The following is a 114,372-nucleotide window of genomic DNA, read 5'->3' on the forward strand; positions in this document are numbered from 1 at the left end:
TCACCTCGCGTCCGCCGCAATCTGGCTTATTGATGATACGCCTAGCCCGGTGCCAGCTACTACCGGGGTTAGCTGAAGGTGAGCATTCGATGGCCGGCCAGCGCCAACCAGATCACTCATGAACCCTGCCACGGTGTCACGGTCAGGCCGACTTCGGCACGCGTCCCTTTATCGCGTTGGCACGCGCCTGGTACGTGACACGTCCCGCGGCGTCCTCCGACAGGCGTGCTCGCACCCGCGCCTTGAGTTGTTCCACGTCGCCAGCCGCCATCGTGGCCAGCGTTGGTCGCATACTCCCCATAGCCGTGCTCGCGCTCCAGAAGTCCTCGAAATCCGGAAAACTCCGTCGCGCCGTGACTTCGCGTGTCTCGACATCCTCCAGGCCCGCGCCTGTCCACAGGTCCCGCAGAGCCGCCGTGCGTGACGCTTCGGGACTTGGAGGGAGCGGCGGGGTGAAACCCAAAGCGCGCAGTTCAACCTGGATCGGATCAAACGGGAAGCCCCCGCCCAACATGTCCCAGGCGTATGCCGATACCACACCACCGGGACAAACCACCCGTGCCATCTCGGCGACGCCTTTAGCTGGATCGGGAACAAAAAAGATCACCAATGCCATGACGGCAGCATCAAACCGGCCGCCGTCGAACGGCAATGCCATGGCGTCGCCCTGGAGAAATGTCACGCCGTGCGTCGCCGGCCGCGTGTGCGCGAATGCAAGTTGTGCGTCCGACGGATCGATTCCCTGTGTTTCGGCGGGTGCGCATCGCCGGACAAGCAACTCGGTAAACGCGCCACTGCCGCAGCCGACGTCGATCCACCGCAGGCCCAAAGGCGGTGCCAGCCAATCAAGAAAAACCTGGCCCGCGAGATGGCTCCAGATGCCCATTCCGCGCTCGTAAGCCTTGCCATCATCAAAACGAATGGGCTGTTGGACCATTGGCGTCGTGCTCCATTTTCCGCGCGTGGCGGCCGGCACTATACGGACGCTCGTGCGCGCGTGGCGAACCATAATGTCCCGACAGCAGGCGATCCCTCAGTACATATGCTGGCCGCCGTTGATCGACAACGTTGAACCGGTCACGTAGTCGGCGTCGTCAGCGGTCAGGAACGCTACGCCACGCGCGATGTCCTCGGCGTGTCCCAGACGTCCGACCGGGATCTTCGCGACGATCTTGCGCAGCACCTCACCCGGCACCGCCCGGACCATCTCGGTATCCACATAACCGGGTGCAATGGCATTGACAGTGATGCCATAGCGCGCACCTTCCTGCGCGAGTGCCTTGGTGAAGCCGTGAATGCCGGACTTGGCGGCGGCGTAGTTCACCTGACCATATTGTCCCGCCTGGCCGTTCACGCTGCCGACATTGACCACACGACCAAATTTCCGCTCCCGCATGCCCTCGAACGTCAGCTTGCACAGGTTGTAGCAGGCGCCGAGGTTGGTATCGAGCACCGCGTCCCACATGTCGCGCCGCATGCGCAGCAGAGTGCCATCGCGGGTAATGCCGGCGTTGTTCACCAGGATTTCGATTGGGCCATATTCAGTGGTGGTCTTGGCAATTCCCGCCTCACACTCATCGAACTTGCTGACGTCGAACTTGATGACCGGAATGCCGGTTTCGGCGTTAAATGCCTCCGCCGCCGTATCATTCCCAGCATAGTTCGCCACCACTGCTCGGCCTTGCGCCTTCAGCGCGAGACTGATCGCCGATCCGATTCCGCGAGTGCCACCCGTGACCAATGCGACGCGTGCCATTGCTGCCTCCCGTTTGTTATGACGTATTCAAGGCACTCTTTACCATCTCTATCGACCATGCAAAGCCCAGCCAGGTTTCATCCGTTGACGCGGCGGATGATGTCGGCCCAATGGTCCAGGATTGGCAGAATGACATCCTCCTTGGCGGGATCCAGGCTGGTGGAGACGGTATCCACGTTCAGCGTCCGGTAGCTCTCGATCAGCGCGCGGTCAGGCGGCTGAGCGCCGATTGCGATCCGTAGCGAAGCCGGGTCGCGTCCCGCCTCAGCCGCCATCTGGCGGAAGCGCGGGATCACCTCCGTCAACGGCGTTTTGCTGGAAGCCGTGGTCTGTGGCATCCAGCCATCGCCATAACGGACGGCACGCCGAGCGCTGTAGGGGAAGGCGCCACCGATGAGGATGGGAGGATGGGGTGTCTGCACCGGCTTAGGCCAAGTCATCATCGGGCCGAAGTCAACAAATTCGCCGTGGTATTCAGCCTTCGCCTTGGTCCAGATCGCCTTCATCGCCTCGATCCGCTCCCGCGCCAGCTTGTGCCGTGTTTCGAACACCGCGCCGTGGTTTTCCATCTCGTCCTGGTTCCAGCCGTTGCCGACGCCGAAGACGAAACGGCCGCCAGAGACCTGGTCGATCGAGGCGACCAGCTTCGCGGTCTGGATCGGATCACGTTGGGTAATCAGGCAGACGCCGGTGCCAATCTTCAGGGTTTGGGTCGCCGCCGCGGCAGCGGTCAGCGTGACGAACGGGTCCATGACGTCGTAGTAACGTTTTGGCAGTTCAGGCCCCAGCGGGAACGGCGTCTTGCGGCTGAGCGGGATGTGCGAATGCTCCGGTGCCCAAACGATGTCGAAGCCGCGCGCCTCCAGCGCCTGGGCCAGGACGGCCGGGGTTATCGAGTAGTCGGTGAAGAACATCGAGGCGCCGAACTTCATGTCTTGCTACTCCGGCGGTGACCGCTTTTGGGCCAATGGCTGCGATAAATGTGGCACAGCGGTCACCCGCTGTGATGGCGGAGGTAGGCACGTCGTTCGCGCTTGCCGAGACCATAAAATTCGAGTACGGAGAAGTCGCGCAGTGCCCCCGTCTCACACCACCAGGCGTGTCGTCACGTATCACGACGGTTTCCGACACGGTTCAACGCGGCATGATGACCTGCCATCTGGACCAGCCCGAGATTGTCGAACCAGTCGTTGGGCACCGCCCTCTCTCGGTTTAGGTTCTCAGCACTGCTCACCGCTTCCATCAGGTTTTGCGTCAAGGCTCGGTCCTGGTTCCATGCCGTGGACGCTTGTGGCACTGCGGGCGCCGCGGGTCGGTTCCGCCCGCCCCGCTGACGCCGTGGCGCAGCGCCGCCTCGAGGGCCGCGCCGAGGAAGTCCCCTTGGCCCACGCCGCCTTGCTGCCACTTTACCATCGAATGGCCCAAGCTGCTCCCCCGCCTTTGCAGGGGCATGCCTTGGTTGTCAAATTCAGCCCTTCGCCTGATGGTCTGGGCTACCGTGGCCTCGGCTGACTTCTCCCCGCGTGTCAGGCACCGTTGCCGAACTTCTGCTCCGGTCGGAGAGGCAGAGACATCTCCCGGAGTTAAGACACCGCTCCTTTCCGTAAGCGCTTTCGGATTTACCTGATGCGGTGTCCGTATGATTATCGGGCTTTCCAATTTGTCGCCGGGTCACCCCGCCACACCGGCCTGCTATCTGGTTTCTGTTCGTCAGCGCCGCGGTTTGCCGCCGGCTTCCTTTCCACTCCACCTTATGGTGACGCAATTACCTTTTGGCTAACGGTTCCGGTCATCCGCCCCATACAGGACTTGCACCTTCAAGATCAGTGCCATGCCTGGCACACGGCGTGGATGGCGGCCTTCGCCATGACGGGAAGCGGCGGTCCATTTGCGCGTGCCGTGGCGGGAGAGGTGACCGTGTCGGAGCAATCACCCAATAGTTCCCTGCGGCGCGGCTTAGTTAGTCCCCCTCGTGCGACACCCGGACCAGCAGCTTGCCAAAGTTGCGGCCGCCGAGGATGCCGGCCAGGGCGTCAGGGGCGTTTTCCAGTCCGTCGATGACATCCTCGCGGTAGACGAGGCTACCGTCAGCCACCAGCGGTTCCGCCATTGCCCGCCACTCGGTCAGCCGGGCGGGCCGGTCGGAGACGATGAAGCCCTGGATCAGCACCCGCTTGCCGACGACGAAGCCCAGGTTCGGGCCGGGCGGCATGACCGTTTGGTTGTACTGGGACACCATCCCGCACATCGCCACCCTGGCAAACGGGTTGAGCTGGTCGAATACTGCCGTCTGCACGGCGCCGCCGACGTTCTCGAAATAGCCATCGATCCCGTTTGGGCATGCTGCCAGCAGTTCGCGGCGCAGGTCCATTGAGCGGTGATCGACGCAATCGTCGAACCCCAGGCTGTCCTGCACCCACAGGCATTTCTCCGACCCGCCGGCGATGCCGATCACCCTGGCCCCTGCCCGCTTGGCAACCTGGCCGGCGACCGAACCGACCGCGCCCGATGCGGCGGAGACGACAAAGGTCTCCCCGGCCTTCGGCTTGCAAATTTCCGTGACACCGGCGTAGGCGGTCGCGCCCGGCATTCCCAGCACGCCGAGATAGGCCGACAGCGGCGCCGCACCCTTGCTGATCCTGGTCAGCCGGTCTCCTGGTGTCACCGAATGGGTCTGCCAGCCGCGTGAGCCGACGACGATATCGCCGGCGCTGAACGCAGGGTCAGCGGATGCGATGACCTCGCCGACGGTTTCGCCCGTCATCACTTCGCCGATCTGGATCGCCACGGCGTAAGTCTGCTCCTCCCGCAGGCGACCACGCATGTAGGGGTCGATCGACAGCCAGATGGTGCGGGTGACCACCTCACCCGCCGCGGGTGCGGGAATCGGATCTTCCCGGACCTCGAAATCATCAGCGTTGGGCTCGCCCTTTGGGCGGCGCTTCAGGACGATGGAGCGGCGTAGTCCAGAGGGGCTGCTGGCGGCGGCCATCACGCTGCCTCGGCTTTCAGCACCAGCCGTCCGGTTACCTGACCATCGCGCAGCCGCATCAGCGCTTCATGGGCCTGGCTCTGCGGAACGCTGGCAACCGGCAAGGCCTGAAGGTCGCCGTCCTGCGCCAGCTTGACAAGTTCGCGCAATTCCTTGGGATTGCCGACATAGCTGCCCTGGATGGTCAGCGCGCGGATCGCCATGATCGGCAGCGGCAGCATCAGCTCGCCGCCGAACAAGCCGACCTGGATCAGCTTGCCGCCCTTGGCCAGCGCGCCAAAGGCGAAGCGTGCGGTGGCGGTGCCGTTCACCAGATCGATCACCGCCAGGACCGGCCCCCCGGCGGCCTGGACAATGCGCTTCGTCACCGCAGGACCATCGCCGCTGCCGTCCACCACCTTGTGCGCACCGGCCTTCAGCGCCGCATCACGTTTCTCGACGCTGACATCGACGGAGATGATGTTCTCGTGCTTCATAGCCTTCAGCACGGCGATGGCATTCAGGCCCAGCCCGCCAGCGCCCACCAGCACGATCGGCTGGGTTGGTGCCAGCGGCATCGCCTTCTTGATGGCGGAAAAGACAGTAACGCCGGAGCACGCATAGGTCGCGGCCACCGCCGGATCGAGACCGTTGAGGTCGATCAGATGCCGCGGGTGGGGTGCCAGCACATGGGTGCCATAGCCGCCGTTCTGGTAGACACCCAGGCTGCGGTTCGCCACCGCGCACATGTTGTCTTCCTCGGCCAAGCACTTCTCGCACTGGCCGCAGCCGAGCCATGGGTAGACGATGCGCCGATCGCCGACCTTCACCCCGGTGGCGTCCGGCCCCAGCTTCACCACAAGGCCAATGATCTCGTGCCCCATGGCCAGCGGCAGGACCACGCCACGATCGACTAGCGACATCTTCTGCCCGCCGCCGACGTCGTAATAGCCCTCCCAGATATGCAGGTCGGAATGGCAGACGCCGCAATGGGTTACCTCCAGCAGGACCTCGGTGCCCTGCGGCTCCGGCGTCGGCAGCTCGATTTCCTTCAGGGGCTGTCCGTTTTCAACCACGGCCCAGGCGCGCATTGTTTCCTCCATCGTTCGTGGAATGGATAGCGGTTGAGGTGAATTAAGCAAGGCCAGAGGCTCTGCCCCTGAACCCCGTCAAGGGCGGATGACCTTGAAACCCACTTATGGTGGGATTGGGGGAGAGGGGGCAACCAAGGCGTTGATAACCCTGAGTTGCCCTCTCTCCCCCAATCCCACTACTAAATGGTTCTAAGGGGCGTCGCCCCATAAGCGCTAGGATAAGGCATTTTTAGCGTCTTTGTCTTGGCAGCGGCGCTTTCTGGGCGGCTCGGCCAGCCGCCTGCGTGCCGTTCTGCGGGTCGCCAGGCTGCGGCGTCTTCGGGGTTGTGCGAACAGAGCCACTTGCAGACGGCGGTGGTTGGATTGCCAAACCCGCCAAAGGCTGGCGTGACGGGTTGCACGGCCAGATGTTGGCTCAGGGGGGAAAGCCGAGATCCTCGCCCAGCGAAGTCTCGATCAGCACGGCGGCGATGAGATGAGCGAGCAGCCAACTGCGCGCGAGCTTGGGATCGCTTGCTTGCAACGCCGCAAAGCCGCCCAGGCTTTTCAGTCGTTTGAACGCGAGTTCCACCTGCCAGCGCATGCGGTAGAGCCGCACGACCTCCGCCGCTGTCGCCTGTTCTGGCGACAGCGAGGTCAGCAGCATCATGTATCCAGCCGCCCTCAGGGTGCGCGGATCGGTCTTGTGGCCCTTGCGACTGGCCTTGCGGTGCAGCCTCTTGTGCTGGCGCTCGGTCGCCTCGGGCGGCTTGCGCGCGATGATCAGGCGCGCGCGCACCGGGGCGCGGCCGGCGCCGATTGACACGGCGTGTTCCACCACCGACGGGCCGTTGTCGGACAGCGCCGCGACCAGATCAAAGGCCTGCCGCGACGCATCGAACACGTTCACCGAGCGCCAGCCGATCCGGGTGATGAAGTCCGCCTGGTTGGCGTGGGCATGGGCAAAGTTGCGCACCCGCGCATAGCCACGATCCTGCACCAGAACATCACCGGGCCGCACCGCCACGCAACTGAGCGCTTCGGCCGTGGCGGCCTTGGTCATCGCAAGATCGGTAAAACAGCCGCGCGCCGGTTCATAGCGCGCGTGAAGCCGCCAGTCACTGCCTTTACTGCCCGGGATCGAGACCGTGGAGCCATCCACCAGGTTGAGTTGCAGGCGCCCCTCCATTGGCGTGTCGCCGCGACGATCCGCCAGCAGCCGGTCCAGCACATCAGCCAGGAAATCACCCGAATTGCGCAATCGATCCAGCAGCGAGACGTCACAGAGATCGGCAATCCCGGCTTCGGTGGCATGGCTGGCGACCGCACGCAGCGATAGCCTGCCGGGGCCGTAGAGGAGAGCCAGATGCAGCAGGTCGGCCGCGCTGCGCACGCCACGTTTGCGCACCAGGGCTTTGTGCGTCCGGGCGCTGACCTCCAGATCAATCAGCGAAGAGACGTGGCCGACGACGCTTGGCCAATGATCCAGATGAAACAATGCGGTTTGCATCTGCCCCGGAATCACGCCAAAACGTGCCGTGTCAATCCTATCCTAGCGCTTATGGGGCGTCGCCCCTTACCGGGGTCGAGGGGCGGAGCCCCATAAGCGCTAGGATAAGGCATTTTTAGCGTCTTTGTCTTGGCAGCGGCGCTTTCTGGGCGGCTCGGCCAGCCGCCTGCGTGCCGTTCTGCGGGTCGCCAGGCTGCGGCGTCTTCGGGGTTGTGCGAACAGAGCCACTTGCAGACGGCGGTGGTTGGATTGCCAAACCCGCCAAAGGCTGGCGTGACGGGTTGCACGGCCAGATGTTGGCTCAGGGGGGAAAGCCGAGATCCTCGCCCAGCGAAGTCTCGATCAGCACGGCGGCGATGAGATGAGCGAGCAGCCAACTGCGCGCGAGCTTGGGATCGCTTGCTTGCAACGCCGCAAAGCCGCCCAGGCTTTTCAGTCGTTTGAACGCGAGTTCCACCTGCCAGCGCATGCGGTAGAGCCGCACGACCTCCGCCGCTGTCGCCTGTTCTGGCGACAGCGAGGTCAGCAGCATCATGTATCCAGCCGCCCTCAGGGTGCGCGGATCGGTCTTGTGGCCCTTGCGACTGGCCTTGCGGTGCAGCCTCTTGTGCTGGCGCTCGGTCGCCTCGGGCGGCTTGCGCGCGATGATCAGGCGCGCGCGCACCGGGGCGCGGCCGGCGCCGATTGACACGGCGTGTTCCACCACCGACGGGCCGTTGTCGGACAGCGCCGCGACCAGATCAAAGGCCTGCCGCGACGCATCGAACACGTTCACCGAGCGCCAGCCGATCCGGGTGATGAAGTCCGCCTGGTTGGCGTGGGCATGGGCAAAGTTGCGCACCCGCGCATAGCCACGATCCTGCACCAGAACATCACCGGGCCGCACCGCCACGCAACTGAGCGCTTCGGCCGTGGCGGCCTTGGTCATCGCAAGATCGGTAAAACAGCCGCGCGCCGGTTCATAGCGCGCGTGAAGCCGCCAGTCACTGCCTTTACTGCCCGGGATCGAGACCGTGGAGCCATCCACCAGGTTGAGTTGCAGGCGCCCCTCCATTGGCGTGTCGCCGCGACGATCCGCCAGCAGCCGGTCCAGCACATCAGCCAGGAAATCACCCGAATTGCGCAATCGATCCAGCAGCGAGACGTCACAGAGATCGGCAATCCCGGCTTCGGTGGCATGGCTGGCGACCGCACGCAGCGATAGCCTGCCGGGGCCGTAGAGGAGAGCCAGATGCAGCAGGTCGGCCGCGCTGCGCACGCCACGTTTGCGCACCAGGGCTTTGTGCGTCCGGGCGCTGACCTCCAGATCAATCAGCGAAGAGACGTGGCCGACGACGCTTGGCCAATGATCCAGATGAAACAATGCGGTTTGCATCTGCCCCGGAATCACGCCAAAACGTGCCGTGTCAATCCTATCCTAGCGCTTATGGGGCTCCGCCCCCGCCTTCCCTAAAGCAACTCCGCCACACCCATCGCGCGGCCGAAGCGGCGGGACGGCTCCGCCGGGTCGCCGTACTTCCGGTGCATCGCGGTATGGTAGGCCGCGGCCAGCAGCAGCCTGTCGCGATCCGGCTGTCGATTGGTGCCAAAGTCCATCAGCATGCACTGGGCGATTTCCTGATTGTGCGGATCGTTGCCCAGCTTGCAGGCGGCCAGCGCGATGCGCTGCACCAGCGGCGAGCGGTCGGTGACGTTGTCGCAATAGGCCTGCGTCCAGCCCAGCGCTTCCGGCCCGTTCAGCGCACAGATCGCGCTCTCCACGCGATCGAGAAGCTGCGACGCACTCAACCCGCCGGCTCCCGCGGGAACCTGCAGCGGCACCGGATGCACCTCTCCGATGCCTTGCTGGTGGTGCGACACGCGGTTGGCGAACATCGCCGCGATATACAGCAGCCGCAGGCGGCGCGGATGATCGAATGTGTCGTAGAACCAGGCCAGGGTGTTCTGATACTCGTAGCAATGGTGCGGCATGTTGAATGCCATCGCATCCTGCGTTTCAAGGACAATCTGCGTCACCGTCACCTGGATCACGTCCAGCAGACGGCGCGGGTCCTTGCCGCTCTTCAGCAGCTTGGTCAAGGCTTCCAGGGTCTCGATTTCACCCTGGCGCAGGATGGCGCGACCAAGGTCCGCGGCTTCCTGCTGGTCGACCGGCTCGCGGTTGCGCAGCACCGCAAGTTCGGCCTCGCTGACGCCGCCATAAGGCACCGCGCGCAGCGTCTCGCCTTCGATCATCATCTTAATGTAGTTGCAGGCGACTTCGTAGGTCGAGTACCAACGCGGCCCGACCGCGATATCCAGCGCCCCGGCATAGATCACGTCGTGCGCGTTGTCCCAGCCCAGCGCATTGCCCAGCTCGACGGTGGAGCGGGCGCGGTACGCCTTGTGGCCGGTGGTGAAGGAGCGATTGTGCAACAGCCGGTCCTGCACGTCGGCCAGGCCGGCGAAGCACATCTCCGCCAGCACCTCCTTGCGTTCCGCCTGGTTCTCCATCAGCCCGAGAAAAATCCGGTAGGCGTCGATGACCTGGCCGCGGTGCACCAGCGTCATCCAGGTGTTCAGCCGTTCGTTCAACGGCCCGTCCTGCCGCACCGGCGCCTGGTCCGGCCAGTATACCTCGGGTGCCGGCGGCGCTTCGACATGGCCCATGTTGCCGCGCTGGCGGGAGTAGTGTCCAGGCGCCTTGTTGATTTTCTGGTTCCAGATATCCAGCCCGGTCGGGATGTACCAGATGGTCTGCGCCATCGGCAGCATGGCCATATGCGGCGGCAACATGCGGTTCAGGTTAAGCGTGGCGCGCGCACTGAGCAGGCAATGGTCGTTGTTGACGAAGTTCGGGTAGCCGTCGTCCATCCGCTCGTGATACGGCACGTGCGTGTAGGGCGCATGGATGCGGACGCCCGCGGCGATGATTTCCGTCAGTGGTCGGCCGGCACGGACCAGGTCGTAGTACACATCGCTGGCACCCTGCTGGTCGCGCATCAGGCAGCGGTCCTCCAGCTTGTCGTAAAGCGCCCGAGCGCTGCTGCTGTCCAGGCTGGAGTCCATGGCGATATTCGTATCCATTTGGTTCCCTAATTGGCTGACGTCCTTATTAAACAACTCTACGCTTGACATGCCGTCTTCGACAACCATGGTGGGCATGAAAACGGGGAAAGCCACATGAGCAACGCTGTCTGGAGGTCTACTGTCGTCGCCGGGACAGGGCAACCGGGCTACACCGGTGATGGATCGCCAGCGTTGAATGCCTGCCTTAACAACCCCTTCGATCTGGCGTTCCTGCCTGATGACAGCCTGGTGTTTTCCGATACGTTCAATCACTGCATCCGCCGGATTGACAGCCGAACGGGCGTGATCACCACGATTGCCGGCAGCGGCGAGAAAGGTTTCGGCGGCGACGGCGGACCTGCGACGCAGGCGCGGCTGAGCGAGCCTTACGGCCTCGCCACTGACCACACCGGGCAGGTCTTCGTGGCCGACCGCCTGAACGGCCGGGTTCGGGTTATCGATGCCGGTGGGATCATTACCACCCTGGCTGGCGATGGGTCCGGCCAGTACAGCGGCGACGGCGGCCCTGCTGCTCAGGCCGGCCTGCTGGAGCCCAACGGTCTGGCCCTGGACGCGGATCAGACGCGGCTGTTCATCGCCGACGTCGCCGGCCACCGGGTGCGCGTGGTGGACCTTGTCAGCGGTACCATCGAGACCTTCGCCGGCACCGGGGAGGCGAGACACGACGGCGACGGCGGGCCTGCATCACAAGCGGCGGTATTTGGCGCGCGCGCCGTGGCCTTCGCCCCCAATGGCGCACTGTATTTGATGGAGCGGCAGGGAAGCTGCATCCGCTGCATCCGTGACGGCATCATCCAAACCGTGGCGGGCACCGGCGCGCGCGGCTACGCCGGCGATGGCGGCGACGCCCGCGACGCCGTGTTCGCCGCACCCAAGGAAATGGCGGTCGATACGGACGGCAATATCCTTGTCGTCGATACAGAAAACCAGGCGATCCGGCTGATTGACGCACGGACATGGATCGTGACGACCATTGCCTCCGACCTCGCCCGTCCGCATGGCGCGGTGGTCGCGTCCGATGGCGCCATAATGGTCGGCGACAGCGAGCACCATCAGATCCGGCGGCTGGTGAGAGCCTGAAACTTTCGCTAGACCGCCTTCGGGCTGACTGTGCAGCCTGAAGGCGGTCTAGCTCTTTGTTTGATCGCATGATTCACGTGCTTTGAACGCTCCGCTCAGCACGAATAAGAGCCAGCAACAACATTGATCGATAGATATAATTACGAAACATTTTACTTGTGCTGTCCGCGTGCAATGGTGCTCCGCCAGGCGCACGGATGGCCAACCTGTGTCGGCCATGACATGAAATCCAATGTTGTTGCGTACACGGCAGACCGCTTTGAGAGTTCTAACCAAAGATAGCCAAGAACGTCTTGGCATAAGTGGCATAGTTTTCCGGATCTTGCAGGTGGTGGAGCAGGCGCAGTGACAGATCGACCATGGTGGGACACTTGGACACGACCTTGGTCTTGCGTCGAAAGCGAGCGAGATAATGCCTGACGTTGCTGTTGTCCTGCTCAATGGGGAAGGTCAAGTCCTTGCCGGTGAACAGTTGATCCTCCGGGATCAGCCGGTGGTAACCCTCCCAATCATCGGTGACGAAGGTCTTGCCGCTCAGGCCGACCTTGTCGAGCAGGCGGCGGCAGGTTGCATCATCACGCCCACCCAGAACCCAGGCCACAACGCGGCGTGTATCAACGTCATAGGCGCGCCAGACCCACAGCTTGGCAGACTTTTTTTGATGAAGTGCCACATCTCGTCCGCCTCGACCGTGATCACCTGCGCCGCTACCTCAGGCTCCGGCAAGGCGGAGGCTTCGGCTCGCACCCACTTCAGCACCGCCACGTCGCTGACACCCAGCAGGCGTCCGATCATGCTAAAGCTCATGTTGCCCATGCCATACAGCAGCATAGCCAGCGCCTTCATCGCAGGCGGCTTGCCCCGCAACGGGGTATCGGTGAAGTTGCAGCCACAGCGATGACACCGGTAGCGCTGGTGGCCGCGCACCGTGCCGCTCTTGATGTAGTCCAATCCTCCGCACTGCTTGCAGTTCAAACCATCCGCAGACATTACAGCCTCCAGCCCAAAAACCGTCAGTCTAGCAAAGCTGGCAGATATCTCAAGTTAGAACTCTCACCGCTTTTAGGCTTTGAAGCCAGCCTGAAAGCGGATTAGTATTATTGCAAACAGTCTTCGCGGTTATCTTGGCAGTCCAAGCGAGGACTCACATTGGCTGCACTGTTGGTGCAACGGTCACGCTTTTCAGGTCGATCGGTCCGGCCACGCTGCCAAAGCCGATCATCGTTCCACCGTCCCGATCCGGGGCGGTTGTCATCGATCCCCGCAGCGCCGGATCGATCGAGATCGTGTCGCCCTTCGCCACATCGAAATCGGTCACGGTCAACGCACCGCCGCCAATGCCTGTCAGATACGCGTCGGCGCCGGTTCCGCCGGTGACGGTCATGGCGCCTGATCCGACGTTGAAGGTGTTCGCGCCACCATCCGCCGAAACCGTCGAAGCGGCCGATCCACCGACGATCGTTACGCTTTCCGTGCCGATGAACTGCAGGACGTCCGAGGTCGATCCCAGGGTCACGTAGGCTACCCCAGGCCCGGTGACCGACACCGTGGCGCCAGGGAATACGTGCGTGGCGGGCTGCAGTGCGTTGATCGAGGTGGCGCCCGATCCGGCGGCGACATCGATTGTGGGCAGTGGACTGGTGGATGTGCCATTGGCGGGTCCCCAGGGATCGGTCGGGGCTGTCTTGTCCCACCACAAATTGGCGCTGTCCTCCTGCCAGATGGTTCCGTTGATATTGGCCAGCTTGATGACGTTCGCGGTCGAGGTATCGGCGACGCCGTTGAACGTGATTTGGCCTGAACCGTCGATCGCCCACTGGTTGCCAGCGGCATCCGTGATGGTCTGGCCTGCCCCGTTGATAACGCTGTCGTTCGAGTTTGGGGTGGTGGCAGCCGGCGGCACCGGACTATTCGACGGCCCCGCCGACGGATCCCAGGCGGCGGAAGGCTGGCTTTTCGACCACCACAGGTGAGCGGTATTCTGTTGCCAGATCAGGCCGTTCGCGTAGGCGAGTTCCGTCACGTTCGCCGTGGTCGGATCGGCCGCGCCGTTCAAAGCCACTTGCCCGCTGCTGGTGATGGTCCAGGCGTTGCCCTGTGCGTCAACCACCGAGCCGGAGGATCCCGCCATCAGCGTCGTGTCGTTTGGCGAGGCGGTCAACCCAGGGTTCTGGGCAGTGGCCGGGGCGGCGGTCGCGGCGGGCATATTTGTCGTGTTGTTGTAGGTCAGCAACTGGCCGACGACGGCCTGCTGTCCTGGCTGAACCGTGCCATTGACGCCTGAGTTGTATTCGTCGGGAGCGCCGCCGGACGTTGTTCCATTGGCCCACCAGTCAAACCCGGTCTTCACGCTCGGCCCGCCTGCCGCGGCATCCTGGCCGTTCAGATAAGAGACAATGGTCGCCGCCCACGCCTGCTCGTCTGCCAGCTTCGCCCCGGTTGAACTGTCGGTGCCGGTGTTATCCAGCGACGCCCCTATCTCGCCGATCCAAACCGGAGCGGTGTTACTAGCTTCCAAGTAACCCCAGGCCGCGTTCATCTGTGCGATATACGAAGCCCCGGAATCGGTCGGCTCGCCGCCGATCGTCGAGGGATATTCGTGTACCGAATACAGCACCTTGTTGGCCACCGTGTCGCCGTTGGCGGTCAGCGTGACCGGCATGGCGGCGGCCTGTGACAGGTCGCCCTCCGGCGCCAGGCCGCTGGAGCCGTTAAACAGCGTGCCGCCCCAATTCTGTGGTCCCTCGGCGACGATCAGCGCGCCCGGATCGGCGGCTTCGACGGCGGAGCCGACCGTGTTGTACATGGCCAAAATGTCGTTCGGACCGCCACCACCCCAGTTGACCGCCTGGGAAACACCTGTCCCGCCGATAAAGGGCTCATTGTCCAGATCGAAACCGACGACCGTGGAATTGCCGGCAAAGGCGTTGGCGAGCGTGACACTGTCGGCCTGGAACTGCGCGGCCGTGATGGTTCCGGTGTCGCCATTGCCGTCGGTTCCGCCGGAGGCGCCGCCGCTGTCATACCACAGGCCGTTGCCTTGCTGGCTGTAGTGGCCGTCGTCGTCGTGATGATCGAAGATGATCTTCAGGCCAAGCTGTCCGGCGTCGGCGACAACGGCTTGCAGCATCGGGAGTGAAGTCGTGAGGTTTACATCCGACCAGGGAATGCGAAGCGTGTTGAAGCCTTCGTTGACAATATTTGCCAGAGATGCGGTTATTTCGGATGCGGTGGAGGCATCATTGGGATTGTTGCTCGATAAGCCGGTAAGAGTGCTGCCGGAAGGTCCCTCCGTACCGAACCAGGCGATGGATTCCAGGCTGACCGGATCGCCGTTCGCATCGACAACCTGGGCGCCACGGGTTGAAAGATAGCCAGGTGATAGCAGGCTATTGGCGGTCATCGCACGCACCCCGCATCCATGAACGACGCCACAGATCCCGCTAAATGGCTTGCCGCGCCGTCGGCGGCATAGGCTCTGCTCACCGCTACGACGGTCCTGGTGTCGGGATTAACAGTGGTCTCATAATATATTGTCGATCCTGACATCGGACCTCCATGAAAGTAACGTTGGAATAGGAAAGCTCGTTGTCGAACAATTTTGACGTAACGGTCAGACTTAAAGTTCACAACAATTTGGTCGGTTTCATAGGTGAAACATATCAGTTTCTCATAATCATATTGTGGATGACCCGAGAAAAAAGGAAAATGAGCTTATTTGATTATGTTCTACGCGGCGATATTCTTAGATGTGCATTGGCTAATTGGCTACTCAGTCTGGCCTACAGAAAGCGCGGCCAGGCCATCTAAACCAGCTCATTTTGATTATTATTTCGACATATCCTGTGAAGTAGAGCTGAATTAATCTGTCAAATCAGGCCGCGGCAGAACGGCATGGTGCCAGGTGATGGCATGGGCCACGCATTTGGCCAGCGCCAGGGCCGCGCGTCTTGAGGCGATCGTCCGTCACGCCATCCGGCTTCGTCCCCATGTTCAGCCTGAGCCTGCGATCTGACGGCCGAGCGGGTGTGGCGACCTAGGAGTGTCTTTAGCTGTTGTCGGAGAGGGCTTGCTTGCGAGGATGGATGGGACGGTCACTGACCGGGAGTAGCGATGGTTTGCATATTTGCAAGGATGCGTCGGATAATCCAGAGGTCTTTCGACCAGTTAATCCGCGTTCAGGACGCCGCGCCGTGCCGGACGAGGACAGGAGGAGCCATGATGCCGGATCTCGCACCCTTCCGCCCGCCTTCCCCTGGCAGCCAGCCGCGCAACGACACGCCGTCGTACGGCAGGACCCATCTGCGCCACCCGGTGCGCCCGACCCTGCGCATTCCGCACTCGGTGACGGAGACGACCGGCCCGCGGTTCGACGCCGCCCGCTTCGGGTGCCTGTCCGACCTGTCGACGCTGGATGGCAGGCCGGCGATCGGTGAGCGCATCATCGTGCGCGGCAAGGTCGTGGACGAAGACGACCGCCCGGTGCCGCACACCATGATCGAGATCTGGCAGGCGAACGCCGCCGGCCGCTACGCCCTTCCGGGGGACCAGCACGATGCGCCGCTGGACCCAAATTTCCATGGCGGCGGCCGGGTCTTTACCGACGCGGACGGGTGGTATCAGTTCACCTCCATCAAGCCGGGCGCCTATCCATGGCGGAACCATGACAACGCCTGGCGGCCGAACCATATCCATTATTCCTTGTTCGGCACCGGATTCGGCACGCGCATCATCACGCAGATGTATTTCCCTGGCGATCCGCTGCTGCCGCTCGACCCGATCTATATGGCAACGCCGGAACCGGCTGCCCGCGAACACCTGGTGGCGAAGTTCGACATCCACATCACCGCGCCCGGATGGGCGCTGGGATACCGGTTCGATTTCGTCCTGCGCGGCCGCGACGCCACGCCACGGGAGTTGACGTAAATGCCTGTTGCCACCGCCAGTCAGACGATCGGCCCGTTCTGGCACCTGATCGAGGACCCGGACTGGGCGGATCTGTTGCGCTTTGGCGCGGGCGGGGACACGCTAGAGGATACAATCGTGCTGACCGGCGTCGTCACCGACGGAGCTGGTCAACCGGTCACCGATGCGGCAATCGAGATCTGGCAGACCAGTCCAGCAACGACAGATATATTTCCCGGCTACGGGCGGTCCAGCACTGACGCGACTGGCCGCTTCCACTTCAGGACGTTGATGCCCGGTCCCGTCGCCAGCCTGGGCAATGCGCAGCAGGCGCCGCATGTAGCGATCGCGATCTTCGCGCGCGGGCTGCTCACCGGCCTTACGACGCGGCTGTATTTCGAGGGTGAACCGCTGAACGAGACGGACCCGGTGCTGTCGCTGATCGAGGACCCGGCGCGCCGTCGCACCCTGATTGCGCATGCGGCCTCACCTCGTGTCTGGACGCTGGACATCCGGCTGCAAGGCGATAACGAGACGGTGTTCATGGAACTATGAATACTCCGGTGGTATCGCCGCCAAGGGAGAAATGGCCGGATCCACTCGAAGCCTGAATGCCTGTGCAATACCAACTGCGCACAACCTCGACACGTAAGTTTTCCAGACTATGTGAAAGACAGTTCGCTGTCGCTATGTCGAGGCACAGCACGAGGGGCATCCGATAAGCCAAGCGATGGCATTGCCAGCCAGGCGCTAAACGGTAACTACCGGCAAGAGGATACCTTGACCCAGGCGCTTGACCTGTACGATGTCTATCAGACGAAGGTAACCCCCTGTGACCAGCAGGTTGAGGCAATCTTGCAGCGGCTCAAGAAGAGCGCGGTACTACCGGCGAACAAGCTTGCTCCCGCCCGACAAAGTACCCGCCAGCCGGAATGCTCTGGCGTTCAATGCCCGCGAAGCCCCGCAGGTGATCCTTGGCGGCGACCTGACTCAGATTGATGGTGTAGGACCTTACTTGGCGCTCAAGCTGGTCGGAAAGTGTGGCACCAGCCCTGGCAGCTTGGCCGAGCGCCAAATATTTCACGTCCTGGTTGGGGCTCGTATCGCATAATAAGATCTCGAGGAAAGGTGCTGTCGTCGAAAACGCGGCGCACCAGCAATCGGGCTGCGTCGTTGTTGCGGCTCGCCGCCAGCACGGTAGGTCGAACCGACACCGCGTTGGGCGCATTCTATCGCCGGTTATGGGCGCGGGTGGGGAAGGCGAACGCCGCGCGGCTAGGGCAACAGCAGTGGTTCGAAACTGCCCTCCCGGTCGCGCGGGGTTTCGATCCGCAGGGTGGCATCCCCGATCAGCACCGTCTTGCTGGTGCCCCCGTTGCGATGGTTGGTGGTCTGCTCAGGCTTGTGTGCGCCGAGCATGTTGCCAAGATGATGGCTCAGTTCCGCATTCAGCGACGCCTCGATCAACGCCGTCTTGAACGCAATACCCGCCGCGTTGATCGTTCGCCCGTCATTAGACCCGTCAAGAACAAGTCCACCAATTCCTTCAGGATCGATGGCAGCTTTGCTACGTCACGGTCTACTTTCTTAGCTTTGCTCGGCGTAATATGCTCATTGTCGTTGGTTATGCTTCGCACACAGAATTACGGGCAGACTCAGCGGACAGTCCTTTGCCCGCGCAAATCCTCCTGCGCCTCTATGCAAGGCAACAGATGATAGAGTGTGACTGTTTAGCTTTAATGAAATTTAGTTTCACTGAAGCACACCAATCATATTTCAATTGAATGACAGTTTTTATCGTCTCTTAACCTTCATAGCGCTGTCGTTTACTTTCCCAACTGTTTAGTGCGAGATGCCGCGGCGCTTCTTCCGGATGCAATCTCCAGGTCGAGGCTGCAAAGGCAAAGGATCATGCAAATGGCAATTGTTGACAAAAGCGCGGTGTTCGCCACCGGTGCGAACGGTGCGACGCAACCCGATTCGATCACGATTGGAAGCGACGCCCTATGGGCCGAATATGGTAACGGCGCCGACTCGACCGGCGCCGGCGGTTCCAGCACAATCGTCCATTACAGCCTGAGCGGCCAGGTAGAGAACAGTTACACGATCGCCGGTTCGGCGGATGGTCTGAAGATCGACCCTAACACCGGAACCCTGTTTGCCCTGCAGAACCAGGATGGCAACTCCAGCCTAAGCCTAATTGATCCGAACACCGGCACGATCAGCGGCCCGCTGTCATATGGCGTGACCAGCGCAACCCGAGGCTACGACGACGTCGCCTTCCTGAATGGCAGCGTTTATCTCAGTTACACCAATCCGACGGGCAGCGGCGACGCGGTCGTGCAGAAGCTTGTCAACGACGATCAGCCGCTCGGCACGCTGATCACCAGCAACATCCTGTCGGACGGCGCCACCGGCACCAACATCACGACCGGTCAGACGGACCAACCGATTCCGCTGAGTGATCCCGACTCGCTGAAATCGACCCCGAACGGCGGTCTGGTTCTGACCAGCGGCTCAGACAACGCATTCACACTGATCAGCGATCCCGGCACGGCGGCGCAGTCCGAGCGTTTCGTGCAATTGAAGAATTTGCCTGTTGGTTCCTCGCTTGACGACGTGATAATACCTGCTTCCAGCACCGGAACGTTCTACGTATCCAACGCCGGCACCAACCAGATTCAGGCTTATACCGTGTCGGGCCTCAACACGAGCGACGCCTATGCGTCCGTCGGCACCGAGATCGTGCAGGTGGATCTGCAGACTGGCGCGCAGACCACGCTGATCACCGGGCTTTCCGGTTCGCATGGCCTGGGCTTCGTGCCAAGCGCGAACGACGATCCGACGGTGCAAAGCACCAGCATCTTCGCGCTTGGCGCGGATGTCGGCAATGCCACTCAGCCGGATTCCGTCACCATGGGGGATGATTCCATCTGGATCGAATACGGCAATGGCGCGGACAGCACCGGCAAGCTGCCGAATGGCGGCAGCAGCACGATCGTTCGTTACGACATGAGCGGCAACGTGCAGGCCACACTATCGCTGCCGGGAAGCATTGACGGCCTGAAGTTCGACCCGGTCAGCGCCATGGTCTTCGCGCTGAAGAACCAGGACGCCAACTCCAACCTCTATCTGATCAATCCCGCCGACAACAGCGTTAGCGGGCCGCTATCATACGATTCGGGATATGTGTATGGCGCGAACTCCTCGACCGGCTATGACGATGTTGCGTTTGACGGCGGCAAGGTTTTCGTCAGCCATACCAATCCGGTCAACTTGGGTGACTCGGTTGTTCAGATGCTGGACAATGGCAACGATCCCTCCGGCACGTTGACCACGACCTCGATCCTGCGTCTTGGCGACACGGGCACCAACCTGACCACCGGGCAGACCAATCAGCCGCTTCCCGTGGCCGATCCGGACTCGCTGAAAACGCTGCCGAACGGCTCGCTGATCCTGACCAGTGATCATGATGCATCGCTGACCGTGATCGCTCACCCAGGTACGGCGCAGCAGACTGCCAGCTTCGTCACGCTACCAGCCGGCAGCTCCGGTCTGGATGATGCCATCGTTCCGACGACGACGTCGGGCACGTTCGTGATTTCAAACGCTGGCGCCAACGACGTGCTGAAGGTCGACGTGACCGAACTGCACACCAACGACATCTACGTCTCGGTCGGTAGCGATAATGCGATCGATCAACTCGACCCGACGACGGGCACTCTGACCCCGGTTATCACCGGGCTAAACTCACCGCACGGGATGATGTTCATCCCGTCGGGCAGCCCGGCCCCAACTGTCGCATCCACCAGTGCGGTCGCGCAGGGTGGCGGCGCGGCAGGGTCTGGCATGAGCGTTGCCGATTTTCCGGTGCCGGCTCCGGCATCTGGAACGTCCACGTCGGGCACTGGATCGGCGTGGGATCAGACCGCCACCGTGCCAATGATGACATCCGCCATGGCCAACACGTTGCACGCCGCGGCGATGCCGGTTCTATCGCAGGTCTAAAAAACCGTGCCGCGCCGACCATATCGTCGGCGCGGACCTTCTTCACGATTGTATCGTCGCCAAAGGACCCGCTGATCAAACAGCGCAGTGCTTGCAGCAGGATGCCATACCTTCGACGTCATGGCCGCCCTTCGCCGGCCGGCCCGGCGCGCCTACCTCAGCAACGACCGGCGAGCTGAAAGGAATTCCTCCACTGCCGCCACCAGCCTATTGCATTCGGCATCACCAATCGGCAGCGAAACGGTCATCATGCCGCGTCGCGCCAGCCAGATGCCGTGCGCCAGCATGTCGAAGAAGAATAGTTCCTTTAGTTTTGGATCGGATTTCGCCGCGTCCTCGGGACACGTCACTGGTCCGCGCATCGTGTGGACCGCCAGCATTGAGCCGATGCCGGTGAATTGCAGCGGCGCGTCGGCAGCCTGGCAAACCGCGTTCAGCCGTTCCCGCAGCCGGTCACCCCTGGTGTTCAGAGCGAGGGCGGCCTGTGGCGTGTAGACCTCGGACAGTCCCGCCAGACCGGCCGACATGGTCAGCACGTTGTTGTTGAAGGTGCCGGCATGCGGCAACGCATCGGGCCGCCTGGGGTCGAACAGGTCCATGATCTCGCCGCGTCCGCCGAAGGCGCCGAAGGACATGCCGCCGCCAATGTACTTGCCGAACGTAGTCAGGTCCGGCTTCACCCCCACCACCGATTGCAAGCCGCCGGGTGCGAGCCGCGACGTCATTACCTCGTCGAAGATTAGCAGCGCGCCGACGCGCGTCGTCTCGGCCCGCAGCATCGTCAGGAATGGCCCTGAGGCCGCGATGCAACCGCCGCTGCCGATCATTGGCTCGAGGATCACCAATGCGAGGTCGGTGGCGTGTGCCGCGATCAGCGCCTGGGTGCCGGCGAGGTCGTTATACGGCGCCACCACGTAGTCGAACGGCACGTTGATCGGCGAGCCGCCGCCGGCGAAGCCAAACACCGCGCCATGATAGCCGCCGTTGAACACCAGCACGGTCTTGCGCCGCGTAAAGATGCAGGCGAGCGACATCGCCAGCAGGTTCGCTTCGGTGCCGGAGTTGGTAAAGCGCACCCGGTCCAACCCGAAGCGCTTGCAGACGGCGCGGGCGAAGCGCGCCTCGGTCATGTTGGAGGCGCCGAAGCTGATGCCGTCGTCCAGCGCGCAGTCCACCGCGGCTCGGATCACCGGATGTGAATGCCCATATAGGCCAGCAGTGTATTCGCCGAGGAAGTCAATGTACTCGACCCCATCGGCGTCCCACAGCCGGCAGCCCTCACCACGCGCCATCGCCAGCGGGAACGGCGCGTAGTGCAGCACCGTGCGGGTGTTTCCGCCTGGCATGACGGCGGTCGCCTCAACATAGCGCGCAAGGCTGCGCGGCTTGCGGGTGACGTAGTCTTCCCTGGCGTCGTTCAGCGCTGCCTCGATGTCGGCGTTGCGCAAGGCGGTTTGGGTCATTCTTGTCCCCGCAATCGGCTAACAGCCGCAGTCTGCGGATTTTATCGCGCCACGCAACAGCGGTTGCCGCGCCGCGAGCGCCGCCCTACCTTGGCGCCCGACATCAGCAAGGGCGCCGACATGGACCTGAAAGACCACATCCGCGGCATCCCGGATTTCCCCAAGCCGGGGATCCTCTTCTACGACATCTCTACCCTGCTGCGGGAGGCTGATGCCTGGCAGGTCGCAATGGGAAGGATGGCGCGCGCGGTGCGGGCCTACATGCCGGATCTGGTCGCCGGCGTCGAAAGCCGCGGCTTCCTGATCGCCGCGCCGCTGGCGCTGAAACTAGGGTGTGGCTTCATCATGATCCGAAAACGCGGGAAGCTGCCCGGCGCGACCGTCGGGCTGAACTATGCGCTGGAATATGGCGAGGACCGGGTGGAGATCCAAGCCGATGCGGTGCAGCCGGGTCAGCGTGTGGTGGTGGTGGACGATCTGCTCGCCACCGGCGGCACCATGGCAGCCGGAATTGCCCTGCTGCGTCAGGTCGGTGCCGTGGTCCCCGCCGCGGCGGCGCTGATCGAGCTAAGTTTCCTGAACGGCCGAGCGCGCCTCGACGTGCCGTGCGAGGCGCTGGTGTCGTATGACGCGTAGTCCCGACCTGACGGACCGGTCGCCGCACGGATAGGAGGCGGCAAGGGATCGGGGGCGCAGACGAGGGCCTGGGGCTCGGCTTTGTGGCACGTGCCTTGCTCCTTGTTCAGACCAAAGGTTCGGTAACGCCCTTCTCGCCCGTAATGCCCTGCTCGGAGGCCCGGTCAATGATCAGAGCGCCAATCGAATATCCTCATGACTGATCCGGCCGCCAAACGGTGGGTTTGGCCGGATCGCCAGATGGCGGTAGGTCGGAGGCAGCTTCCGTGCCGCCGGCTGTTCAGCGACCAGCAATGGCCGCTGCCAGAGCGTCCTGTCCAGTTGGCTTCAGCCGACCTCGCGCCGAACCCGATCAAGCAGGCCGGGAAGTGCCGTCAGACCAGTTTCGCCGCGATGAAATGGGTCATGGCCGGATGAAAGCCTCATGCGGCGTTGGTTCGGCGATTGTCTGAAGCGCGGCATGAGCGGCGATAGCGGCGCGCTTGGCCGGCAGTTCCGGGGCGATATCCAGGCGCCAGCCATACGTCCGCCGGCTCAGACAGGTCAGACCCCACAGCAGGCCCACGCCGCTGCGAACGGCGACCGCGGCAGCGATCCGGTGAGCCGCGATCGCTTCGGCCGGCGCGCTGTCCGGGCCAGGCGCGCAGATCACGTTGCAGTCGCGCGCCCACATGATCAGCGTCAGGCCGCGCACCACGGCGTCGAACGGCGGACCCTCGGCGGGAAGCGTGCCGTCGAGCAGCCCGGCCATCAGCAGGCGGTTGACGGGCAGACCGAGATGGCGTGCGGCTGCCCGGGTTTCCCGCTCGTGCAGGTTGGCCAGTTGATCCGGATTCAAGGCGTTGGAGCCTGGATTGGTGGCGCTGCCGTCGGTCAGTACCACGACGAACGGCGGCCGGCCGCGGCGACAGCTTCGCGCGATCAGGCCGCCGAAGATCAGGCTTTCGTCGCCGGGACCAGGCGCCAGGATCAGCAGGTTCTCGCTGCCGGTGAGCGTCTCCCACGTGGCGGTTTGCATGCGGCTGGCTCTCAAGGTCAGGGTTTGCATCATCCAGGGGTTTGTGGACAAGTATTGGCCGCGCGTGAGGCATGGTCGCTCGAATCCGTCGTCGCCCAATCCCATCATGGCGAGCGGCGGCCTGTCAGAATGTTAGGAGCGTGTCGCACCTGGATAAACGACGCGTTTATTGCCACATCGTGTATCAGGGTTCAGCGCCGCCGACCGTATCGGGAAGATGTCTGGACCGGACGGTTTAAAACCAGGGCGTCAGAAAGGAGCAGATGATGGATCAGCAGCCGGCAACTCATGGGCTGGCCGTGTTTCCCAACGCGGATGGCTCCCGTGTTCCCTACAAGGTCTATAGTTCCGACGCGATCTATGCCCTTGAGCAGGAGCGGATCTATCGCGGACCGACCTGGAGTTTCCTTGGCCTGGAAGCCGAGATCCCGAAGCCGGGCGACTTTAAGAGCAGCTTTGTTGGCGACACGCCGGTGGTGATGACGCGCACCGAGGACGGTAAATTGGCGGCCTGGGTCAATCGCTGCGCGCATCGCGGCGCCGAGGTCTGCCGTCTGCCGCGCGGCAACGCGCTGTCGCACACCTGCGTCTACCACCAATGGAACTACGGCACGAAGGGCAACCTGCAGGGCGTGCCGTTCCGGCGCGGCCAGGCGAACGCCACCGGCATGCCGAAGGATTTCGACCCGAACCAGCACAATCTGCGCCAGCTTCGGGTGGAGAGCTGCCGCGGGCTGGTGTTCGCCACGTTCAGCGACACCGTGGCGGACCTGGCCAGCTATATTGGCCCACAGATGCGGCCCTTTGTCGATCGCATCTTCTGCAAGCCGGTGGTCTACCTCGGCTGCACGCGGCAGTTCTCCGACAGCAACTGGAAGCTGTACCTGGAGAACGTGAAGGACCCGTACCACGCGAGCCTGCTGCACCTGTTCCACACCACGTTCAACATCTTCCGTGTCGGCATGCGGGCCAAGTGCGTGCCGGACGCGGCGCACGGGCTGCACAGCATCATCTACGTCTCGAAGAACCAGGACCAGGACAGTTCGGCCGACTACAAGGCGCAGCAGATCCGGTCGTATGACGAGGGCTTCAAGCTGGAGGACGACTCGATCCTGGCGATGCACCAGGAATACGAGGAACTGACCACCAACCATATCCAGCCAATTTTTCCGCAACTGGTCATCCAGCAGATCCACAACACGCTGGTGGCGCGCCAGTTGCTGCCGAAGGGACCGGACCATTTCGAACTGGTCTTTCACTTTTTCGGCTATGAGGACGACACGCCAGAGCTACGGAAACTGCGGATCAAGCAGGCCAACCTGGTGGGGCCCGCCGGCTATATCTCGATGGAAGATACCGAGGCGACCGAACTGGTGCAGCGCGGCACCGTCCGCGACGGCGAGGCGAATTCGGTGATCGACATGTCGCGCGCCGCGCCGGATGAGCAGGCGACCTTGATCACCGAGAGTCTGATCCGGCGTTTCTGGATCGGCTACCAGGCGCTGATGGGCTTCCAGACGTCTGCCCTGGCGGAGGCGTAGCATCGGTGGAAGACCTGCTGATACGCCTGGAGCTGTCCGCCTTGCAGGACCGCTACGTGGCGGCGCTGGACAATGACCGGATCGAGGAATGGCCGGCCATGTTCACCGAGGATTGTCTGTACGAGATCGTTTCCAAGGAGAACGAGGACCAGGGCCTGCCAGCGCCGGTGATCCATTGCGACAATGCCCGCATGTTACGCGACCGGGTGCTGGCGCTGCGCAACGCCAACATCTATGAAAAGCCGCAATATCGTCATTGTCTTTCCGGCATGGAATGGACGCAACAGGCGGCGGGAAGCTTTTCGATGCGGACCAGTTACGTGGTCGTAAACACGTCGCGGGACGGGACCTCCAGCATCTACCAGGCTGGCTGCTACCTCGATCACGTGGTGCGGACGCCGCCGGGACTGCGCTTCCGGTCCAAACGCTGTATCTATGACACCTTGCGGGTGCAGACCGTGCTGGCGTTTCCAATTTAGGCGACGGGTCCGTAATGGTGTTGCCGGTGGTAACGGGTGTGCCGGCGGTCCTGTTGTGTCGGCTGATCCAGACCGGCGCCGGCGGTGAACCTGCGTCGACAACCTGCGTTGGTGAGACATACCGGCCTGTTTAGGGAAGAAGCATATGGCAGCGGAAACCGGGATCACCCGTTACGGCGAAAGCCTGGACGATATCGTCTGGGACATCCTTGGACAGACCTACAAGCCAGTGCAGTTGTCCGAGGCATCCTTCGCCTTTGATACGCTGTTCCCGCCGGGTACATTTGTGCCGCCGCACATGCATCCCGATCAGGACGAGTTCGTCCGTGTGCTGGAAGGCGATTTCGACCTATGGCTGGACGGCGCGGATCTGAAGGCCACCGCGGGTGACCTGATCCGGCTGCCGACGGGGTCCAGGCACGGCATCTTCAACCACAGCAGCGCCAACACCCGGGCGCTGTTCTGGGTGGCGCCGTCGCGGACGCTATACGACCTGTTCGTCCGGCTTGACGGACTGGGCGATCCGGCCGAGGTGGTCCGCATCGCGTCGGAGCACAACATCCATTTCCTGCCGCCGCCAGGGTAAATGAAGATGCCGCGCCAGCGGCTGGCGGTGCGGCCCAGCTAGTAGGCGAGCGGATAAGCCAGCAGCACGACCAGCGCACCGGTGAGGGCACTGATCCAGAAGCTGCGCAGGATGGCATGCAGATACAGCGGCCGGGTGAGCAGATAGATAAAATTCTCCAGGGTGAACTGGTCGGTCAGCACCTGGTCCTCGGATCTGAGAAAGCTTGTCGTCAGCAGGAAGCCATTCGGGACGACGAAGAACACCAGCAGGAAGGCGGCTGGAACCGCGACCAGAAGCCGCGGCCCGGCGACGTCCTGACCGGATGACGGCCGGCCGCGGTTTGTTGCGGTCCGTGCCACTGCATCCGCCGGCGGCTGGTTTTCCTGCTGCATGTGCGAACACTGTAACCGCCAGTCGGAGAAATGCCATGGCCTTGATGCGCCGCTCGGTTTTTGGGACGCATCGGCGAACCATGGCGGTTCCAGGCTGACGCAGCAACGCCCTCTGCGTCAGGCCATCGAGTCCATGATGAGAAATTATTATGTTAACATCACAGTTATGTTTTCCGATTGATGTAAAGCCGACGTGATTTCTCGTCTGAATAATCATTTGGCATTATCAACGTCAAGGAAGCGGTGGTGCACTGGCTCGCACGGCTTCTTGGATACTTAACAGGAGTTCGAACAGCGGCTTCGTACGACTGGAATGACTGGCACGATCGCGCCGGTAATTTGGCTCTGCTTTGCCGATACGCGGCTGTACTCGAACAGACAACATAGCAGGTTTCAAATGGCGACATATAGTTGGACCACCGGCACGGGTGGTGACTGGAATACGGCGGCGAACTGGACTCCGGGCACGGGAGCTCCGAGCCTTATTCCAAGCGATCCCGCGGCCGATGTGACAATCGACGCCGCGCCGACCAATGGCGCGTATACGGTAACGATCGCCACGGGCGAGTCGGAGACCGTCAACTCATTGATCATGAACGGGGTCACCAACCTCGCCGGGACCAATATTCCTGTTTATGACGCCGCGCTGCTGGAGATCGACGGCACCCTGGCCTTCACCAACACGTCAGGCGGCACCGACTCGTCAGCCGGACGCCTGAGCGGTTCGCTGCAGACCACGATCGTGATGAACAACGGCACCATCGTCAACCCCGGCACGGTTGATGCCTTCATTCAGGCGGAGGGCAACGACCTCATTACCGGCACCAACGGTCTCTATGTCACGGACTGGTTGCAGGCACTCGGCACCGTCACCGTCGATACGAAATCGATTGCCGAAATGAGCGGCACCCTGCTGTTCGACGGAATTTTCGAGGCGAAGGGTCCCGGCGCCACCATCAACCTGGGCGGCACGCTGCAGAACCTGATCGTCAACATTGCGACGATGGAGGGACCGCCGCTGATCCCGGACGGCTGGACAGAACTGTTCCTTAATGCGCCGACCTCCGAGATCAACGAGTGGAACGGGACCAAATATGTTGGTATCGAATCGACGTTGATGGAAATCGGCAGCCGCGGCACGCTTGATGTGCTGGGCGGCCGCGATTACACGACCACCAATACACTGAGCATCGATGCTGGCGCCATGCTCAACCTGGTGGCCGGAACCGTCACCACGGGCGGTCTCGACATCAACCGCGGCATCGTCCAGGGCAGCGCCACGATTGCCGGCGGTGTGGTCAACGACGGCACCCTGGAAGCGGTCGGCGGAGCCCTGCAGGTCCTCGGCGGCCTGACCGGCACGGGCACGGTCGGGTTTGATGTCGACGGGAAGACCGGCACGCTTGACAGCGCCGGGGCGACGCTGGAATTGGACGGCGTGTCGGCCGGCCAAACGATTGTGATGAACGGCGACGATACGCTGCGGCTGGACACGCCCGCGGCCTTTGCCGGCAGCATCTCCGCCAAGCTCGGCGATACCATCGTGCTGCAAGGCATCAGCGCCACCAGTGCGGTGCTGCAGGGTGGCACACTGGTTCTCAGCGACGGCACCCAGACCGTCGGCTCCATCGCGCTGTCCGGCAGCTATGCCGGCGTAGGCTTCGGCACGACGCTTGCTGGCGGCAACACCACCGTGATCGTGACCACGCAGACCGCCCCGACCATCAACGGATTGGCGGCCGGCGAGACTGGCATCGATACGGTCTCCCAGACCCCGTTCGCCGCGGTCGCGGTCAGCGATCCCGACGTGGGTGCCGCAACCAGTGCCAGCATCAGGCTGACCAGCGGCGGTGTCGCCACCGACGCCGATGGCCTGTTGTCCGGCGCCGGCCTGCGCAAGACCGGCATTGGCACATACAGCCTCGCCACCACCAGCCCAGCCACCCTGAGTGCCGAACTGCAGGCGCTGATGTTCACGCCCACCGCCCGTCAGGTGGCTCCCGGCAGCACTGTCGCCACCAGCTTCGGCCTGACCATCGCCGAAGGCAGCGCCACCACCAGCGCCAGCACAACGCTGACCGTGACCGCGCAGACGGCCGCGCCCACCATCACCGGCCTGCCGGCCCGTGAGGCAGGCACCGATACCGCCGCCCTGGCTCCGTTCGCCGCGATTGCGATCGGTGACCCTGATCTGGGTGCCGCAACCAGTGCCAGCATCACGCTGACCAGCAGCGGTGTCGCCACAGACGCTGATGGGCTGTTGTCCGGCGCTGGCCTGAGCAAGACTGGCAATGGCACATACAGCCTCGCCGCCACCAGCCCAGCCAGCCTCAGCACCGAGTTGCAGGGTCTGGTGTTCGCGCCCACGGCTCATCAGGTCGCGCCTGGCAGCAGTGCCGCCACCAGCTTCGGGCTGACTGTCGCCGAAGGCAGTGCCACCACCACCGCTAGCACCACGCTGACGATAACCGCCGCCGCACCGCCACCGCCACCGCCATCGGCCAATTTCATGGTGGCTGATACCACGACGCATAACAGCACGAGCGCGGCCGGAGATACCTATACCGGGCCAGTTGCCGGCCTGCAGCACCAGTACATCAACATCACGACGGACAGTCTCAATATCACCGCGACGGTTGCGAATTCGTTCATCCATACCGGCTCCGGCACTGATGCGATCGATGTCAGCAAGGTGGGTGGCACCAACGTCCTGGATGGCTCGACCGGGTCCAACTTCCTTGTCGGCGGCAGTGGCAATGACACGTTCTTTGTCGATGACCGTATTGCCACCGCCGACATCTGGAGCACGATCGCCAACTTCCATGTGGGCGACGCTACCACGGTCTACGGCGTGACAGCCGCAGACTTCAACCTCGACTGGGAAGACAATCAAGGTGCTGCTGGATACACCGGTCTGACCTTGCACGCGACCGCCGCGAACAAGCCGATCGCCTCGATGACGCTGGTGGGATACACAAAGGCGGATCTGACCGACGGACGCCTGACCGTGTCATTCGGCAACGATCCGGCGAGTCACAGTAACTACATGTATGTGCATGGGAATTGAATGAAGCAGAAGCAGATCGAACGGCGCCGTTAACCAAGGCACTTCCGGCATCCCGCGTCCGCCGGATGGTTCCGAGGCAGAAACAGCTCCAGATGCTGGCCTGACAATACCAGTCGTCCAGCCACGAACGAGAGGGTGGGAAATTTTGGCAAAAAGTTTAACCTGATCTCGAGGCTATCCAACGCGGCACCTTTGCTAGGTAAGGTGTCGCGTTGGACGTTTTAGGGAAGATCATCGTGCTTGGCTCCCCGATTTCCAATCCCGCCAGGCGCCCGGTGATCGCTGTTCATCTCGTCGCCTTTCCTGACTAGGAATAATCCGGAATCCAATCAAGTATATCAACATCAAGACCACGCAGGCGCGGAGCGATTAGCCAGTATGGAAATGCGCGATCATAGCGAGGCAGCCAATGATTAGGAAATACTGCCATGTCGAACCAGATCCGTAAGGTTGCCATCGTGACAGGCGCGGCTCGTGGCATCGGCAAGGCCATTGCCCAGGCGCTCGCTCGCCACGACCACGACCACGCCATCATCAATCTGCGGGAGGAACAACTTGCCGAGACGGTGAAGGTGATCGAAGCGCTGGGCGTGCGGGCGCTGCCGGTTCCTGTCGATATCTTGGACTACCAGGCCGTGTGAATCCAGGTCGCGCTAATCGCGCAACGTCTGGGCCAGGTCGATGTGCTGGTGGACAACGCCGCGATAGTGCAGCCGCAGCGGGTGCTGGAGATCACAGAAGCGGAATGGGACCAAGGCAGGGCGGTGAACTTCAAGGGCGTCTTTAACTGGAATGAGGCGGTGGCACCGAGGATACTGGAAAGCGGCGGTGGCCGGATCATCAACATTGCCTCCGTCGCGGCGACCACCGGTGGCAGTGCACAGGCAGCCAGCCGCTTCGCCTACAGCGCGACCAAGGCCGCTGTACTCGGCCTGACCCGCGGCCGGGCGCGCGATCTGGCGCCCCTGATCCTGGTCAATGCCGTCTGCCCAGGCTCGATTTTTGACTGACCGCACGCGGAATGCGTTCGACAGCCATATGAATTAGCTCGGCGCGGCAACGCCGATGGGCCGCGTCGGCACGCTAGAGGACATCGCCGTGGTGGTTGCCTTCCTCGCAACCGCCGAACTGCTGTTCATGGCTGGCGAGGTAATCGACGCCGATGACGGTACCAACATCAACTGAGGGTTTACAAGCGCGTAACCGCTGCGATCAGGATATGGTCGGTCCCATAGAGACGGGCGCAGGCCGAGGATTCACCGCTTTGCCGTAAGCGTCGCGTTCGGCCCACCTGGCGCTGACGGCTGAAAATGTGATGGGTTTGTCTCATGGAGACGAACGCGAACCCAGCCGCGATGCCTGCGGCGCCAAAGAGCGCTCATACGAGCAGTCATAAGAGCGCTCGCACGCCGCCGGTCGAGTTGATTACCCGCGGTGAGCGGCGCCGACGCTGGACGGTTGAGCAGAAGCAGACGATCGCGGCGCAGAGCCTGGCGCCTGGTGCGTCACCGACCGAGGTGGCGCGTCAGCACGGCATCGGCACCGGTCAACTTTATAGCTGGCGACAGGCCTTGCTGGCGGCGCAGCCGAGTGTCGCGGCGCCGATGCTTGGACGCTTTGCCCGGGTTGAAGTGGCGGCTGGCAGGACAATGCCGCACGTCGAAGGCAGCATGATCCCGGCGCCGACGCCACCCCCTACATCGGCCCAACCGGCCGGTCTGATCGAGATCGTTCTGCCGAACGGCACGACGTTGCGTGTGGACGCGCAAGTCGATCCCCGTGCCTTGCGACGCGTGCTGTCGGCGCTGCGCGGATGATCAGCTTGCCATTGGGTGCGCGGGTGTGGCTGGCCTGCGGGCACACCGATATGCGCAAAGGGATGGATGGCTTGGCGATGCTGGCCCAGCAGGTGCTGGCGGAGGACCCGTTCAGCGGCGCCTTGTTCGCCTTCCGCGGCAAGCGCGGTAGTCTGGTCAAGCTGCTTTGGTATGATGGTCAGGGCCTGTGCCTGTTCAGCAAACGGCTGGAGAAGGGCCACTTCGTGTGGCCGGTGACGACCACTGGGCGGGTGTCGCTGACGGCTGCACAGGTGTCGATGCTGCTGGAAGGGATTGACTGGCGGATGCCGCAGCGGGTGCGCCGCCCGGAACTGGCAGGCTGAGCGCGGCGGCTCACGCAGGATTCATTGGCGCCGCTTTGCGCCGATACTCCAGCCTCCGAGCGTGTTCACCGCTCCCACCGCTCTACCCGGCGATCCGGCGACGTTGCAGCTGATCCTGCGCGCCGCGCTGGCCGAGATCGAGCGGCTGCAACTGCTAATCGCCGGCCTGCAACGCAATCGGTTTGGCCGCCGGTCCGAGCAGTTGGACGACGAGACATTGCAGCATGGACTGGAAGACCTGGAGCAATCCCTGGCCGAGCAGGCAGCCGGGTTGGAAGCGGCGATACCGCCGCCAGCGGTGGCGGCGTCGGATGCCGAACCAGTGGCGCGTCCGATAAAGCCGCCGCAGCGCAACCGCGGCGCGTTGCCGGCACATCTGCCGCGGGTTGAGGTCGTTATCGATGTCGAAGACAAGGCGTGTCCCTGCTGCGGCGGCACGCTGCATCCGATCGGTGAGGATCGGGCGGAGATGCTGGATTACGTTCCTGCCCAATTGCGGGTGCGGGTGATCCGCCGTCCGCGCTATGGCTGCCGGGCCTGCGAGCAAGCCGTCGTGCAGGCGCCCGCCCCGGAGCGGCCGATCGATGGTGGCATGGCCACCGAGGCGCTGCTGGCGCATGTGCTGGTCAACAAATATGCCGATCATCTGCCGCTGTATCGCCAGTCGCAGATCTTCGCCCGTCAGGGTGTGACGCTGGATCGTTCGACGTTATGCAACTGGGTGGGCCGGGCCTGCTGGTGGCTGGCCCCGCTGCACGAACTGATGCTGAGCACGGTACTGTCGTCGCCCAAAGTGTTTGCCGATGATACCACTTTGCCGGTGCTCGACCCCGGCCGGGGACGCACCAAGACCGGACGGTTATGGTGCTATGCCGTCGACAATCGCTCCTGGCAGGGGCCGGGCCATTCCGCCGCGGCTTACGTCTACAGCGAAGACCGCAAGGCGGATCATCCGGCGGTGCATCTAAAGGGATTCCGCGGTCTGCTCCAGGTCGATGGCTATGCCGGGTTCGGCCGTCTAGTCGCCGCGACCGCGGACGGCGCAACCCAACTGGCTTTCTGTTGGGCTCATACACGCCGAAAGTTTTACGACATCCATATCGCTACCAAATCACCGCTCGCCGAAGAGGCACTGCGGCAGATTGCGGCTCTTTATGCGATCGAGGCCAACATTCGCGGCCAGTCCGCCGACGAACGCCGCCAGGCACGGCAACAGCACAGCCGCCCGCTTGTTGCGGCCATGTACATCTGGCTGAACGAGCAACTTGGCCGCATATCGGGTCGCTCCGCCCTGGCACAGGCGATCCGTTATGCGCTCAACCATTGGGGCGGGTTAATTCTGTTCCTCGACGACGGCCGCATCGAGTTGGATACCAACACGGTCGAGCGCGCCATGCGTCCGGTTGCCCTCGGACGCAAGAATGCGTTGTTCGCCGGAGCCGATAGCGGTGGGCGGCATTGGGCCATCGTCGCCACGTTGATCCAGACGGCGAAGCTGAATGACGTCGATCCCATGGCGTGGTTGACCGATGTGCTCGAACGCATCGTGTCAGGCCGCACCAAGCAGAACCAACTACGCAGCCTGCTGCCGTGGATTTGGAAGAATCCTGATCCAGTTGGTGTCAACACGGGATAGCATCAAAACACCAGTGGAGTTGGCACGACGCTTACGCTTTGCCGAGGCCGGCACCGCACAAGGGTGCGGCCCTTCCCTATTCTACCCTTATATCTGGATGCTGGCTCCCTAGCGTGCTGCAAGGGAACCCGGTACGCGGCGACAGTCGCCCGTCCTCCCTCAGGCCGCCATCAGACACGACTCCTGGGACCTGTCGCCGCCGCGTCGCGCACAACCAGACAGTCGCTCGATGGCCCGTCGCATGAACAAGGCTAATTTACCGTGACAGAGATCATTTGTGGCGTCGACGTCGGCGCCAAAACCCTTGACGCATGCATCAGTCGTGATGGCGCCTGCCAACAATTCACCAACACTGCCAAAGGCAACAAAGAAAGCCCCGCTAACCTGTTAAGGTAGCGGGGCAAGTATACAGGGAGGCTTCACGTCTGGGAGACGCAGGGATCGGAGACCCCTTTCCAGCGACTAGCGCTGGAACTCTGGCAGCGGTGCCGCCGTAACTAGAAAGCAACTTTATACCGCAGATGCGAAGGGAACATCCGCCAAAACCCGGCGGCGGCCATGCTCCTGATGCATAACAAAATTTGATCATCTGCAATTACAGTAGGGCTCCGCCGAACTTGGAAGGTGGCATTGGCGGTTGGAGTGACAAGACGACTATCGGAAATGCCGGATGCCTATTCCGAGAGGACGTGGCGACCGAGCGGTGTCACGCTGATTTGCCCGATATCACGCCTTTCCCGGACAACTAGGGCGTGTCGTCAATTGAGCCAGATTGCGGTGGAAGCCAGGTAAACGCCAGCAAGGAAGTTGCGAGCGGTCTTGTCATAGCGCGTGGCAATGGCGCGGAACTGCTTGAGCTTGGTGAAGAAGTTCTCGATCAGGTGGCGCGCCTTGTAGAGATCGCGGTCATAGTCCCGCGCGACGCGGCGGTTGGCTTTGGGCGGGATCGCCACCGTCTTGCCGGCTTCGGCCAGCGGCTCAATCACCCGCTCGTTGGCATCGAACGCGTTGTCGGCGATCAGCATGTCAGCCGCTATGTCGGGCAGCAGGTGGTCGGCGCCGACCAGATCGTGGGCCTGTCCGCCGGTCAGGCAGAACGCAACAGGGTTGCCCAGCGCATCGACCAGGGCGTGGATCTTGGTGCTCAACCCGCCGCGTGAGCGGCCGATGGCCTGCTCTTCGCCGGCTTTTTTGGGCGCCGGCGCTGTGCTGATGGGTGCGCACGATGGTGCTGTCGATCATCGCATACTCATTATCCGCGTCTGCCGCCAAGTGGCTAAAACAGTCTCTCCCACACGCCCGCTTTCGCCCATCGGCTAAAGCGGCGGTGGACCTTCACGCCATCGCCGAACCGCTCGGGCAGCTCACGCTAGGGAACGCCGGCGTGAAAGCGGAACAGCACCGCCTCGACGAACAAGCGGTTGTTCGCCGCGGTGACCCCAACCGAGCCCTCGCGGCCTGGCAAAAGGTCACAGATACGCTCCCATTAATCGTCTCGAAGGACGTAGCGTCGCATTGGTCAGCTCCCGTAAGGCTGACCCGCTTTGAACCAGAGTTTCCACCGCGTTGGAACCCCTCAATTGACGACACGCCCTAAACCAGGTTTTCGACGATCCAGTGCGCCATGACCGTTACCCCATCCAGAAAGTCGTCGATCGTCATGGCCTCGTGTGGGTTGTGGCTGCCGTTTTCATTGCGTACAAAAATCATGCCGATTGGCACACCGGCGGCGGCGAAGGCGGCACCGTCATGCGACGCCGGGCTGCCGATTTGCAGCACCGGAATTTCCTGAGCCTTCGCCGCGCTTGCCAATCCTGTCCTAATTGCCGGATCGACAGGTCCGACGGCGGCCTGCGCCTTGGATCCGAGATGGAAGCGCACACCGCGGCGCTGCTCGATCCCATCGATGATGCGGTCGACCTCGCGGTCCAGTTCGCCCAGAACGGCTGCGTCATATGCGCGGACATCTAGGCTGAAGTGGAACCGTCCCGGCACGATAGTCAGCCCATGCGCGGCCATGTCCGTATGGAAGCGGCCCAGCGTGCAGGCCATTGGGATGCCTCGGCTCTCATGGTCTTCCCACAGTGCATCGAGCGCCATGGCGAATTCCGCGCCAGCGGTCGCGGCGTCTCGGCGGAAGCGCCGCGGCAGTCCGACATGGTCGTGGCGTCCTTCGATCCAGGCATCAGGATAACGGAAATTGCCCGGAATACCGGTGCAGATCGCAACGGATCGATCGGCCTCCACTAAGCCGGGCGCCTGCTCGATGTGCAGTTCCAGATAAGCGTGTATGCTTCCCGACGCGAAGTGGCGGCGGCCGGCGAGCAAGGCGGCTGGGTTGCCGCCGCAATCGGCGATATGATCGGCCAGGGTGCGGCCGGTGTCGATGCGCCGCACATCCAGCGCACCATCAGGCAAGGTTCCCAGGCTGCCGCGGCTGCCGATGTAGGAGACCTGGAACCAGACGCTTTCCTCGGCACGAATGCCCATCACGGTGATGTCGCGGTCCGGCGTCAGGCCCAAGGTCCGCAATGCCGAGACGGCGGCAAGGCCGGCCAGCACCCCGGCGGCACCATCGAAGTTGCCGCCATGCGGCACGGAATCCAGATGCGAGCCGATGACCATGGCCGGCGCGGTCCGGTCATGCCCTGGCAGGGTCATGTAGAGATTGGCGACAGCGTCGTGCCCGATTTGCAGGCCGAGCGCTTTCGCCGCCCTGGTCACGGTGGCATGCGCTCGCTGCTCACCGGCGCCATAGGGATCGCGCGACACGCCTGGTTCGTCCAACCCGTCCAGGTGAAGCTGGTCGAACAGCGCCTGCATTGGCTGCCGCTGCGCCTCGATTGCCGCTTTTATGGCGTCGGCACTTGACGTGGCTGATTCAGTCATCCCAAGATAATACAGCATCGGCCGGGGCGAAAGCAAAGCGCCCCCGGCTCGGATGCCACAGGCGTCCATTAAAGGCCTGTATTGGGGCCAGCTATGCGGCAGGATTTTTCGGCTGCGCCATGTTGCGGTGCATCTCGGCCAGAACGCCAGAGGGTGTGACGCTGGCGATCGCCGTCTGAAGCTTGTTGTGCCAGCCGGCCACGACGTCGCCCTCGCCGTTCATCATCGCCTTGAAGCCGACCTGCGCCACCATGGCCGGGTCGTCCTTCTTCGCCTGGCCGACCTTGGTGTCCATCATGTCCGCTGTCTCGAAGAAATCAGTCTCCGTCGCGCCGGGCATCAGGCAAGTTACACTGACACCCTTGCCCCAGAGTTCATGACGCAGCGCAAATGAAAAACTGTCGAGGAACGCCTTGGTGCCGTTGTAGACCGCCTGATACGTGCCGGGCAGGAATCCCGCGATGGAGCCGGTGATCAGGATCCGGCCAGCGCCGGCCGCCCGCATGTCGCGGCCGACTTTCTGCAGCAGTAGCAGGGTGCCGGTGATGTTGGTGTCGACGACAGCGCGCCAGGCGGCCGGGTCCTGATCCAGAAACCCATGTCCAAGCCCACGCCCCGCATTGGCCAGCAAGGCATCCACCTTCCGGGCCCCGATTGCGTGGTAAAGCTTGTCTACACCTTCAGGTCCGGAGAGGTCGGCCTGCACCGCCTCGACCTTGGCACCCAATTTCCGGAAGGCAGCGGCGGCCTGTTCAATTTCCGCATTATCGGCGGCAACCAGCAGGTCAAAGCCATTTTGGGCACACTGCTTGGCCAACTCGTAACCAATACCGGCCGATGCGCCGGTGACGATCGCGAATTGACGAATGGTGTCGGCCATCGGGCTAATCTCCTGTTTCCTAAAGACCCGGTTTGATCACGACCTTGATGCAACCGTCCTGCTTGTCACGGAATGTTTTGTACATCTCCGGACCGGCTTCTAGGCTCACCTTGTGGGTGATGACGAAGGACGGGTCGATCTCGCCCTTCTCGATGCGCTGCATCAGCTTGGGCAGGTAGTGCTGCACTGGCGTCTGCGCCATCTTGAAGGTCAGCCCGCGGTTGATCGCGCTGCCCATCGGCACCTTGTCGACGAAGCCGCCATAGACACCGATAATCGAAACAATGCCGAAATTCCGGGTGTTGTTGATCGCCTGGCGCAGCACATGCGGCCGGTCGGTGCCGGCGAACGCGGCGACCTTTGCCCGGTCAAGCATTGAATCGAATGAGGCCGAGGTATGCGGCTCTGTGCCAACGGCATCGATACAGGCATCCGCGCCGCGGCCATGCGTCAGTTCCTGGATGCGGTCGTAGACATCCTCTTTCATAAAGTCGATGGTAATCGCGCCAGCGGCTTCGGCCATTTTCAATCGCTCTGGCACCGTATCAACAGCGATGACCCGTTCGGCACCCAGCAGGAAGGCACCGCGGATGGAGAATTGCGCAACCGGGCCGCAGCCGAACACCACGATCGTTTCGCCACCCTTGATATCGCAGAACTCGGCGCCCATGTAGCCGGTCGGAAAAATGTCAGACAGAAACAGCACCTGTTCGTCTGTCAGCCCTTCCGGCACTTTGATCGGCCCAACGTCGGCGAACGGCACGCGCAGATACTCGGCCTGGCCGCCAGGGAACCCGCCCAGCAGATGCGAATAGCCGAACAGTCCGGCCGGCGAGTGGCCCCAAAGCTCCGCGGCCATCTTGGCATTTGGATTAGACCGCTCGCAGCCGGAGAAATACCCGCGCTTGCAGAAGAAGCACTCGCCGCAGGAAATCGTGAACGGCACCACGACGCGGTCGCCCTTCTTCAGCTTGGTGTTCTCGCTGCCGATCTCCATGACCTCGCCCATCGTTTCGTGGCCGAGCACGTCGCCGCGATGCATGGTGGGGATGACGCCGTCGTAGAGGTGGAGATCGGATCCGCAGATGGCGCAGGCAGTCACCTTGATGATGGCGTCGCGTGGATGCTCGATCCGCGGATCAGGCACGCTCTCGCACCTGATGTCGCCTTTGCCGTGCCATGTCAGCGCCTTCATCGTGGTGTCTCTCTTTTTGACCAGGATTGCGGCGGCAACGGACCGGGTCGTGCCGCCGTTCCCATGCCCCGTGTACACATCCTGCGTATCAGCGGGCGCGCAGTCGAAGAAGTTCCTCGCTCAACACCACGGCGAAACCAGTCCATAGAACCAGCGGCGCCATCGCGGCGGAGGCCGGCTTGTCTACGCGTTCCGCGGCGGCCGTGGTGGCCGCCGTGGCAGCGAACATGGCGGTGGCGACGACCGCGCTTTCGCCCAGCCGTTTGCGGCCAAAGAAAACCGCTGGATAGCCTGCCAGACCCACCAGTGTGGCCGCCCATGACGCCAGCGCGACGCCACGCGCTGAACTTGGCGGGCTGCCAAGCAGCCTTGTGCCAGCCACGCAGAGCAGCGTTTCAAGAAAACCCCAGGTGATCCCGATGACTGACCCCGGTGGTGTGAAGGGCGGCTTGCGCAGCGACGCATACCAAACCCCGGCGCTCGGCTCTTGCGGGCCAAAGCTGCCGCCGACGAGCGCGGCCGCCGCCACGGATCCGATACTGACAAGTGCCGCGGTACGCGTTTGCATGACTTGAGAACTCCAAAAAGCAGAGCGCGGGAGTAACGCGGGTGACGCCGCGCGGTTCACGTACGGACCGGTGGCGGCAATCACGAAAAGGCAGGGGGCGAAACCGCCGGCGCGGATCAGGATTAGGACGATTGCCGCGGGTGCGGCATGAAAGGTGCTTTATGAAGTCGACATCCGCGCATGGCCCCAATCCGGAGAAGGCGACGTTCCGCGTTGAGGAAACGCCGGCGGTGCCGTGGCTGGGCCTGTTCTTCGGCGCCATCGCCATGGTGCCGTTCGTCCTCGGCGCGGCCGGCATCTGGATCTTGAACGATGGCGCCAGCGCCTGGGCGGCCAGGCTGACGGTTATCTGGGGTGGCGCGATCCTGTCCTTCCTGGCAGGCGTCCGGCGTGGCCTGAGCTTCCGCACGCCGGGCGGCGAGGATGTGGCGCAGATGACAACCATGCTATGGCTTTTCCTGCTGGCGCTGGCGTCGCTGGTCCTGCCTTGGCTGCTGGCATCTCTCGGCCTGTTGATCGTTGGCTATGCCAGCATTGGGGTGCTCGATCCCGTGGCGGCCAGCTATCGCGAGGCGCCGTTGTTCTTCAAGCGATTGCGTCCGGTGCAGATGTTGGTGCCGGTGGCAAGCCTCGCCGTCATCGTCGTGCACATCGTGGCCAGGGGGTGATTGGCCACAGGTGATTTGCCAGGGGGTAATCCCGCTGATGGTGTTCATGATAAGCTGCATGGCTTTGGGAAAGGCCACGCCATGAACAGCCATGATGACGCCATTAGCGAGATGCTGCGGGAAACCGCCGGCCGCGTGTTCCAGGACCGCTGCGACACCACGACGCAACGGGCGGCGGACCAGGGTGCCTGGTCAGCCGATCTATGGGCCGCGATCGAGGCGGCGGGGCTGCATTGGGCGCTGGTGCCGGAACGGGCGGGGGGATTTGGCGTGCCGGTCACCGCTGCGCTGTCGCTGCTGCGAACCGCCGGCGAACATGCAATACCGCTGCCGCTGGCCGAAACCATGCTGGCAAGCTGGCTGCTGGCGAAGGCGAACCTGGCGATCCCGGAAGGGCCGCTGACCCTTGGTCCGGTGCGCGACAACGAGGGCATCCGCCTGACGTCCAAGGACAATGGCTGGCACCTATCCGGCACGCTTACCCGAATTCCCTGGGCACGCAATGCCACGGCAATGGCAGTGCTGGTGCAGCACGCCGGGCAACCCTGGATCGCACTGGCCAACAATGACGTCTGGTCTCTCGAGCGGGGAGAGAATGTGGCGCACGAGCCGCGCGATACCGTCTGGCTGGAGGGTATGGCACTGGCGGCCGCGCCCGCCGATGTGGACGTGCCACACCTGCGCGCGGTGGGCGCGGCAATGCGAACCCAGCAGATCGCCGGCGCACTGACGCGGCTGACCGCGATGACGACGGACTACGCGCGGAACCGCGTGCAGTTTGGCCGGCCGATCGGCAAGTTCCAGGCGGTGCAGCAGAACCTGGCGATCCTAGCCGGCCAGACGGCCGCCGCCGTCGCCGCGGCCGATCTGGCGGCGGAGGCGATGGACGGCGGCGTGAACGTGCTGCCGATCGCCGCCGGCAAGGCGCGCGCCGGAGAGGCCGCCGGCATCGGTGCATCCATCGCGCATCAGATACACGGTGCGATCGGCTTTACCTTTGAGCACAATCTGCATTTCCTGACCCGCCGGCTATGGTCCTGGCGTGATGAATTCGGCAAGGACATCGAGTGGAGCAGGCTGCTTGGCCGCTATATGGCTCAGGCTGGTGCCGACCGGCTCTGGCCGGAAATCACCGCCGCCTGAGTAGATGATTGCGTCGTTTGCTTAATGGAATGATACGCCATCAACTCACACCTAGTCCGCATCGATTGGATCATCCGGCAATGCGTAGTCCCGCAGGCTGGCAATATCGTGCAGGATGACCCGCGCGCCATGCGTCTCGACCCCGAGGCCACGCAACGTGGCGAAGGCGCGCGACAGATTTTCCTGCCGGCAGCCCAGGCGCGCGGCGAGCAGCCGCTTGTCGAACGGCAGGCGCAGCGCGACGACGTTGCCGCTTGGTTCAGTGCAGAGCGACAGCAGGTAGCAACCCAGCCGCTGCGCCGTGGTGCGCAGTTTCAGATCGCAGACCTGGCGTACCAGGGCGTGAAAATCCTGCGCCTCGGCCCGCAACAGGGCGGTGACGAGCGATGTCTCCTGCTCCACCAGCGACAGCAGGCCGGCGGCTTCGATCGACAGCAGCCGGCAATGGCCAATGGCGCGGGCATTGAGCAATCGGGGCAAACGGGCAAGCAGGGTGGCCAGGCCGATCATGGCGCCGGGACGAATGACCTCCACCACCGCGGCACTGCCGTTGGCGGCGGTGCTGGAGGCCGCCAGTTGTCCATCCAGCACGATGTAGAGGACGTCCGGGGCCTCAGCCTGTCGGCATACCTCGGTGCCCGCCGGGGCCGAGATAATCTTGCTGATGCGGGCCAGCCGGTCCATCAAGCTTTCATCAAGATCACGCAGCAGCGGGATCGCGCGCAGCGCCTGGGTAACAAGGCGCCCATCGGCGGGATTGGGGGCAAGTGTGAGAGTTGCATGGGACATGTCCGACGTTTGGTCCTTGCGCCTTGTTTGATATGTCATCCGCATGATCTACCGGATGAATTTGACCAGGATCAAGCAAGAAATTCAAAATGCGGCGAGTATGTATCATTTGATACAATTCTTTGTGTGGCAGGCAGGGGGGCATTATCATGAAAGCAATGCTGTGCGAGCGGTTCGGCGGACCCGAGGTGCTGGCCTTGCGGAATGTCGCCGATCCGCCGCCGCCGGAAGCGCGCGAAATTCAGGTGCGCATCGCCGCGCGGGGCGTTCAATATGTCGATGTCTTGATGCTGGTGGGCAAGTATCAGTTCCGGCCGGACCCGCCGTTCATTCCAGGCGGCGAGGCAGCGGGTCATGTCGTTGCGATTGGCACTGATGTAACGGATTTCGCGCCTGGCGACGTGGTCATGAGCCGTCACACGCTTGGTGCCTGCGCCGAGCTAGGCAATGCGACAGCGGCACTGTGCGACAAGGTTCCGGCGGGCATGAGCCTGGCCCAGGCAGGTGTCTTTCGTGGCGCCTATACGACGGCCTATCATGCGCTGCTGCAGCGTGGGCGGATGCGGGACGGCGAGTGGGTGCTGGTGCACGGCGCGGCCGGCGGCATCGGCATCGCCGCGATCCAGGTCGCGAAGGCGTTCGGCGTCAGAGTGATCGCCACCGCCGGATCGGCGGCCAAACGTGCCGCCTGCCTGGAGGAAGGCGCGGATCATGCCATCGACTACCGTTCCGGCTTCGTCGATCAGGTGAAAGCGCTGACCGACGGACGCGGCGTCGATATCGTCTATGACCCGATCGGCGACAAGGTGGCGGAGGAGTCGCTGCGTTGCCTGGCCTGGGGGGGCCGGCTGCTGATCCTGGGTTTCCTGGGCGGCGGTCCAACGAATATCCGCAGCAATTACCTGCTGATCAAGGGCATCGACGCGATCGGCGTGCGGATTGGCGGCTTGAACGAGAACGAGCCCGCCCTGGCGGCCACCAACATGAAGGCGTTGGTGACACTGGCCAAACAAGGCAAGCTACGGCCGCGGATTTCCCACACCTTCCGATTGGATCAGGCGGCCGAGGCGTTGCAGGTGGTGATCGATCGCGCGGTCATCGGCAAGGCCGTGCTGCTGAGCTAGTACCTTTGCACAGAGGTTTTGACCGGTTGAGCGTGTCCTGGAAGTAGTTCAGGCAAAGCGGAACGCTCAAGCAGGACGACGATGCTCCGTGCGAAGCCTGGTTTGCGTGAGATCAGCCCGGCCTGCTCGAGGGTGAGCACCATCTGATGGACGCTTGGAGGCGTGAGGCGGAAGAACCGCATCATGTCCGCCTCCGCCGGCGGGCGCCCGTTCACCAGAGTATAAGCGTCGATATACGCCAAAAACTGGCCCTGTCTGGGGGTAAATTGCGGTCGCAGCGCATCGACAGCTCGACTCATCGTTGTCCTTGAAGGGAAAGGAACGGCGATGACCATACGGTATCGGGTCGATCTGAGCGAGGCGGAGCGCGCACACCTCACGACGCTGCTGAACGGCGGCAAACACGCAGCACGCAAGATCAAGCGGGCTCAGATCCTGCTGGCCGCCGATGCTGGTGTCAGCGACGACGTGATCGCCAACAGCGTCTCGGTTGGCACCTCGACGGTCTACCGCACCAAGCGACGCTTCGTCGAGGGCAACCTGGATCTGGCGCTCAGCGAGGAGGTCCGCCCAGGGACTTCGCGCAAGCTGTCCGGCAAGGAGACCGCGCTGCTGGTGGCAACGGCCTGCACCACCCCGCCGGTGGGGCGCAAGCGCTGGACGCTCGATCTGTTGGCCGGCGAGATGGTGAGGCTGACCGAGCATGAGGATCTGTCGCGCGAGACCGTGCGCCGGCGCCTTGCAGAAGACGATCTAAAGCCGTGGCGGCGGGAGATGTGGTGCATTCCACAAATTGATGGCGCCTATGTCGCGCGGATGGAGGATGTGCTCGATCTCTACGCCGAGACGGCTGATGCGAAGCGCCCGGTGGTGTGCTTTGACGAAAGTCCGACCCAGTTGATCGGCGAGGTACGTGAGCCGATCCCGGCCGAACCGGGTCAGCCGGAGCGCTATGATTGCGAATACCGCCGTAACGGCACCGCCAATCTGTTCGTGTTTCTCGACGCACACAGACCCTGGCGTCATGTAAAGGTGACAGACCAGCGAACCGCGCAGGATTTCGCCGTCTGCATGCGTGATCTGGCCAATACCCACTATCCAGATGCCGACCAGATCCGGGTTGTGCTGGACAATCTTTCAACCCACACCGCCGGGGCGCTATATGAGACCTTCCCGGCACCCGAAGCGCACCGTATTCTTCAGCGCCTGGAATTTCATTACACACCCAAACATGCCAGTTGGCTGAACATGGTGGAGATTGAGATCGGCGTGCTGCGCGGCCAGTGCCTGGATCGCCGGATCGGTGAGCGCGACGTTCTCAACACCGAAATCAAAGCATGGCAAAGCCAACGCAACGCGTCAGGCGCACGGATCCAATGGAAGTTCACGACGCAGAAGGCGAGAGACAAGCTGGCTCGCGCCTATCCCGACACCACTTAACCGTTCAAAATCACTGTGCAGAGTTACTAGTGGTCCGATGCCAACGGGCACTTCGGCCTGTTGGCTGAATCGGCTTACACAAGCAATCTAGTGCGCTGACACATTCGGACGTTGCAGCATGGCTCAGAGCACCAGAATGACTGAATGATTGAACCTAGGACGAAACAATCTATGACAGACGGAACCGAACCAGTTCCGCTTCCGCCGCCGCTGGTCGTCGGCGAGCGCACGGGACTGGAGCCATCGAACCCGCTGCTTACCGCCTCTGCTGAAACCCGCCGGGAGCATGACCTGCTTGGTGAGGCGGATGTGCCGGCTTCCGCCTACTGGGGCATCCACAGCCAGCGCGCGGTGGCGAACTTCCCGATCACCGGCGTGCCGGTCGGCCATTTCCCAAATCTCGTCCGCGCCTTGGCGCTGGTCAAGCTGGCGGCGGCGCGGGCAAACCGGCGCCTGGGGCACCTGGCGCCCGACAAGGCCGCCGCCATTGAGCGGGCGTGCCTGCTGATCGCCGAACAGGGCCGCTTCCACGATCAATTCGTCGTCGATGCGATCCAGGGGGGTGCCGGGACCTCGACCAACATGAACGCCAACGAGGTGATCGCCAATGTCGCGCTGGAGGTAATGGGCCACCCGCGCGGGCATTACGCCGCGCTGCATCCCAACGACGACGTCAACATGGCGCAGTCCACCAACGACGTCTATCCGACCGCCATGCGCCTGGCGGTGATCTTCGCCACCATGCCGCTGGTGACCGCGCTGGACGATCTGGCGTTCGCCTTCAAGACCAAGTCGGTGGAATTCGCCGACGTGCTGAAGATGGGCCGCACGCAGCTACAGGATGCCGTGCCGATGACGGTGGGGCAGGAATTTGATGCGTTCCACGCCACCTTAAAGGAAGATGTCGCCCGCCTGGCTGAGATCGGCGGCCTGTTTCGCGAAGTCAGCCTAGGCGCCACCGCGATCGGCACCGGCATCAATGCCGATCCGCGCTACGCCACCCTGGCGGTGGAGGAACTGGCGCGGGCATCCCATCAGCCGCTGGTGCCGGCGGTCAACCTGATCGAGGCGACATCGGACATGGGGGCGTTCGTGCTGTTTTCCGGCCTGCTGAAGCGGGTGGCAGTGAAACTCTCCAAATTGTGCAACGACCTGCGTCTGCTCTCCAGCGGGCCGCGCACCGGCATCGGCGAAATCCGGCTGCCGGCGGTGCAGGCCGGCTCCTCCATCATGCCTGGAAAGGTCAACCCGGTGATCGCGGAGGTGGTCAATCAGGTCGCCTTCCTGGTGATCGGCCACGACCTGACGGTGACGATGTGCGCGGAAGGCGGCCAGCTTCAGTTGAACGCGTTCGAGCCGACGATCGGCTACTGCGTGCTGAACGCGCTGCGGATGCTGACCGCGGCAGTCGAGACGTTGCGCACCCGTTGCATCGAGGGCATCGAGGTGGACCGGGAGCGCTGCGAAAGCCTGGTCCGCGGCAGCATCGGCCTAGTCACCGCCCTGGTTCCGGCGCTGGGCTACGAGGCGTCTTCCCGGGTCGCTCGTCGTGCCCTGGCGGAGCGGCGGTCGGTGGCGGAGGTCGTGCTGGATGAGGGGCTGCTGACCCCGGTGCAGCTCGACGAGTTGCTGCAGTTGGAGGCGATGACGCGGCCGTCGCGGGCGAAGGTGGTTGTGGCGCGTGCGTAGGTTGCTGCGTGGGCCGGGGTGGCTTAAGGAAGGCGAGGGCTCTGCCCCTCGACCCCGCTAAGGGCTGACGCCCTTAGAACCCATCAAGGGGAATGGGGGGAGAGGGGGCGACACAGGTGTTGCAGCCGTCTCGGTCGCCCCCCCTCCCCCATTCCCCTTATTAGCGGGATTAAAGGGGGCTAGCCCCCTTTGCGGGTCCAGGGCAGAGCCCTGGCCTTATCTGGAGTAACCACGGACAGGAGTACAACGAACCATGGCCACACCCGGACGCGCCTTGCCGCAGGCGACGCCAGAGACGCAGCATTTCTGGGACGGCACCAAGGCGAACGAGCTGCTGTTGCAGATCTGTGACGATTGCAACAAGATCTACTTTCCGCCGCGGCCATTCTGCCCGGTATGTGCCTCGCGCAGTATCTCCGTCACCAAGGCCAGCGGCCGCGCCAAGCTGTACAGCTACGTCATCCACCATCGGCCCGTCACAGGCTTCACGCCGCCCTACGCCATTGCCGTGGTGGAACTGGACGAGGGCCCGCGCATGATGACCAACATCGTGGACTGTCCGCAGACGCCGGAGGCGCTGGTGCTGGACATGCCGCTGCAGGTGGTGTTCGAGCCGCAGACCGACACGATCACGCTCCCCTTCTTCCGTCCGGTGAAAGGCTGATCCGATGCCGCATAACACAGTCGCCGTCGTCGGCGCCGCCGAAACCAGCAAGCTGGGCGTTATCCCCGACCTGTCGCAGCTCGGCCTGCACGCCGATGCCGCGATCAACGCCATGGCCGACTGCGGCCTGAAGCCGAAGGACATCGACGGCATCGCCACCGCAGGCGAGACACCGGTGCAGCTCGCGCATTACCTGGGCATCACGCCGACCTGGGTGGACGGCACATCGGTCGGTGGTTGCAGCTTCATGATCCATGTCCGTCACGCCGCGGCGGCGATCGAGTCGGGGCTGGCGAAGACCATCCTGGTGACCCATGGCGAAAGCGGCAAGTCCCGCATCGGCAACCCGCCGCGCTCGGTTCACCCGCAGTCGCTGAACGGTCAGTTCGAGCAGCCCTTTGGTCCGATGGGTCCGCCGAGCATGTTTACGATTCCGGTGTTGCGATATATGAAGACGTATGGCGTGACGGCGGAGCAGATCGCGCAGGTTGCTGTCGTGCAGCGCGAATGGGCGTCGAAGAACCCGCGCGCGACGTTTCGCAATCTGATCACCACGGACGACGTGCTGGGCAGCCGGATGATCGCCTATCCGTTCCGGCTGCTGATGTGCTGCCTGGTCACCGACGGCGGTGGCGCGCTGATCCTGACCTCGGCCGACCGCGCCAGGGATTTCCCCACCAAGCCGGTCTATATCCTGGGCACCGGCGAAAGCGCGGAAACCCCAATGGTCAGCCAGATGGAAGATTTCACTTCGTCCCGCGCGTTCCGTGTTGCCGGTCCGACGGCGTTCAAGGAGGCGGGGATTGCGCACAAGGACGTCGATCACCTGATGATCTACGATGCTTTCGCGCATCTGCCAATCTATGGGCTGGAGGATCTGGGCTTCCTGCCGAAGGGCGAGGCCGGCGGCTTCATCGCCGGCCGCAACACGGCACCGGGTGGATCATTGCCGCTGAATACCAATGGCGGCGGGCTGTCCTACATGCACTCCGGCATGTACGGCATGTACGCGTTGCAGGAGAGCGTACGCCAGATGCGCGGAACGGCGGCGGCACAGATCGACGAGGCGAGGATTTCCGTCTGTCACGGCGTCGGCGGAATGTTCGCGGCATCCGGCACGATCATCTTCAGCAACCAGGCGCCGTAGCGGACGAAGGGAGTTCGGTCATGACCGAAAGCCTGTTCTCGGGCCTGAAAGTCATCGATTGCGCGAGCTGGATCGCCGGACCGGCGGCGGCGACGATGTTGTCGGATTTCGGCGCCGACGTGATCAAGATCGAGCCCCCTGGCGCCGGCGATCCCTGGCGCGCCTCGCAGCCGATCCAGGGCAAGACGGTCGACTACTACTGGCAATTGACGTCACGCAATAAACGCAGCCTGGCGCTGGACCTGAAGCACGTCGAGGGCCAGGCGGTGCTGCACCGGCTGGCCGCCTCGGCTGATGTTTTTATTACCAACTTTCCGCTGCCGGTGCGCGACCGGCTGCGGATGGCGCCGGCGGACCTGCTGCCGCTTAATCCGCGACTGATCTATGGCTCCTTTACGGCCTACGGCGAAGCCGGCGAGGAAGCTGCCAAGACCGGGTTCGATTCGACCGCCTACTGGGCGCGTACCGGCCTGATGGACATAATGCGAGCGGATGCCGAGACGGTGCCGGTGCGCTCGATGCCCGGTATGGGGGACCATCCCAGCGCCACCGGGCTGTATGCCGCGATCGTCACGGCGCTGTACCGGCGGGAGAAGACCGGAGCGGGTGGTGTCGTGCGGTCATCCCTGTTGCAGAACGGCCTGTGGGCGAATGGCTGTGCGGTGCAGACCCGTCTGTTCGGTGAGGATGTGCCGCTGCGTCCCCGGCGTGACGATCCGCCGAACGCGCTGGCGAACCACTACCGCTCCCGCGACGGGCGCTGGTTCATCATGGCGCTGTTCAACGAGCAGCGGCAGTTGCGCTCGTTCCTGTCCGCCATCGGACGCGCCGAACTGACCGATGATCCACGCTTCGCCACGCCGGCCGCGCGCAAGCAGCACGCCCGCGAGCTGGTGCTGATCCTGGATGCGGTGTTCGCCACGCGCGATCTGGCCGACTGGCGCACCACGCTGGATGCGGTCGGCGTCACCTTCGGCATCGTCGCCACGGTGAACGAGGCGCTGGACGATCCGCAGATGCGCCACGCCGGCGCGCTGGTGCCGTTCGGCGACGGGCAGACCCTGACGGTGATGACACCATTTCACATCGATGGCGTCGAGAAGGTGCCAGCCCAGCGTGCGCCCGCGGTCGGGCAGCATGACGAGCCAGTGCTGCGGGAAGCCGGCTACTCGGCTGACGACATAGAACGCCTGCGCGAGCTGGGCGTCGTGGCGTAGGCCGCCTTGCTGACCCTCGCGGTTTATCTGCTGTCTATCGCGGCTGTTGCCGGCCTGATCCTGGTGCTTTGGCATTTGCGCGCGACCGAGACCGCGTCCCGGCCGCCGCTGATTGTCGGCATTGCACATGGCATCGTCGGCGCAGCCGGACTGGCGGCCCTGCTGCTGGCGCTGCGAGGGCCACCGCGCGACGTTGCCATGGGTGCCGGATCGTTCGGCACCACAGCGGCCTGGCTGCTCGCCGCGGCCGTCGCCACGGGCGTTGCGCTGCTGGTGCTGCGCCGGAAGGGGCCGGCGGTGATGATGACGATCCATGCCGGGGTCGCCTTCACCGGCTACGTGCTGTTCCTGGCATGGAGCGCCCTGGGGTGACGCTCCCTGGGACGAGGCGCCCACGCCTTTGTCCGTCATGGTATGCGAAGGCACACCATGACGTTCCGGGGCCTCTGTAGTGGCTTAGGCCGTTATGCCGGCTCAGACACGCCGATCCGTTCGCCATGGATACAGCCGTAGCCGCCGCGAGAATGACTACCCCACCGCCACCGAATAGATGTCCTTCACGCCGGACGGCAGCGGCAAGGCCTGCCATGTCGCCCCACCATCCTCGGTGCCGTGGATCTCCCCATCGTACCGGGCGCCGATGTACACCTGGTCCGGGTCCGTCTGATGCAGCGCCACCGACATGATGGTGCCGTGCACCTGCACCTTGTCGAAACGTTTCCATGTCCTCCCCTTGTCGGTGCTGCGGTAGACCCCGCCGTCCTTGCTGGCGGCCGCGACGCTCAGCGCCGTATACAGCGTGTTGCCATCCGCCGGAGACACCTTGATGTCCCGGCCGTAGGTGGTGGGAGAGAACCGCCCGACCTCCATGTCCTGCCAGGTGCCACCCTGGTCGGCAGTCTGGAACAGCCCCATCCGCACCGCGACGATGACCTTGTCCGGATCACTCGGGTTGATGGCGATGGCGTGGCCGTCCAGCATGCCCTCGTTGAAGGTGTCGCTGACGATCTTGCTTTTTAGATGCGGCAACTGCGCCAGCCGGATCAGGTCAGCGCTGCAATCGCGCCAGCTTTCGCCGCCATCGGTCGAGCGCATCACCCCGTTCACTTCCAGCGCGGCGTAAATCGTCGCCGGCTGCGACGGCTGCTGCGCCAGCCGCATCACCCGGCAGGCGAACGGCATCACTGCCCGGTCCGGCATCCCAGGGTCAGGCAGCGCCCGCCAAGTTTCCCCCATATCATCACTACGATACATCGAGATCGGCGAGCCGCCGGCATAGATCAGCCTGGGATTTCCGGCATCCACCAGAAACGACCAGATCTGCATGCCCTTGTCTGGAAAGTCGGTGCGCTGGAACGTCTTGCCGCGGTCGGTGCTGCGGTAGACGCCATCGGCGGTGCCGGCGAACACCACGTTCGCATTGGTCGGATGCACGTTCACCGTGTAGGCCTCGTGCTCCGCCAGCACATGCTCCCACTGCCTGGTCTCCGCCGGCCGTCGGAACACCCCCACTTTTCCCGTCTGATCCGCTCGGCCGGCATAACCCGCGACGCCGGCATAGACGTTGGACTTGCTTGCCATCATCCCACTCCCATTGATACGTCTTCGTTAAACACGCTACGCCTGTTTTGGCGTTCTGGCCAACCCGCCGGGCCTGGGTTAGCGTGAAGCGCACAGCAATTGGGGAGAGCATGCATGCCCAACGTGTCAGCGGAACGACTGACCGACATCGCCGAGGCGCTGCTGATCGCTGCCGGCGCGTCGGAGCAGGAGGCGAGCGTAATTGCCCGCTACAACATCGGCGCCAATCTGGTCGGGCATGACAGCCACGGCATCATTCTGATCCCGACCTATATTGACCGGGTCAAGGCCGGCCACATCGTGCCGCAGGCGCCCTGGGTCATCACCCAGGAAACCGCGACCACCACGGTGATCGACGGCAACTGGGGTTTTGGCTACGCCGTCACCGACCGGGCGATGCGCTACACCATCGACAAGGCGAAGACCCAGAACGTCGCCGCCGCCACGGTATTCCGCCAGAGCCACATCGGCCGCCTCGCCAGTTATCCCTTGATCGCCGCCGGCGAAGGGATGATCGCGATGATCACCGCCGACTCCGGGCGTGGCCCCAAGCACGTCGCGCCCTACGGCGGCGCCAAGGCGCGCCTGGGCACCAATCCGCTGTGTTTCGCCATCCCGTCCAACCTGGAAGGACCGCTGGTGTTCGATATGGCGACCTCCGCCGCCGCCGCCGGCAAGATCAACGTCGCCACCGCCCGCGGCGATCAGGTGCCGGCCGGCTGGCTGATCGATGCCGAGGGCAGGCCTTCCACCGATCCGCGCGTGTTGCGGTCCGGCGGTGCCCTGCTGCCGGTGGGCGGCACCGAGGGCTACAAGGGCACCGGCCTAGCCGCGATCGTCGAGATCCTGTCCGGGCTGCTGACCGGCCTGGGTTTCGGTGTCGAACCGACCGGTCGGCACAACGACGGCTGCTTCATCGCAGTGTTCAACGTCGCCGCCTTCCGCGCCCTGGACACCTTCAGGCGGGAGGTGACCGAGTTCGCCGAGTACCTGAAGGCGACACCCCCGGCGCAAGGCTTCACCGAGGTCTTCTACCCTGGCGAAATCGAGTTCCGCAAGGAACAGGACCGCCGCAAGAACGGCGTGCCGATCGAGGACTCCACCTGGGAAAAACTGCGGGATCTGGCGCAGGGCTACGGCCTTTCCGAGAAACTAGGCTTCTGAATGGCGCCCTTCATCGGGCAGTCAACCCGGCGTCTTGAAGACCATCGATTTCTCACCGGGCGCGGCCTGTTTGTCGATGATGTCAACGATTCCGGCCAGGTCTGGGCGCATGTCGTGCGGTCGCCGCACGCCCACGCGCTGATCGACCGGATCGATACGGCATCGGCGCGCGTGGCGCCCAGCGTGCTGGGTATCTACACGCATGATGACATCGCTGATCTCGGTCATCTGCCCTGTGCGACCCAGGTGGCGACTGTCGCGCCGATGATCGTGCCGCCGCGGCCGGCTTTGGCGAATCGCCGCACGCGCCACGTCGGCGATCCGGTCGCCTTTGTCGTGGCCGAAACGAAACTCGCGGCCCGCGACGCGGCGGAGCAGGTGGTGGTGGACTACACGCCGTTGCCCTGCATCGTGGACGCGTCCGCGGCACTTCAACCCGACGCGCCGCCGTTATGGGACACCGGCAACCTGTCATTCCAGTTCCAGCGCGGCGATCAGGCGGCGGTGCAAGCGGCCTTCGCCGGCGCCGCCCATGTGGCCGAGATTACGGTCGTCAACAACCGCCTGGTGATCGCGCCGATGGAGACCAGGGGAGCGATCGGGCGCTGGGCAGACGGCTGCTACGACCTGTTCGTCTCCGCCGCCAGCGTCAACGCGATCCGCGACCAGTTGGCTGACGCGGTCTTTCGCTGCCCACGTGACCAGATTCGTGTCTCCGCGCCGGATGTCGGCGGTGGGTTCGGCATCAAGAACTGCCTGTATCCCGAATGGGTGCTGCTGCTGTGGTCCGCCCGCCACCTGGGGCGCCCGGTGAAATGGATCGAGGATCGCGGCGAGGATTTCCTCACCGCCGCGCAGGGCCGCGACAACGTCTCATGCGTGCGTCTGGCGCTGGATGCCGACGGCACCTTCCTGGCGCTGGATGTCAGCACCATCGCCGGCCTGGGTGCCTACATGTCGGGCGGCGGTCCGGGCAGTTCGACCAACGCGCCGGCGGCGGCGATGGGCGGCGGCTACGTGATCCCGGCGATCTTCATGGATGTCCACGCCGCTTTCACCAACACGGCGCCAATCGATGCCTATCGTGGCGCCGGCAAGCCGGAGGCGAACTATCTCATTGAACGCCTGATCGATCACGCTGCCCGCCAATGCGGTTTCGATCCGATCACCTTGCGCCGCCGCAACCTGATCGCGTCGTTTCCCTACCGGAAGGCACTCGGTACCCTGGTCGACTGCGGCCGTTTCGCTGGCAACATCGATGACGTGGTGGCACTGGCCGACCATGCCGGTTTCCCGGCCCGCCGGGCGGCCAGTGAACGCCAGGGCCGGCTGCGCGGCCTCGGCGTCGCCTGCTTCCTGGAAACCGCGCGCGGTGCGCCGAACGAAGGCGCCGAGATCCGCTTCCTTGACAACGATAAGATGGCCCTGCTGATCGGCACCCAGAGCAACGGCCAAGGCCACGAGACAGCCTATCCGCAGATCGCCGCCGACCTGTTCGGGCTACCGCTGGAGACGTTTCATTACATTCAAGCGGACACAACGGAAATTCCGGAAGGCAACGGACATGGCGGTGCCCGCTCCATGCACATGGGTGGCGCGGCGCTGTTCACCGCCGCGCGGCAGGTAATCGAGAAAGGCAAGGTCGTCGCCGCTAGGCTGTTGCAGGCCGCACCGGATCAGGTGACCTTCGCCGATGGCGCTTTCACCGCCGGCACCCGCTCAGTCGATTTGCTGACCGTCGCGCGCGATACGTCGCTCGACACCTACGTCTGGAACCTGCTCGACATCATCACCATCCCCAACGGCTGCCATGTCGCGGAAGTCGAGATTGATCCGGAAACGGGATCTCTGACCCTGGACCGCTACACGGCGGTGGATGATTACGGCAACCTGATCAACCCGCTGCTGACGGTGGGCCAGGTGCAGGGTGGTCTTGCCCAGGGCATCGGTCAGGCGCTGCACGAACGCACGGTCTACGATCCAGACTCCGGCCAGATGCTCAGCGGTTCGTTCATGGACTACCAGATTCCCCGCGCCATCGACCTGCCGGACCTGGACGTCACCCTGACCGGCGTGCCGACGGCGGCGAACCCGTTGGGGGTGAAGGGCGCCGGCCAGGCGGGAGCGATCGCCGCGCCGCAGACCATTATCAGCGCTGTGCTCGATGCCCTGGCACCACTTGCCGTCAGCCATATCGACATGCCCGCCACGCCGGAGCGCATCTGGCGGGCGATCCAATCCGCGGGAAAACCATGACCCAACCACCACGCATTGCCGCCGAGGCCTATCTGGAAGCGCTCGCCGCGCACGGGATCGCTCACCTGTTCGTCAATCCCGGCACCGATTTCCCGCCGATCGTGGAAGCCTTCGCCCGCGCCGCCGGCACCAACCGGCCGGTGCCCCGACCAATGGTCGTGCCGCACGAAAACGCCGCCGTCGCCATGGCGCATGGCTACACCCTGGTCACCGGTCAGCCACAGGCGGTGATGCTGCACACCAACGTCGGCACGGCCAACGCCATCAACATGCTGATCAACGCCAGCCGAGACCGCGTGCCGATGCTGCTGACCTCCGGCCGCACGCCCTTCACCGAACACGGCGCCGATGGGTCGCGCAGCGCGCATATCCAGTGGGCGCAAGAGATGTTCGATCAGGCGGGCATGCTGCGTGAGCTGGTTAAGTGGGACTACGAGATGAAGCGCGGCGACCAGGCAGCCGCCACCGTCGATCGCGCGCTGGAGATCGCCTCGGCCTCACCGCAAGGCCCGGTGTACCTCAGTCTGCCGCGCGAAGTGCTGGGCGAGGTGCTGGCGGCGCCGGCTGAAAGCAACCACGGCCGCCGAGCGGTCCCCCGCGCGCCGGAGCCGCACGCCGGCGACATCGAGACCCTGGCCGACTGGATCGCGGCGGCGAGGAATCCGCTGATCGTGACGGGGATGCTGGGCAAGGACCCGCGCGACAGTATCGTGCTGGCGCGCCTGGCCGAGCGTTACGCGCTGCCCGTCATCCCCTACCAGACCCGCTACTTTGCCCTATCGGCGGACCATCCGATGTTCCAGGGTTCCGTGCCCGGTGCCTTGCTGACAGACGCCGACTTGGTGATTGTGTTCGAAGCCGATGTTCCATGGCTACCATCCAAGGAGTCGCCGCCGGCTGACGCGCGTGTCGTGCAGATCGGCGAGGACCCGCTGCACATGCGCCTGCCGATGCGCGGCTTTTCGTCCGACCTGACGCTGACCGCCACCTGTCTGTCAGTGCTGGAAGCCCTGGAGGCTGCGCTCGCCGATCGTGCCATGCCTCATGTCGCTGCCCGGGATGCGCATCTGCGCGACCGGTCCCGCCGGTTGCATAATGCCTGGCAGCAGGAAGCAGAACGCGCTGGACAGGCGGAGACCATCAGCCTGCCATGGCTCAATCACTGCCTGCGCGCGGTGATCGATGCGGACACGAAGGTGATCAGCGAGTATTCGTTCCGGCAGGAGTACTGCCCGCTGCACACGCCCGGCAGCCTGTTCGCCCTGTCCTCCGCCGGCGGCCTCGGCTGGGGTTTCCCCGCCTCGCTAGGCGTCAAGCTGGCCTCGCCGAGAGGCTTGGTGGTTTCGGTGCTGGGTGATGGTGCGTACATGTTTGCCAATCCGACGGCCTGTCACTACACATCGCAGATGCAGAACCTTCCCGTGCTGACGATTATCTATAACAACGCCCTGTATGGCGCGGTGCGGCGGGCAACGCTGGACATGTACGGCAACGGCCTGGCGGCGCAGGCGGACGGGCGCCTGCTGGCCAACTTGCCGGCTCCGTCTTTCGAAAAGATCGTTGCGGCGCATGATGGATACGGCGAAAAGGTTGAACGGCCGAACGATCTGCCGGCCGCGCTGCAACGCGCCGCCGCCGCCGTTCGCTCCGGCCGGCAGGCCTTGCTGAACGTCGTCTGCGACAGCCCGGCATGAGTGCCACGATCTACGAAGCCCCGCGTGCGGAAGCCAAACCAGGCGAAACGATCATCACCAGCACCTGCGGCCACAACTGCGGCGGCCGCTGCGTCGTCAACGCGCATGTCGCGGAGGGACGCATCGTTCATATCTCCACCGACGCCCGCCGCTGGAAGCCTGACCATCCGCCGCTGCCGGCCTGCGCCCGCGGCGTCGGCCAGATCGAGCGCACCTATCACCCCGACCGGCTCCGACACCCAATGCGCCGCACTGGCCCGCGCGGTTCCGGTCAGTTCGAGCGGATCGCCTGGAACGAGGCGCTGGATATCGTCGCGCGCGAGATGCTGCGGGTTCGCGAAACGTATGGCAATGCGGCGATCCTCGATGCCTCCCGCACCGGCAGCCAGTCCATGCTGCATGGCCGGGTGGCGGCGCAGCGCTTCCTGTACATGTTCGGCGGCTGTACCGACCTCTGGTCCAACATGTCGGCGGAGGCCGAGGTGTTCGCGGTCCGCACCACCTACGGCGTTAACGACTACAAGTCGGCGGGCCGGGAGCCGACGGATTTCGTCAACTCCAAACTGATCCTGATGTGGGGCTGGAGCCCTGGCGACGGCACGTTTGGCACCGGCACGATGCAGTATCTGAAACATGCGAAGCGGCACGGCACCCGTATCGTCTGCGTCGATCCGCGCGTGACCATGACCAGCCGGCAACTGGCGGATGAGCACGTCTTCATCCGCCCCTCCACCGACGCCGCGGCGCTGATCGCCATGGCCTATGTGATCGTGTCCGAGAACCTGCACGACCAAGCCTATTGCGATCGTTACGTATTCGGCTTTGATGAGGGCGAGGTGCCGGCGGGTGCCTCCTACAGATCCTACCTGCTGGGGCTGCGCGACGGGCAGCCGAAGACGCCCGATTGGGCGGCGGCGATCACCGGCATACCGGCCGAAACGATCCGCCGCTTGGCGATCGAGTTCGCTTCGACCAAACCGGCGGCGATCCAGGCGGGCTACGCCGCTGGCCGAACGGTGTATGGGGAGCAGTTTCACCGCGCCGCCTATGCCTTGGCGGCGATTACCGGCAATGTCGGCATCCGCGGCGGCAGTTCCGGCGTCAGCAACGGCGCAACCGGACGCTCGGGGATCAAGAGCCTGCCAACCGGCAAGAACCCGATCGATGCGAAGGTGGCGTCGCCGCTGCTGGCGGATCTGCTGGCGCGCGGCAAGGCAGGCGGCTATCCGGCTGACATCCGCATGATCTATTCCTCAGGCGGCGACCTGTTCAACCAGTGCCCGAACATCGGCAAGATGGCGGCATCGCTGGACAAGGTGGAGCTCTTCGTCGCGCAGGACCACTTCCTGACGCCGACCGCGCGCCTGGCCGACATCGTGCTGCCGGCGACGACCTTCTGGGAGCGCAACGACGTCCACACGCCATGGGCCGGCGCCGGGCACTACGCGATCTACATGCGCCAGGCGATCGAGCCGATGCATGAATGCCGCAACGACATCGACATCTTCAGCGAATTGGCGCGCCGCGTCGGCATCAACGGCTACAACGACAGGACCGAGACCGAGTGGCTGAGGCACCTCACTGCCGGTGCAGTAGATGATTTCGACGCCTTCGCGCGACAGGGTGTGGCCCGGTTCGCCGCGCCCACCGATGCGGTGGCCTTCGCCGCCCAAATCCGCGATCCGCAACAGCACAGGTTCGGCACGCCATCGGGCCGGATAGAGATCTACTCGCCTTCTCTGGCGGCCAATCCCGATCCATACGGGCTCGGCGTCATTCCGCCGATCCCGACCTGGATCGCGCCGCCCGACGACACGCGGCGGTTTCCATTGAGCCTGTGCACGCCGAAGTCTCGTGCGCGGACCCACAGCATTCACGGCAACCAGCCTGGTCTGGCGCGGGTTGATCCGGATACGGTCTGGATGCACCCGGACGACGCCGTCGCCCGCGGGATCTTGGATAGGCAGCCCGTGCGGGTGTTCAACGACATCGGCGCGACGGTGCTGCCGGCGCAGGTCACCAGCCGGATCGCACGTGGAGTGGTGTCGATCAAGGAAGGCGCCTGGTTTACGCCCGGCACCGATGGCGTCGATACACGAGGCTGCGCCAATGTCCTGACGATGGACCGCGCCGCACCCTGCGGTGCGACAACCTACAATACCAACCAGGTGCAGATCGAGGCGGCTTGATCTGGCCATAACGTGCCGTTGGGAAGCCACCGCATTTTCTCATCTTCAGCCTCCCTGTAAGGCCATGACGCCGCACCGCACGCGGGGCTGTTAACGCCAGAGCCGAAGGCGCCAGACCACTGATACCGACGCACTACCTATGGTACACTGCTTGAACCATTCGGCAGGCATGCATGAGTCTGTTTTCCACCATCAACCCGCTGTTCTCGCTATCCGGCTTCTTCGTGGGCCTTCTGGTCGGGCAAACCGGGATGGGCGGCGGCTCGCTCATGACACCGATCCTGGTGCTGCTTTTTGGAATACATCCAGCCACCGCGGTGGGCACGGACCTGCTGTATGCCTCTGTGACGAAAACCGCTGGCACCCTGGTGCATGGTTTAAACCATACGGTCGACTGGCAAATTACCGGCCATCTCGCCCTCGGCAGCGTTCCGGCCACGCTGGCAACGTTGGCGGTGATCTCGCACTACGACTTCACCGGCCCCACCAGCGGGCAGATCATCTCCCTAGTCCTCGGCACCATGTTGCTGCTCACGGCGCTGTCGTTGATCTTCCGTCAGCGTTTTCTTACACTTCTGCGGCCAGCTCTCGCCAGAATGCCACCGCAACGAGCCGCGCATCTCACCATCGCGACCGGCGCACTGATGGGCGTGCTGGTCACACTCTCCTCGGTCGGAGCAGGCGCGCTTGGCATGACCTCGCTGCTGATGCTGTATCCAGAGGTACCGATGGCGGTCATCGTCGGCTCCGATATCGCCCATGCGGTGCCGCTGACGCTGGTCGCCGGGATCGGGCACTGGTGGCTGGGCACGGTGAACTGGCCGCTGCTGTTCTCCTTGTTGACCGGCTCCATCCCCGGCATCATTCTTGGCAGCTATCTGGCGGCACATGTTCCGGACTATGTGCTGCGGCCGATCCTAGCGGTGACGCTCTGCGTCGTCGGCGGGCGTATGCTGTTTTAGGAGGTTGGTGGGTCGCCTGAGCACGCAGCAAAGTCGGCCGGAGGTCATCTAGCTCCGCGGCCGGGACACCCAGCCATAAGCCGCACCCGCCGCCATTAGCACCGATGTCCCTAGGAACACCGCGCGCATGCCGAAATGCCCGCCGATGAAGCCGCCCGCCAGCGGTCCCACCACCTGCCCGACATATTGCGATGATGTTGAATAGCCCAGGATGCCGCCGGCGCTCCGTTCCGGCACGTTGTGGCGGATCACCGTGGCGACGCAGGGCAGCAGCCCGCCGAGGGACAATCCCATCAGGAAGCGCAGCCCGACAAGCTGCCACCCGGCGGTGACGAAAGCCTGCGGGATCAGCAGCCCGGCAGAGACCAGCAGGCAGCCGACGATGATCCTCCAGTGCCCCACCCGGTCGGCCAACTTGCCCAAACGGGATGCCGACAGGATGCTGCCAAGCGCCGCCGCCGACATCACCAGGCCGGCGACAAGGGTCACTTTCGTTGCATCCGGAACGATCTGCGCGACATAGACCGTGATGATCGGCTCGATCGACATGTTCGCCAGCATCAGCAGCATGCCGGTGACCAGCATGGCGACGATCGGCCGCTTGTCCGGGATGTCGGTCCAGCCGCCACGTCGCGCGGCCTTGTTCCGGCGCGGCGGCCGAGCCTCCTCGTGGATCAAGAAGGTGGTGGCGAGGAAGGCGACGAAGATGATGGCTCCAGCGGCCAGAAAGGTCCGCCTTATGCCGATCAGCGGCGGCAGTACGCCGCCGATCAATGGGCCGGCTAGGTTGCCCGCCATGACGCCTGACGCCAGCATGCCAAGCGCCCAGCCGGTCCGTTCCCGTGGCGTCTGCGTCGCCACCAGGATCGTCGATCCCGACGAATATCCGCCTAGCAGCCCCGCCAGCAGCCGCAACCCAACAAGCTGATAGACATTCTGCGACAGGCCGATCAGCGACATGGCAACTGCCATGCCCAGGCTCGCCCGGATCAGCATCAGCTTGCGCCCGTAAAGATCGGCCAGTCGGCCCCACAGCGGCGCGAACAGGGCGGCGCTGAAGAACGTCGCCCCATAGGCCACCCCCGACCACTGCACGATCGCCGCATGGTCGTGGACGCCGAGTTCCTCGACATAAAGCGGCAGGAACGGCAGCAGCAACGTCATGGCAACAATGGTGGTGAACGACCCGAACACGCAGACCAGCAGGTTTCGCTGCCAGTACGCGGTGTTCCCGGCCTCGGTGTCGGCCATTATCCGGCTGCGGCGCAAGGGGAGCGGCTCTCCGCTAACGCTTCAAGGGCCGGGATCACCTTGTCGCGGAACAAGGTCAGGCTGCCGACGGTCTGCTCGTAGGACATCGAGCCGAGGCGGAACTGGATAATCAACCCGCCGACGCCGGTGTTCATCAGCGGCGCCAGCTTTGCCGCCACCGTCGCCGGCGAGCCATATACCAGCCCATTCTCCACCGAGGCATGCGATGGTGGGGGCGCGTCGGCCGGCGGCATCGGCAGGATCGACCGGCCTTGCTCCTGATACACCCGGTTGCGCATCTCCGCCCGCCGCTCGAGCTGGTTGGTGAAGGCGGGGACGGCGATGCGTTGCGCTTCGGCATCGGTTTCCGCGACACAGACATTGCGCCAGATCCAGCATTCTTCGCACCGTGCGGCGACCGCTGCCTCATTCAGGCCAATGTCGCGCAGGGTCTGGCGGTACAACTGCATCCGCTGCGCGGTGACGGTGTTGTTCTGCACGTTCATCATGAACGGCTTGCCGCGGCGGGCGATGTCGAGCATGCCGTGCTCGGTCGCGGCGGCGCGGATCACGTAGGGATGCGGCCGGGTGTAGACAGCGGGCCGCAGGCCGGGCAGCTTCAGGTCGAAGAACTCGCCGTGGTGCTCCAGCGGTTCGCCCTTCCAGGCCTCGAACATGATCGCCTCGGCTTCCTCGAACCGCGCCTGGGCTTCCGTATGGTCGATGCCGAAGCCCTGGTAGTCGTAGATGTTGTAGGCGGTGCCGCGGCCCAGCCCGACGATCAGCCGTCCCTTGCTGATGTGGTCGATCAGGGCCACCTGCTCGGCCAGGCGGATCGGGTGGTGCAGCGCCATCTGCGCCACCGCGAAACCGATCCGCGCGCGCGTCGTGGCGGTGGCCAGCGCAGCGGCGAAGCTGACCGGATCGACATACGCGACTATGCCGTCGAAATGGTGCTCCGCCAGCCAGATCGTGTCATAGCCCAGCGCGTCGGTCAGCCGAGCTTCCTGCAGGGTCTCGTCGATGATGCGCCCGTCGTCGGCGGGCGAGGCGCTGTCGGGGAACAAAAAGTTGGAGAATTTCATCCGGCGGTTTTCCTGCTGCGCTGCAATACCGCAGCATCCGACGGCGCGGCTTTGCAGGCAATGCCCCTTCTGGTACGACCGGCGGAACTGCCGATGGAGCACCACACCATGAGCTACGAGCCGAAGCGGGCGGACTTCGCCATTCCGGTCCGGATCAACCTGTATTCCGACACCCAGACCCGACCCTCCCGCGGCATGAAGCAGGCGATGCTGGACGCCGAGACGGGCGACGAGCAGGGTGGTTCGGATCCTACTGTATGGGCGCTGTGCGACCAGGCGGCGGCGCTGCTAGGCAAGCAGGCGGCGATGTTCCTGCCGTCCGGCACGATGTGCAACCAAGTGGCAATCGCCACGCACTGCCGGCCGGGTGACGAGATCCTGGCGCACGAGGACGCCCACATCCAGTCCAGCGAGGCCGGTGGACCGGGCGCCATCACCGGTGTGATGATCCGCGGCCTTGCCGGCGATCGCGGCATCTTCAGCGCCGACACGCTGCGCGAGGCGATCCGCCCGGTCTCCCGCTATTCACCGCCGCAAACATTGGTGGAGGTGGAGCAGACCGCCAACAAGGGCGGCGGCGCCTGCTGGCCGGTGGCGGGATTGCGGTCGGTGGCGGACGTCGCCCACGAACATGGCATGCGGGTTCACATGGACGGCGCCAGGCTGCTGAACGCGGCGGTGGCGCTGGGGGTCGCGGCCAGCGACCTGGCGGCGGACTGCGACACCGTCTGGCTGGATTTCACCAAGGGGCTCGGCGCACCTCTGGGCGCGGTGCTGGCGGGGTCGAGCGACTTCATCGGCCAGGCGTGGCGGTGGAAGCAACGCCTGGGCGGCTCGCTGCGCCAGGGCGGCATGAACGCGGGCGCCTGTATCTACGCACTGCAACACAACATCGACCGGCTGGCGGCGGACCACATCAACGCCGCCGCCCTTGCGCGGGGGATGGCGCAGATACCGGGTATCACGGTGGAAACGCCGGAAACCAACCTGGTGTTCTTCGACACCAGCGGCACCGGCCTGACCGCGCCTGCGTTCGCCGATCGGCTGCGCCCGCTGGGCGTGACGGTATCGGTGTCCGGCACGTTCCGTGGACGCGCCTGCACACATCTGGATGTTGGTCCTGCGCAGCTCGAGGAAGCTGTGGCGATCATGCGGCAGGTTGTCGAACGCGATCCTGATCAGCGCTAACACCTCGGCACAGGGAATTTTGGCGGGTCGCAAGGGCGGTCTTCCTGGCTTTCTCAAGCCGAGACCGTCTGGTGTCAGTAAGGATCAGTCTGCTTCGGAAAGACTGATGTGGTAAAGAAGGCCATTCGGGGTGGTGCAGAAACCAAATGATTCCGCACCAGACGGGCCAGCAACGAGCCCGATCGGAAAGGGAGGTCATACGGTAAGTCGGCGGAACCGGCGGCGGTGCGCAGGACGCGGTAGTTAGGTAGAGCGATCATGACCGAGAAGCAGGCAAGGCCAGCGTTAAAGGTCGATACGTTCGGCCATCCCGGCACGCGTCATTACGTTGGCTTGGCTAGCCCGGCGCATTCCACCAAGACAGTTGATGAAAGAAAATCCGACACAGCGTCCCGCCCTTTTGTCGCGAAGGCCCTGTTTACAAAGGTCCTCGTCACAGACACTATTATTGACTGCACGCCTCAAGCCGGTTCGTCCCACATATTACTAGAGCCAACCCTAAGCCAACCGTCTTTCAATACCACATTGGGGGTCATCCGCCTTTTCATGAACACAGCCGGCGAGCTATCAATGGCGGAGATGGCGCTACATGCGACCACATTGCAGGAGGCGCGAGACACCTTTTGCGCGGCACTTTATCCCGCCCTCGATTTCCTGTCGTTTAGACACGATGTCCCCGTCTTCGTTAGCACAATGCGCGTCGATGACGTGCAGAATGCCATAATGCATCTGGTGTACCTTGCCCCTTATGAGCAGAAGAAACTAAACATCGCCAAGTACTTGTATAGGCCGGAGATAAAGGCAGTATATGCTCTCTATCGGGAGGCAAAGACTAGTTCGAGCAGTCCCTATAAATTGCTTAACTACTTCAAAATCCTTGAAGGACTGCTTGGTCATGAAAGAGCTAAGATACGACAGGAAGCCCGCGAAAAGAGAGTTTAGTTAACTGAGCGACCTGATGTCGTGCCGCATCATGACGACTATCCCCTCGAGGCCAAAGCATATATTGGCAGGTCAATCACGAAATTTCGGGATGATGTGCTTGAAAAAAAGTATCGAGATGCCGTTGCCCACTTTGGTTTGTCGCGAAGCAGTTTATTCCCTCTCGACCTCAGTATTCCGTTTGAGGTATGGCGGCTCGAAGATATGGTGCTGCCCGCTGAGTTATGCGCCAGAGTGGTGATTGAGACACATCTCATTTGGGCTGAGCAGTTGAAGTAGGGGTTTGAACAGGCGGCTTCGCAGGCTAATGGCCGCATAATGGGCTTTATGGTAAAAACCGCTGCTCAAAGCGCCGAAGGGGCAAAAACAAGTGGCTGCGTGTCGTATGTCGCTTAGCCGTTTCCGACCATGCGTCACCTCACCCGCCTAGTTTTCTGCCTCGCCGGCGTCTTGCTATTGGTTACGGCACCAGCCGCCGCCGTTACCGTGTGGACATGCATGGAGGATACGCCGGCAGGCGACCTGCTTCCGGGACACGCCAGCCTGTTCAAGCTGACGATTTCGGCGGGGAGGATAACCCAAACCGACGACCCCTTCTCCCGTGCCCTCGGCGGCCCTGCGGAACAGTGGACGGTAATCAGTGACACCCTAATTGGTATTGTCGCTGTGGAGGGCGTGGCAAGGGTTCTTCCGAACCAGCAGCATGCCCTGGGCGCAAGCGTTGTTCTGCTTGATTACGCCAGCAAACGATATGTAATAAACGCCTTCGATATTGATAAGCAATCCGTGCCTTCTCACGGAAGCTGCTTGAAAAACTGAAATGCCTTGTGGCTAAGCGCCACTCAGAACGTCGAGGCATGAAAACAAGTGGCGGCAGGCAATTTATCCCACATAACGCAATAAAGATACAGGGAGCATATGCACCGCTGAAGCCTCATTACCGCCATTGCGATATTTTCCGTTATTGAGGATGCGGCGGGTTAGCGATGGCTGGGCAACCGTAAGCAAGGTTATCCACACGGCGCTGGAGGGCAAAAAACCTGCTGCGGCAGCGTCAATCCATATGCAACATAGTAAACTACCCCCAATTTTCGAGTTTCCACACAGCCTGTTCCACCGGCCCGACACAGAAGAAAAGCACGTGCTGCAGCCTCTGATGTGACCGCCTATAGGATTATGTCAGCGCCTATGCAACCGCCCCATCGGCAAACCCCGTGCTGGCAAGGCCGCTCTTGCCTTAACCCCACCGATTGGCAATGCTCGGCCTCAACAACCCAGCCAAACATCGCCGGGACAAAATACATCAGGGGGAACGCCGTGGAAGAAATCGAGATCAGAACAATGAGGAAGGTGGTCAAGCACCTTATCCCGCTCGCCATCATCTGTTACTTTGTCAACTATCTCGACCGGGTGAACCTGAGCTTCGCCGCGCTCGAGATGAACAAGGACCTTGGCTTTTCCGCCACCGTCTACGGCTTCGGCGCCGGCGTCTTCTTCATCGCCTACTTCCTGCTGGAAACGCCGTCCAACCTTCTGCTGGTCAAGCTCGGCGCGAGGCGCTGGATCGCCCGCATCATGTTCACCTGGGGACTGCTGTCCGGCTGCATGGCCCTCGTCCAGGGTGAGACCAGTTTCTACGTCGTCCGCTTTCTGCTGGGCGCCGCCGAGGCCGGCTTCTTTCCCGGCATGCTGTTCTACTTGTCGCTGTTCTTTCCCGCCGCCTACCGCGGCCGCATGGTCAGCACCTTCATGGTCGCGACCGCGTTCTCCGCGGTGTTCGGCGCCCCGGTCTCCAGCCTGATCCTTGCGATGAACGGTTTCGCCGGCCTCAAGGGCTGGCAGTGGGTGTTCCTGACGGAAGCCGTCCCCGCGCTGATCCTATCGGTCGTCATCCTGCTCGTGCTCAAGGATAGCCCGGCCGAGACAACCTGGCTTGATGATGACGAGCGCGCGTGGTTGGTGGCCCGTCAAGCCGCCGAACGCCGCCAGAGGGAGGCTGTGCACGACCTGTCGGTCCTACAGGTCCTGACCAACCCCCGTGTCGTGGCATTCGGTCTCGGCGGCTTCGGCATCGCCTATTCAACCTACGGCATCGTCTACTTTCTGCCGCAGATCGTGAAGCAATTTGGCTTGACCAATCTGCAGACCGGCTTCGTCAGCGCAATCCCCTTCCTGGTCGCCGCCATCGGCATGATCTGGTACGGCCGCCGGTCCGATCGCCTGATGGAGCGGCGAAGCCATTGCGCCATCGCCTTCATGATATGCGCGATCGGTCTGGTGGCGACCGCGCTGCTGCCGTCGCCGCCGCTGCGCCTGCTGGCCCTGTGCGTCGCGGCATTCGGTGCCTGGTCAACGCTGCCCGTGTTCTGGTCGATGCCCACGGCGTTCCTGTCCGGCGCTGCGGCCGCGGCCGGTGTGGCCTATATCAACTCGATCGCCAACATCGCCGGCTTCGGCGGCCCGTTCATCATGGGCTGGATCAAGGATGCGACCGGCAGCTTCGACGGCGGCCTTCTGGTGATCGCCTGCGTGAGCATCGGTTCGGCGGTCGCCATTCTGTGCATCTCGCACGATGGCGAACTTGAACGAGCCCCTGAAATGGCAGCCCGACCACAGGGGGCGACGGTTGATGCGAACTGAACAGGCATTGCGCCCGTGCCCGGACGATAGGATCATGCCGCGGATAAAATAAGATCGGGGAGGAAACCATGAACGACTTCATTCGGCGCCGTGATGTGCTCGCCGGTGGCTTGGCCGCCGCGGGGCTTTCGCGTGCGGCCCGCGCTCAGTCCAGGCCCATCCGCATTGGCGTGCTGACCGACATGACCGGGGCCTATGCCGCCAATACCGGTGCCGGTTCGGTCCTGGGGGCGCAAATGGCGATCGAGGACTTTGTCCGCGTCCACCCGGAGCTGAAGGTCGAACTGGTTTCCGCCGATCTGCTGCTGAAGCCGGATGTCGCGGTCGGCATCGCCGGCAACTGGTTCGACAACCAGGGGGTCGACCTGCTGACCGACGTGCCGTTGTCTTCGGCCGCCTATGCGATCGGCGAGATGGCGAAGGCCAAGGACAAGGTGGCGATCTTCACCGGTGCCGCGTCAGCCGAGATCACCGGCGGACATTGCGGTCCCAATCTCTTGCATTGGTCGTACGACACCTGGTCGATGCCGCATGCGGTGGTCGATGCAACGATCAGGCAAGGCGGCGATACCTGGTTCTTCATCACCGCCGACTACGCCTTCGGTCACGCATTGGAAAGCGACGCGGCCGGCTTCGTCACCGCAGCCAAGGCCCGTGTCGTTGGCGAGGCGATGGCGCCGTTTCCCGGCACGACGGACTTTTCATCCTACCTGATACAGGCGCGGGCGAGCGGGGCGAAGGTCATTGGCTTCGCCAATGGCGGCAGCGACACGGTAAACTGCATCAAGCAGTCGGCCGAGTTCGGCATCCAGCAGGGCGGCCAGAAAATTGCCGGTCTACTGTTCCTGATCCACGATGTGCACGGCGTCGGCTTGGCATCGGCGCAAGGCGTGCTGCTGACCGAGCCGTTCTATTGGAACCTGAATGCCGGCACCCGCGCATTCGGTCAGCGCTTTGCCGCACGGATGAACGGCAGTGTCCCTGGATCGGTCCACGCCGGACAGTATGCCGCCGTGATCCACTACCTGAAGGCCGTCATCGCAATCGGGCCGGAGAAGGCCAAAGCCAGCGGACGCGCCGTGGTGGAGCAGATGCAAGCGACGCCGACCGATGATCCTTTGTTCGGCAGGGGTGCCGTGCGCAAGGATGGCCGCGTGATCCACAACATGTATCTGTTCGAAGTGAAGTCACCAACGCAATCGAAGGAGCCATGGGACTACTATACACTGAAGCAAACGGTCCCGGCAGCCGAGGCCTTTCGTCCAATTGATCATGGTGGCTGCCGGATGACCCAGACGTAGCGGGCCCGCGCCGCCAATCCGCCCACTTATTGGAAGAAATACCACCCTGACGGACCTTCCCGTCAAGGCTTGTCAAGGTTCCGCCAAGCAGTGCAGCAGGCGTGACCGCTACTTAGCAATTACCCGGAGCGGCAGTACAGAGTATGTTCAGCAGGTCGGTAAACGAGCTGTCGAGTTCCGAGGCGCCGAGATAGCCTTGCGACCCAGTGGGACCATAGGATGTCACGGCGACCAGGTAGTTGGCGCCCAGCGCCCAGTTCTGGCTACCGGCCCCGGTCGATGTCGGTGGTGTGCCGAAGTCCTGAACCCAAGGACCGCCAGACGCGCCCCCGCCGGCGGCGGAGCCAAACTCGTATGTGTTGTTGCCGCCGCTGATGCCGTTCCCGGCGTCTGTCCGCTCCATGATTTCGCAGTTGTCCAGGTTGCAGGGATAGCCAAGCATCGTGACATTGTTGCCAGCCAGCGAATTGGTCTTGTATCCGAGATATCCTACCCACACTCCGATCTGGGCATAACTTTGATCGTTCATGATGAGCATGCCAATGTCTTGAGCATTCGGCACCGAGCCATCGCCGTAGTACCATTCCGTCGTTGTGCCTACTGCCCACGGGGTCCACATGCCAAATGGCGCGCTTCCGTTGTTATATCCTGGGACAAACGCCCAGTTGGAAAAAAAACTGGCTGGAGCGGTGCCATTGGCAGGCGACGCAATGCAATGCCCAGCTGTGACCACGATACGAAGGCGGACGACCGAGGCCGAACAGACGTAGTCGCCACTCGGCTCGGAGAAGAACAACTTGCCGGCGGCGCTGAAGGGATACGTCGTCAGCGCCGCGCCCGGCTGCACTTGCGATGTGGTGAACGGCAGGCCAAACTGTGAGGTAGCTTCTGGTGCCTCCGGACTTATCTGCTGCATTTCCTCAGGCGTGATCGCTGGCGCGATGCGCTTGGCGCCGGGAAACTGGCTAACGCTGAGCGCGGGTGGAGCGCCAATCGCTGTCTGGGGTGCCCCGCTTGGCGCTTTCGGCGCAACAATCGAGCTGGCGTCCGGAGCGACGGCGGCGCTGTTACCGGGTGGCTTGACCGGCCGGGCGGCGCGCATCCGCGCCGCGGTCCAGTATGTGCCGGAGGTTGTGCCATCGGCGGCTGACCACAGTTCCTTGGTGACCGGCTGAGCGGACGTGAGCTTCGTTGTTAGGCAAGTGAGCAATGGTGCCGCCGCGAGCAATGTAATCCCTCTCAAGCTACGCACCATAATCTCCTAACACATTCGTTTTTTGCGATTTTTTGCGGCAAATCCCAAGCAACGCTAATCAAAAAAATTTGAGATTTTAATCTGTGTCAGTTGGCCATATGAGTTTGGGTTCCTCGCATGAGACAGTCCGCGCTTTACTGGCAGCCGCCGTCATGCGCGAGCCTCGCAGCACCGGTCCAGCCCACGCGATCACAGGGCGAGCTGGACAGGCAGCCTGGATCTTCGGCTTGCCAATTGCATGCCGCAACCCAAGCGGTTGATGCCATCTGCTGCCACCCGGCGATGATTTGTCGCCAACGTCAGCCGACCCGGCAAGTGGCGCCGCGTCGTTAATCCCTGGCTAATCGAGCCAACGGCTCGACGATTTGAAGTTGACCCGATCCTGTGGAGTGTTGGTGGACTTCGGTGGCTAGGCCTGGGCTTTGGCCACCTCCGTCGCTGCGGCGGCGGCTTCGTAGACCATGGGCGAGCGGTAGCCCAGGCTCGAGTGGAGGCGGACGGGATTGTACCAGCCCTCGATAAAGCTGAAGCAGGCCATGCGGGCCTCGGCCTGAGACGCGAACCGGCGGCGCTCCAGCAGCTCGCATTCCAAGGTAGCGAAGAAGCTCTCACACATGGCGTTGTCGTAGGCGTCGCCTACCGACCCCATGGATGGCCGCACGCCGGCCTCCTTGCAGCGGCTGCCGAACGCCAGAGACGTGTATTGCGACCCCTGATCCGAGTGGTGGATCACACTGCCCGGCCGGCGCTGGCCAATGGCCATCTCCATCGCGTCCAGCACCAGCTCGGCGCGCAGGTGGTTCGCCATGGACCAGCCCACGATCTTGCGGCTCCAGGCGTCCAGGACGACGGCAAGGTACAGGAACCCCGTCGCTGTTGGCACAAACGTAGTGTCTGCCACCCACAACCGGTTTGGCGCTGTCGCCGTGAAGTCCCGGTCCACCAGGTCCGGTGCCGGCCGGGCCTCCTTGTCCCGCTTCGTGGTGGTCACGCCAGCCCGGCGGCGGCTCGCGCCCACAAGGCCCGTGGAGCGCATCAGGCGTGCGACCCGCTTGCGGCCATGCTTCTCCCCTCCTGCCCGCAGCTCGGCATCAACACGGGGCGATCCGTATGTCTCGCGCGAGCCGGCGTGGATGGTCCGGACCCGCTTGAGCAGCGCCGCATCGGCCCGGGCGTGGGTGGACGCAGGGCGCTTGAGCCAGGCGTAGTAGCCGGCCTCGGACACGCCCAGCACCCGGGCCATGGTGGCGATGGGGAACACGGCCTGGTTCGCGCTCATGAACCGGAAGAGCCGGACGACACGGCCCCGGTCTCGCGTGCGAACCAGGCCGCCGCTCGAGAGAGAATGTCGCGCTCCACCCGCAACTGCTTGTTCTCGCGCCCAGCACGGGCCAGGTCGATGACCTGTTGCCGGAACTCCGGCGAATACGGGGGACGGGTAATCGGCATGAAAGGAACCTCCTGCAAAAGCATGAAAGGCTCCACCAGAGCGGGTCAACTTCAGGGATCAGATGCTGGCGGAACCGCGCCAGCGGTTGCAGTCGGTGCATGGCGCCTTGCGGGCGATGGCAGTTTCGCGGCCGTCGGGTATGATCGCATCGACTGTGGTGGTGCTGATTTCGGTCGGTGCCTATTTCGCCTGCCTCTGGGGGGGTGACTCGCGCGCCTATCTGCTGCGCGATGGCGTGCTGCTGCGGCTGACCCGCGACCATAGCCTGGTGCAGGCGATGGTCGATGACAGCAACATCACCGAGGCGGAAGCCGCGGGTCATCCCCAGGCCAACGTGATCCTGCGTGCGGTGGGGGCGGGTGAGACGGACCTGGAACTCGACAAAGTCGTTAGCGAGATGCTGGCCGGCGACCGGTTCTTGCTGTGCAGCGACGGGCTGACCAAGTCATTGACCGAGGCGGAACTGGCGGCCCCGCTGGACGCCCCGGATGGCATCCCGCCGCCGGACCTGCTGATCCAGGCGGCGCTGGCGCATCAGGCGACCAATAATGTCACGGCGGTGACGGTGGAGGTGCGGGCGGAGTAAGTTAAGGACAGGGTCCGGCGCCCCAATCATTCCCCGACCAGCACCGTCGGCCTGCCGATGATAATGACGCCGCCGTGCTCGGTCAGGTCACCCATGCGTGCCGCGGGAAGCCCGCCGATCAGCACGGTCGGTGAGCCTTCGGCGATCATGTCGGGCGGCCCGACGCACACAAGAGTGTCGGTGATCCGCGCAGCGGGCAGGCTGCCGAGCAGCACGGTGGGTTCATAAGGCACGATGATCGGGCCGCCGACGTGCGGCACAGGTCCGTCGGCCAGCGGACAAGTGTGCAGATCGGTCATGCGCGCCGCCGGCTGTCCCATACCACATCACTCCCACACCAAGCTGATTGTCATTTGCTCAAGCATGATCGCGTCGGGCGGAACGCCAGCAGCGGATCAACCACGCGACCCAATATAGATCCAGATCGTTGTTCAGGCTGCGTAGTCAGCCGAAAAAACGGCCTGGGCGCGGCGAAATAGGCGCCGGCCACCTGAGTGTCTTTCATCCGCGTCGGTGTCAGGATTGCGCGGATGCGGAATGCTTGCATGGGATTTCAATCGGATCGCCTCGGCGGCGAAGTGATGTGCTACATCTGCATGGCACGAGCGGCCCCGCACGAGCATTCCTTTCACTGGCCAGCAGGCGGAACAGCCCCGGCCACCGAGCGAAACAGCCAATGACAACGCCGACTGACAAAACCACCACCGCGACAAGTCCGTTCACCACGCTGTCCACCCGCATCGCCTATGAGAATCGATGGACCCGTGTGCGAGAAGACCGCATCCTGCATGCCGACGGCTCACCCGGTCTGTATGGCGTCGTGGAGCGGTCGGACTTCGTCATCGTAGTTCCCTGGGATCAGGGCCGTGTGACGCTGGTTGAACAGTATCGCTATCCGGTCGCTGCTCGCATCTGGGAATTTCCGATGGGCATGTGGGAACACGCACCCGGCACCGAACCAGCGGTACTTGCCGCGGCGGAACTGCGGGAGGAAACCGGACTGGTCGCCGGCACGATGACCTATGCGGGTGAGATGTTCCAGGGACCGGGCTATTGCACGCAGCGCGGACATATCTTCCTCGCCACCAACTTGCGTCAGGGTGAACCCGAACGCGAAACCAGTGAACAGGATATGATCTGCCGCGGTTTTACCCTAAATGAACTGGAAAGCATGATCCGCGACGGCATCGTTCGCGAGGCGATGACGATCGCGGCCTTTGGTCTGCTGCGGGTAAAGCGGCTGCTGTGATCGCCTGGGGCTTCTTATCAACAAACACGTTGTTCAACCCGGTGCGCCACGCTCTTGACGTCGTGACCGGCCATCGACGACTTGCGGTATCGACGCACCAAAGGTGGCCATCGCCGGGCATAAGATTCGAAACCAACGCTGCTCCCGGCACGCTACTTTAACGCCTATGGGACGGGCCACTCTCCGTGACGGACTTGGTGGCTCGCCGCGACGCGATCGGGTTGGTACAATACATGATCTGACAGCCAGTCTTCTGGACCTTGCAGCCGAAGCATGCGAAGCGGCAGCCAGTCTGGTGACCGTCCCGATGGAGCGTCTTTGTGACACGCGGCACTCCCAAATTCGCGTCCGATGTTTGTCAATCGCTGTGCGCGACGGTGGCCGGCTTTGGCACACTTCGAAAAAGGAACCAGCTTGATGCTGCGTCTTGCTCTGGTCTTGATCCTGATCCCTTTCGCCGATGCCGCGGCGAGGGACCGGGGCGGCGATTTCGACGCCTGCAATAAAAGTCAGGTCGACTTCGCCAAAAACGCTTCCGGTTATCACGGCGAAGACCGCATAAAACAGTTGATCGACGCCGACCTGACACGCGCGAGAAGGGAAGAGGCCGAGGGCGACGCTGACGAATGCCTTGAGGCGCTTGATCACGCCAAAAAACTCATCGCCGACCAATACTGATCGAGGTGCCCCTGATAACGACCTATCACCATCTTGCCCGACGCCGGTATGGCATCAGGATGGCCTGCAATGATCATTCAGCGCCGATCATGTCGATAGTTGCAGGCTTGCCGAAATGTCGTGGAACCTGGCTGGCCGCCGATGTGCCGATCATTGCTGGAACAAATTCGCCGAGATCCTATTACCAGCACAGCCGGCTGCTGCCAGACCGTGCTCCCTGTCGCCTTGACGAGCGATCTCATAGCCGTGCCTCAGCGTCTGCATCTCCGTGAAGTCAGGCGCGGCGGAAATGGCCGCCAAGGTCAGCCGGCGAGGATTGGCAATCCCATCCACGTTGCATGGCGTCCACTGTGACAGTTCTGTAAAATCCACCAGGACAGCCTATCGGTCGGAACAGGCCTGCCATTAAAACCTGGATCTATGCTGCTTTCTACAGTCTCGGTTTAAGTCTGTTTTGTGACAGTCCGTCAAATGCACGCGACAAGGATGCCGCCTGACAACTTGCAGGGGCATGGCCGCAAAACGTCCATTCAGGTAAACGCAGTACTTTTGAACCGCTATCAAAACATCTGGCGGCCCGCGATGCCGGATAATGCCGACTCCCGTTGGAACAGTTTTGCATCAGCCAGGATGCCGCCACGGCTGTCTGGACTGGATGGTGCGATGGCGGTTCTGTCAGCCGCACCGGCACGAGCGACATGGCAGCGTGTTTCAGTTCTGGGAGCGGCGGTCGCTCATGGCCTTGTCCTGGCGGCGCTCGCCGGCGGCATCCAGCCTCCGGTCATACAAGCCGAACAGCCAACCATCGAACTGATCATGGTGCCGGCGGCTGCGCCGCATGAACCCGATCCGCGACCACCGGCCGAACCCACGCCGGCCATGACGGCGGCTGCCGAACCAGTGGCCTCGGCGACACCGCGGCAGACGCCCGCACCAACGGTCGTGCCGCCCGAGCCGGTGCTGACGCCCGCCCGTCCTGTGCTTGAACCGCGGCCCGCGGCCCAACAGGTCGAGCCGGCCAAACCTTCCATTCAGCCACCCGTCGCACCCGAGGTTGTAGCGCCCGCGCCTCTGGTGCCACCGTCGTTCCCCGTCTTAACGGCGGCCGAACCAACGCCCGTTCGGCGCTTGCCCCGCCCGGCCATGCCCCGCCCCGGCATGCCCCGCCCTGGCATGCCGCGTCCTGGCATGCCGCGTCCTGTCATGCCGCGTCCGGCGGCGGCCAAAGCCACAATCCCTGCGGTGCCCGACCCGTCTGACGCAACAACCGCCGTTGCGAGCCAGCCCGCTCGGCCGGCTGCATCCGGCGAAGGAGATCACCACGCGGCGGAAACCTTGAGCGGCCGCATTCGGGAGGCGGTGCAGGCGGCGGTGCGCTGTCCGGCTGCGGCGCGGATGATGGGGCAGTCGGGAAAGGCGGGCGTCGCATTTGACTACCGCGATGGCACGGTCGTCGGCGGTGTCCAACTGGCGCGATCCAGCGGCATGTCCATGCTGGATGCGGCGGCACTGACCGCGGTGCGCACCGCGCACTATCCGGAAGCGCCAGCCGAGGTGTCGGACCAAGTGTTACATCTGTTGATCTGGGTCGATGAAGCCTGCGGCGGCTGAGCACGGACGCAGATAACGACAAAGCAACAATAATGTCAGTTTGGGCAAGGTTGCTCCCGATGAAAGGACACCACGGTGCCACGACAATGATACGCCTTGCTTCGGTTGGCCGCCCGCGTGGCCACGCTCTGCCAAGCCTGGCCTTGTTGTGCCTGAGCCTGGTTCTGGCCGCGGCCGACTCTGAAGACGACCGCACTGACATCGGCACGGTTCATGCGACCGGCGGACCCGACGAAAGCAGCGCGGTGCAGTCCACGCCCGGTTCAGCCGGTGCCGTAGCACCCAGCCGTCCACCGCTTGATGCGGCCCAGCCAACATCCGTGGTCGGACCCACCTATATTCAGAACAACACGGTACCCACTCAGAACTATGACAACATCATCAAGTTCTCGCCGAGTGTGCAGAATGTCGAGCCCACTGGCGCGGGTTTGCAGCAGAACTTCAACGAGACAATTCGCGGTTTTCGTTATACCCAGTTTAACTCGACCTTCGACGGACTGGTGCTGCCCGGAACGATATCGTCTTTCGCGCCGCAGACAGCCGCATATTTCCTCGCGCATGACATTGCCTCGGTCTCGGTCGATCGCGGTCCCGGCACGGCGTCGCAGATTGGCTATGCGACGTTCGGCGGCACGGTCGCGACCACGCTGACAACGCCCGGCAACACATTCGGGATCAACCCCTACGCCACGTTTGGCAGCTTTGGCGTCAAGGTGGAGGGTCTGCGGCTAGACAGCGGCGCGCTTCCGGCACTGGGCGGCGCGCGCGGTCTGCTCGACTCCGCCCATGTCGAGGGCAACGGCTATCTGACCGGAACGTCAACACTCCGCAACAACATCTACGCCAAGGTCGAGGCGCCGATCGGCGACAACACGGTCATAACCGCCGTCGGGATGTACGACTACGCCCGCACACACACGCCATACGGCGCGACGAGCGGGCAGATTCAGTCCCTCGGCGCGAACTATGCGTTGAACGGGAATCTCTTGTCGCAGGCCTACAGCGGCTATAACACCGACAACTATTACACGGACTTCGACTACCTTGGCGTGAAATCCGCGTTTGGTGACGGCTGGGGCATTGATGACAAGGTCTATACGGTCTCCTACTACCACAACGGCACGAACGGACTTGATCCGAACGGCACAACCCCAAACCTGACCGGCACGTATTTTATCAACGGTGTGAGAACGACCGTAACGAACGATGTTCCGGGCATCACGACGCACAGTGACTTTCGGTCAATCGGCAATACGCTTCGAGTTACCAGAGATACCGATTACGGCCAGGTTCGCTCGGGCCTCTGGCTGGACTATAATGCCGGTTCATCCTACAAGGCCGCCATCGACCTGTCGGACAACGGCGCGACCTACACACGGTCACGGACCGGAACACCTTTCAAGTCGCTTTACAATACGACCTTGACTACCGTACAGCCCTATCTGGAGTTCGCGGCGAAGCCGTTGCCAGGTCTGACTATCACGCTCGGTATCAAGTACACCTATGTCTCGCGTGGCCTGAATGCGACGATCATTGGAAGCGCTCCGTCCACCGCGCCGGACAACCAGAGTTGGAGCGCGGTGCTGCCGGCGATCGATGCGCGCTATGAAGTCATGAAAGGATGGGTTGCCTACGCGCAGGTGGCGGACGGCTTTCTGGCGCCCCCGTTGAATGCGTTGCTGGTGCCGGCGGCGAACGCGCCATCTTCGCTGAAGCCGCAACAGACCATCAACTATCAAGTCGGTACGACTTTCCAGAACGACAGGTTCGCGGCCGGGTTCGATATGTACTACATCAATTTCCAGAACTATATCGCCTCTCAGAACAACAGCATCGGGACGATCTACAGCAACAACGGTGGGGCGGTGTTCAAAGGCATTGAAGCCGAAGGCACCGCCAAGCTCGGCCGGGGCGTTTCGCTCTACGCGAATGCCACGCTGAACGATGCGACCTATGACGGATCAGGTTTTCCGGTCGCGCTCAATCCCAGAAGCACCACGGCGGCTGGTCCAATCCTACAACGGAACGGTTTCTACGGGTCCTTTCTATGGAAGTATGTCGGACCACAATATACCTTGGATGGGTCTGGCCCTTTCTCTCATGCAAGCTTTCCGATCAGAGGCTACAATGATGCGGATTTCGCCGCCAGCTATACGCTGCTGCTGCCACAGATCAACAACAGGTCGCTGAACTTCCGCCTCAACGTTCTGAACGTGTTCAACAACCACAGCCTGGCTGGGCTGATCGGCACGACGGCGAATAACCAGGCACTGTATGCAACCAATCCGGGACGCGCCGTATTCGTCTCCATCTCCGCCGCGTTGTGACAAGCCCTGGCATGCGCTGATGCAGACGGAGCGCGTGGGGTCGAGGTTTCATCAGTTGGCATGAAGTGCGTGATGCCGTGGTCAGAAGTTGACCTCTGGCCGGATGTCGGCTTGGGCGATTCCCGCCAGACCAAGGCTATCGATCACCATCCGGCGCACGCGACCGACGCCGCGGCTCCAGTCGATCCAGTTGTCCACAAAATCGCGCCAGGTCTTGTCCGGTTTCCGCCGCAGCCCGGCGTTGGTAGGCGCGGTGACAGCGGCTTCGGCACCACCAGCGCGCCGATGCCGGGATCACGCTTCAGCACCGACAGCGCCAGCAGCGCCACCAGCACCTGACAATCCGCCCTGCCCGCCTGCACCGCCAGCGTCGCCTCGTTGTTGGTTTTCAGCCGGATCAGCGTTGCGTCCGGGCAGGATTCCGAAATTATCTGGTCGTAGGAGGTGCCAATCTCCAGCGCGATTCGAACTGACCAATTGTTCAGGTCGTGCCCTGTCGCGGGGCGAAAGCCGGGCCGCGCGATCAGGGTGAACAGGTTGTTGAAAAGCGGGTGGGTGAAGTCAATCGCGAGGGCACGCTGCGGCGTCGGAATAAGGCCGAAGAAAATGTCGACCTCGTCGGCTTGCAGGTCGAGCACGGCATTGCTTTAGGTGGATTCGACAAAGCCTGCGTCGGCATTCAGCGCCTTGGCCAAGTCGCGGCCATAGGCGGGGATAAAGCCACGCCAATCGAAGCTGGTGAGGTCGCGCACACAGTATGGCGCCTGTCTAGCGACGGTGCCAACCCGCACGACGCGGGTGCGGCCGATGCGGTCGAAGGTGCTTTCCGGCAAGGTTCCGGCCCGGCTTCGCGGCGCGATAGCGGGCGATGCGACAGCCATCGTGCCGAGCGATAGGCCAAGATCACGGCGACCGATCATGGTGCGGTCAACCTGACTTCATCCTATGCCGGTAGCCGCCGCTGCTGATGCGCTCGTCCCATTCGGGCCATCTCCTGACTGTGGCCGGAGATCACCCGCACCCCCTCATCCAGCCGACTGACGATATTCGACGGGGTGCAGCCTTCCAGGAACGCGATCCGGTTGCGCCGGCATGCGGCGAAGACGCGGTCTCGCGCGGCCTGCATCACCGGCGGATAAGGGTCTCGCAGCAGGGTCACCGAGCCGAGCGACAGGCTCAGGTCGCCAGGACCCATCTCGGCGAAGCCCAGGCCGGGCACGGCGCAGATCGCGTCGGCATTGGCGATGCCTTCGGGGCTTTCCAGCTTGACCCCCAGCAGCAGTTCGCCAGCCGAGTTCAGCGGCCAGGGATCGCAGCGGTCCATGTAGGTCTCGGCCGACACGCCCCAGACCGGAGCGGCCGTTGCCTCCGACCCGCGGCCACGGGTGCCAATGCCCAGGCCGCCTTCGGCCGCGCGCGGTCGGACGGTGCCGGCCAGCCGCGCCTCCGGCGAGGGAAGCGCGGGATCAACCCCGGCGAGGTTGTGCGGGTAGCGGCAGGCTTCGACGAAGGCGCGCACTGCGTCGGCGGTCTCCGCCTGACACAGCAGGATGCCGTGCGCGCCGCGGCCGAGGATCTGGCGGAACTGCCAGGCGTTGAAGCGGACATTCGCTTCATCCGTGCCGTTGACCGGCGCCTCTACGATAACCGTCGGGGTGCGGTGGCCAGAGCGGGTCGAACCACCGTCCGTCAGGCCGGACATATAGGCGGCAAGGCCGGTCATGTCGAAGGCGCCGTGCTCCATGCCGACATTCATGTAGTCGGCCCAGGTGCCGGCATCCTGTCGGCCTTGCTCGTAGGTCAGCACGTGGCCGCTGTGCGGGCCGTCGTAATAGATAGCCTGGTCCTGCTCCAGCAGTTCGATGGCGCGGTTGATGCGGTTTGCCATATAGCATTTCCCCTGTTCTTGTCGAGATAGTGTGCGTCCGGTGCCGGGGGCGTCGTCAAGCCGGATACGTGGCGGGTCGGCGCGGCGGCTGATACACGGCGCGCATGACCACGATTCACTCGACCGACCGTACCTTCGCGCTGCTGGGCCGCCTGTGGCGGGAGCATCTGATCCACTACAAGGCGCGCCTGGCGCTGGTCATCCTGCTGACCCTGCTGATGGCCGGCACCACGGCGCTGTACCCGGTGGTCATCAACCACGCCTTCGACATGTTCACCAACCATGACCGGCGCATCCTGTATCAGATCCCGGTCCTGGTGGTGGCGGTGACCGGGCTGAAAGCGGTCGCGCAGTATTTCCAGAACGTCCAGGTGCAGCAGGTCGTGCTGCTGGTGATCCGCGAACTTCAAGGGCGGATGTTCACCCACCTCACCCGCGCCGATCTCGCCCGCCTGGAGCGCGAGGCGCCTGCCCAGCTTGCCGCCCACTTCACCACCGACGCGGCGACGATCCGCGAATCGCTGACCCGCGCGGTGAACGGCGTGGCCGACGTCATCACCGTGATCGGCCTGGTCGGCAGCATGATCTACCTGAACTGGCTGCTGTCGCTGATCGCCGCGGCGATGTATCCGCTGGCCATCTTGCCGATCGAGCGGATCGGCCGGCGCGTCCGCCGCGCATCCGGCGGCATGCAGGAGCGCGTCGGCGAAACCGCGACCTTGCTGAACGAGAGCTTTGCCCAGGCCCGCACCGTCCGCGCCTATCGGCTGGAGGCCAGCGAGAGCCGCCGCGCCGAAGCCGCCTTCGAGCAACTCTATCGATCGCTGCTGCGGATGACACGAAGCCGCTCCCGCGTTGAACCGGTGCTGGAGGTCTTGGGTGGTGCCGCGGTCGCGGCGGTGATCGGCTTCGAGGGCTGGCGCGCCGCCGTCAGCGACCACGCGTTGGGCGACTTCACCGGCTTCGTCGCCGCCCTGCTGATCGCCGCCCGTCCGCTGCGCGCGCTGGGTTCGTTGAACGCCGCGTTGCAGGAGGGGCTGGCCGGCATGGTCCGCGTCTTCACCATCATAGACGAGCATCCCAGCATCGCCGATGCGCCGGATGCCGTTCCGCTGCCGCCTGGCCTGGGGCACGTGGTGTTCGACCAGGTGCGCTTCCTCTATCCCGACGGCCGCACCGGTCTGGCCGACCTGAGTTTCGAGGCTTGGCCTGGCACCACCATCGCCCTGGTCGGGCCATCCGGCGGCGGTAAGTCCACCGCGCTGGCGCTGATCCCTCGGCTGCATGAGGCGACCGGCGGGATGGTGCGCATAGACGGCGCCGATGTGCGAAGGGTGACGTTGGCCAGCCTACGCGACTCGATTGCCTACGTCGGTCAGGACGCGCTGCTGTTTGACGATACCGTGGCGGCGAACATCGCCATGGGACATCCGGACGCCCAGCGGCCGGCGATCGAGGCCGCCGCCGAGGCCGCCGCCGCGGCTGAATTCATTACGGCATTGCCGCTTGGTTATGAGACAAGGGTGGGTCCTGGCGGGCAGCGTCTGTCCGGTGGGCAGCGGCAACGAATCGCCCTGGCACGGGCGCTGCTGCGAAATCCTCGGATCCTGCTGCTGGATGAGGCGACCAGTGCTCTGGATACTGAAAGCGAGGCCGCGGTGCAAATCGCGCTGGCGCATCTGCGCCAAGGCCGCACCACCATCGTGGTCGCGCATCGGCTGTCCACCGTGCGCGATGCCGATCTGGTGGTGGCGCTGGCGGAAGGCCGAGCGCAGGAAAGCGGCACGCATGCGGAACTGATCGCGGCGGATGGGCTGTATGCTCGCCTGGTGCGAAGCCAGAGTTTGCTGGGCGCGTAAGAGCGATTTTCTTGGGTCGTGGCCGGATGTCTATTCTATCTGTGAAAGAACCGGGAAACGTGGCGGCATTTGAGTTTCCAGGACCGGACACCGCCTTGAATATCGCGTCACGATCCTCCTCGGCTGGCGGATGCCCAGGATTATTCTTGCGCAACTGGCGTGCAGCTCAGCGTTCACGAGCTCTTTCGGTCGCATAGCGACAGTCAGTTGAACGCCAGACCGCCGGACATCGCCACGGTCTGTCCTGTCATGTAGGCGTTGCCGATCAGCATCAGCACCACCTGCGCCACTTCCTCGGCCGTGCCGAACCGTCCGAGCGGAATGCGGGCGGCGGAGGCGGCGAGGCCGGAGCGGACCATGTCGGTCTCGATCAGTGACGGCGCGACAGCATTAACGGTGATACCCTGCTTGACCAGGCGGGAAGCGTAGCCGCGCGTCAGACCCTCCATGCCAGCCTTGGAAGCATTGTAGTGCGGACCGACGCCTCCGGCGCCGCGGGCGGCGCCGGAGGAGATGTTGACGATGCGACCCCAGTTCCGCGCGCGCATGTGCGGCAGGACAGCTTGGGTGCAGAGGAAAACGGATTTCAGGTTGACCGCGATCGTTGTGTCGAAGTCGGCCTCGGTCAGGTCGTCGATGCCGCGGATCAGGCCGATGCCGGCGTTGTTGATAAGAATATCGACCGGGCCGAGTTTTTCCTCACAATGGCGGACCATCGCGGTGACGGCGGCGCTGTCGGAAACGTCGGCCTGAATTGTGACGGCGCGCCGGCCGGTGGCGATAACCGCGGCGGCGACGGCTTCGGCCTGTGCGGCTTTGTTTTGATAGTTGACGGCGATGTCCGCGCCGGCTTCCGCCAAGGCCAGGGCAATGGCGGCGCCGATGCCGCGGGAGGCGCCGGTGACGAGAGCAATGCGGCCGGTGAGGTTGAGGGGCATTGAAAGGTCCTTGGTTAGCGGTAAGCATCTGGGCAATGCGGCTGCTTGTCACACGCATTGCATAGTGTTCCGAGGACGGCATCATACACAGCGCCCTGAATACACACCGCCCCGACCGGCGCAGGCGCACGCGCGTGACGAAGGCCAGAAACCGGGAACCGCCACCTTGCTGCATCCAGCACCGCACATCGAGCGGGGCGACGTCCCGCGATCTGGGTGTCTCAGGCCGAGCCGCGCGACGATCTGATTTTCGAAGCTATGTCAATGACATAGCGGCAGAGGAATGAGCATTGCCGAGTGGATTGAACAAATAAGGCTGGGCAGTGATAGCGGTCTGAGCAGCGAACTGTCATAGACTGTTCAATAGTCGGAGGAGATAAGGGTCATGCGGCTTGCGTCTTTAGGTCTCGTTACACTGGCGATCTGCTGCGGCGTTGCTTTCACGCCGGGACAGGCAGCACTCGATCGCAACGCATTCCCGCCGCGGACGACGGGCGATCTCATCAACCTTTGCAGTGCCGCGAAAGACGATCCCCTCATGACGGCAGCGGTAAATTTCTGCCAGGGTTTTGCTGAAGGAGCGGTCGAGGTGGCGCTGAGTTACGAAGCTGTCACACGCGAAGGACGGCAGCCATTCTGCCTGCCAACGCCACGGCCATCGCACGATCAAGCGGTCGCTGAATTCTCGGCATGGGGGAACGCCGATCCGAACCGTCTGGCCGAGCCGCCGGTTGTCGGCTTGATGCGGTTCCTGATTCATCAATATCCGTGTCCACATCCTGTCGCGGCACGACGCGGCCAGAAGTAAACCAAGCCACCGCTGGGGACGAAGGAGCCCAATCATGAAAAAGGGTATCATCGCATCGGTCGTTGCAGCCGTCTTGCTCGGTGGCTGCTCAAATCTGTCGCCAGGGGAGCAGCGCGCCGCGACCGGCACGGGGATCGGCGCCGCCGGTGGTGCGATCATTGGTGCACTGGCCGGCAATGCCGGACTCGGTGCCGGCATTGGCGCCGGTGCGGGTTTGGCCGGCGGGCTGCTGACCAACGCCTGGAAGAACAATCAGCACGAGTCTTATCAGCAAGGCTATAGGGCCGGACACCAGGCGCAGTATTAAATCGGCGGCCGCGGCCCGTATGTCTTGAACCGTTCCCGCGCGTCTTGCATCTCCTGCCGCGTCAGCAAACGCGGTGTGCCGGCCGAACGGGCCAGCAGGTATTGCCGGCTTAGCGTTTCCAGCAGGATAGAATGCGTCAGCGCCTCGGCCGTGCTGCGGGCGGAGACGATCATGCCGTGGTTGGCCAGCAGGCATGCGGTGCGTCCCTCGATCGCCACCGCCGCCAGCTCGGCCAGCGCTGGCGTGCCGAAGGTGACGTAGGGCGCGCAGCGGACATCATCGCCACCAAACTGCAGCACCATGTAATGGAATGCCGGCAACGGCTGGTTCAGGCAGGCCAGCGCGGTGCAGGCATCGGCGTGGGTATGCGCGATGAACGCTGCCCCTGGACAGGTCCGGTAGACCGCCGCATGCAGCGCCCACTCGCTTGAAGGGGTGGCGCTGGACGGCGTCATGTCATCCAGCGCTTCGTTGTCCAGTGTCACGTGCGCCAAGTCGGCCGCCGACACCCGCTCGGGATCGCCGCCGGAGGGGGTGATCAGCATTCCTTCCTTGGGGTCTTCCACCGTCCGCGCGCTGACGTTGCCCGCGCTGCCGACGATCAGGCCGCGCTCGCCCAGCGTTCGATACAGCCAAACGACCTGATCGCGGATCACAGCAGGAACACACCCTTTCCGTCCGACTGCTTGTCGAACAGCGTGTAAGCCTCCACCGCCTGATCCAGGGTCCAGCGATGGGTGAACAGGGCGTCCACGTCCACCTTGCGCTCGACGCAGAACGTCGCGCACTCCGCCTGGATGATGTTGGAGAAGGTCCACGACGCAACCAGGGTCAACTGGCGGCGCAGCAGATGCGGACTGACGTCGATGTGCACGTCGCCGCCCTCACCCACAAAGCACATTGTGCCCCAGACCTTGGTGCTCTTGATGGCGTTCAGGCGCGCTTCGGGATTGGAGGAGGTGTCGAGGGTGAGGTCGGCGTAGCGGCCGCCTGTCAGGTCCTTGATCGTCGCGACCGGATCGTTCGAGCCGGGATCAACGATCTCGTCGGCGCCGAATTCCTTGGCCCGTTGCAGCCGTTGCGGGCTGATATCCAGCGCGATCACCCGTGCGCCCATGGCCTTGGCGAACTGGGTGCCGGCCAGTCCGACTGGGCCCTGGCCGAAGATCGCGATGGTGTCTCGCCCGGAGATGTTCATCCGCCGCAGTGCGCCATAGGCGGTGCCCGAGCCGCAGGCGATCGCGGCGCCGGCCGAGAACGACAGCGCATCCGGCAGCGTGACCAGTGTGTTGGCCGGCACCAGCAGATACCTTGCATGGCCGCCATTGGCGTTGCTGCCGTAGACCTTCACCGACACCTCCTGGCACAGTTGCTGCCACCCGGAGCGGCAATGGGCGCACTGGGTGCAGCCCTGGTAGTGGTGCACCATGACACGCTGGCCGATTTGCGCCTCGGCTGGCAGCACGTCGGGGCCAATGGCGGCGACCACGCCGCATGGCTCGTGGCCGACGATGGTCGGGTTGGGGTTGGGCGGCAGGCCAGTGGCGTTGCGCGCCTGGTTCTTCGGCCGGCGATACTGGTGCAGGTCGGAGCCGCACATGCCGGAGGCCTTCATCTCGACCACCACCTCGCCGCGGCCGGGCGTCGGGTCCGGGAAATTCATCAACTCCAGATCGCGTTCGCCGGTAAATACAACACCTTGCATGATTGCCTCCATTGTCCGCGTTGAGTCGCGGCTTGTCCGTGACTATTGGGCGATCATAGCCTGATCCGCAGCGGGCGAAACCCGGCGACTGTGGCTGGAAACCGCCAAGACGCCAACGTCTGTGCAGGTATTGGAACGCCTGGATTTCAGACGGCTGGCCGCCTTGTGACATGATGGGTTCGGGGAAGATGCTGATTCGGTCAAAGCGTAGTCTGTGGAGCGACGACCCCGGCAAGTATGATGCCCGCTACGACAGGATGGCCGCGAAGGGCATCAGACGGGCAACCAGGCAACGCCCGGCGCGGCGATAAAGGCCGAAGCCGCCGTGTCTTCAGCATGCCGAACGCCGACGGCGCGCTTTCAGCAGCATGGCGCATTTGGAGGTGCCTTGTTAGTTTGGCTGGATCACGCCTGCATCCCATGCACCTGAAGCCTTCTCTCGCGTCGTCATCGACGCTCGGCTTCGGGATGCGAAATGGGACCTAACCGATGGGCGATCGTTATAATGCGTACATGGTCTCTCTGATCGCACCATCAAGTAGCGTCGTTTGCCTTTGACTATGGACGGCCGCCCTGCATTGCTCCGGCAATGGGCGGCAGGGCGGCCTATGGCAGGCATCAATGCCGAATTTGTCCACCACTTCCTGGTCACCCTTGCCTCCTCGGCCATACTAACCGAACCTGCGGGAGTTCAAGGAAAGGGAACCGCTCATGGCAACCACCTCCCCCCTACGCGAGGCAGCCGCCCTTACCGGCATCGGTGAAACCCAATACCTCCGCGGCACCGACCGCACCGCGCTGTCACTGCAACTCGAAGCCTCGCTGAACGCCATCCGCGACGCTGGCCTGAAGCCGTCCGATATCGACGGCCTGATCCCTTACGGCCACGGCGCGGTCGCCGAGGACTTCATCACCAACTTCGGCATCAAGGACCTACGGTTTTCAGCCACCACCCCAATGGGCGGCGCCTCCGCAGTTGCCGCCATCCAGTGCGCGCTCGCCGTCATCAACGCCGGCCTCTGCCACCACGTCCTGCTCTCGCTCGGCCGCACCGGGTACTCCGGCGGCCGCATCGGCACACGCGTGCAACAGATGCCGCAGTTCCGCGTCATCGGCGAGTTCGAGATGCCGCTGGGCGCGATCGCTCCGGCGCAGCTCTATGCCCCCATGGCCCGCCGCCACATGGAGCTTTACGGCACCACCTCCCGCCAACTGGCGGAGATCGCCGTCACCACGCGCTACCACGCTTCTTTACAGCCGAACGCGACAATGAAGAAGCTGATCAGCATCGAGGACCACCAGGCCTCCCGCATGATTTCCGACCCATTGCGGCTGCTGGACTGCTCACTGGAAAGCGACGGCGGCGCGGCGGTGGTGATCAGCGCACCTGACCGCGCGCGAGACCTGGCGCAGCGCCCGATCGTCGTGATGGGAGTGGCGGAGGGCCATCCCGATTCACCCTCCGCCATCACCCAGCGGCCCGACCTGACGACACTCGGCCTCGCCAAGGCGGCGCCAAAAGCCTTCGCCATGGCCGGCCTAAGGCCCGCCGATATCCAGGTGGCCGAAGTGTACGACTGCTTTACCTACATCGTGCTGTGCCAACTCGAGGACCTGGGCTTCTGCCGCAAGGGCGAAGGCGGCGGCTTTGTCGAGAACGCTGCGCTGCGCCTGGACGGCCACCTGCCGGTGAACACCCATGGCGGACTGCTGTCGCAGGCGCACATGGCCGGGATGAACCACATCATTGAACTGGCGCGCCAGTTGCGAGGCCAGGCGGCGGCGCAGGTGCCGGACGCCGAGGTCGGCCTAGTGACCGGCTACGGCGACATGGGCGACGGCGCCGTGGCGATCATGCGGAGGGCCTAAGCGGTGAACGAGTACGACAAGCTGCTGCCGTCACCTTCGCCGGAGACGCAGCCATATTGGGATGGCCTGAATGACCACCGCCTGCGGCTGCAGCGCTGCGCCGACTGCGGCAAGGTGCGGCACTATCCAAGGCCGGTCTGCGATGCATGTTGGTCAATGAATACTGAGTGGATTGATGCCGAAGGGCGCGGCACGTTGCATAGCTGGACGGTGACGCATCACGCATTTCATCCAGGGTTCAAGCGAGACCTGCCCTATGTGCTGCTGACGGTCGATCTGCCGGAAGGCGTGCGGATGAACGCCCAGGCGCGCGGTATCGACCCGGCCGCGCTGCGGGTCGGGCTTCCGGTGGTGGTGGCATTCGAGCCGGTCAAGCCGGGGCTGACGCTGCCGGTGTTCCAGACCGAGTAGCGGTCACGGTCGCGCCTGCCGCCTTGTTGCCGTCAAGCGCCCGCGATGCTCAGAAACCGATCTTTCGCGCCATGGCATCCCGATCCTCGGCGCCCGCCGCGGGCGCGTAAGGACGACCGGTGGAAAGATCGAAGATCTCCACGACATTGTCGGCATTTTCCCGCAGAATGGCGCGGGCGCGGGCCTCGGCCTCATCCGAGGTCTCGAAGCGACCGCTTGCCTGGCCGTCAATCCGCAATTCATAGGGCATTGTCGCGTGTCCTCTCGTTAATACCTTGCATTGATTGCGACTTGCCGGAGCTGCTCGGCGTGTTTACGAAGTTCCTCCAGCCGCTGCTCAAGCATGGAGGCGCTATGGTTGCGGCCGCCGGCACGCGCCTCCTGCGCCATTCGTTCGGTCAAGGTCGCGCGCTCCTGCACGATACGCAGCGCGACCATGATCGCTTGCTCGGTTGGACCGGACTGCTGCTGGTCAAGGATCTCTGCGGTGAAGCCATGTCCGGTCTGGCAACGGAACCGCAGGGGTGGCTTGCTCTGTAGTTCCGACAGCACGCCGCCACATGCGGGGCAGGTCAGGGCCACCGGATCGGCGATCTTCCGGATCGCCGGCGTATCCAGTGCGGTGCCAAGTGCGATGGCCACCTCAAGCGCGATATCGGGCGGAATTGGCACGGCTGCGCCGGCCGGCTCACGCGCCAGCCGAGTAAGCAGGCCGCCGAATTCCACTGTACGGGCCCGGTAGTCCACATCGCAGGCCCGCAGCGCGCTGAGCGGCATCTCGTCAGCCCGCGCATCGGATGGATTCTGCACCACTGCGACGCCGCCGCATCGCTTGATCGCCGCTAGCCCGGCCGAACCGTCATTCAACATGCCGCTGAGCAGAACGCCGATGACCTGAGGGCCGTGACTGATCGCGGCGGAGCGAAACAGCGGATCGATCGCTGGGCGGGTCATGTTCTCCCTCGGGCCACGGCCGAGCCGGATCTGGTCGGTCATGACAAGAAGGTGATGGTCGGCGGGTGCGACGGTAATGGTGCCGCGCTCGATCGGTGCTTCATCCACTGCCATGATGGCGCGCAACGGACCACGCCGATCCACAATCCCAGCCAGCAGGTCGTTGCCGCTCGAACCAACATGAACGACAACGAACACTGCGGCCGCCAGATTGGCGGGGAAATTGGCGCAGATCTCCGCCAACACCTCAATCGCTCCGGTCGAGCCACCAATGACGATGATGTCGCGCATAGCCTTGGCGTTAGCTGGCCTTGCCGAAGCCTTTCATCACGTCGGCCATGCTGCCGTAGTCCTGGTTCGGCATCTGCTCAATTTCCCGCAGCACCTCCTGTTCGGCGTGATTCTGCCTGGCGTGGCGCAGCAGGTCGTCACGCTTTGCCGGAAAGTCGATCCCCTTGAGGAAATGCGTAATGTTTACGGGCGAATGTCCGCCGCCAGATTGGGCCATGTTCAGTCTCCTGTTGCCGCATGAGTGAGAGCGTATCGCAGTGTCCAAGCAAAGACGCCGTGGCGGCCATGAAGTTCGGCCCGCATGATTAAATCTCTCGCGATAACGCTTGAGCGGCTTTAGATCGCAGCTTTGACATCCTCGCTGCGGCAGCGGTGGCACCGGTCTTGCTTGTTTATCCGTGTAACGAGCGGAGGTTATCATGGCCAGTGCAACAGCCTTTCCGGTGCAACGGGGGGAACTGACAGGAGTTGGCCTGGAGCCTGGACTCTACAACGCTGATCTGGCCCCGGTGCCACTTGAACGGCGCGACTGGACTTGGGTCAACATGTCCACGGTGTGGATGGGCATGGTTCATAACGTCGTTGCATACGAAACCGCGGCCGGTCTCATGGCGCTCGGCATGAACGCCTGGCAGGCGATCGCGGCCACGGCGATCGCCTACTTTGTGCTGTTTTTCGCCATGTGGTTCAACGCGGTTTCCGGCACGCGATACGGCCTGCCGTTCTGCGTGCTAATACGCTCATCATTCGGCCCGCGCGGTGCACAGCTTCCAGTCCTGGTGCGCGGCTTCGTTGCCATTTTCTGGTTCGCCGTGCAGGGCTATGCCGGCAGTGAAGCGATCGACGCCATCCTGGGCACGCTCTGGCAGCCTTGGACAACATTCACCCTGTCCATTCTGGGCCTGTCCCTGCACGGCTGGATTTCGGTGGCATTGTTCTGGCTACTGCACGGCTGGATTGTCAGCCACGGCGTGCATCGGATTCGCAACTTTGAACTGGTGGCGGGGCCGTTAGTAATCATCGTGGGCGTGATGGCAACCATCTGGGGGTTGCGCGTTGGCCATGGCCTCGGGCCCTTGTTCAGCCAGCCCTCGCATCTGGCCGGCAGCAAGGGCTGGATGATCTTCGCCACCGGCGTTACCGGCCTGCTCGGCACCTGGTGCACCTTTGCCGTGAACATTCCCGATCTTTCGCGCTTTGTCCGCTCCGAACGCGACCAGGTGCTCGGTCAACTGATCGGCCTGCCGATTACCGCCGTTGTCTTCACGCTGATGAGCGTCATCGTGACGTCGGCGACAGTGATCGTCTTCGGCAAGCCGATCTGGGACCCGGTAGCGCTGCTGCTGGCGATTGGTCACCCAGCGATTCTCATCTTCGGCGGCATCACAATCGTCGTCGCCACACTCTCGGTGAACGTTGCGGCCAACATCATGCCAGCGTGTTATGACCTGGTGAACTTGTTCCCGAGGCGGCTGAACTTCGGTAGCGCGGGCATCGCCGTGCTGGTGATCGGGTTGCTGTTCTTCCCCTGGCTCTGGTTCAAGAACGCGGACAGCATCTTCAAGGTCCTCAGCGCGATCGGCGGCGTGCTTGGTCCGGTCACAGGCATCATGCTGGCGGACTACTTCGGCCTGCGCCACCAGCACTACGACGTGCCTGACCTCTACCTGTACGATGGGCGCTATGCCGCGTCCGGCGGCTGGAACTACGCCGGGATCACAGCCTTCGTAATCGGCGGCCTTGCGGCGTTGAGCGGGCTTTTCGTGCCGGTGCTGGCGTCGCTATATGCCTTTTCATGGTTCATCGGCGTGGCGGTCGGCGCGATCGTCTATCTGACGCTGTCACGGGCGTCATCCACGGCGTAATATCAACCACTGGCAGAAAGATCCAACCCTTCCGCGCCTCCGATTGTTATGAGCGGGCGACCGGTCAATTCTTCTGGCGGCGGTATAACCTGGCGAGCGTCGTATTGGACCGGATTTCACCATGTCGCTGATCTATCTGATCGCGGGCGAACAGAGCGGCGATGTCCTGGGCGGACGTCTGATGCATGCGATCAAGACGCGGCGGCCCGACATGGCTTTCGCCGGCATCGGCGGAGCAGCCATGGCGGCACAAGGGCTGGTCAGCCTGTTCCCGATCCGCAACCTGTCGCTGATGGGCCTGCTGGAGATCGTTCCGCGGCTCCTTCAGCTTAAGGCTTTGTTGCGGCGGACGGTGGCCGACATTGAAGCACGCCTGCCGGACGTCGTGGTGACCATCGACTCACCAGGCTTCACACTGCGGGTGCTGCGTGCGTTGCAGCCGACGTCACTGCGGCGGGCGCATTATGTCGCGCCGCAGGTCTGGGCATGGCGCGAAAGTCGAGTGAAGCACTATCCGGGGCTGTGGGACACGTTGCTGTGCCTGTTGCCGTTTGAACCGGCGTTCTTCGCGGGTCATGGTCTGCCCGCGCGGTTCGTCGGCCATCCGGTGCTGGAAAGCGGGGCAGAGACCGGCAACGCCGATCGATTCCGCTCTGTTCATGCGGTTCCGGCGGAGGCCAAGGTCGTCACGATCATGCCGGGCAGCCGCCAGACCGAGGTTTCCCGCCTGCTGCCGATCCTGGAGGAAACGCTGCGGCGGCTGCCGGATCGGATCGTGCCGGTGGTGCCTCTCGCGGGTCCCGTCGAGGCTGTCGTCCGACAGCGGACCACATCCTGGCCGATCCGGCCGATCCTGGTTACCGGTGCGGCGGCCAAGCATGACGCGTTCGCGGCTTCTACCGCCGCACTGACCAAGTCGGGGACATCGAGCCTGGAACTGGCACTGGCGAACGTGCCGATGCTGGTGACCTATCAGGTAAACCCGCTGTCGGCGTGGATCGCCATGCGGTCGGTACGTGTTAAGTATGCATCGTTGTTGAACTTGCTGCTGGACCGCCCAGTGGTGCCGGAACTGCTACAACAGAACAGTCGCCCAGCCCTGCTTGCCGACACGTTGCACCGGCTGCTGAACGATCCAGCGGCCGTGGCAGAGCAGCGCCAGGGATTTGCGGAGGCCCTAGCGATGCTACGGCCGGCGGCTGGCACGCCTTCGGAATATGCCGCGGAGGCCGTGCTGTCGATGATGCAGTAGAATGGTGAAACAGCGGTCATGAACGGGCGGTCCGCGTCGTAAGCTGCTTGACCTTGCAGGCGGTGTCGGAGTTCTACGCCGCGGCCACCCGCAAGGGCATAGTGCCGCGCCAGCACGCGGCTACGATGAGCCCCGCCTGGTTGGCCATGTTTTCGATTGTCTGCGCGTCCGCAGCCTCGGCCGCGTCGGCCTTTGAACACGTTCTCGCCGGCCGGACGTCCTATTGGGATGGACTGCTGATCGCGACCGCCGCGGAGGCCGGATGTTCGTTGATCCTGACCGAAGACATGACCGATGGCATGGTCTTGAGCGGGGTGCGGGTAATCAACCCCTTCGCCAATGGCGGGTTGTCAGCAACAGCCGAACGCCTGCTGTCGTCCGAGTAGCCGATCGCTACGCCAGCGCCGCCCGCACCGCCGCCAGCGCCTCATCCGCCCGGGCGCCGTCCGGGCCGCCCGCCTGCGCCAGATCCGGTCGTCCGCCGCCGCCCTTGCCGCCTACCGAGGCGGACGCCGCCCGCACCAGATCCACCGCATTGACACGCTTCGTCAGGTCGGGCGACACCGCGACCACGATACTGGCCTTGCCCTCCGCCGTGGAGACCAGCGCCACCACGCCCGAGCCCTGCTGCTTGCCGATCGCATCCGCCAGCCCTTTCAGGTCGCGCGCCGGCACCTCGCCCAGGTTGCGGGCCGACAGCTTGATCCCGCCGATGTCCTCAGCCACCGCGGCGTCGCCGCCGGTGGCGAGTTTCTTCTGCAACTCCGTGACCTGACGTTCCGCCTTGCGCAAATTCTCCTGCAGCGCAGCGATCCGGTCCGGCACCTCGGCCGGCGCCGTGCGCAGTGCGCCGGCGGCGTCGTTCAGGCGGGCCTGAGTCTCGGCTACCAAGGCTTCGGCGGCGGCGCCGGTGACCGCCTCGACCCGCCGCACGCCGGCGCCGACCGCGGCTTCCCCAACGATGCGGAAGTAACCGATGTCGCCGGTGCGGCGGACATGCGTGCCGCCGCATAGCTCGATCGACCAGGCCGCCTTGTTGCCCTCTGGCGCGCCCATCGCCACGACACGGACCTCCTCCCCGTACTTCTCCCCGAACAGCGCCATCGCGCCGAGTTCCACCGCGGCGGCTGGCGTCATCAGCCTTGTGGTCACCTCGCTGTTCTCGCGGATGCGGCTGTTCACCTCGGCCTCCACCCCGTGCAGTTCGTCGGCGGTGATCGGGCGCGGCTGGCTGACGTCGAAGCGCAGCCGGTCGGGTGCGTTCAGGCTGCCCTTCTGCGCGACATGCGTGCCGAGCCTGCGTCGCAGCGCCTCGTGCAGCAGGTGGGTGGCGGAGTGATGCGCGCGGATCGCGGTGCGGCGGGCGTGATCGACCGCGGCGAGCACCGGCGTGCCAACCCTGGCCTCTCCACTTTCTACCCGCCCGAGATGGATGAACAGATCGCCAAGTTTCTTCTGCGTATCGGTGACCCGGAGACGCAGCCCGTTTGGGCCGGTGATGACGCCGGTATCGCCGACTTGGCCGCCGCTTTCGCCGTAGAACGGCGTCTGGTTCAGCACCACCGTGACATCGGTTTCGGACCCGGCCGCTGCCACCCGCATCCCACCCTGAACAATCGCCAGAATTTCGGCCTCGGCGGCTTCAGTGGCATAACCGAGGAACTCGGTTGCGCCGGTCTGCTCCTTGATCTCGAACCAGACCTGCTCGGTCGCCGCCTCGCCCGATCCGGACCAGGCGGCGCGGGCACGGGCACGCTGGTCCCGCATCGCCGCCTCAAACCCCTCCATATCCACCGCTCGGCCTTGTTCGCGCAGCGCGTCCTGCGTCAGGTCAATGGGGAAGCCGTAGGTGTCGTAGAGGCGGAAGGCGATCTGTCCGGGCAACGCCTGCCGATCACCGAGGTGTTCGGTTTCCTCGGCCAGCAGGTGCAGGCCGCGTTCCAGCAATTGCTTGAAGCGGGTCTCCTCCAGCTTCAACGTCTCCTGGATCAGCGCCTCCGCCCGCACCAGTTCGGGATAGGCGGTACCCATCTGGCGCACCAGGGCGGGGACCAACCTATACATCACCGGCTCCGTCGCCCCCATCAAGGTGATGTGGCGCATGGCGCGGCGCATGATCCGGCGCAGCACGTAGCCCCTGCCCTCGTTCGACGGCAGCACGCCGTCGGCGATCAGGAAGGCGGAGCTGCGCAGATGGTCGGCGACGACCCGGTGGCTGACCTTGAACGGGCCGTCCGGCTCCTGACCGGTCGCCTCGGCGCTGGCCAGGATCAGCGCGCGCAAGGTATCGGTATCGTAGTTGTCGTGCTTGCCCTGCAGGATGGCGGCGAACCGCTCCAGCCCTAGGCCGGTGTCGATCGACGGCCTCGGCAGCGGCACGCGGATGCCGGGCGGCCCTTCGTCATACTGCATGAACACCAGGTTCCAGATCTCAATGAACCGGTCGCCGTCTTCCTCCGCGCTGCCAGGCGGGCCGCCGGGGATCGAGGGGCCGTGGTCGTAGAAGATCTCGCTGCATGGGCCGCAGGGGCCGGTGTCACCCATGCGCCAGAAGTTGTCGGCCGTGGCAATGCGGATGATCCGGCTGTTCGGCAGGCCGGCGACCTTGCGCCAGATGGCGGCGGCATCGTCGTCTTCCGAATAGACGGTGACCAGCAGCCGGTCCTTGTCCAACCCGAAATCGCGCGTGAGAAGTTCCCAGGCGAACGGAATGGCGTCCCCCTTGAAGTAATCGCCGAAACTGAAATTGCCGAGCATCTCGAAAAAGGTGTGATGGCGGGCGGTGTAGCCGACGTTGTCCAGATCGTTGTGCTTACCTCCTGCCCGCACGCATTTCTGCGCGGTGGTGGCACGCACGTACGGCCGGCGTTCCTGCCCGGTGAAGACGTTCTTGAACTGCACCATGCCGGAGTTGGCGAACATCAGGGTTGGGTCGTTGCGCGGCACCAGCGGCGAGCTTTCCACCACCGCATGGCCCTGGCGGGCAAAGTAGTCGAGGAAGGTGGCGCGGATGTCGTTGCTGCTGACCATGGCGGGCGGCGTTGTCCCAGGATGTCATTCGATGCGATGGACGTAGCGCACGACAGGCGCGCTGTCACGGGTATGCCCAAGGGGTCGGGTGCCATCCGGCGCGGGCGGGCGCCGGTCACGCGTGATCTGGAAACGGGTTGGCCTGCTCCGGTTTGAATGGCGGCGACGGGTGGCGGACCCACGTCCAGTACCCGGATCAGGAAGTTCGTGGCCGCGCGGCGCAGCTAAGCAATAATATTTTCCTTGTATTTTACCGCACGACAGCTTCACAGTCCATACTGCCGGCCCAGGAAACCACGCCGGCGGCAAACGGCAAGACGGACAAAACCGTCCCCAATGTTCACAGAGAGCAAGACGTCAGTTCGGCGGCACTTGAAGGAACAATCACGTCCAGACGTACGATCCGGTATGGCAACAAAAATGCAGCCGGGCCAAGTCCCGATAGCGATCTATCAAGGTCGGCACCTTCGCACTGCCGCCCAGGCTGAATTCAGTCCGGAAGGATACCATGACAGCACCGACGCAGACCGCGAGCTACCAACTCGGGCACAAGCTCGACAGTGTTCCCTTCAGTCCTTATCACATGCTTCTCATTCTGGTGCTCGGCACCGTCGGCTTCGTCGAAGGCTACGATCTTGCCCTTGGCGGTTCGCTGATCGTCCTGGCGAAGGAGCCGCTGCATCTCGGCCAGGCTGATGTCCGCTGGCTCGTCGCTGGGCCGACGTTCCTGGTCGTCATCGGCGGCTTTACCGCCTCGGCGCTGTCCGACCGGTTAAGCCGCAAGCTGGTAATGCAGGCCGGCGTGATCATCAGCACATTTTTCACGCTGCTGATTCCGCTGGCGCAGAATGCTGAACAGCTCATTGTCCTCCGCCTAATCACCGGCATCGGAATGGGTTTCGCGATCCCGGCATCGTTCCCGATCGCAGCGGAACTGATGCCGGCGCAGCACCGGCGCACCTATGGCGCGATCTACGAGGTCATGCTGGCCAGTGCGTTCACGCTGCTGCCGTTCGTCGGCTACCTGCTGGCCGGCAACCCGATCGGCTTCCGCCTGATCGCCCTGCCTGGCGGCTTGGCGTTGGGTGTGGTGCCCCTGCTGGTGCATTACGCTATTCCGGAAAGTCCGCGGTGGTATCTGCTGAACGCGCGGCCACAGGCGGCTGTCGATGCGGTGAACCTGATGATCCGGCGATGCGGCAACCGCGTCACGGCGCTAACCCTGGCTGAGCTGGGCGCTGATCTGTCCATCGAGCGCGCGGCGCTTCCGCCGTTCCGGGCATTGTTCGCGCCCGAACAAATCCGGTGGACGGTGATCGGGACCCTCAGCGGCATCAGCGCCAGCGTGGCCTACTATACCTGCGCAATCCTGCTGCCCAAAGCCCTAGTCGACCAAGGCACCGCCGTCGCGCTGAGCTTTGGACTGAGTTCCGTGCTGTTCATGGCCAGCATTCCGGGCAAGCTGTTCACAGGATACCTTATGGAGGTCATCGGCCGCCGCTGGACGATCACCTATGCGCTGGCCGGTTCGCTTCCAGGCATCGCGCTGATGGCGGCGGCCCATCTGGCGGGTTCGGCGGCCGCGGTGGTATTTGTCGCCGGCGGCCTCATCACCGGCTTCACCGTGCTGTCGGCCTTTCCTTGCACGCGGGTCTATCTGTCGGAGCAGTTCCCCACCGCGTTACGGGGACGCGGGCACTTCTTCGGCGAATCGTCCGGACGGCTGATCGCCGGCGTGGTGTTCCCGCTGTTCATGGAGCGCTATACCAACTCGCCTGAGGCATTCTTCGGCATCCTGATGGTCGCGGTCGCGATCGGCGCCTTCGTGCCGCTGCTGTTCGGCCGGGAGACGGTGGGCCAACTGGAAAGCGTCACGCAAGAGACTCGCGTCGCGGCCTGGGGCCGCCGGAGCCGGCCGGCATTATGACAAAATCATGTTAACCGCCGTAAGTTCGGGCCAACAGCCACCGGTGCTCACCCGTCAGGGAGCGCCGGTCGTGCCGCCATCCGTTCCTTGCGGGGCTGTTCACGACAGAATCAGACAGGAGGCGCCGCGCGCGCCGCTCATACCGCCGAGCGCAGAGATCAACTGCTGTCCAGCCGGTGCGCGGGCAGTTGATTTCAGCGATCCAGCCGCGTAGTACTCCACCCACCTTGGCGTGACGGTGTTCCGCTTTGACCGCTTGTCGAGCCGGTTCAAGTTTGCGGCGCCGCTCGCCGCGCGCAGCTCAATGATAGAACCAGCGGCAGACTACCCTGTTATCCCACTCGCCCCATAGGGCCTGACACGCGCCCAATCCCGAGTTCCGCTTGACCGAATTCGGTTGGTGCCCCTTCTGTCCCACACGGGCTTCGTCCTAAAACCACACCTTGAGCGGCGTTGCGGCGGCGGTGGAAAGCAGAATGGTGTTCATCTGCCTGGCGAAGGTCTACTTAGGACGTGCTGTGCTTTAACATCCTTCTTTGGGTGAAGCGGACGCGGCGGCAGCCGGGTCAGACCCAACTTGCGCAGCCATTTGCCGACCGTCTGCTCGTGCACCGTCACCGAAAACCGCTCTGCCACCGCGTTGCGCAAGTCATCGCAGCGCCAACGAAGGTCAAATGTCGGGGATGTTTGTATTATTTCAGCAACGAACGAGACGAAACGCATGGCGGCCACGTGGGACTGTTTCGCAAAAGGATTAAACTCCAAGACTTAATTTCCGCGTGGAGCTTGATCGGCTCCTCGGTTCCCGCTCCGCCACGCGCGATCCGATGCAAAGCTCAGACGGCTCGGTGCGACTTGTAAAGGCTATGCGCCCGCGCCTCGAAGGCGCCCATCATGCGCATCGAGGCCTGATGGAACATCGTGTTGGCAACGTGGTCGAGAAGGTGGCTTTTGAACTGAAAGTCCACCGCGAAGTCGACCCGTGTGGCGTGTTCGGCTGGCGTGAACACCCACTGATTGGATAAATATTCGAGCGGCCCATCGACCGCCTTCACCATCACCTGATGCGGGCGGTTGAGATCGACGTGGCTGGTGAAGCTCTCGCGGAAAGGCCCGAAACCGATTTCGAGGTCGGCGACAATCAGCTTCGGCCCCGACTGGTGGATATGCGCGCCCTGGCACCATGGAATGAACCGCGGGTAATCCTTCACGTCCGCGACCATGTCAAACAGTTGGTCCGGCGTATAGGGCAACAGCTTGTGGTCTGTGTGACTTGGCATACCTGGACTCCGGTAATGTCCGTTCCATGCAAGGGGCTGCACGCTTGGCATCTGAACGACGCCCAAGCGTGTCGCCAGGCGTTATCAACCTTTGGGATCGCACATTCTAGACAATGGTCCAAATATAAACCACGCCAGCTGGAACCACGCCAGCCGGCGCAGGCTTCTATTAACGTGGTTTCCGATCAGGCGGCTCCACCTTCAACCCGCCATGGCTCAGCGGGTCCAGGTTGTTCCGAGCCATCTTCGCACCAACGGCTGGGGGCCGGGATGAAGGAACGGCGCTGCCTGACCGGAGCAAAAAATGCAACGACCAGCTGGATACTCCGATACCCATCGCTTTGCTTGGGGTAAAGCACGCTGCGGCCTCAGCGCCGCCACCTGCCTTGCCCCACGACAAGGCGCCGAACGCTGCGACGGCAAAAGGTCAGGATCTGGATCAAGAAACGCCGTCTTTGTCAGACGCCAAAGCGCGAGGCTATGCTTGAGGCCTGATCCGCTTAACCCATCGGGGCCAGCGGTCACCGACCGCATCAACAGGCCGAGTAGATGACCGCTTCAGACAACTTGCCGCAGCCGCACGAATGCTTCTTGCCAAGCGGGGACCCCCCATACATGACGAATTGAAGATCGAGCAACCTGATCGCCAGTTGCTTTATTCTCCTGGCCGGCGCGGGCGGTTGTCGACGCTTTTGCCTGCGCCTTGTAAACACCGTGATATCGGCATGACGAACGGGCGCCGGTCGGTGGCTGAAGCCTCTGGTTGGTTGACATCAAGAGCTTACTTGTAGATCAGCGTGGCGTTTGTCGCCGTGCGGCGCGCGCCTACAATGACAGCCGTCCGGTCAGCCCCGCCGCGGTCACCGCCAGCCGATCCCCGAACTGGCGAGGCCAGGCAATCTTGGGCCACCGCGCCAGATCCCGGCGCGCCAGCAATGCCGGCAGCGCCGCGGCAATCGCCGCCCGCGGTAGCGGCACCGCGCGGGCTTCGGCCAGAAATGCCTCTCCCTCCTCCGCCACCGCCTGCGACACGGCGCGGGCGGGCGCCGAAACAGGGTCTTGCATGAATGCCTCCGGCGTCAGTCCATGCCGTTCCAACACATCGCGCGGCAGCAGGCAGCGCTGCCTCGCGGTCAGGACGCTACTGGCCCGTAGTAACCCTGCCACGCCGTAAGCGGCCCCGAACGGCTGCAATACCGCCGGCGCCGGCGCGTCCAGCGCTCGCGCCGCCGCTACCGCCAGGCCGCCAGCCCCCGCCAGCAGCCACGTGCGCCACTCCTTGACCGTTTGAAAATCGCCGTATGCCTCGGATTCTCGCGCCTCGATCACCGGCAGCAGCAGCGCCGGGTCCAACTGGCCGGCGGCAATCGCCTCGGACAGCGGCGCAGCGACCTCGTGCCGGCGCGGCGTACCTTCGACTACCTCGCGCCACCATTGCAAGCGGATCAGCGCCAGCGGCGGCTCGCTCACCACCTCCCGGGCGCGCGCCAGCTCATGGTTGAAGGCATACAGGATCAGCAGCGCATCGCGGCGGGCCGGCGGCGCGAATAAAGCGGTCAGGAACCGATCCGGATCATGCCGGCGAACCAGCGCGGCAATTGCGTCGTTCATACCAATGCGTGGTGGCGACGTTCCTGCGGACTGGCAAGACGTCCAGACCAAAACTCATGGACCTGACCGATGGTTTGACCTCGCGGGAAGGCTGATCGGTTCCCCCATGGGTTGACGGGTCGCGAAGCTGGCCATAGCTAACCACCAAGGCTTTGCACGCACCGCGCTGACCGCAACGCATCGGAGGATATCATGGCTTTCGAACTACCTGCCCTGCCCTACAGCAAGACCGCCCTCGGCGCCAAGGACATGTGCGAGGAAACCCTCGACCTGCATCATGGCAAGCACCATCAGGCTTATGTCACCGCGTTGAACGGCTTTGTTGAGAAGGACAGCGCCCTGCAGGGCAAGTCGCTCGACGAGATCGTCAAGTCGACCGCCTCCGCCGGTGGTCCCGTGTTCAACAACGCTGGCCAACATTGGAATCACATCGTGTTCTGGCAGTGCATGAGCCCGAACGGCGGCAAGATCCCCGGCAAGCTGGAGTCGAAGATCACCTCCGACCTCGGCAGCGTGACGGCATTCAAGGATGCCTTCAAGGCCGCCGGCGTCAGCCAGTTTGGCTCCGGCTGGGCGTGGCTGGTGCTAGGCACCGACGGCAAGCTGAAGGTGACGAAGACGCCGAACGGGTCTAACCCACTAGCGACCGGCGAAGGCAAGGTGCTGCTGGGCTGCGACGTGTGGGAGCACAGCTACTACCTCGACTTCCGCAACCGCCGTCCGGACTACCTGCAGAACTGGCTCGATAATCTGGCCAACTACGAGTATGCCGAGGCCCAGCTATAAGGCGCGATCGCCTGAGCTCGACTTTCCGCAATTTATGCTGTGAGGCATAGTGTCTCCACGAAGCGTTGTAGCAATGGAGCGGGAATTTGCACGTGCTCGGTGTGCTGCCGGGACATGGAAAAACCCTCGGGCATCCAAAGCACGCGGCGAACGGCGGCGATCGCGTCGCTAAACGTTGGCTGGGATTTGTCGTACCAAACGGCGGTATGCGGCCGGACTGCGGTGTTCGCCGCTGGCATCAGCCCATGCGCCCAAACGGTGATCAGCGAGTACAACCCCAGCAGCGCCGGGGTGGTGCGCCGGATGGCCAGATCGGACCACTGCCGCTGGGTCTCGACGCCCAGATGTTGGCGGACCTCCTGGAAGGTGGTCTCGATCCGCCAGCGCAACACGAACCGACTGAGGATCGCCATGGGGTCAAGCGCGAGATCGGTGCACAGGAATGCCTGTGCGTCGCGCGCGCCGGTGGGATCGCGCACCAGCACCCAGCGGATCGGGGCGGGCGGCAGGCGGCAGCTGTACCAGACCGCGGTGCCGGAGATCGTGTCCAGCACGCGGGTTTGGCCGCCATACCATTCGGCCATCGTGACCCGTGTCCAGACGGTGGCGGGATCGGCCAGCACGGCGCTAAGTTTGGGCCGGCGTTGGCCTTTCAAGGCCGGCCGGCCGCGTTGGCCGGGTCGGCGCGCGGGGGCGGGTTCGAACAGGGCAGCATCCAGACGCAGCCGGGTGATCAGGCAGACATGGCGGCGCACCGCGGCGATCAGTTCCAGGGCGGCGAAGCTGCTGTCGGCGACCACCACCACACGCCGATCCGCCAGCCAGCGCTTGCTTTGCAGGATCGCCTGACGCGCCTGATCGGTCAGGGTCTTGTGCCGCCGGCCGTGCGCCTCGCTCCAGCGCACCGAGGGCGCCAGCACGGTCAGGAACGGCAGCGACCAGTGCCGGCCGGCGAAGGGCACCGCCAGCACGACGGCCAAGGACAACCAGCGCAGGCCGCTGGTCTTGACGAAGTGGCCACGCGACGAACGCACCGGGTCACGATAGATGCCGCGGGCCTCGATCTTGCGACCCCAGCGCCGCTCGATACTGTCGTCGATGGCAATGACCACCTCACCCTGCGGACCCAGCACCGCCAGCAGATGATGCAGCAGCCGGCGCGCCACGGCGCGGGCATCCCAGCGCGCCCGGTTGAGCGCCTCATGGTAGCGGCCGAAGCCAGGCTGCGCGGCCAGCCCCATGACGCGCAACGCCTGGCTGACGGTGCGTTTGCCGGGGGCCAGGACGGCGCCGGCAACCAGCACCAGGATGTGGTTCCAGACCGGGGCCGTGAAGCACGGGCGAAACGGGGCCAGCCATGTCAGCAGGATCGCGGGCACAGGGGAGACGACTGGGATGCGTTGGGTGCGCTTGGCGATCATCGCAGATATCCAAGCAAAACGCCCATGCCGCGCAAGAGCCCCGCGGCACAGATCGGACAATCCGCCAAGGGATCACGAAGGGATCACGACATCGCGCTGCGAAAGCGTCTATCGTGGGGCGCGATGGACGACGCAATCATTCAGCACATCGAGGCCTTCCGCTGCGCCAGAGGGACCTTATTGGCGGAACGACGCAACCGCGGCTACACACTCTACGATGCTAGATCCGGCGCACCGGTCGCGCGGCTGCGCGCAACGCCATCAAACAACAAGTTCGAAATTCTCTACTGGTCGCTCTGGAACGAGCGATGGACCGCCACAGGTCCGTTCGGCCGGACGATCCTGTCCCTCGATGAGGCGCTACCGTTTATCACTCACCAGGATATCTTCTGGGCCATGACATGATCGTCCAAACCTCCAAATTGCGGAAAGTCGAGCTGAGGCTGACCCGCCAAAAGGTATTAATCGCGCAAGAAAGCAAGGTATTAGTCCATGATCGGCTGATCGGAAATAGGCAAAAATATCATCCAAAACGACCAAGGTCTAAGGCTTCCGCACAGTTCGCGGCGAGTGGGCAGTGCGCCCACTCGTTGTGTTATTGATGTGAATCATGCCCAGCCTTGACGATCTCCGTGCCGAGCGAGCCAACCTTGAACAGGCTATTGAGGCTCGCCAGCGGGCGCTCGGCCCTGACCACCCAGACCTAGCAGGTGACCTGCGCGATCTTGGGCGCCTTTCTCACGAACTCGGTGATGTGATGGACGCGCAGGCGCAACTCCGACGAGCGCTGGCGCTGCACACGGATGCACTTGGTGCCGAACATCCGGAAGCCGCCACCGACATCAACCATCTGGGCCTGATCCTGCACGACATCGGCGATCTCAGCGGCGCCTGCGCCGCATTCGAGCGCGCCCTGGCGATTGACGAAGCCGCGCTCGGCCACGACCATCTCAATGTGGCGCGTGATGTCAACAACCTGGGCGGCGTGCTGAAGGACATGGGCGACGAATTTTCAGCGCGGGAGGCGTTGGACTGGGCGCTGTCGATCTATACGATTACCCTTGGTGATAATCATCCAACAACCCGGACCGTCGCACGGAACCGCGATATCATGCGATGAGGCGATTCCATATGCCTTATATCTACGGCGGTTCAACGGCGGTCGAGGCAATCTTCCTAGCTGCCTTGCTCACGCGCCACGATCGGTCCAATTCATATATTTTGCTAAAAATTGTTCGCGGGGGAACGCAGAAATCCTGTTCCACCTACATGACCAATCGTGAGCAGCCCTTTTAAAGTCTTACTTGAATAAATTCCTAAGATAACCGATATGCCAGACTATTCTGGTATGAGAATATCTTAATGTCACTCTAACAAATGCTTTCCGCGCAGGCCGTCGCGTTTCACACCGCCATCATGGACACCTGTCGGAGAGCCAAACAACCGGAGCACAGCGATGCGATGGCGCTTTGGATGTATGGCAAAGCGCTGGCGATGGGCCGGCTACAGCTCACAATGCTGGCCATGGCCGAGGCTGCTCCGGCCGAGCCGGAACCACACGAACCAGGATTATACGAGGCCGCCCCGAGCGAACCGGAACCGCCCGAACCTGAATCATGCGAGGCCATCCTGCGTCAACCGAAACCGCCCGAACCTGAATTGGCATGGACCGGCCGCCCGCCGAACATCAAGTCGACACGCAGCCGGACCGCCCGCTGACTGGTGATGCCCTGTTCCGCTTTGCCTCCCGCCGCATCGAACCGTCAGAATGCCAGCACGTGGTCTGGCAGCAATCCATGATGGAGGGCGAAGTGAACGCGTCAAGGCAATTTCCGGAAGGGTCCCTTAACGCCGCCTTCCAGGAACAAGTCAGCCTCACCAGGCGCAGGCTTCCGCTTACCGCCTGGCTGATGTAAACGCCCCCTGCTGTAACGATCCTGCGTAGCCGATCCCTCGGCCTATCGTAAAGCCGGAGCTTGCATGACCGCCCCGTTCGCGCTGTCTTCCCTTGGGGCCTCCCCAGGACTCGACATGTTGACGCCGCTGATCCTGGCGCTGCCGAAGGGACGCATCCTGTCGGAGTGTAGCCCCCTGCTGGGGCGCGCCGGTATCGTCCCATCGCCCGACTATGCCGATGAGGACAGCCGCCGGCTCCGCTTTCCGACCGATGACCCGATGCTCGATCTGGTCCGCGTCCGCCCCTTCGACGTTGCTACCTTCGTCGCCTTCGGCGCGGCGCAGATCGGCATCTGCGGCGCCGACGTGCTGATGGAGTTTGATTATCCGGAGGTTTACGCGCCGCTCGACCTGGGGATTGGCCAGTGCCGCGTCTCGGTCGCCGAACCGGCGGAAACGGCGGGATCGGACGATCCGTCGCGCTGGTCGCGGGTGCGGGTGGCGACGAAATATCCCAACATCGCCCGCCGGCACTTTGCCAACCGCGGTATTCATGCCGAGGTGGTGCACCTGAATGGTGCGATGGAACTCGCGCCCGGCCTGGGCCTGTGCCGGCTGATCGTCGATCTGGTGCAAACTGGCTCCACGCTGAAAGCGAACGGCTTGGTGGAAACCGAGGTCATCGCGCCGGTGACCAGCCGGCTGATCGTCAACCGTACTGCGCTGAAGACGCAGCCGGAGGCGGTCGGTGCCTGGATCGCCCGTTTCCGCGCTGCAATGCAGCCAGCATGATTCACCTGTCCACCGCCGACGCGGGGTTCGAGGCACACTTCACCGCGCTGCTGTCGCAGGCGCGTGGTACTACCGAGACCGTGGACCGCGCCGTGGCCAGCATTCTCGCGGATGTACGCGCTCGCGGTGACGCGGCGGTGATCGATTTTACCACGCGCTTCGACCGGCAGGCCCTGACGGCCGATCGGCTGGGCATTGCAGCAGCGGAGATTGATGCGGCAGTGGCATCCATCCCGACCGAACTGGCCGCCGCGCTCGACCTTGCCGCAACACGCATCGAGGCGTTCCACCGGGCGCAGTTGCCACAGGACCTGCGGATGACGGATGCAGCGGGGGTGACGATGGGCCTGCGCTGGACCGCGCTTGATGCGGTCGGGCTGTATGTGCCGGGCGGCAAGGCGGCCTATCCGTCGTCCGTACTGATGAACGCCATCCCGGCCCGCGCCGCCGGGGTTACGCGGATTGCGATGTGCGTCCCCTCTCCCGACGGCGTGCTGAACCCGTTGGTTCTCGCCGCCGCACGACGGGCGGGCGTGGATGAGATCTACCGCATCGGCGGCGCGCAGGCGATTGCCGCGCTGGCGTTCGGGACAGCCAGCATTCCGCCGGTGGATCGCATCGTCGGCCCCGGCAACGCCTACGTGGCCGAGGCCAAGCGGCAGGTGTTCGGCCGGGTCGGCATCGACTCCATCGCTGGCCCGTCGGAGGTGGTTGTCGTAGCCGACGCCGACAACGATCCCCGGCGAATCGCCGTCGATCTGCTGGCCCAGGCGGAGCATGACGAGGCGGCGCAATCCATCCTGATCACCGATAGCGCCGGCTTCGCCGATGCGGTCGCCGCGGCGGTGCTGGCGGAACTGCCTACCCTGCCCCGCGCCGCAATTGCCGGCGCAAGCTGGCAGGCGCAGGGTGCTGTGATCTTGGTGCGGGAGTGGGCGGAGGCTGTCGCGCTGGTTGATCGCCTGGCGCCGGAGCATCTGCAACTGATGCTGCGGAACGCCGATTGGATGTTCGGCGCGGTTCGCCATGCCGGCGCGGTGTTTCTGGGTGCTTTCTGTCCTGAGGCGGTGGGCGATTATGTCGCCGGGCCGAACCATGTGCTGCCGACGGGACGCACCGCCCGTTTCGCCTCCGGACTTTCGGTGTTCGACTTTCTCAAGCGCACGACGTTCGTCTCCGCGACACAGGCGGCGCTGGACACGGTGGGACCGGCCGCGGTGGCGCTGGCGGAAGCGGAAGGCCTGCAGGCGCATGCACGTAGTATTGCCCTGCGGTTAAGTAAGTAGCCGCACGCCGTCGATGCCGGCGAGATCATCACCGAGATCCTGATGTCGCCATCTGGCAAACCGCGCGAACGGCGCATGCGTCTGATCTTCAGCCGCAAGGGATTTGACGGAACAGCCGGCGGTTGCGCCAGCCCAATTGTTGACGACAGGCCCGTCTCCTTGCCGATCCCAACGCGATCTCCGACCTCGACCTGCTATGGCGATCTTCTGGGAGCCTATGGGGATCTCGTGCAGGACCTTACCTCGGGCCGGATCACCCGGTGTTCGCCGTGCCATCTCGACCCGGATATCCGGGTCGGGTGTTTACCCAGGCTACCAGGTTGGCGAGGGTGCTTGGGACAGGTTGGCGCTGCCCGGTCCCATTTGGTTCGCCAGGGGGTGGGTCCAGGCGACCTGTTTCTGTTCTGGGGCAGGTTTCGGCCAGCCCGGCGCATAAGTGGACGCTGGACGTTTCATGGCCTCACGCAGCACAGAATTTTTGGCTGGCTTCAGGTTGGCGAGGTCATCGAACTCGGTCCCGACGGGGCATGGGTCACGACCAGATATCCGTGGCTAAGCAGCCATCCGCACGCGCGGGCAGGCTGGCCTGCGTCGAATGGCCTATATGTAGGCGCCGAAACTCTCGATGCACCCGGCGTCCATGCCGGTCTGCCTGGTTGGGGCACCTTCGCCCGCGGTTATGGCTTAACGGCTCCGAATGCGAATCCATCCGTCTGGAGCGTTCCCAAATGGCTGAACCCAGCCGTCGGTGGTGCCGGCATGACCTACCACGCAAGTCAACGCTGGCATGCGGATGGAACGGTGAAAACTGTTGCGCAAGGTCAGGAGTTCGTCTCGACAGTCGATGGCAGTCCCGAGGTGTCCGACTGGCTCGTCAAGCTGTTCGAGGACGCATCATGAGACGTATTGGGCCGCGTGACTGCGTCAGGCATCGGCACGGCCCGATCAGGCGCTTTCGTCTCCGGCCTTGACGGTGTACGAGCCAAGCATCCCGACGGCCGTGCGGCCCGGAGTGTCATGTTGCGGTATCCTGGCAGGCAGGGCTGAGCAAAGACTTGAGGGCCAGCCAAGAAGCCGGCAGATATGGATACATGAAAATGCTGCGTTCAATGCGTTGCTTCGTGATAGTGGCCATGGCGCTCGCGGCCAGTACGGCGTTTGCGCAGAAGTCCGAACTTCCAATTTACCAGATACGCGTCGGCGACCAGATGCGGTCCTACAGCCTGGATCAGCCGCACGCGGACCGCGCGCATGCCCGCTTGCCCATCATCATCTACCTGCACGGTGTCGGCACGCACATCACCGATACGCTTGAGATCAGATACAACATGCCGTTCGCCAAGCTGCCAGGCCTGGAGGCCGCGCTAATCGTTTACCCTCAAGGGGCTGACCGCAACTGGGACTCCATCCCAGGCCGGATTGATACCTGGCACCGGCTGTCCGATATCAACGGTGAGCAGGTGGACGACATCGGATTCCTCCGCGCGCTGATCGCTGATCTGGTCACGCATTACAACGGTGACGCCGCGCGCGTGTACGTCGTCGGCGTTTCCGCCGGCGGCTACATGACCGCCCGCGTGGCCTGCGAACTCGGCGACAGCGTGACCGCGGTGGCCGATGTGATCGCGACAGCACACCGGTCTCAGCTACGCGATTGCCCCAACAGCCGGCCGATCCCGTTCCTGCTGCTCGCCAGCACGACCGATCCGGTGAACCCATACGCGGGACGTGCGGGAGACGAGGTGAGCGACCTGGCCTCCGCGGTCGAGACGGTCTCGTTCTTCGTTCAGCACAACGGCTGCACCTCTCGTAGGGAGGAACCGCTGCCGCACCTCGACCGCGACGTCCCCTCGACTGTCACCCTGACCCGGTACGCCGACTGTGCGCAGGGGGCTGACGTGTTGTTCTATCGCGTCGACGGGTCGGGCCACAGCGTGCCCTCGACGGCACCGCCGGAGCCGGGAAGTTGGGAGGCGAACGGTGCGCGCAACCGTGACATCGAGACCGCCCAAGTCGTCTGGTCGTTCTTCCAGGAACGCCGGTAGGCAACAGCCACGCGCATCATGCTTGTTTCTAGGCAAGGGCGGCGGTCGCAGACGACTCGATCTGGCGATACCCTTTGTGCCGTGGTGGAAAGCCGTCCGCCACGCTCCGTCTATGAACTCTCGTCGCGTTTTCTCATTAATAAGCGCGGCTATCCGCCACCGGACACGGTGCCATCTTTTCACCCATGCAAACAGATTTTATGGTCAGTGATGACTGCCTCCAGTACGGAACTTCAGCGACTAGCGCAGCATGAAGCTCTCGTACGCCTGCCGAAGGCGGAGCAGAGACCACCGGGCGTGGTTTAACCCAATCAAGGAAACGATGACGGATCACATTGCCGTCTGAAAGCAAAACTGCATGAGCATGCCCACCCGCCTTGAAACCCCGACCTCGGTCGGCTTGCTGGACCGTGCCCGAACGGTTGCCAAACCGGGTTTCAACCGCTGGCTGGTGCCTCCCGCGGCGCTGGCGGTGCACCTATGCATCGGTATGATTTACGGCATGTCGGTGTTCTGGCTGCCGCTGACACACATCATTGGCAACGCTTGCACAGCCGACACCGGCGTGTTGCGATCCCTGACGACCACGACCTGCGACTGGACGGAGCCGAACCTGGTCGTCGGGTTCGAGATTGGCATCGTCTTCCTGGGCGCCGCCGCCGCCATCTGGGGCGGCTGGCTAGAGCGGGTGGGGCCGCCGCCGCGCCGGCGTGGTGGCCAGCCTGTGCTGGTCCGCCGGGCTCTCGGTGGCCGCCTTCGGCATAGGGCTGCACCAGTTGTGGGTCATCTGGCTGGGTATGGGCGTACTGGGCGGGATGGGTCTCGGCCTGGGCTACATCTCCCCGGTATCCATGCTGGTGAAGTGGTTCCCGGACCGCCGCGGCATGGCAACCGGCATGGCGATCATGGGTTTCGGCGGCGGCGCCATGATTGGCGCGCCGCTGGCAACACTGCTGATGGGAAAATTCAAGAACGCCAACGGCCCAGGCGTCTGGCAGACTTTCCTGGTGCTCGCCGCCGTCTATCTGGTCTTTATGCTGGCTGGCAGCTTCGGCTATCGCATTCCGCCGGCGAACTGGAAGCCAGAGGATTGGGTGCAGCCGGCGGTGATTCGCGGGCTCGCCGACTCCGGTCACGTGCACCTGAGCCAAGCGGCGCGGACGCCGCAATTCTGGCTGATCTGGGTAGTGCTGCTGATGAACGTCAGCGCGGGGCTCGGCGTGCTGAGTGTAGCGTCCCCGATGCTGCAGGAGTTGTTTACGGTCCCAGCCGCCACCGCTGCCGGGTTCGTCGGCCTGCTGTCCATATTCAACATCGGCGGGCGGTTCTTTTGGGCGGCCATATCAGACAAAATCGGGCGCAAGATGACCTACTTTGTCTTCTTCGCGGCCGGCATCGCGCTGTACTTGGCCGCGCCAGGGGCAGCGCATGCCAGCAGCAAGGCGCCGTTCGTCGTTTTCTGCTGCATCATCCTGTCCATGTACGGTGGCGGGTTCGCCACCCTGCCGGCCTACCTGGCGGACGTGTTCGGCACGCATTTCATTGGTGCGATTCACGGCCGGTTGCTGACGGCGTGGCCCACCGCCGGGGTACTGGGGCCGGTGCTGGTCAGCACCATCAATGAACGAGCCAAGGAGGCCGGCGTCGCCAAGGCGTTCATTTACGATCAGACGCTCTACGTCATGGCGGGCCTGCTCGCCGTGGGGTTGGTGGCCAACCTGCTGGTCCGCCCGCTGGCGCCCCGCTGGGTCATGACGCCAAACGAGCTTGCCATGATGCAGGATACGCGCGCCGGTATCGCCGGGTCCTACGGGATCGGACTGGGTGGGATGAGCGCCAGGGTGGCCGTAGTCTGGCTATGCGTGCTGCTGCCGATTGCCTGGGGCCTGTGGATGACCCTCTCGAAGGTCGCGATTCTGTTCTGACGGGGCTACCTGTGGTTGGCGGCCGAACCAGGAGAACATCGACGATTGCGCGCAGGAGGAAGCTCCGGATACCGCCGCGGTCGGCGTGAACGAGGATGATACAGGATCGCCAGCGAACCAAGTCGGTGTGGAAGGTGCCCGTCTGGCGACATCGAGCGCCAGCCGTGCCGTTTAATGGACGACCGGCCATCACCTTCATCGCTTCGTGTGAAGGTAGAACGCTTTCTTGTCATTAGGCCAAACGATTTAGAATTTGGCGTGGTCGTATGGACCGAGCGCAGCGGCGCGAGGCGGATGATCTCATTCAGGCGGGTAAGATTTAGCGCAAAAAAGCGTGTCATGCCCGCTTCGACCAAAGACATTCAGGCAGTGCGTGATCATGGCGAAAGCCGATCAGCCTGCGACACATTCGCACGGGTCAGCCAGGCGAAGGAGAAAGACGCGCGAACGAAGATGACGGCGTACTACCTCGAGACTGGAAAATCAGGTCCCGCGCTGGTTCAAGGTAATCAGCATCGGTTCGCGGCTGAGGATCAACATGGTCTTGCGTGCCTTTGTCCAGACGCGTCAGCGGACCACGGCAATCCAGAATAGGCACACTGCCTGCGCACAGAACGCGTTTAACATCATTTGGTTGACGCTTCATCACCAGTAGCGAATGCTCTGGTCGCGGCCCAGAAGAAGCCGAAAAGCCGACCCGCCATCGCGTCATCTAACCGGTGCCAAGGAGCGCGGGCGACAATAAAGAGGAACGTCATGGCCACGATCGAACGGATCGAGACCGCCAGCATCGATGAACTGCGCACGCTGCAACTTGCTCGCATGCAGGACGTGGTGGGCCGGGCCTATACGCAGGTGCCGCACTATAAGGCTTGCTTTGACGCCGCCGGAGTGCATCCCGATGATCTTCAGCGCCTGGAGGACCTTACCAGGTTCCCGCTGACGGCGAAGGACGACCTGCGGCGGAACTATCCATTCGGCCTGTTCGCCGTGCCAATGGAGCAGATTGTGCGCATCCACGCCTCCAGCGGCACCACTGGCAAACCGATCGTTGTTGGCTATACCAGGCAGGACATCGAGACCTGGTCGTGCCTTGTGGCCCGCTCGATCCAAGCGGCGGGCGGACGCGTGTCGGACAAGATCCATGTTGCCTATGGCTACGGGTTGTTCACCGGCGGCCTCGGCGCCCATTACGGCGGCGAATATCTGGGGGCGGCGGTGATCCCCGTCGGCGGCGGCTTCACCGAGCGGCAGGTGCAGATCATTACCGACTTCACCCCGGACATCATCATGGTCACGCCGTCCTACATGCTCGCCATCGCCGAGGCGTTCGATGCGCAGGGTCTGGACGCCCGCGACACCAGCCTGCGGCTGGGCATCTTTGGTGCCGAACCCTGGGGCGAAGGCATGCGCGCCGACATCGAGCGCCGCCTGGGGATCGAGGCCCTGGACATCTATGGATTATCGGAAGTCATGGGACCCGGCGTGGCGCAGGAATGCGCCGACTCCAAGGGCGCGCTGACGTTCTGGGAGGACCATTTTTACCCGGAAATCATCGATCTGGCCTCCGGCCTGCCGGTGCCCGACGGTCAGCCGGGCGAGCTGGTGATCACCACGTTGACCAAGCAGGGCATGCCGGTGATCCGCTACCGCACCCGCGACCTGACCCGGCTGTTGCCGCCCACCACCCGCGCTATGCGGCGGATCGAGCGCATCACCGGCCGCAGCGACGACATGCTGATCATTCGCGGGGTGAATGTGTTCCCCTCGAACATCGAGGCGGTGTTGGCACGCGAGGAAAAACTGGCGCCGCACTATGTGCTGGAGCTGCGGCGGCCGGAGCACCTGGATGAACTCGATGTGGTGGTCGAAACCCAGTCGGCGCTAGCCGGCCGGTTGCACGCCACGGAGCTGGCGGAGCTGGAACGGCGTGCCGAACATCTGATCAAGGTCTTCGCCGGCATCACGACAAAGGTGCGTGTGGTCGAGCCGGGGACGCTTGAACGCTCGCAGGGCAAGGCGAAGCGCGTCATCGATCTGCGGCCAAAGGACTGATTCCGATGTCAGCGACACTGCACAACCGAGCGGCGCGCGACCAATTCCTGAGCGAGAACATCGAGGCAGTCTACGCTGCGTTGACCGGCGGGTTCAGCCGTTTCGTCCGCCTGCGGGACTTAATGCATCTTGCCGCTGAAGCTTATCCCGGTCTGGTGCCGACACCGGAGCAGCTCGTCGAGGAGGCCGCCTTGCCGCTGAAACAGAAGCAGGGGCTGGAAGGCGACCACAGCCTGCTAATCTCGCACATCCTCGCCCATCCGCGCTGCGGCACGCACCTGTGCCATGCGATGCTGCTGCCGCGGCCGGAAACGCAGGCGGCGCTGGCCACGCTGGACGTCCAGGGTTTCGTCGACCTCGGGCCAGTGCGCGTCGAACGGTTCGGCCGCGCGGCGCATCTGCTCAGCAGCAACGCACGCTACCTGAACGCCGAGGATCAGGACACAATCGACGCGATGGAGATCGGCGTCGATGTCGCGACGCTAGACCCAGCGACGGAAATCGCCGTGCTGCGCGGCCAGCCGGTGTCGAACGCCAAATATGCCGGACGCCGCATCTTCGGCAGCGGCATCAACCTGACGCATCTTTACCACGGCTCGATTCCGGTCCTTTGGTATCTGCAACGGGATCTCGGCTTCGTGCACAAGTTCCTGCGTGGCGTCGCCACGCCCGAAGCGCTGCCGGACGACGTGAATGGCACCGGCGTGGAGAAACCCTGGATCGCGGCGGTGGAGGGTTTCGCCATCGGCGGCCACTGCCAGATCCTGCTGACCATGGACTACGTCCTAGCCGCCGAGGACGCCTTCATGACGCTGCCGGCCCGGAAGGAAGGCATCATTCCCGGTGCCGCCAACCTGCGCCTGCCGCGCTTCATCGGCGACCGTCTTGCCAGGCAACTGATCCAGGCGGAGCGGAAGCTGATGTGCGACAGCGCGGAGGGCCGGCTGATCTGTGACGAGATCGTGCCGGTCGCGACGATGGATGCGGCCATCGAGCGGGCCGTTGCGATGTTGACCAGCGCCGGCGCGGTGGGCGCGATCGGCAACCGGCGTGCCTTCCGCGTCGCGGTCGAGCCGCTGGATCTGTTCCGCCGCTACTTCGCGGTCTATGCGCGTGAGCAGGCGGCGTGCCACTTCAGTCCGGCGCTGATCCGCAATCTTGAAGAGAATTGGGGTGCCCGGAGCCGCGTGAAGTGTTAGCCACATCATTCGTCTCTGACAGCAGATCCGGTTGATCCATGATGCGTCGCTCGCAGCGACGCATTACGCTCTTGCCGTCATGGCGGCCCTACGCCTCGAGCCTGCCTTCCCTCGCATCCTCGATTGGCCGCCAAGGCGCGGGAGGCGTTCGGCGGCTTTAACCCGAACTTTGCTGTGTTTTTGAGCCATCCGGTTGATTACCAAGGAAACGTGCCACGAACGTAGTCAAGCATTTGGCGAATTTCTCCTTGACACAGGCCGAACCGGTTTGATTCCATGCCTCATGCACATCGCCAAGGTCCCAAACCGTAACGCCAAACCGTCCTTCCTCCTGCGCCAAACCTATCGCGAGGACGGCAAGGTCAAGAACCGCACGCTGGCCAACCTCTCCAAGCTGCCGGTCGAGCGCATCGAGACTCTGCGTGCTGCCCTGCGTGGCGACCCGCTCGCCCCGGTTGGTGACAACGGCTTCGAGATCCGCCGCTCGCTGCCGCATGGCCACGTGCTTGCGGCGCTGAGCGTGGCACGGCGCATCGGCCTCGACGATCTGCTGCCGCGCCGCGCCCCGCCGCGCCGCCGTGACCTGGCGCTGGCGCTGATCGTCGCCAGACTGCTCGACCCGGCGGCGAAGCTGGCGACAGCGCGCATGCTCGACAGCGCCACCGCCAGCCACTCGCTGGGTGAAAGCCTCGGCCTTGGCTGCGTTACCGCCGGCGAAATCTACACCACCCTCGACTGGCTCGGCAGCGAGCAGGCCTTCATCGAAAACCAACTCGCCCGCCGCCATCTGAAGAACGGCGCGCTGGTGCTCTACGACGTCACCTCCACCTACCTCGAGGGCCGCTGCTGTCCGCTGGCCCACCACGGTTACAGCCGCGACAGCCGTGGCGATCGGCCGCAACTGGTGATCGGCCTGCTGTGTGCCGCGGATGGTTGCCCCGTGGCGGTCGAGGTGTTCGAGGGAAACACCGCCGACCCGGCCACCGTCGCGGCGCAGATCAGCAAGCTGAAGCAGCGCTTGCGGCTGCGCCACGTGGTGATGGTCGGCGACCGCGGCATGCTCACCGCCGCACGGATCGAACAAGCCCTCCGCCCCGCCGGCCTAGACTGGATCACCGCGCTGCGTGCCCCGGCGATCCGGCAACTGGCGGAAGGCGGACAGCTGCAATTCTCCCTGTTCGACACCCGCGATATGGCTGAGATCAGCAGCCCGGATTATCCCGACGAACGGCTGGTGGTGTGCCAGAACCCGCTGCTGGCGGCGGAACGCCAACGCAAGCGTGACGCGTTACTGGCGCTGACCGAGGCCGACCTGAGCAAGATCCAGGCCCGGGTGACGCGCGCGAAGAACCCTCTGCGCGGGGCTGGGGACATCGGCCGCGCGGTCGGCGCTCTCCTGGGCAAACGCAAGATGGCCAAGCATTTCGCGTTGACCATCACCGACGCCGCATTTGACTTCACGCGCAAGGCCGAAGCGATCGCCGATGAAGCCAGGTTCGATGGCTTTTACGTGCTGCGCACCAACCTCCCCGCCAAGCAGATCGATACCGCCGGGACCGTGCGGGCCTACAAAGCCTTGGCCCAGGTAGAGCGCGCGTTCCGCTGCCTCAAGAGCGTCGATCTGGACCTGCGGCCGGTGTTCCATTGGACCGCGCCGCGGGTACGCGCGCATGTCCTGCTGTGCATGCTGGCGTATTACCTGGAGTGGCATATGCGCCAGCCGCTGGCGCCGATGTTGTTCGACGATCATGACCGCGCGTCGGCCGAAGCAGAGCGGACGTCGCCAGTGGCCAAGGCCAAGGTCTCCAAGGCGGCTTATCGCAAGGCCTCGACGCAGCGCGTGGTGGACGCTAGCGGCGAGCTCCAGCCGGTGCACAGCTTCCGCACCCTGCTGGGCGATCTGGCAACATTGGCCCGAAACACCGTCTGCTTCGCAGGGCAGAAGATGCTTACCGTTCAGACCACCGCAACGCCGATACAGCGCCGCGCACTCAGTCTGTTGGGGGTCGAATTGACGGCAGCGTAGACAGCAAGCAGGTGGGGTCCGGAGTCGGATCAATGACTTACGTCGAAAAGACGGTAAAGTTCAGTTTAACACGTGGATCAACAATGCCGACGGGAGCATATACGGGGGCCTCGACAGTGTTTCGGTCGAGGACATGCGCAAGTTGTTCGAAGTGAACTTCTGGGGCGTCGTTCAACGCGAAGAATTATCCTGCATCCGAACCCGTTCATGCGCCGAAGGTCTATGCGCTGGAGGTTGTTGCATCAGCAATACTGCAGTTGGCGACCAAGCCGGTTCACGACATCTTCGCGGACGGCGGCAGCCGGATAGTGGCTGCGCTGGGCCATCTGGCGCCCGGTCTGACGGACCGCATCATGGAGAAGATGGTCATCATTGTCAGAAATCGGGGTAGGCGAGCGCAAAAGGCGCTGCACATTCGTTTAGAGCATGATCGTTTTAAGTTGACTCCTGCGTGAGTAGGGGTTCCGGCGCGGCCTAAAATCTGATCCAAGCTGTGGGCTGGGTCGGAGGCCAGCATGGATGGGTGCTCCTTACACGTTGGATTTGCGAGAACGCGCTGTCGCGGCATTCCGCTCAGGCAGGAGCCGGCTTGAGACGGCGACCCTCTTCCAGGTCAGTGAGTCGTCTGTGCAGCGGTGGTCGCGGCTGGATCGACAGAAGGGCAGCGTGGCGGCGCAGGGGCTGGGTGGTCATCGGCCCTTCGCACTGGCCAACGAACGCGACAGGATTATCGAACGGATTGCGCAACAGCCGGATCTGCCGTTGCGCGCACTGCTCGCTGAGTTGCAAGA

At 63.6% G+C, this 114,372-nt stretch carries 101 protein-coding genes and 4 pseudogenes (2 of these 105 cut by a window edge); 62 read left to right on the top strand and 43 right to left on the bottom strand.

Annotated elements, in window-relative coordinates; genetic code table 11:
- Positions 1–76: pseudogene (locus tag ACQY4S_RS18950) on the top strand (transposase); it begins 491 nt to the left of the window's first position.
- Between the two features lie 66 nt (positions 77–142).
- Here the strand turns inward: ACQY4S_RS18950 and ACQY4S_RS18955 are convergent.
- The 9 genes from ACQY4S_RS18955 to ACQY4S_RS18995 form a co-directional block, all read right to left on the bottom strand.
- The gene (locus ACQY4S_RS18955; RefSeq protein ID WP_428486778.1) at positions 143–937 is read right to left on the bottom strand and encodes a class I SAM-dependent methyltransferase; all 795 of its coding nucleotides are present in this window, start codon (positions 935–937) and stop codon (positions 143–145) included.
- A gap of 96 nt (positions 938–1,033) precedes the next feature.
- The gene (gene phbB / locus ACQY4S_RS18960; RefSeq protein ID WP_428486779.1) at positions 1,034–1,756 is read right to left on the bottom strand and encodes an acetoacetyl-CoA reductase; all 723 of its coding nucleotides are present in this window, start codon (positions 1,754–1,756) and stop codon (positions 1,034–1,036) included.
- Between the two features lie 77 nt (positions 1,757–1,833).
- Positions 1,834–2,688, bottom strand: a complete 855-nt coding sequence (locus ACQY4S_RS18965) for an LLM class F420-dependent oxidoreductase (protein ID WP_428486780.1) — start codon at positions 2,686–2,688, stop codon at positions 1,834–1,836.
- A 173-nt stretch (positions 2,689–2,861) separates the two neighbouring features.
- Positions 2,862–3,014 (bottom strand): hypothetical protein, encoded by a 153-nt coding sequence (locus ACQY4S_RS18970; protein WP_428486781.1) that lies wholly within the window; start codon positions 3,012–3,014, stop codon positions 2,862–2,864.
- Positions 3,015–3,716: 702 nt separating this feature from the next.
- Positions 3,717–4,748: an NADP-dependent oxidoreductase gene (locus ACQY4S_RS18975; RefSeq protein WP_428486782.1), complete on the bottom strand. Its 1,032-nt coding sequence runs from the start codon at positions 4,746–4,748 to the stop codon at positions 3,717–3,719.
- Positions 4,748–5,818 carry an alcohol dehydrogenase gene (locus tag ACQY4S_RS18980; RefSeq protein WP_428486783.1) on the bottom strand — a complete coding sequence of 357 codons (1,071 nt, stop codon included), beginning with the start codon at positions 5,816–5,818 and terminating at the stop codon, positions 4,748–4,750. The genes ACQY4S_RS18975 and ACQY4S_RS18980 overlap by 1 nt, the downstream gene beginning before the upstream one ends.
- Positions 5,819–6,236: 418 nt before the next feature.
- Positions 6,237–7,310: an IS4 family transposase gene (locus ACQY4S_RS18985; protein ID WP_428483734.1), complete on the bottom strand. Its 1,074-nt coding sequence runs from the start codon at positions 7,308–7,310 to the stop codon at positions 6,237–6,239.
- A gap of 301 nt (positions 7,311–7,611) precedes the next feature.
- Positions 7,612–8,685: an IS4 family transposase gene (locus ACQY4S_RS18990; RefSeq protein ID WP_428483734.1), complete on the bottom strand. Its 1,074-nt coding sequence runs from the start codon at positions 8,683–8,685 to the stop codon at positions 7,612–7,614.
- Between the two features lie 74 nt (positions 8,686–8,759).
- Positions 8,760–10,376 carry a hypothetical protein gene (locus tag ACQY4S_RS18995; protein ID WP_428486784.1) on the bottom strand — a complete coding sequence of 539 codons (1,617 nt, stop codon included), beginning with the start codon at positions 10,374–10,376 and terminating at the stop codon, positions 8,760–8,762.
- Positions 10,377–10,472: 96 nt separating this feature from the next.
- On the opposite strand from ACQY4S_RS18995, the gene ACQY4S_RS19000 reads away from it, so the two are divergent.
- Positions 10,473–11,459 carry a hypothetical protein gene (locus tag ACQY4S_RS19000; protein ID WP_428486785.1) on the top strand — a complete coding sequence of 329 codons (987 nt, stop codon included), beginning with the start codon at positions 10,473–10,475 and terminating at the stop codon, positions 11,457–11,459.
- A 268-nt stretch (positions 11,460–11,727) separates the two neighbouring features.
- On the opposite strand, the gene ACQY4S_RS19005 is transcribed toward ACQY4S_RS19000, so the two are convergent.
- The 3 genes from ACQY4S_RS19005 to ACQY4S_RS19015 all read right to left on the bottom strand — a co-directional run bounded on the left by ACQY4S_RS19005 (position 11,728) and on the right by ACQY4S_RS19015 (position 14,862).
- A complete protein-coding gene (locus ACQY4S_RS19005; RefSeq protein WP_428483390.1) occupies positions 11,728–12,060 on the bottom strand; it encodes an IS1 family transposase in 333 nt (110 codons plus the stop codon).
- Positions 11,994–12,449: an IS1/IS1595 family N-terminal zinc-binding domain-containing protein gene (locus ACQY4S_RS19010; RefSeq protein WP_428486786.1), complete on the bottom strand. Its 456-nt coding sequence runs from the start codon at positions 12,447–12,449 to the stop codon at positions 11,994–11,996. Before ACQY4S_RS19010 ends, ACQY4S_RS19005 begins: the two co-directional genes overlap by 67 nt.
- 154 nt (positions 12,450–12,603) lie before the next feature.
- The gene (locus ACQY4S_RS19015) at positions 12,604–14,862 is read right to left on the bottom strand and encodes a cellulase family glycosylhydrolase (protein ID WP_428486787.1); all 2,259 of its coding nucleotides are present in this window, start codon (positions 14,860–14,862) and stop codon (positions 12,604–12,606) included.
- Positions 14,863–15,677: 815 nt separating this feature from the next.
- Between ACQY4S_RS19015 and ACQY4S_RS19020 the strand changes: the two genes are divergently transcribed.
- Together ACQY4S_RS19020 and pcaG are read left to right on the top strand one after the other, a co-directional pair.
- Positions 15,678–16,385, top strand: coding sequence for a protocatechuate 3,4-dioxygenase subunit beta (locus ACQY4S_RS19020; RefSeq protein ID WP_428486788.1), 708 nt, complete (start codon positions 15,678–15,680; stop codon positions 16,383–16,385).
- Positions 16,386–16,919 carry a protocatechuate 3,4-dioxygenase subunit alpha gene (gene pcaG / locus ACQY4S_RS19025; RefSeq protein WP_428486789.1) on the top strand — a complete coding sequence of 178 codons (534 nt, stop codon included), beginning with the start codon at positions 16,386–16,388 and terminating at the stop codon, positions 16,917–16,919. It abuts the gene before it with no gap.
- A 720-nt stretch (positions 16,920–17,639) separates the two neighbouring features.
- Here the strand turns inward: pcaG and ACQY4S_RS19030 are convergent.
- Complete coding sequence (locus tag ACQY4S_RS19030; protein WP_428486790.1) at positions 17,640–17,831, bottom strand: transposase; 192 nt, start codon at positions 17,829–17,831, stop codon at positions 17,640–17,642.
- Between the two features lie 450 nt (positions 17,832–18,281).
- On the opposite strand from ACQY4S_RS19030, the gene ACQY4S_RS19035 reads away from it, so the two are divergent.
- Positions 18,282–20,372, top strand: coding sequence for a hypothetical protein (locus tag ACQY4S_RS19035; protein WP_428486791.1), 2,091 nt, complete (start codon positions 18,282–18,284; stop codon positions 20,370–20,372).
- Between the two features lie 152 nt (positions 20,373–20,524).
- On the opposite strand, the gene ACQY4S_RS19040 is transcribed toward ACQY4S_RS19035, so the two are convergent.
- Positions 20,525–21,835 (bottom strand): aspartate aminotransferase family protein, encoded by a 1,311-nt coding sequence (locus tag ACQY4S_RS19040; RefSeq protein ID WP_428486792.1) that lies wholly within the window; start codon positions 21,833–21,835, stop codon positions 20,525–20,527.
- 120 nt (positions 21,836–21,955) lie between these two features.
- On the opposite strand from ACQY4S_RS19040, the gene ACQY4S_RS19045 reads away from it, so the two are divergent.
- Positions 21,956–22,471 carry an adenine phosphoribosyltransferase gene (locus ACQY4S_RS19045; protein ID WP_428486793.1) on the top strand — a complete coding sequence of 172 codons (516 nt, stop codon included), beginning with the start codon at positions 21,956–21,958 and terminating at the stop codon, positions 22,469–22,471.
- A 403-nt stretch (positions 22,472–22,874) separates the two neighbouring features.
- On the opposite strand, the gene ACQY4S_RS19050 is transcribed toward ACQY4S_RS19045, so the two are convergent.
- Positions 22,875–23,489: a PIG-L deacetylase family protein gene (locus ACQY4S_RS19050; protein ID WP_428486794.1), complete on the bottom strand. Its 615-nt coding sequence runs from the start codon at positions 23,487–23,489 to the stop codon at positions 22,875–22,877.
- 263 nt (positions 23,490–23,752) lie between these two features.
- Between ACQY4S_RS19050 and andAc the strand changes: the two genes are divergently transcribed.
- The 3 genes from andAc to ACQY4S_RS19065 all read left to right on the top strand — a co-directional run bounded on the left by andAc (position 23,753) and on the right by ACQY4S_RS19065 (position 26,095).
- Positions 23,753–25,030, top strand: coding sequence for an anthranilate 1,2-dioxygenase large subunit AndAc (andAc, locus tag ACQY4S_RS19055; RefSeq protein WP_428486795.1), 1,278 nt, complete (start codon positions 23,753–23,755; stop codon positions 25,028–25,030).
- 5 nt (positions 25,031–25,035) lie between these two features.
- Positions 25,036–25,509, top strand: coding sequence for an anthranilate 1,2-dioxygenase small subunit AndAd (andAd, locus tag ACQY4S_RS19060; RefSeq protein ID WP_428486796.1), 474 nt, complete (start codon positions 25,036–25,038; stop codon positions 25,507–25,509).
- Positions 25,510–25,654: 145 nt separating this feature from the next.
- Positions 25,655–26,095 (top strand): cupin domain-containing protein, encoded by a 441-nt coding sequence (locus ACQY4S_RS19065; protein WP_428486797.1) that lies wholly within the window; start codon positions 25,655–25,657, stop codon positions 26,093–26,095.
- 38 nt (positions 26,096–26,133) lie between these two features.
- Here ACQY4S_RS19065 and ACQY4S_RS19070 read toward each other — a convergent pair whose 3' ends face one another.
- Positions 26,134–26,469 (bottom strand): hypothetical protein, encoded by a 336-nt coding sequence (locus ACQY4S_RS19070; protein WP_428486798.1) that lies wholly within the window; start codon positions 26,467–26,469, stop codon positions 26,134–26,136.
- A gap of 397 nt (positions 26,470–26,866) precedes the next feature.
- On the opposite strand from ACQY4S_RS19070, the gene ACQY4S_RS19075 reads away from it, so the two are divergent.
- The 6 genes and pseudogenes from ACQY4S_RS19075 (at position 26,867) to tnpC (ending at position 33,333) form a co-directional block, all read left to right on the top strand.
- The gene (locus tag ACQY4S_RS19075; RefSeq protein ID WP_428486799.1) at positions 26,867–29,536 is read left to right on the top strand and encodes a beta strand repeat-containing protein; all 2,670 of its coding nucleotides are present in this window, start codon (positions 26,867–26,869) and stop codon (positions 29,534–29,536) included.
- Between the two features lie 428 nt (positions 29,537–29,964).
- Positions 29,965–30,546: pseudogene (locus ACQY4S_RS19080) on the top strand (SDR family NAD(P)-dependent oxidoreductase).
- 55 nt (positions 30,547–30,601) lie between these two features.
- Positions 30,602–30,721, top strand: a complete 120-nt coding sequence (locus ACQY4S_RS19085; protein WP_428486800.1) for a hypothetical protein — start codon at positions 30,602–30,604, stop codon at positions 30,719–30,721.
- Between the two features lie 143 nt (positions 30,722–30,864).
- Positions 30,865–31,353: an IS66-like element accessory protein TnpA gene (gene tnpA / locus ACQY4S_RS19090; protein WP_428483619.1), complete on the top strand. Its 489-nt coding sequence runs from the start codon at positions 30,865–30,867 to the stop codon at positions 31,351–31,353.
- Complete coding sequence (gene tnpB, locus ACQY4S_RS19095) at positions 31,350–31,697, top strand: IS66 family insertion sequence element accessory protein TnpB (RefSeq protein ID WP_428483620.1); 348 nt, start codon at positions 31,350–31,352, stop codon at positions 31,695–31,697. The genes tnpA and tnpB overlap by 4 nt, the downstream gene beginning before the upstream one ends.
- Before the next feature lie 61 nt (positions 31,698–31,758).
- Positions 31,759–33,333, top strand: a complete 1,575-nt coding sequence (gene tnpC, locus ACQY4S_RS19100) for an IS66 family transposase (protein ID WP_428483866.1) — start codon at positions 31,759–31,761, stop codon at positions 33,331–33,333.
- 758 nt (positions 33,334–34,091) lie between these two features.
- On the opposite strand, the pseudogene ACQY4S_RS19105 reads toward tnpC, so the two are convergent.
- The 5 genes and pseudogenes from ACQY4S_RS19105 to ACQY4S_RS19125 form a co-directional block, all read right to left on the bottom strand.
- Positions 34,092–34,810 (bottom strand): annotated as a pseudogene (locus tag ACQY4S_RS19105) (IS5 family transposase).
- Positions 34,811–34,926: 116 nt separating this feature from the next.
- Positions 34,927–36,222: a hydantoinase/carbamoylase family amidase gene (locus ACQY4S_RS19110; RefSeq protein WP_428486801.1), complete on the bottom strand. Its 1,296-nt coding sequence runs from the start codon at positions 36,220–36,222 to the stop codon at positions 34,927–34,929.
- A gap of 91 nt (positions 36,223–36,313) precedes the next feature.
- Complete coding sequence (locus ACQY4S_RS19115) at positions 36,314–37,102, bottom strand: SDR family NAD(P)-dependent oxidoreductase (RefSeq protein ID WP_428486802.1); 789 nt, start codon at positions 37,100–37,102, stop codon at positions 36,314–36,316.
- A gap of 19 nt (positions 37,103–37,121) precedes the next feature.
- A complete protein-coding gene (locus ACQY4S_RS19120; protein ID WP_428486803.1) occupies positions 37,122–38,297 on the bottom strand; it encodes a zinc-dependent alcohol dehydrogenase in 1,176 nt (391 codons plus the stop codon).
- Positions 38,298–38,385: 88 nt separating this feature from the next.
- Positions 38,386–38,865: a TspO/MBR family protein gene (locus ACQY4S_RS19125; RefSeq protein WP_428486804.1), complete on the bottom strand. Its 480-nt coding sequence runs from the start codon at positions 38,863–38,865 to the stop codon at positions 38,386–38,388.
- Between the two features lie 161 nt (positions 38,866–39,026).
- Between ACQY4S_RS19125 and ACQY4S_RS19130 the strand changes: the two genes are divergently transcribed.
- Positions 39,027–39,533, top strand: a complete 507-nt coding sequence (locus tag ACQY4S_RS19130; RefSeq protein ID WP_428486805.1) for a DUF3429 domain-containing protein — start codon at positions 39,027–39,029, stop codon at positions 39,531–39,533.
- An 81-nt stretch (positions 39,534–39,614) separates the two neighbouring features.
- Entirely contained in the window at positions 39,615–40,676 is a 1,062-nt protein-coding gene (locus ACQY4S_RS19135; protein ID WP_428486806.1) for an acyl-CoA dehydrogenase family protein, read from the top strand.
- Between the two features lie 51 nt (positions 40,677–40,727).
- Here ACQY4S_RS19135 and ACQY4S_RS19140 read toward each other — a convergent pair whose 3' ends face one another.
- Positions 40,728–41,465, bottom strand: a complete 738-nt coding sequence (locus ACQY4S_RS19140; RefSeq protein ID WP_428486807.1) for a cyclic nucleotide-binding domain-containing protein — start codon at positions 41,463–41,465, stop codon at positions 40,728–40,730.
- A gap of 149 nt (positions 41,466–41,614) precedes the next feature.
- On the opposite strand from ACQY4S_RS19140, the gene ACQY4S_RS19145 reads away from it, so the two are divergent.
- Positions 41,615–42,589, top strand: coding sequence for an NADPH:quinone oxidoreductase family protein (locus ACQY4S_RS19145; protein WP_428486808.1), 975 nt, complete (start codon positions 41,615–41,617; stop codon positions 42,587–42,589).
- Here ACQY4S_RS19145 and ACQY4S_RS19150 read toward each other — a convergent pair.
- Positions 42,586–42,924: a LexA family protein gene (locus ACQY4S_RS19150; protein WP_428483392.1), complete on the bottom strand. Its 339-nt coding sequence runs from the start codon at positions 42,922–42,924 to the stop codon at positions 42,586–42,588. The two genes, ACQY4S_RS19145 and ACQY4S_RS19150, sit on opposite strands and share 4 nt — an antisense overlap.
- Between ACQY4S_RS19150 and ACQY4S_RS19155 the strand changes: the two genes are divergently transcribed.
- The 6 genes from ACQY4S_RS19155 to ACQY4S_RS19180 all read left to right on the top strand — a co-directional run bounded on the left by ACQY4S_RS19155 (position 42,917) and on the right by ACQY4S_RS19180 (position 49,118).
- Positions 42,917–44,029 carry an IS630 family transposase gene (locus ACQY4S_RS19155; protein ID WP_428483393.1) on the top strand — a complete coding sequence of 371 codons (1,113 nt, stop codon included), beginning with the start codon at positions 42,917–42,919 and terminating at the stop codon, positions 44,027–44,029. The genes ACQY4S_RS19150 and ACQY4S_RS19155 overlap by 8 nt on opposite strands.
- Positions 44,030–44,200: 171 nt before the next feature.
- On the top strand, positions 44,201–45,718 hold the full coding sequence (locus ACQY4S_RS19160) for an aspartate ammonia-lyase (protein WP_428486809.1): 1,518 nt from the start codon (positions 44,201–44,203) through the stop codon (positions 45,716–45,718).
- Positions 45,719–45,971: 253 nt separating this feature from the next.
- Positions 45,972–46,382, top strand: a complete 411-nt coding sequence (locus ACQY4S_RS19165) for a Zn-ribbon domain-containing OB-fold protein (protein WP_428486810.1) — start codon at positions 45,972–45,974, stop codon at positions 46,380–46,382.
- 4 nt (positions 46,383–46,386) lie between these two features.
- Positions 46,387–47,529 (top strand): thiolase C-terminal domain-containing protein, encoded by a 1,143-nt coding sequence (locus ACQY4S_RS19170; RefSeq protein WP_428486811.1) that lies wholly within the window; start codon positions 46,387–46,389, stop codon positions 47,527–47,529.
- 20 nt (positions 47,530–47,549) lie between these two features.
- Entirely contained in the window at positions 47,550–48,746 is a 1,197-nt protein-coding gene (locus ACQY4S_RS19175) for a CaiB/BaiF CoA transferase family protein (protein WP_428486812.1), read from the top strand.
- 6 nt (positions 48,747–48,752) lie between these two features.
- On the top strand, positions 48,753–49,118 hold the full coding sequence (locus ACQY4S_RS19180) for a hypothetical protein (protein ID WP_428486813.1): 366 nt from the start codon (positions 48,753–48,755) through the stop codon (positions 49,116–49,118).
- Positions 49,119–49,274: 156 nt separating this feature from the next.
- Here ACQY4S_RS19180 and ACQY4S_RS19185 read toward each other — a convergent pair whose 3' ends face one another.
- On the bottom strand, positions 49,275–50,330 hold the full coding sequence (locus tag ACQY4S_RS19185; protein WP_428486814.1) for a WD40/YVTN/BNR-like repeat-containing protein: 1,056 nt from the start codon (positions 50,328–50,330) through the stop codon (positions 49,275–49,277).
- 111 nt (positions 50,331–50,441) lie between these two features.
- Here ACQY4S_RS19185 and ACQY4S_RS19190 point away from each other — a divergent pair, with 111 nt between their 5' ends.
- The 5 genes from ACQY4S_RS19190 (at position 50,442) to ACQY4S_RS19210 (ending at position 58,592) form a co-directional block, all read left to right on the top strand.
- On the top strand, positions 50,442–51,491 hold the full coding sequence (locus tag ACQY4S_RS19190) for an Ldh family oxidoreductase (protein WP_428486815.1): 1,050 nt from the start codon (positions 50,442–50,444) through the stop codon (positions 51,489–51,491).
- Positions 51,492–53,747 carry a xanthine dehydrogenase family protein molybdopterin-binding subunit gene (locus ACQY4S_RS19195; RefSeq protein WP_428486816.1) on the top strand — a complete coding sequence of 752 codons (2,256 nt, stop codon included), beginning with the start codon at positions 51,492–51,494 and terminating at the stop codon, positions 53,745–53,747.
- Positions 53,744–55,441 carry a thiamine pyrophosphate-requiring protein gene (locus ACQY4S_RS19200; protein WP_428486817.1) on the top strand — a complete coding sequence of 566 codons (1,698 nt, stop codon included), beginning with the start codon at positions 53,744–53,746 and terminating at the stop codon, positions 55,439–55,441. The genes ACQY4S_RS19195 and ACQY4S_RS19200 overlap by 4 nt, the downstream gene beginning before the upstream one ends.
- Positions 55,438–57,630 (top strand): molybdopterin-containing oxidoreductase family protein, encoded by a 2,193-nt coding sequence (locus ACQY4S_RS19205; RefSeq protein ID WP_428486818.1) that lies wholly within the window; start codon positions 55,438–55,440, stop codon positions 57,628–57,630. The genes ACQY4S_RS19200 and ACQY4S_RS19205 overlap by 4 nt, the downstream gene beginning before the upstream one ends.
- 173 nt (positions 57,631–57,803) lie before the next feature.
- On the top strand, positions 57,804–58,592 hold the full coding sequence (locus ACQY4S_RS19210; protein ID WP_428486819.1) for a sulfite exporter TauE/SafE family protein: 789 nt from the start codon (positions 57,804–57,806) through the stop codon (positions 58,590–58,592).
- Positions 58,593–58,640: 48 nt separating this feature from the next.
- On the opposite strand, the gene ACQY4S_RS19215 is transcribed toward ACQY4S_RS19210, so the two are convergent.
- Complete coding sequence (locus ACQY4S_RS19215; protein WP_428486820.1) at positions 58,641–59,843, bottom strand: multidrug efflux MFS transporter; 1,203 nt, start codon at positions 59,841–59,843, stop codon at positions 58,641–58,643.
- Complete coding sequence (locus ACQY4S_RS19220; RefSeq protein ID WP_428486821.1) at positions 59,843–60,928, bottom strand: LLM class flavin-dependent oxidoreductase; 1,086 nt, start codon at positions 60,926–60,928, stop codon at positions 59,843–59,845. Before ACQY4S_RS19220 ends, ACQY4S_RS19215 begins: the two co-directional genes overlap by 1 nt.
- Positions 60,929–60,988: 60 nt before the next feature.
- Here ACQY4S_RS19220 and ACQY4S_RS19225 point away from each other — a divergent pair, with 60 nt between their 5' ends.
- The 5 genes from ACQY4S_RS19225 (at position 60,989) to ACQY4S_RS19245 (ending at position 66,999) form a co-directional block, all read left to right on the top strand.
- Positions 60,989–62,116, top strand: coding sequence for a threonine aldolase family protein (locus tag ACQY4S_RS19225; protein ID WP_428486822.1), 1,128 nt, complete (start codon positions 60,989–60,991; stop codon positions 62,114–62,116).
- Between the two features lie 258 nt (positions 62,117–62,374).
- Complete coding sequence (mauJ, locus tag ACQY4S_RS19230) at positions 62,375–63,058, top strand: methylamine utilization protein MauJ (protein ID WP_428486823.1); 684 nt, start codon at positions 62,375–62,377, stop codon at positions 63,056–63,058.
- 498 nt (positions 63,059–63,556) lie between these two features.
- The gene (locus tag ACQY4S_RS19235) at positions 63,557–63,877 is read left to right on the top strand and encodes a hypothetical protein (protein ID WP_428486824.1); all 321 of its coding nucleotides are present in this window, start codon (positions 63,557–63,559) and stop codon (positions 63,875–63,877) included.
- A 522-nt stretch (positions 63,878–64,399) separates the two neighbouring features.
- A complete protein-coding gene (locus ACQY4S_RS19240; protein ID WP_428486825.1) occupies positions 64,400–65,698 on the top strand; it encodes an MFS transporter in 1,299 nt (432 codons plus the stop codon).
- Between the two features lie 68 nt (positions 65,699–65,766).
- On the top strand, positions 65,767–66,999 hold the full coding sequence (locus tag ACQY4S_RS19245) for an ABC transporter substrate-binding protein (RefSeq protein WP_428486826.1): 1,233 nt from the start codon (positions 65,767–65,769) through the stop codon (positions 66,997–66,999).
- Positions 67,000–67,111: 112 nt separating this feature from the next.
- On the opposite strand, the gene ACQY4S_RS19250 is transcribed toward ACQY4S_RS19245, so the two are convergent.
- Together ACQY4S_RS19250 and ACQY4S_RS19255 are read right to left on the bottom strand one after the other, a co-directional pair.
- Positions 67,112–67,915 (bottom strand): trypsin-like serine peptidase, encoded by an 804-nt coding sequence (locus ACQY4S_RS19250; protein WP_428486827.1) that lies wholly within the window; start codon positions 67,913–67,915, stop codon positions 67,112–67,114.
- Between the two features lie 748 nt (positions 67,916–68,663).
- Positions 68,664–69,703: pseudogene (locus tag ACQY4S_RS19255) on the bottom strand (IS3 family transposase).
- Positions 69,704–69,843: 140 nt separating this feature from the next.
- On the opposite strand from ACQY4S_RS19255, the gene ACQY4S_RS19260 reads away from it, so the two are divergent.
- A complete protein-coding gene (locus tag ACQY4S_RS19260) occupies positions 69,844–70,290 on the top strand; it encodes a PP2C family protein-serine/threonine phosphatase (RefSeq protein WP_428486828.1) in 447 nt (148 codons plus the stop codon).
- Positions 70,291–70,316: 26 nt separating this feature from the next.
- Here the strand turns inward: ACQY4S_RS19260 and ACQY4S_RS19265 are convergent, their stop codons facing one another.
- Positions 70,317–70,589: a PAAR domain-containing protein gene (locus ACQY4S_RS19265; RefSeq protein ID WP_428486829.1), complete on the bottom strand. Its 273-nt coding sequence runs from the start codon at positions 70,587–70,589 to the stop codon at positions 70,317–70,319.
- A gap of 377 nt (positions 70,590–70,966) precedes the next feature.
- Here ACQY4S_RS19265 and ACQY4S_RS19270 point away from each other — a divergent pair, with 377 nt between their 5' ends.
- The 4 genes from ACQY4S_RS19270 to ACQY4S_RS19285 all read left to right on the top strand — a co-directional run bounded on the left by ACQY4S_RS19270 (position 70,967) and on the right by ACQY4S_RS19285 (position 76,155).
- On the top strand, positions 70,967–71,539 hold the full coding sequence (locus ACQY4S_RS19270) for an NUDIX domain-containing protein (protein WP_428486830.1): 573 nt from the start codon (positions 70,967–70,969) through the stop codon (positions 71,537–71,539).
- 417 nt (positions 71,540–71,956) lie between these two features.
- Positions 71,957–72,217, top strand: a complete 261-nt coding sequence (locus ACQY4S_RS19275; RefSeq protein ID WP_428486831.1) for a hypothetical protein — start codon at positions 71,957–71,959, stop codon at positions 72,215–72,217.
- Between the two features lie 663 nt (positions 72,218–72,880).
- The gene (locus ACQY4S_RS19280) at positions 72,881–73,828 is read left to right on the top strand and encodes a TonB family protein (protein ID WP_428486832.1); all 948 of its coding nucleotides are present in this window, start codon (positions 72,881–72,883) and stop codon (positions 73,826–73,828) included.
- Positions 73,829–73,887: 59 nt separating this feature from the next.
- The gene (locus tag ACQY4S_RS19285) at positions 73,888–76,155 is read left to right on the top strand and encodes a TonB-dependent receptor (protein ID WP_428486833.1); all 2,268 of its coding nucleotides are present in this window, start codon (positions 73,888–73,890) and stop codon (positions 76,153–76,155) included.
- A 143-nt stretch (positions 76,156–76,298) separates the two neighbouring features.
- On the opposite strand, the gene ACQY4S_RS19290 is transcribed toward ACQY4S_RS19285, so the two are convergent.
- The 3 genes from ACQY4S_RS19290 to ACQY4S_RS19300 are packed head-to-tail and all read right to left on the bottom strand — an operon-like array spanning position 76,299 to position 78,043.
- Positions 76,299–76,793, bottom strand: a complete 495-nt coding sequence (locus ACQY4S_RS19290) for a hypothetical protein (protein ID WP_428486834.1) — start codon at positions 76,791–76,793, stop codon at positions 76,299–76,301.
- A 9-nt stretch (positions 76,794–76,802) separates the two neighbouring features.
- Positions 76,803–77,075: a hypothetical protein gene (locus tag ACQY4S_RS19295; protein ID WP_428486835.1), complete on the bottom strand. Its 273-nt coding sequence runs from the start codon at positions 77,073–77,075 to the stop codon at positions 76,803–76,805.
- Positions 77,076–77,098: 23 nt separating this feature from the next.
- The gene (locus tag ACQY4S_RS19300) at positions 77,099–78,043 is read right to left on the bottom strand and encodes an aldolase/citrate lyase family protein (protein ID WP_428486836.1); all 945 of its coding nucleotides are present in this window, start codon (positions 78,041–78,043) and stop codon (positions 77,099–77,101) included.
- A gap of 104 nt (positions 78,044–78,147) precedes the next feature.
- Here ACQY4S_RS19300 and ACQY4S_RS19305 point away from each other — a divergent pair, with 104 nt between their 5' ends.
- Positions 78,148–79,902, top strand: coding sequence for an ABC transporter ATP-binding protein (locus ACQY4S_RS19305; RefSeq protein WP_428486837.1), 1,755 nt, complete (start codon positions 78,148–78,150; stop codon positions 79,900–79,902).
- Positions 79,903–80,105: 203 nt separating this feature from the next.
- Here the strand turns inward: ACQY4S_RS19305 and ACQY4S_RS19310 are convergent, their stop codons facing one another.
- A complete protein-coding gene (locus ACQY4S_RS19310; protein WP_428486838.1) occupies positions 80,106–80,840 on the bottom strand; it encodes an SDR family NAD(P)-dependent oxidoreductase in 735 nt (244 codons plus the stop codon).
- A 538-nt stretch (positions 80,841–81,378) separates the two neighbouring features.
- On the opposite strand from ACQY4S_RS19310, the gene ACQY4S_RS19315 reads away from it, so the two are divergent.
- Both ACQY4S_RS19315 and ACQY4S_RS19320 read left to right on the top strand, forming a co-directional pair.
- Positions 81,379–81,648, top strand: coding sequence for a Rap1a/Tai family immunity protein (locus tag ACQY4S_RS19315; protein ID WP_428488458.1), 270 nt, complete (start codon positions 81,379–81,381; stop codon positions 81,646–81,648).
- 34 nt (positions 81,649–81,682) lie between these two features.
- A complete protein-coding gene (locus tag ACQY4S_RS19320) occupies positions 81,683–81,955 on the top strand; it encodes a glycine zipper family protein (protein WP_428486839.1) in 273 nt (90 codons plus the stop codon).
- Here the strand turns inward: ACQY4S_RS19320 and ACQY4S_RS19325 are convergent.
- Positions 81,952–82,611 carry a class II aldolase/adducin family protein gene (locus ACQY4S_RS19325; RefSeq protein WP_428486840.1) on the bottom strand — a complete coding sequence of 220 codons (660 nt, stop codon included), beginning with the start codon at positions 82,609–82,611 and terminating at the stop codon, positions 81,952–81,954. The genes ACQY4S_RS19320 and ACQY4S_RS19325 overlap by 4 nt on opposite strands.
- Positions 82,608–83,660: a zinc-dependent alcohol dehydrogenase family protein gene (locus ACQY4S_RS19330; protein WP_428486841.1), complete on the bottom strand. Its 1,053-nt coding sequence runs from the start codon at positions 83,658–83,660 to the stop codon at positions 82,608–82,610. Before ACQY4S_RS19330 ends, ACQY4S_RS19325 begins: the two co-directional genes overlap by 4 nt.
- A 711-nt stretch (positions 83,661–84,371) precedes the next feature.
- On the opposite strand from ACQY4S_RS19330, the gene ACQY4S_RS19335 reads away from it, so the two are divergent.
- Both ACQY4S_RS19335 and ACQY4S_RS19340 read left to right on the top strand, forming a co-directional pair.
- Positions 84,372–85,529, top strand: coding sequence for a thiolase C-terminal domain-containing protein (locus ACQY4S_RS19335; RefSeq protein WP_428486842.1), 1,158 nt, complete (start codon positions 84,372–84,374; stop codon positions 85,527–85,529).
- A 3-nt stretch (positions 85,530–85,532) separates the two neighbouring features.
- A complete protein-coding gene (locus ACQY4S_RS19340; RefSeq protein ID WP_428486844.1) occupies positions 85,533–85,940 on the top strand; it encodes a Zn-ribbon domain-containing OB-fold protein in 408 nt (135 codons plus the stop codon).
- Between the two features lie 49 nt (positions 85,941–85,989).
- Here the strand turns inward: ACQY4S_RS19340 and ACQY4S_RS19345 are convergent, their stop codons facing one another.
- Genes ACQY4S_RS19345 through ACQY4S_RS19355 form a run of 3 tightly spaced genes read right to left on the bottom strand, consistent with a single transcriptional unit; the run spans position 85,990 to position 87,402 of the window.
- Positions 85,990–86,190, bottom strand: a complete 201-nt coding sequence (locus ACQY4S_RS19345) for a hypothetical protein (protein WP_428486845.1) — start codon at positions 86,188–86,190, stop codon at positions 85,990–85,992.
- A 17-nt stretch (positions 86,191–86,207) separates the two neighbouring features.
- Complete coding sequence (locus ACQY4S_RS19350; RefSeq protein ID WP_428486846.1) at positions 86,208–87,185, bottom strand: chemotaxis protein CheB; 978 nt, start codon at positions 87,183–87,185, stop codon at positions 86,208–86,210.
- Between the two features lie 10 nt (positions 87,186–87,195).
- Positions 87,196–87,402, bottom strand: coding sequence for a DUF2795 domain-containing protein (locus ACQY4S_RS19355; RefSeq protein WP_428486847.1), 207 nt, complete (start codon positions 87,400–87,402; stop codon positions 87,196–87,198).
- Between the two features lie 202 nt (positions 87,403–87,604).
- On the opposite strand from ACQY4S_RS19355, the gene ACQY4S_RS19360 reads away from it, so the two are divergent.
- The 3 genes from ACQY4S_RS19360 to ACQY4S_RS19370 all read left to right on the top strand — a co-directional run bounded on the left by ACQY4S_RS19360 (position 87,605) and on the right by ACQY4S_RS19370 (position 90,688).
- Positions 87,605–89,050, top strand: a complete 1,446-nt coding sequence (locus ACQY4S_RS19360; protein WP_428486848.1) for an NCS1 family nucleobase:cation symporter-1 — start codon at positions 87,605–87,607, stop codon at positions 89,048–89,050.
- 121 nt (positions 89,051–89,171) lie between these two features.
- Positions 89,172–90,302, top strand: a complete 1,131-nt coding sequence (lpxB, locus tag ACQY4S_RS19365; protein ID WP_428486849.1) for a lipid-A-disaccharide synthase — start codon at positions 89,172–89,174, stop codon at positions 90,300–90,302.
- A 47-nt stretch (positions 90,303–90,349) separates the two neighbouring features.
- On the top strand, positions 90,350–90,688 hold the full coding sequence (locus ACQY4S_RS19370) for a hypothetical protein (RefSeq protein WP_428486850.1): 339 nt from the start codon (positions 90,350–90,352) through the stop codon (positions 90,686–90,688).
- Positions 90,689–90,695: 7 nt separating this feature from the next.
- Here ACQY4S_RS19370 and alaS read toward each other — a convergent pair whose 3' ends face one another.
- Positions 90,696–93,332, bottom strand: coding sequence for an alanine--tRNA ligase (gene alaS / locus ACQY4S_RS19375; RefSeq protein WP_428486851.1), 2,637 nt, complete (start codon positions 93,330–93,332; stop codon positions 90,696–90,698).
- Positions 93,333–93,840: 508 nt separating this feature from the next.
- On the opposite strand from alaS, the gene ACQY4S_RS19380 reads away from it, so the two are divergent.
- Positions 93,841–95,259 (top strand): MFS transporter, encoded by a 1,419-nt coding sequence (locus tag ACQY4S_RS19380; RefSeq protein ID WP_428486852.1) that lies wholly within the window; start codon positions 93,841–93,843, stop codon positions 95,257–95,259.
- A gap of 483 nt (positions 95,260–95,742) precedes the next feature.
- On the opposite strand, the gene ACQY4S_RS19385 is transcribed toward ACQY4S_RS19380, so the two are convergent.
- The 3 genes from ACQY4S_RS19385 to ACQY4S_RS19395 form a co-directional block, all read right to left on the bottom strand.
- Positions 95,743–95,982: a helix-turn-helix domain-containing protein gene (locus ACQY4S_RS19385; RefSeq protein ID WP_428486853.1), complete on the bottom strand. Its 240-nt coding sequence runs from the start codon at positions 95,980–95,982 to the stop codon at positions 95,743–95,745.
- Positions 95,983–96,095: 113 nt separating this feature from the next.
- Positions 96,096–96,539 carry a type II toxin-antitoxin system RatA family toxin gene (locus tag ACQY4S_RS19390; RefSeq protein ID WP_428486854.1) on the bottom strand — a complete coding sequence of 148 codons (444 nt, stop codon included), beginning with the start codon at positions 96,537–96,539 and terminating at the stop codon, positions 96,096–96,098.
- An 825-nt stretch (positions 96,540–97,364) separates the two neighbouring features.
- Positions 97,365–98,150, bottom strand: coding sequence for a squalene/phytoene synthase family protein (locus ACQY4S_RS19395; protein WP_428486855.1), 786 nt, complete (start codon positions 98,148–98,150; stop codon positions 97,365–97,367).
- 192 nt (positions 98,151–98,342) lie between these two features.
- Between ACQY4S_RS19395 and ACQY4S_RS19400 the strand changes: the two genes are divergently transcribed.
- A complete protein-coding gene (locus ACQY4S_RS19400; protein ID WP_428486856.1) occupies positions 98,343–98,936 on the top strand; it encodes a superoxide dismutase in 594 nt (197 codons plus the stop codon).
- A 32-nt stretch (positions 98,937–98,968) separates the two neighbouring features.
- On the opposite strand, the gene ACQY4S_RS19405 is transcribed toward ACQY4S_RS19400, so the two are convergent.
- On the bottom strand, positions 98,969–100,357 hold the full coding sequence (locus ACQY4S_RS19405) for an IS701 family transposase (protein WP_428485858.1): 1,389 nt from the start codon (positions 100,355–100,357) through the stop codon (positions 98,969–98,971).
- Positions 100,358–100,381: 24 nt separating this feature from the next.
- Between ACQY4S_RS19405 and ACQY4S_RS19410 the strand changes: the two genes are divergently transcribed.
- From ACQY4S_RS19410 to ACQY4S_RS19470, 13 genes are all read left to right on the top strand, one after another.
- Positions 100,382–100,762 carry a hypothetical protein gene (locus ACQY4S_RS19410; protein WP_428485857.1) on the top strand — a complete coding sequence of 127 codons (381 nt, stop codon included), beginning with the start codon at positions 100,382–100,384 and terminating at the stop codon, positions 100,760–100,762.
- A gap of 205 nt (positions 100,763–100,967) precedes the next feature.
- Positions 100,968–101,477, top strand: a complete 510-nt coding sequence (locus ACQY4S_RS19415; RefSeq protein ID WP_428486857.1) for a tetratricopeptide repeat protein — start codon at positions 100,968–100,970, stop codon at positions 101,475–101,477.
- Positions 101,478–102,021: 544 nt separating this feature from the next.
- Positions 102,022–102,273, top strand: a complete 252-nt coding sequence (locus tag ACQY4S_RS19420; RefSeq protein ID WP_428486858.1) for a hypothetical protein — start codon at positions 102,022–102,024, stop codon at positions 102,271–102,273.
- A gap of 64 nt (positions 102,274–102,337) precedes the next feature.
- Positions 102,338–103,045, top strand: coding sequence for an ATP phosphoribosyltransferase (hisG, locus tag ACQY4S_RS19425; protein ID WP_428486859.1), 708 nt, complete (start codon positions 102,338–102,340; stop codon positions 103,043–103,045).
- The gene (hisD, locus tag ACQY4S_RS19430; protein ID WP_428486860.1) at positions 103,042–104,331 is read left to right on the top strand and encodes a histidinol dehydrogenase; all 1,290 of its coding nucleotides are present in this window, start codon (positions 103,042–103,044) and stop codon (positions 104,329–104,331) included. The genes hisG and hisD overlap by 4 nt, the downstream gene beginning before the upstream one ends.
- A 75-nt stretch (positions 104,332–104,406) precedes the next feature.
- Complete coding sequence (locus ACQY4S_RS19435) at positions 104,407–105,231, top strand: hypothetical protein (RefSeq protein ID WP_428486861.1); 825 nt, start codon at positions 104,407–104,409, stop codon at positions 105,229–105,231.
- Between the two features lie 233 nt (positions 105,232–105,464).
- The gene (locus ACQY4S_RS19440) at positions 105,465–106,376 is read left to right on the top strand and encodes an alpha/beta hydrolase family esterase (protein ID WP_428486862.1); all 912 of its coding nucleotides are present in this window, start codon (positions 105,465–105,467) and stop codon (positions 106,374–106,376) included.
- Between the two features lie 710 nt (positions 106,377–107,086).
- Complete coding sequence (locus tag ACQY4S_RS19445) at positions 107,087–108,301, top strand: OFA family MFS transporter (protein ID WP_428486863.1); 1,215 nt, start codon at positions 107,087–107,089, stop codon at positions 108,299–108,301.
- Between the two features lie 756 nt (positions 108,302–109,057).
- The gene (paaK, locus tag ACQY4S_RS19450) at positions 109,058–110,356 is read left to right on the top strand and encodes a phenylacetate--CoA ligase PaaK (RefSeq protein ID WP_428486864.1); all 1,299 of its coding nucleotides are present in this window, start codon (positions 109,058–109,060) and stop codon (positions 110,354–110,356) included.
- A gap of 5 nt (positions 110,357–110,361) precedes the next feature.
- Positions 110,362–111,555, top strand: a complete 1,194-nt coding sequence (locus ACQY4S_RS19455; RefSeq protein WP_428486865.1) for an enoyl-CoA hydratase/isomerase family protein — start codon at positions 110,362–110,364, stop codon at positions 111,553–111,555.
- Between the two features lie 283 nt (positions 111,556–111,838).
- Positions 111,839–113,581 (top strand): IS1634 family transposase, encoded by a 1,743-nt coding sequence (locus ACQY4S_RS19460; RefSeq protein ID WP_428483124.1) that lies wholly within the window; start codon positions 111,839–111,841, stop codon positions 113,579–113,581.
- 257 nt (positions 113,582–113,838) lie between these two features.
- On the top strand, positions 113,839–114,036 hold the full coding sequence (locus tag ACQY4S_RS19465) for a hypothetical protein (protein ID WP_428486866.1): 198 nt from the start codon (positions 113,839–113,841) through the stop codon (positions 114,034–114,036).
- A 64-nt stretch (positions 114,037–114,100) separates the two neighbouring features.
- On the top strand, positions 114,101–114,372 hold the 5' end (the start) of the coding sequence (locus tag ACQY4S_RS19470) for an IS630 family transposase (protein WP_428483280.1). It continues 670 nt past the right edge of the window; only the first 272 of its 942 coding nucleotides appear in the window; its start codon is at positions 114,101–114,103; the stop codon falls past the right edge of the window.

Source organism: Rhodopila sp., from assembly GCF_965276935.1.
GTDB lineage: Bacteria > Pseudomonadota > Alphaproteobacteria > Acetobacterales > Acetobacteraceae > Rhodopila.

Excerpts from the sequence above, each read along its gene's own strand:
- ACQY4S_RS19270 (WP_428486830.1), top strand. The coding sequence starts at position 70,967 with ATGACAACGCCGACTGACAAAACCACCACCGCGACAAGTCCGTTCACC.
- ACQY4S_RS19455 (WP_428486865.1), top strand. The coding sequence starts at position 110,362 with ATGTCAGCGACACTGCACAACCGAGCGGCGCGCGACCAATTCCTGAGC.
- ACQY4S_RS19335 (WP_428486842.1), top strand. The coding sequence starts at position 84,372 with ATGGCAACCACCTCCCCCCTACGCGAGGCAGCCGCCCTTACCGGCATC.
- mauJ (WP_428486823.1), top strand. The coding sequence starts at position 62,375 with ATGACCGAGAAGCAGGCAAGGCCAGCGTTAAAGGTCGATACGTTCGGC.
- ACQY4S_RS19310 (WP_428486838.1), bottom strand. The coding sequence starts at position 80,840 with ATGCCCCTCAACCTCACCGGCCGCATTGCTCTCGTCACCGGCGCCTCC.
- ACQY4S_RS19200 (WP_428486817.1), top strand. The coding sequence starts at position 53,744 with ATGACCCAACCACCACGCATTGCCGCCGAGGCCTATCTGGAAGCGCTC.
- alaS (WP_428486851.1), bottom strand. The coding sequence starts at position 93,332 with ATGGTCAGCAGCAACGACATCCGCGCCACCTTCCTCGACTACTTTGCC.
- ACQY4S_RS19135 (WP_428486806.1), top strand. The coding sequence starts at position 39,615 with ATGAACAGCCATGATGACGCCATTAGCGAGATGCTGCGGGAAACCGCC.
- ACQY4S_RS19400 (WP_428486856.1), top strand. The coding sequence starts at position 98,343 with ATGGCTTTCGAACTACCTGCCCTGCCCTACAGCAAGACCGCCCTCGGC.
- ACQY4S_RS19225 (WP_428486822.1), top strand. The coding sequence starts at position 60,989 with ATGCCCCTTCTGGTACGACCGGCGGAACTGCCGATGGAGCACCACACC.
- ACQY4S_RS19295 (WP_428486835.1), bottom strand. The coding sequence starts at position 77,075 with ATGATCGGTCGCCGTGATCTTGGCCTATCGCTCGGCACGATGGCTGTC.
- ACQY4S_RS19195 (WP_428486816.1), top strand. The coding sequence starts at position 51,492 with ATGGCGCCCTTCATCGGGCAGTCAACCCGGCGTCTTGAAGACCATCGA.
- ACQY4S_RS18955 (WP_428486778.1), bottom strand. The coding sequence starts at position 937 with ATGGTCCAACAGCCCATTCGTTTTGATGATGGCAAGGCTTACGAGCGC.
- ACQY4S_RS19285 (WP_428486833.1), top strand. The coding sequence starts at position 73,888 with ATGAAAGGACACCACGGTGCCACGACAATGATACGCCTTGCTTCGGTT.
- pcaG (WP_428486789.1), top strand. The coding sequence starts at position 16,386 with ATGCCTGTTGCCACCGCCAGTCAGACGATCGGCCCGTTCTGGCACCTG.
- ACQY4S_RS19300 (WP_428486836.1), bottom strand. The coding sequence starts at position 78,043 with ATGGCAAACCGCATCAACCGCGCCATCGAACTGCTGGAGCAGGACCAG.
- ACQY4S_RS19240 (WP_428486825.1), top strand. The coding sequence starts at position 64,400 with ATGAGGAAGGTGGTCAAGCACCTTATCCCGCTCGCCATCATCTGTTAC.
- ACQY4S_RS19110 (WP_428486801.1), bottom strand. The coding sequence starts at position 36,222 with ATGACTGAATCAGCCACGTCAAGTGCCGACGCCATAAAAGCGGCAATC.
- ACQY4S_RS19120 (WP_428486803.1), bottom strand. The coding sequence starts at position 38,297 with ATGAAGGCGCTGACATGGCACGGCAAAGGCGACATCAGGTGCGAGAGC.
- andAc (WP_428486795.1), top strand. The coding sequence starts at position 23,753 with ATGATGGATCAGCAGCCGGCAACTCATGGGCTGGCCGTGTTTCCCAAC.
- ACQY4S_RS19040 (WP_428486792.1), bottom strand. The coding sequence starts at position 21,835 with ATGACCCAAACCGCCTTGCGCAACGCCGACATCGAGGCAGCGCTGAAC.
- ACQY4S_RS19220 (WP_428486821.1), bottom strand. The coding sequence starts at position 60,928 with ATGAAATTCTCCAACTTTTTGTTCCCCGACAGCGCCTCGCCCGCCGAC.
- lpxB (WP_428486849.1), top strand. The coding sequence starts at position 89,172 with ATGTCGCTGATCTATCTGATCGCGGGCGAACAGAGCGGCGATGTCCTG.
- ACQY4S_RS19000 (WP_428486785.1), top strand. The coding sequence starts at position 10,473 with ATGAGCAACGCTGTCTGGAGGTCTACTGTCGTCGCCGGGACAGGGCAA.
- ACQY4S_RS19020 (WP_428486788.1), top strand. The coding sequence starts at position 15,678 with ATGATGCCGGATCTCGCACCCTTCCGCCCGCCTTCCCCTGGCAGCCAG.
- ACQY4S_RS19360 (WP_428486848.1), top strand. The coding sequence starts at position 87,605 with ATGGCCAGTGCAACAGCCTTTCCGGTGCAACGGGGGGAACTGACAGGA.
- ACQY4S_RS19130 (WP_428486805.1), top strand. The coding sequence starts at position 39,027 with ATGAAGTCGACATCCGCGCATGGCCCCAATCCGGAGAAGGCGACGTTC.
- ACQY4S_RS19320 (WP_428486839.1), top strand. The coding sequence starts at position 81,683 with ATGAAAAAGGGTATCATCGCATCGGTCGTTGCAGCCGTCTTGCTCGGT.
- ACQY4S_RS18995 (WP_428486784.1), bottom strand. The coding sequence starts at position 10,376 with ATGGATACGAATATCGCCATGGACTCCAGCCTGGACAGCAGCAGCGCT.
- ACQY4S_RS19160 (WP_428486809.1), top strand. The coding sequence starts at position 44,201 with ATGACAGACGGAACCGAACCAGTTCCGCTTCCGCCGCCGCTGGTCGTC.
- ACQY4S_RS19440 (WP_428486862.1), top strand. The coding sequence starts at position 105,465 with ATGGCGCTCGCGGCCAGTACGGCGTTTGCGCAGAAGTCCGAACTTCCA.
- ACQY4S_RS19210 (WP_428486819.1), top strand. The coding sequence starts at position 57,804 with ATGAGTCTGTTTTCCACCATCAACCCGCTGTTCTCGCTATCCGGCTTC.
- ACQY4S_RS19190 (WP_428486815.1), top strand. The coding sequence starts at position 50,442 with ATGCCCAACGTGTCAGCGGAACGACTGACCGACATCGCCGAGGCGCTG.
- ACQY4S_RS19415 (WP_428486857.1), top strand. The coding sequence starts at position 100,968 with ATGCCCAGCCTTGACGATCTCCGTGCCGAGCGAGCCAACCTTGAACAG.
- ACQY4S_RS19050 (WP_428486794.1), bottom strand. The coding sequence starts at position 23,489 with ATGCAAACCGCCACGTGGGAGACGCTCACCGGCAGCGAGAACCTGCTG.
- ACQY4S_RS19420 (WP_428486858.1), top strand. The coding sequence starts at position 102,022 with ATGGACCGGCCGCCCGCCGAACATCAAGTCGACACGCAGCCGGACCGC.
- ACQY4S_RS19280 (WP_428486832.1), top strand. The coding sequence starts at position 72,881 with ATGGCGGTTCTGTCAGCCGCACCGGCACGAGCGACATGGCAGCGTGTT.
- tnpB (WP_428483620.1), top strand. The coding sequence starts at position 31,350 with ATGATCAGCTTGCCATTGGGTGCGCGGGTGTGGCTGGCCTGCGGGCAC.
- ACQY4S_RS19150 (WP_428483392.1), bottom strand. The coding sequence starts at position 42,924 with ATGGTCATCGCCGTTCCTTTCCCTTCAAGGACAACGATGAGTCGAGCT.
- ACQY4S_RS19075 (WP_428486799.1), top strand. The coding sequence starts at position 26,867 with ATGGCGACATATAGTTGGACCACCGGCACGGGTGGTGACTGGAATACG.
- ACQY4S_RS19350 (WP_428486846.1), bottom strand. The coding sequence starts at position 87,185 with ATGCGCGACATCATCGTCATTGGTGGCTCGACCGGAGCGATTGAGGTG.
- ACQY4S_RS19175 (WP_428486812.1), top strand. The coding sequence starts at position 47,550 with ATGACCGAAAGCCTGTTCTCGGGCCTGAAAGTCATCGATTGCGCGAGC.
- ACQY4S_RS19165 (WP_428486810.1), top strand. The coding sequence starts at position 45,972 with ATGGCCACACCCGGACGCGCCTTGCCGCAGGCGACGCCAGAGACGCAG.
- hisG (WP_428486859.1), top strand. The coding sequence starts at position 102,338 with ATGACCGCCCCGTTCGCGCTGTCTTCCCTTGGGGCCTCCCCAGGACTC.
- ACQY4S_RS19410 (WP_428485857.1), top strand. The coding sequence starts at position 100,382 with ATGCCGCGCAAGAGCCCCGCGGCACAGATCGGACAATCCGCCAAGGGA.
- ACQY4S_RS19155 (WP_428483393.1), top strand. The coding sequence starts at position 42,917 with ATGACCATACGGTATCGGGTCGATCTGAGCGAGGCGGAGCGCGCACAC.
- ACQY4S_RS19385 (WP_428486853.1), bottom strand. The coding sequence starts at position 95,982 with ATGCGTTTCGTCTCGTTCGTTGCTGAAATAATACAAACATCCCCGACA.
- ACQY4S_RS19070 (WP_428486798.1), bottom strand. The coding sequence starts at position 26,469 with ATGCAGCAGGAAAACCAGCCGCCGGCGGATGCAGTGGCACGGACCGCA.
- ACQY4S_RS19145 (WP_428486808.1), top strand. The coding sequence starts at position 41,615 with ATGAAAGCAATGCTGTGCGAGCGGTTCGGCGGACCCGAGGTGCTGGCC.
- ACQY4S_RS19275 (WP_428486831.1), top strand. The coding sequence starts at position 71,957 with ATGCTGCGTCTTGCTCTGGTCTTGATCCTGATCCCTTTCGCCGATGCC.
- paaK (WP_428486864.1), top strand. The coding sequence starts at position 109,058 with ATGGCCACGATCGAACGGATCGAGACCGCCAGCATCGATGAACTGCGC.
- ACQY4S_RS19140 (WP_428486807.1), bottom strand. The coding sequence starts at position 41,465 with ATGTCCCATGCAACTCTCACACTTGCCCCCAATCCCGCCGATGGGCGC.
- ACQY4S_RS19315 (WP_428488458.1), top strand. The coding sequence starts at position 81,379 with ATGACGGCAGCGGTAAATTTCTGCCAGGGTTTTGCTGAAGGAGCGGTC.
- ACQY4S_RS19380 (WP_428486852.1), top strand. The coding sequence starts at position 93,841 with ATGACAGCACCGACGCAGACCGCGAGCTACCAACTCGGGCACAAGCTC.
- ACQY4S_RS19085 (WP_428486800.1), top strand. The coding sequence starts at position 30,602 with ATGGGCCGCGTCGGCACGCTAGAGGACATCGCCGTGGTGGTTGCCTTC.
- ACQY4S_RS19235 (WP_428486824.1), top strand. The coding sequence starts at position 63,557 with ATGGAGGATACGCCGGCAGGCGACCTGCTTCCGGGACACGCCAGCCTG.
- ACQY4S_RS19265 (WP_428486829.1), bottom strand. The coding sequence starts at position 70,589 with ATGACCGATCTGCACACTTGTCCGCTGGCCGACGGACCTGTGCCGCAC.
- ACQY4S_RS19345 (WP_428486845.1), bottom strand. The coding sequence starts at position 86,190 with ATGCCCTATGAATTGCGGATTGACGGCCAGGCAAGCGGTCGCTTCGAG.
- ACQY4S_RS19015 (WP_428486787.1), bottom strand. The coding sequence starts at position 14,862 with ATGACCGCCAATAGCCTGCTATCACCTGGCTATCTTTCAACCCGTGGC.
- ACQY4S_RS19035 (WP_428486791.1), top strand. The coding sequence starts at position 18,282 with ATGGCAATTGTTGACAAAAGCGCGGTGTTCGCCACCGGTGCGAACGGT.
- ACQY4S_RS19260 (WP_428486828.1), top strand. The coding sequence starts at position 69,844 with ATGATCGCATCGACTGTGGTGGTGCTGATTTCGGTCGGTGCCTATTTC.
- ACQY4S_RS19115 (WP_428486802.1), bottom strand. The coding sequence starts at position 37,102 with ATGGCCGACACCATTCGTCAATTCGCGATCGTCACCGGCGCATCGGCC.
- ACQY4S_RS19185 (WP_428486814.1), bottom strand. The coding sequence starts at position 50,330 with ATGATGGCAAGCAAGTCCAACGTCTATGCCGGCGTCGCGGGTTATGCC.
- ACQY4S_RS19355 (WP_428486847.1), bottom strand. The coding sequence starts at position 87,402 with ATGGCCCAATCTGGCGGCGGACATTCGCCCGTAAACATTACGCATTTC.
- ACQY4S_RS18980 (WP_428486783.1), bottom strand. The coding sequence starts at position 5,818 with ATGCGCGCCTGGGCCGTGGTTGAAAACGGACAGCCCCTGAAGGAAATC.
- ACQY4S_RS19250 (WP_428486827.1), bottom strand. The coding sequence starts at position 67,915 with ATGCAGCAGATAAGTCCGGAGGCACCAGAAGCTACCTCACAGTTTGGC.
- hisD (WP_428486860.1), top strand. The coding sequence starts at position 103,042 with ATGATTCACCTGTCCACCGCCGACGCGGGGTTCGAGGCACACTTCACC.
- ACQY4S_RS18975 (WP_428486782.1), bottom strand. The coding sequence starts at position 4,748 with ATGGCCGCCGCCAGCAGCCCCTCTGGACTACGCCGCTCCATCGTCCTG.
- ACQY4S_RS19215 (WP_428486820.1), bottom strand. The coding sequence starts at position 59,843 with ATGGCCGACACCGAGGCCGGGAACACCGCGTACTGGCAGCGAAACCTG.
- ACQY4S_RS19205 (WP_428486818.1), top strand. The coding sequence starts at position 55,438 with ATGAGTGCCACGATCTACGAAGCCCCGCGTGCGGAAGCCAAACCAGGC.
- ACQY4S_RS19170 (WP_428486811.1), top strand. The coding sequence starts at position 46,387 with ATGCCGCATAACACAGTCGCCGTCGTCGGCGCCGCCGAAACCAGCAAG.
- ACQY4S_RS18985 (WP_428483734.1), bottom strand. The coding sequence starts at position 7,310 with ATGCAAACCGCATTGTTTCATCTGGATCATTGGCCAAGCGTCGTCGGC.
- tnpA (WP_428483619.1), top strand. The coding sequence starts at position 30,865 with ATGGAGACGAACGCGAACCCAGCCGCGATGCCTGCGGCGCCAAAGAGC.
- ACQY4S_RS19045 (WP_428486793.1), top strand. The coding sequence starts at position 21,956 with ATGGACCTGAAAGACCACATCCGCGGCATCCCGGATTTCCCCAAGCCG.
- ACQY4S_RS19395 (WP_428486855.1), bottom strand. The coding sequence starts at position 98,150 with ATGAACGACGCAATTGCCGCGCTGGTTCGCCGGCATGATCCGGATCGG.
- ACQY4S_RS19330 (WP_428486841.1), bottom strand. The coding sequence starts at position 83,660 with ATGCAAGGTGTTGTATTTACCGGCGAACGCGATCTGGAGTTGATGAAT.
- ACQY4S_RS19010 (WP_428486786.1), bottom strand. The coding sequence starts at position 12,449 with ATGTCTGCGGATGGTTTGAACTGCAAGCAGTGCGGAGGATTGGACTAC.
- ACQY4S_RS18990 (WP_428483734.1), bottom strand. The coding sequence starts at position 8,685 with ATGCAAACCGCATTGTTTCATCTGGATCATTGGCCAAGCGTCGTCGGC.
- ACQY4S_RS18965 (WP_428486780.1), bottom strand. The coding sequence starts at position 2,688 with ATGAAGTTCGGCGCCTCGATGTTCTTCACCGACTACTCGATAACCCCG.
- ACQY4S_RS19405 (WP_428485858.1), bottom strand. The coding sequence starts at position 100,357 with ATGATCGCCAAGCGCACCCAACGCATCCCAGTCGTCTCCCCTGTGCCC.
- ACQY4S_RS19390 (WP_428486854.1), bottom strand. The coding sequence starts at position 96,539 with ATGCCAAGTCACACAGACCACAAGCTGTTGCCCTATACGCCGGACCAA.
- ACQY4S_RS19460 (WP_428483124.1), top strand. The coding sequence starts at position 111,839 with ATGCACATCGCCAAGGTCCCAAACCGTAACGCCAAACCGTCCTTCCTC.
- ACQY4S_RS19065 (WP_428486797.1), top strand. The coding sequence starts at position 25,655 with ATGGCAGCGGAAACCGGGATCACCCGTTACGGCGAAAGCCTGGACGAT.
- ACQY4S_RS19125 (WP_428486804.1), bottom strand. The coding sequence starts at position 38,865 with ATGCAAACGCGTACCGCGGCACTTGTCAGTATCGGATCCGTGGCGGCG.
- phbB (WP_428486779.1), bottom strand. The coding sequence starts at position 1,756 with ATGGCACGCGTCGCATTGGTCACGGGTGGCACTCGCGGAATCGGATCG.
- ACQY4S_RS19435 (WP_428486861.1), top strand. The coding sequence starts at position 104,407 with ATGCGTCTGATCTTCAGCCGCAAGGGATTTGACGGAACAGCCGGCGGT.
- ACQY4S_RS19305 (WP_428486837.1), top strand. The coding sequence starts at position 78,148 with ATGACCACGATTCACTCGACCGACCGTACCTTCGCGCTGCTGGGCCGC.
- ACQY4S_RS19245 (WP_428486826.1), top strand. The coding sequence starts at position 65,767 with ATGAACGACTTCATTCGGCGCCGTGATGTGCTCGCCGGTGGCTTGGCC.